Genomic DNA, 115,343 nt, shown 5'->3' with positions numbered 1-115,343 from the left:
CACACCTGCAAAGGTGTCGGAGGCACAAAAGGCAGAACGCAGTAAAAATTCGCTTATTACATATTGGTATTCGTTCGAAAATATGAGACCTGTAATCAGTGAGTAATTAGTTTATAAGCTACATTCATATAAAATAAGCCGAATTTGTCGATTTGATTTGATAAATTCGGCTTGTTTATAATTTACCGTTTAATTTCGTGATTTTTGAGATTAGAATAGCAAATTCTTCGTCTATGCGTTTGAACGTATTTATTAGTCAAACCAATTTCATTTGCAATTCATCTTTCATTGTGATATATTAGTTGTATATTTAGTTTGTTTGCGGTAGAATTTTATTTCGCCATTTACACTATATAGTTTGATATAATATCAATATCGGAGGATATTATAATGAGTAGCATTACAAGAAACAATTTTTCAATACACAGTAATTTAAAGGGTAATTTACTTAAAACTGAATATCAGAAAGACGGAATAGTGTATTTTGTTAAATCGGGACGTTTACAGGTTCGTGATTTTCCTGAGAAGTGGGGAATTGAACCTGTTATTGAGGTGCTATGTTATGAAATAGGCAAGCTAATGGGATTAAATGTAGCGGAGCAAAGTCTTATTGGTATGGAGGGAATTAGATACGGTAAGAATTTCAGAACTTTGGTTTGCAGTTCTCCCGATTTCAGAAACGGAAAAACGTTAATATATTTGGCAAGTCTATATGCGGAAGATGAAAGCAATATTGATTTTGAAAAGCTTTGCAGAAACACCGGGTGCGGAAATGATTTAATAAATCTGTTGGCATTTGATTTGATTATAATGAATGAGGATAGGCATAACAGTAACGTAGGATTTCTTATGTCGGATAACGGAGAGCTTAAATTGTCGCCTATATATGATAACGGATATTCTTTGCTTTATGATGATATAAAAGGAATGTTGAATGATTTTAAATTGGCATATAGATACTGTCTTTGTAATGCACCGTTGTATGAGGAAAGATTTAATGCGGCGGAAAGAATATTTCAGAAAATGTCTAAAATATATGTGCCTACAATTAATCTTAATATTGAAAGAAATCAAGTTGCAGATAGGGTTATGGCGGTAAAGAAAACATACAGCGAATTGGTTTATGCGGATATAAATAATATTCAGCTAAAAGATATTTGGTGGGAAAAAATTATAGACTTTATAATGTGGAGGATTGAGTATGTTAGAGATTTACGAGATAGTGTGGCGGAATAAAGACGTTACAGGATATTTGGAATATAATACGAAAACAGATAAATTTCAAGCATATTTAAAGGATAGGGAAAATCCTAACCCGAGAGGTCTGTTTGGAATTTTGAAAATATCCGATGTTGTAGAAGATAGTCGTGTAAGGTTGTATATAAGCGATTGTGTTGTTCCGAAAACACGAGAAAATATTGATGATATATTAAAACATCTCGGCATGGGCGAATATAATCAGTGGGAGATTTATAAAAAAAATATGGGTGTTAATGTGAGTGATTATGCAAGTATCAGATTTTATAAAAATTCTGATTCGAATGATTTTTTTTGTCCGATATGAGAGAATAAATTATATTTTTTATTAAAAGTGGTGATATAATGATAGAGGCATTGAATTTTAAAAGATTACAAGAAGAAGTTCATGACAGATATGAATATAATGAACAATGTATTGTTGGAATCATTTTTGCCAGATATGACTTACAGCATGTACAGAGAATTATTGAGGAAAATTATTTGTATTGGAATTATAATACAAAAAGATATTTAGATATTTTTTGGGCGGGTTATGGAGAATATTTATGCCCGAATGATGAATCAGCTACTAAAAAAATATTAAAATTTGAAGGAAATGACACTCGTATATATTATGATTTAGAGTCTTTTATCAGTGTTAAAGAACAATTTAATCATTATTTAAAAGATAAAGATAAATACAAAGATAAATTACAGCTTGTTCTTGTAAATTATAAAAAAGGAAAACTTAGATTTGACAAATATATTAGTATTGATTTAGAACAAAACTTAGATGATAATTATAAAAAAATAAGAGAAATATTTGAATATATAACTAATGCGTGTCGTAATTTGCATGATGTTGTTGAATTAAAAGAACGTATGGAGAAAGACAAAGCGAAAAGATGGATTAAAGGAATTACAATAAGTAATGTAAGTGATGTAATTAATGTTGCTAAAACAGTTGGAGGGATTTTGATGAAAAGGAATTTTATAATCGGAGTGATAACAGGAGCGTTGGTATTTGGTACGGTTGGTGTTTTTGCGGGGCAATATATTGCTACCGAAAATACTTTCCCTATAAAATTGAATAACAACAACGTTAATTTAAACGGATATAATGTTGACGGTAGTACATATTTTAAACTTCGTGATATAGCAGATGTTGTAGGCGGATTCAATGTGGATTTTAAAAACAATACTATCAGATTATCAAAAGACGGATATGTTTATGAGGACAAAAATGAGGATTTAATTCCTACAATGAGTGAAAATCAAAGATATATGATTAATATATTTTTGAGTAATTTTAGTGAAATTGATTTTAATGATTACGACGCAAATACTGCAAGCAGAGATCAGCTGATATATTTTGGTTGTAAACATAATTCGGTTAATCATACGTCAGGGGCAATTCCTATTTCTGATGAGGAAGCAGCTAAGTATGTAACATTGGATGATTTTATTCATGCTTGTTATAAAACTGATGAGGAAACAGTTTCAAATTCTATTGACAGGTATCTTGGGAAAAAAGTACAGCATGGCGAGGCAAAATATAATGTTATGGGATACGACTGGCAATTTGGATATGACAATGGATACTATTATTATGATTCCGGTGAAGAGGGAGATGCCAGAAGAGTTTTCTCGATAGTTGATAATATGTATGATAATGGGGACGGAACATATACTGTAATATTTACAAACTATAGTTCTGGATATACAGACATTTTGAATGATTGCTATAATCTTACATCTGAATCAATAGAGGGTTTTGGAATCAAAGTGAATAAAGGAGCAACAGGAAAAGCGGTAGTAAGACCGTATAATTACAATGGTAAAGATACATATCAGTTGATTTCGTTAAATATGCAAGAATAGAAATGAGGGAGAGTGTGAGAAAAAGTCTGTAAAAAATAATCCTTCTATGATAGAATATAAATAAATCATAGGAGGAATTTTTTTATGGCAAGACGTAGACGAGAAAGAATGAGTGAAGGAAAGAAGAATATCATTGCCGGATTGATTCAGGAATACAACATCAAGACAGCAGAAGATATTCAAGAGGCACTAAAGGATCTGTTAGGCGGTACTATTCAGGAAATGATGGAAGCTGAACTGGATGAACATTTAGGCTATGACGAATATGAACGCAGTGACAATCCGGATTATCGAAATGGAGTAAAACACAAAAAACTTCGTAGTTCTTATGGCGAGATACCTATTGATGTTCCACAAGACCGTGACGGTGATTTTGAACCGCAGATAGTCCCTAAACGAAAGAAGGACATATCAGCAATAGAACAAAAAATCATTGCTATGTCTGCAAAGGGCATGACAACAAGACAAATTTCTGATATTGTGGAAGATATATATGGTTTTGAGGTAAGCGAAAGTATGGTAACCGCAGTTACAAATAAAATATTACCTCAAATAGAAGAATGGCAACAACGCCCTTTATCAGCTGTGTATCCGATAGTTTTCATTGATGCAATCCACTTTTCGGTTCGTGATGAGCATATAGTGAAAAAGATAGCTGCATACATAATTCTTGGTGTAAATGACGAGGGTAAGAAGGAAGTTTTAAGCATAACCATTGGCGAAAATGAGAGTGCGAAATATTGGCTGGGAGTTTTAAATGAACTCAAAAATCGTGGTGTTAGAGATATATTAATATTATGTGCAGACGGTTTATCAGGGATAAAGGAATCAATAGCAGCAGCCTATCCAAATACGGAGTATCAGCGTTGCATTGTCCATCAAGTGCGCAATACATTGAAATATGTAGCGGAAAAAGACAAAAAAGCATTTGCAAATGATTTAAAGAGTATATACCATGCACCGAACGAAGAAAGCGGATACGAACGTATGCAGAGTGTCACAAAAAAATGGCAAGAAAAGTATCCTAATGCGATGAGAAGATGGGAAGAAAATTGGGATGTTTTATCACCGATGTTCAAATTTTCAGCAGAAGTCAGAAAAGTTATGTATACAACAAATGCAATAGAAAGCCTTAATAGCGTACTTCGTCGATTGAATAGCCAAAGGAGCGTATTTCCGAGCGATACAGCCCTTTTAAAGGCACTGTATTTGGCAACCTTTGAAGCAACAAAGAAGTGGACAATGCCACTTAGAAATTGGGGCAGAGTTTACGGAGAACTGTCAATTATGTATGATGGACGACTTGTTTAGCATATATTTTTATATTTATATAGTGTAAAAAATACGGTCTTTTACAAGACCGCTCTTGACGCGGAAGAAAATCCGTGCTATATTACAAAAAGGCAGATAAGCTGAATTTTGCTTATCTGCCAAAATAAAACTAAGTATTTTATCATAGAAAAATTAAATTTACAGAAATAATCTCACACACGGGGGTGCGGACATATTCTTGGACTATTTTATGCTGATAATCCAAGACTATGTCTGTACTCTACCGGGCTCATATAGCCGAGAGATTTTTTTATTCGTTTTGTGTTATACCAATCAATATAGCTGTTAAGCTCATTTATGAAATCATCCATCGTGACACCTATCCATGAACGTCCATAAAACATTTCATTTTTTAATCTACCGAAAAATCCTTCGCAAGCTGCATTATCAGGTGAACAGCCTTTTTTTGACATAGACCGTGTTAGCCCGGCAACTCGCATCTGTTCTATCCATCCGGACCATCGATAATGGCACCCTCTATCCGTATGTACAAGAGGATGTTCATATGGTGCCAATGTGCTAATAGCATCTTCGAGCATTTTGTTGACCAAGATAGAATCTGGAGTTGTTCTGATATTCCATTTTACAACCATACCATCAAAACAATCAATAATCGGAGACAAATATACCTTCCCGGCAGGAATGGCAAATTCGGTTATATCGGTTAACCATTTTGTATTAGGACGTTCTGCGTGAAAATCCCTATTAATTATATTGTCTACCTCCGGTGTGATTTCGCCTTTATATGAGCTATATTTTTTTATACGTTTTATTGGTACTGTTAAATTTTCTTCTTTCATAATACGTCGTACAATTTTCTCTGAAACAGTAACACCTATTTTCTTGAGTTCTTCGTAAATACGTCTATATCCATAGCAATTTCTGTTTTTTTGAAAAATCATTTTTATTTGTACACGGATTTTTGCATATTTGTCAGGGCGTTTCATCACAGACTTCTGATAATAGTAACTACTTTTCGCCATACATAGACATTTTAAACGCTGCTGCAGTGGATACTTATCTTCAACGGCATCAATAACCACTACTTTTTCATGATTTTTCAGTTTCATCATATTGATGCCTTGATCTTTTTTTAATAAACCTAAAGCTTCTTTTAGTATATCTACTTCCATTTGTAATTGTTTGATTTGATCCTGCAATTCTGAGATATCCTGTTGCTCGGAAGGTTCTATATTAAAATCTATATTTTCTCTTTTTATTTGTTTCTTAGATGACATAAGACCTGCCACTCCAAATTTCTTATATTTGCGGTACCATGAATATATACTGGCACGACTGTAACCAATATCTCTTGATACATATTCTACACCTTCACCAAGAGAAAAGCAACGTTTAATTACATCTAATTTTAAACTTATATCAGGATTGCGCGGATGATTTGGTTTATTAATATATTTTTGTTTGATTATATATTCTTTATCAAGTGAACCATGATAATCGGTAATGTCTGCTATTTTCTTTCTGTACCACTCATACAAGGTATGCCTTGATGGATAACCAAGAAGTGTTACTACCGCTTGTACTGATCCCAATCGTTCAAATTCCTTCAACGCTCGCTCTTTCTGTTCTTTTGTATACATTTATTTTACTCCTTTAGGAGTCCAAGAATATGTCCGCACCCCCCACTCAAATGAGGACCTTTTTGATGTGACCCCAAAAAGTTAGACTTTTTATAGCGTAGTAGTTTTAACGACTGCTACGCTATTTTTATGCAGCCAAGGTGTTGAGCCGATACTCAACCGGACTCATCCACCCAAGTTTTTCTTTTATTCTTTTCTCGTTGTAATATTTTATATATCTTTCAATAGCATCTTTAAGCTCTTCAAAGCTGTAATATGTAGTTCCATAATACATTTCCTGCTTTAATATTCCAAAGAAATTTTCCATCACAGAGTTATCATAACAATTTCCTTTCCGAGACATACTTTGAAATATTTTGTTTTCTTTAAGAACAGAGGAATATGCACCCATTTGATATGCCCAACCTCTGTCTGAATGGAATGTTCTTCTGTATGGGCAATCAGATGTTATTTCTATTGCTTGTTTCTGTGCCGATAAAACACTTGCCGCTGATGGAATTTTGCTTATACCATAGCTTAACACTTCACCATTAAACATATCAAGAAATGGGTCTAAATACAATTTCTTAATTACCATTCGGCCTTTGTTGTCAATCTCATAATACTTAAATTCGGTCGTGTCAGTAGTTATCTTTTGATGCGGTACAGATGTATTAAATCGCCTGTTAATTCTGTTTGGTGCTATTTTACCAACATTGCCTTTGTACGAATTATATCTGCGACTTTTTCGAGTAAATGATGTGACCTGGAAACATAATTTTTGCATGATTCTTTGAACTTTCTTTTTATTCACAAAAATCTTTCTGTTTCGTAATTCTCTATATACCCGTCTGTAACCGTAATCCTTGTTTTCTATATGGATTTTAGTGATTTCATCCTCCAACTGTTTATCAGGATTTTCTCTGTCAAATCGTTTTTGCCAATACATATATGTTGCCTTTGGAAAACCGACTACTGCGAGAATGTCTTTTAATTTGAACTGTCCTCGGAGACTGTGGACAATTCTCGCTGTTTTTTCAGAAGAGTTTCCTCCTCTAAACGCAGTCTCCTCAATTCTTTTAAATATGCATTTTCTATTCTAAGTTTAAGTAGTTCGTCTTCAAGTTCTTTGACATGCTCGGCACTTGTATCCACGGGTTTTTCTCCGTCATATTTAGAAGGCTTTTTACATTCTCTTATATCCAATGTTTTCTTACGACCTTTCTTTTTAGGTCTCAAAGCATCAGGTCCGGCAATTCTGAAATCATTGACCCATTTTACAATCAATGATGGATTACTAATTCCTTGTGATAGTGCTAATTCCTGATATGAGACCTCACTTGATAGATACAATTCTACCATAGAAAGCTTAAATTGAAAAGTATATTTCTTATTTTGTCTCGAACGCATTAACCCTTCTTCACCAAATTCTCTGTATGCGTGTACCCATTCTTCAATTCTCCTCTTTGCAGGAATGTTATATTTACTTGCTAAATATCTATACCCACCTTCAGCATTTAGATATGCCTGCACAACCTCCATTTTAAATTCAAAACTATATTTTGCCATGAAAAAACCGACCTCCCAATAGTTAGATTTTTGGTCTAACTTTTGGGGGTCGGTTCATTTCAGGTCCTCGTTTTTGTATTCAATTTACCTCATAATCCATCACCCAACATAACCGACACGAATAGATACTACGGTGTGCACGGTAGATTTACTGATATTAAAAATTTTGGCAGTTTTGCGGACTGTGGCGTTATTTTCTACAATATACTGTGCCAATTCGACAGCCCGTTTTTCGATATAATCTTTCATTCTCCCACCGACCTTTCTGTATAGCATATATATGAAAAATCGGTGTAATTTATGAGATTAAACCATCACCAACAATCTTATTTTTCTTGACAAAATATTTAACATTACTTATAATAGTATTATTGGCTGTTTATAAAGTATTAAGGAGAAATACAGGAGGAAATAAAACTTTTAATAACGTTATGCAAGGTTTATCGGACGCTATCGGTGCGTGAGATTCATCGGGTGAACGGCTGTTGACGACTGCGTGGAACAACGCAAACAAGGCAAGAAAATTGAATTTTTATATGACAAAAACGCATAATGTGTAAAGGCTGTATTTGTGTACAGCCTTTTACAATTTTAGAAGGAGTTTTGAATTGTGAAATCAAAACAAGATTTGACGGTAGGAAACATAAATAAAAAACTTTGGGTGTTTGCGATACCGCTTATGCTCGGTAACGTAATGCAGCAGTTTTACAACTTAGTCGATACATGGGTAGTAGGAAAATACATAGGCGACAATGCTTTGGCGGCGGTCGGTTCGTCATATTCACTGATGACATTTTTAACATCAGTGATTTTGGGATTGTGTCTTGGAAGCAGTGCATTTTTTTCAATAACATTCGGCGAAAAAAATATAAAACGACTGAAAAACGGAATGTTTATTTCGTTTGTTATGATAGGAATATTTTCACTCATACTGACGTTTGCGTCATTTTACCTTTGCGGCCGGATTATGAAAATACTTCAAGTGCCGTATGACATTCAAGGTATAATGAGCGAATATTTGAAGTGGATATTTGTAGGCATTTTCGCGACATTCCTATACAACTATTTTTCTAATCTTCTGCGAGGAATAGGCAATTCCGTAATTCCGCTTGCGTTTTTGTGCGTATCTGTGATACTTAATATCGGTCTTGATTTGTACTTTGTTTTGGTATTAAAGCAAGGCATAAGCGGTGCGGCGATTGCAACTGTAATATCGCAGTATATTTCGGGTATCGGACTTATGATATATGTGTACATTCGTTATCCCGAACTTCGATTAAAATATGAAGATACAAAGTTTGTAAAACGTACGGCATACGACATAGCAATACTGTCGGGAATGACGTGTCTGCAACAGTCTGTAATGAATTTCGGCATACTTATGGTGCAGGGGATTGTAAACAGTTTCGGTACACAAATTATGGCGGCGTTTGCCGTTTCTGTGAAAATCGACACCATTGCATATATGCCTGTACAGGATTTCGGAAATGCGTTTTCGACTTTTATCGCACAAAATTTCGGTGCGGGCAAGTATGACAGAATAAAAGACGGAATTAAAAAAGCACTCAAAAGTGTTGTACTGTTCTGTATTTTTATCAGCGCGATTGTGTTTATTTTTGCAAAACCGCTTATGATGATATTTGTAAATGCCGAAAGCACGGAGATTATAAACATCGGCGTACAGTATTTGCGTATAGAGGGGGCTTGCTATATCGGCATAGGTATTTTGTTTATGCTTTACGGATATTACAGAGCTATAAATAAACCGAGTATGTCTGTTGTGCTTACGGTTATTTCTTTGGGAATAAGAGTAGTGCTTGCGTATGTTTTGTCGCGTGTTATCGATGTAGTCGGTATTTGGTGGTCAATTCCGATTGGTTGGTTTATCGCGGATGCGGTTGGAATTTGTTTTTATTTATTTAAGTTTGACAGGTAATATTTTGTGAGATATAATTATATATAAGATTAGTTAGCAGTTGAATATGCGTGTGAAGTGATTTCGGAAGATGCAATAACTCTTGTGAAAGCCCTTATACAGGAGGCAGGCTGTGACGGTATTTATTACTGCGTGCAAAACGCGGAAACTTTTAGATTTACTTCGGAGGAATATCATAAATTTGTAGAGCCGTATGATTTAAAGGTGCTTGATTATGCCAACAGTATCAGTAAATATAATATACTTCATTGCTGCGGTTGGAGCGGTGACAAAAACAGAGTTGAAGTATGGAAAAATTATAAAGCAGCGGCAGTAAATTTGGCGGTTTATGTGGAAGATATGGACTTAAATGTGGGTAGAGATTTCTTTAACACAAATTGCGTGCTTGGTGGCTTTGACAACAGAAAAAACGGCGTTTTATACAGCGGTACGCTTGATGAGATCAAATCGGAAACAATAAAACTTATAAATACGGTCGGAAAAAAGGTACAATACTGGGGGCGGATTGTACGTTGTCAAATGATATTGATTTGTCACACATAAAATGCGTGGCGGATACTGCAAGAAATATATAAGACGAAAAACGGGGGTATATAAATATGTGGAAGATAAGGGATTTAAAGAAAAAGGCAAGGGGAACTTTTAAGCGGAATTATATCGGCATTGTTATAACGTGCTTTATCGCGGCCGTTGTTATGGGCAGCTTTATTAACCCGCTAAAAGAAGTGAGGACAATAAAAGACACTTATTTCGACCAGCTTAACGGAACGGTGCTTTTTGCGGAAAATCACAATTCCGATATGTCGAATACGGAAGTTGTCGATAACTTTTTAGGCAAGAGCGGTGAGGAAAGTGAAAGAGCACAGCATTGGACAAGAGGTGTACTGTCGGTGTTTGCGAAGAATACCGAGGGTGCAGGTAACTTTGTTTACGGTGTTTTAAATTCGATAAATCAAATTGTGTTTAACGACCGAGTGAGTGCCGGTGTTACTATTGCAATCGGCTCGTTGATTTATTTGCTTATAGCCATTCTTTTTACGAAGGTTTTGCTTATCGGACTGTATCGGTATTTGCTTGAAATTCGAGTCTACACAGGCACGAGAATTTCGCGAATATTGTTTCCGTGGTCTGTAAAAAAGGCACTGCATATTGCATGGGTTATGTTTGTAAGAAGTGTGTATTCACTTTTATGGTGCTTAACGATAGTCGGCGGATTTATTAAGATTTATTCATATAAACTTGTACCGATGATTATTGCGGAAAATCCCGAATTGAGTGCAAAAGAGGCTATAAAACTTTCTGAAGATATGATGAAAGGGTATAAGTGGAGAGCATTTTTGATTGATTTGTCATTTATCGGTTGGGATATATTGAATATACTTACACTTCAGATTTTGGGCGTATTTTTCCTTGAACCGTATAAACGTATGACGACAGTTGAACTTTATATGACGTTGCGTGAAAAAGCAAAGGAAAGAGATATTGAAAATGCGGACAGGCTGTGCGATAAATTGCTTGAAAGTGAAGTGACAAGCGGAATATATCCTATTAATGAATACTTCATAACAGTGCCTAAGGGCAAGAAGTGGATACTGGAAGATTATGAACGTGATTACGGATTATCGTCATTGATACTGATATTTTTCACATTTGCAATGATAGGTTGGTTGTGGGAAGTGTTATTGTTCCTGTTTACAAGAGGTGAATTTATCAACAGAGGTACTTCACATGGACCGTGGCTGCCGATTTACGGCGTAGGCGGTACGGTTGTACTGATTGTGTTAAAAAAATTCAGAAACAAACCGTGGCTGACATTCCTTTTGTCAATGGTGCTGTGCGGTGTAATAGAGTATGTTACATCGCTTATACTTGAAAAAGTTCAGGGTATGCGTTGGTGGGATTACAGCGGATATTTTATGAATTTTCAAGGCAGAATTTGCCTTGAGGGATTGGTTGTGTTTGCACTCGGCGGTTGTGCGGCGGTGTATCTTGTAGCACCGTCACTTGACTATCTGTTTTGCAAAATTCCTATGAAAATTAAGAAGATTATATGTGTCGTACTTGTAGTCCTGTTTGTCGCGGATATGGCATATTCGGCATTTGTGCCTAATATCGGCGAGGGTATAACGGATAATGATGTGGCGAGAATAGAAATTAAAAAATCCGACGTATTGATTGCGTCGGATTTTTTGTTGATTTGATTTTTGGAGCTGTTGACGTTTCGTTTGCGGGCTGTTTGTTTAGAAGAATATAACAAGCGAGACGGTGAACATATCGTCTGAATTTGAAACGTTCATAACGCCGTGATACTTGTCAACAACGGCATTGACCGATTCAAGTCCCAAACCGTGCATACCTTTTTTGGATGATATTAATTTAGAACCGATCTTCTTAACGCTGCCGTCAAACGTATTTTTTAAATCTAAAATCAATTTGTTTTCATCAGCTGTGCAGTTCAGCACAATTCGCCTGTTTTTAAGCGGTGCTTTTGAACAAGCCTCCATAGCATTTTCAACAAGATTGCCGACCAAAATACTTAAATCAATATCACTCATAGGCAGTCCGTTCGGAACTGATACCGAAGTTTTAAAGTCTATTGAATTTTTAGCCGATGAAGAAACATAGAAGTGGAGCAGAGCGTTAAGCGTAAGATTTTCACAGAAGAACAGCGGTACTGTGTCATTTGTTTCGCTTGAATATTCTTCGAGGTATTCGGCGATTTTATCAAATTGACGATTGTTTGCAAAGTCGTTTATTACTCTGAAATGCTGACGCATATCGTGGCGGAGCTTACGTGTTTCTTCGATTTGTTCGGTTATGTGGACATAGTTTTCCTTGTAAAGATTTATCTGACGTTCCATAAGTCGTCTTTCGTCATCAAGAGCCATATTACGTCTGTATTTATCTGCAATACTTGCCCAGTAAACAAAGTACAGACAGCCCAAAATCGCAAGTATACCTATTTCAACCGACTGGTCGGTATAAATCGAGTCATAAAGCGGTTGAATAATGTTAAAGAATAACGATACGGCAAAGCAGATATTGCCGAACAGAAAAATTCTGCCGTATTTAATATCGTTAAAGACCGCATAAGTGCCTATTGTGACAAGATAAATTGCGGCTAACCACTCAAACACATTGCATAGGTTTGAAAAGAAAGTGCATAACGGTGCGCTTAAATAAGGCGTAAATACTCCGTATACAAGTGAGATTGCACAAAACACTGAACCGCATATTTCGGAAATACTGCTCACGGTTTTGTTCAAATTGCAGAGCCTGTTTTGGAGCATTATAACCATCAAATACACAAAGTACGCACAAAAATGCTCAAATATGTACGAAAAATTACCGTCCATAGTGAAACACAAATTGAGCAGTGGGTGATTGAGGTAAGCGGCATATGTAAGACACATAAAGAAGAACATATACGAATAATTGCTTTTACTGCTTAATGCAAGAAACAGTGAGAATATCGCACCGAAGAATATCATCGTCATAAAAAAGTTGCTTATGAGAACTTTAAGTATTCGGGCGATATTGATAGCATATGGAACACCGAGTGTCGGCGGTGATGTAATTCCCGCTTTAATGCCTGACGCGTCCTTGACGGCGATTGTTATATACGTTTCGCCGGAGGCACTGAAAAATGCGCCACGGTTTTGTATTTGTGCTTTATAATTATGTATATCGCCGACCTTTAAATACAGTTTGTCGTTGATGTACAGTTCATATGCCGAGTAAACCTGAGGCATTTCCAGTGCGTAAAATCCCTCTTTTTCGGGGAAGTTTATTTTCATTCTGTATGTTCCGATAAAGATATTGTTTTTTGTTTGGCTTGTGTACGCTGACTCAGTATCGCCGATTGAAATATATTTCATATTCGGAAGTGAAGTTTGATTTTTAAAATATGTCGGAGTGAGAAGTGCGTCTTCGTAAAATTCCCAATCCTTTATAAGAAAGTGAAACGAATTGTTGTCAATTTCCTCTTGCGAAAGCGTCAACACACCTTTTTCGGGCTGGAGCTTGTTGTATGTATATTTGTTATTGAAAGTATATAAAAATTCTGTCATCAAAGAGATAAGAACTATTGCGATAATAAAAATTACTGCAATAGTCTTGATACGTTGCTTATTTTCCATAGTAATCATAGTGACCTTTATTCTCTTATAATATCTTTTAATTCATAAGTTAAATACTGTTTCTTTACTTGTTGGTTTTCACGTTTTTTAATCGGAACATAATCTCCGTTTTGCATTAAAAAATCATTGCCCGAAACAGTGTTGACGTAATCAAAATTTACGATAAATCCTTTACAGCAGTTTGAAAAACGGCTGTCTTCTGTCAAAATTGACGCACACTGTGAAAATGTGTTTTGAATTTCAATCGTCTTGTCCTTCAAATGAAGCCGGACTTTTCTGTTTATAACATCTATGTACATTATCGAATCATATGCTATTTAAAGTTTTATTTCGGGTTTTGTTTTGTACAGAACCGATAATGCTTTTGAAGGTTTTTCGTATTTTTCGAAATATCTCTGCATAAGTGACTCAACTGCATTTTTTGTTATCGGTTTTACAAGATAACAAAAAGCATTTACACTGTAACTTTCACAAGCGAAGTTATTGCTTGTAGAAAGGAAGATGATTTCAACCGAACTGTCTGTTTTGCGTACAGTGTTTGCAGCTTCAATTCCGCTCATACCCGGCATATATATGTCAAAGAAAATTATATTATATTTGTTGTTTTCAAATTGCGTGACAAAACTTTCGGCATCGGAAAAGTCGGATATTGTAACGTTCATATTTCTTTCGGAGAAATATTCGTTAAGGTAATTTACAAGCGTTTCTCTGCCGACGGCTAAGTCATCAACAACTGCAATATTCATCGAGTTCACCGCCTTATGGATTTAAGAGCTGTCAACATTTTGCCGATATACTCTGATTATATTATATCATTGTAAAAATAATAATTCAACATATAAAATTGAGTTTCAGTTAATAAAATTGAGTTTCAGTGCGGAAAATTGCTTTTTAAACGTGCAAAATGCGTTTTACGCAAAATCTATTGAATTTTGATTTTAGGTATATTATAATTTCATCAGAAAGCAATGAGATACAGCAGAAGATAAGGAGATATGAGAATGGGATTTTTTGATTCATTTAAGTCCGGAGCAAAAGATGTCTTTAAGGGGTATGATAAAGTTAAGCTAAAGGAAAAGATTACATATGATGAACTTTATGAGATTATGAAAGACGAAACATATTCTGTCGGCAAACCTGAGATTACGGGTTCGGGATTAATGAGATGTATTCAATTTCCTGCTGTGGATAAATATAAAATTCAAATTGCTATAACTTCAAAAACGATTACCATTTCAAAAATATACAGCGGTGCAGGCGGTTTGGCGAAAGAGATAATCGGTGACGCTTTTACAAACGGAATGTATGATATAGTCAATGAAGAAAATATTGACCTAAACAGAGCAACCAGAGAAGTAGGGGAAAAGCTTAAAGTTCTTTTGGAAAAAAGGGGTTTGGCTTAAAAAATAAAAAAAGAGGAATAAATTTCTTAATCGATGCATATTAATTAAGAAGTACGTTAAAAGGAGGAAATGGAATGAAATCAAAGGTAGTAGCATTAATTCTCTCTATCTTTTTGGGGGAACTTGGAATTGATAGATTTTATCTTGGCTACATAGGTACAGGTATTTTAAAATTAATAACCTGTGGGGGATTCGGAATTTGGTGGCTTATCGACTTAATTATGATAGCAACAGGAAAACTTAAGCCAAAAGACGGCTCAGAGTATGCAGAATAATAAAAATAATTTTTTTAAAATGAAAGGACAAATATATATTATGAAAAAGAAAATTTTAATTATGGCAATGATTGCCGCTATGTCAGTAACAGCTTTAGCCGGTTGCGGAAGTGATGCAGATACATCATCAGACACAACGACATCAAATGTAACAACAACTTCTGACGATACAACATCATCTGATACTGTTATCGATGATGAAACATTCGCACAGCTTCAAGACATCTATTCAAACCTTGTTGAACTGCATACAACAGTTGCAGACGCTGTAAATGACGGTACAATCGAGGCAGATGCAGAAACAGTTGATCTTCTAAATCAAGCTGCCGACGTAATCAAAGAAATTGGCGATATTGAACAGACTGATTTCACAGATGAAGACGAGGCGCTACAATTGGTAGATTCTATGTCAAAAATGGCTGATGGTTTGGCTGCCGTTGCAGGTGTTGACGCAGAATAATTGATTTGGAAATTTAAAACAGTCCCCTAAAAAATCCGATATTTTATTGGACTCCATATAAAATATAAGTGCATTTTATCTGTACTGCAAAAATTGAAAAGCGGCAGCATTAGCTGTCGCTTTTGGAGTAATTGGGGATGTTTTTTGAAAGAGAGAGATTATGGCAAAGAAAAAAGGGTGTTTATTTAAAATAGGAATTGCATTATTAATATTTATAGGCTTGATATTTGTGTTGTTTTGTATGGTTTTGATTATGCCGTCGGAGGAGTATGAAACGGTTAATTACGATATTCCGAATATGCGTGATTATTATACTCATATAAAGGGTAACGGAGAGGACAAAGTTACACTTATGGTGTATATGGTAGGTTCTGACCTTGAAAGTGACGGCGGAGCGGCGAGTGAAGATATTGCCGAAATGGCGGCGGCAAATGCGGATAATATTAATATTACATTACAGACAGGCGGAGCGGCCGCGTGGGAAAATGCAAGCATAAGTGACGGAAAAACGGAACGTCATATAATTAAAAACGGTGAATTGCAGAACGTGGAGAACTTGGGTGAAGCACAAATGACGTCCCCTAATACGCTGACTGATTTTATAAAATGGTCTGCCTCAAATTATCCTGCCGACAGATATGAACTTGTGCTTTGGAATCACGGCGGCGGTACGGCACTTGGTTTCGGATATGACGAAATGTATCCTGATGATATGCTGTCGCTGTCACAGATAGGAAATGCTCTGTCAGACAGCGGAATTAAGTTTGATATTGTAGGCTTTGACGCGTGCCTTATGGGTACGATTGAAACGGCATATATGCTTGAACCGTATGCGGATTATCTTGTTGCATCGGAAGAATATGAGCCGGGAACGGGTTGGTATTACAGTGAATGGCTTAAAAATTTGTCTGACAATACGTCAATGCCGACTGTCGAAATAGGTAAGAAGATTGTGGAGGACTATATAAACGGTCCTGATTCGAGTTTTTTTGATTCAAATACGCTTTCAATCGTAGATTTGAGAGAAATTCCTTATACATATTCAAAGCTATGCGAAACAATGCAGCAGGAAGAAGGAGTTTTGGACAGCAGATATTCCGTAATATCACAGGCAAGATACAATGCAAAATCATTCGGTGACGGTGAGTATGAACAGATTGATATAAAATCATATCTTGAAGAATGCGGCAAGAGTGATACGGAACTGGGCAAGGTGCTTAGAAGTGCGGTTAAGTATTCGGGCAGTTCGTCTTACAATTCGAACGGACTTGCAATGTATTTCCCGTATGACTATCCCGACTATTATGCGGAAATAAAAACAGAAACAGATAAGTTCGGTTATAACGGCTACAACAGCTTTTTCGATAGATTTTTGAGCATTATGGGTACAGGACAGATGAATTATTCGAGTGAGAATGATTACAGTGATTATTCTTGGTATGACAATACAAATTACGATACCTATAATGTATCAGATGAGTTGGAAGTAAAGGACAAGGGTGATTATTTTGCATTGTCGCTTTCGGACGAGGAATGGGATAAAATAAACGGAATTAATGTATGGGTGTATGTTGATGACGGCGATGGTTACGTTGACTTGGGTTCGGACAATGTGTATGAATTTGACGATGACGGTGATTTAATGGTTGATTTCGATTATTATTGGGTTGCATTAAACGGTCAGGTTGTTCCGTTTTACTTTGAATACGAAACGCCGGAGAACGTAAAGGACGGATACACATACGGCTATGTCCCTGCGGTGCTTAACGGCAACGAGCAGATTGAAATGATGATTTATTGGGACGAAAAGCACCCCGACGGTTATTTGGCAGGTTACAGACCGTACAGCGAAGAAGAAAATATATCAGTTCCGCAAAAAGGCTTTAAGCAACTTAAAAACGGCGATACGTTGGAATTTTTATGTGATTACTATACATATGACGGTGAATATGACGGAGTGTATTCATATGGTGATAAAATCGTTGTAAACGGCGATATTACTGTAGGTTATGAATATGTCGGCGAGTATGACACGAATATTTGTTATGAGCTTACCGATATATATAACAACAGTATAACAACCGAAATGATAGAACTTAAAATGAATTAAAAAACTATATGGAGGGAAAGAAGATGAAAAAATTTATAAGCACATTACTGTGTATTGTATTTGTTGCGGCACTTATGCCCGCACAAATTGCAAAGGCTGACAGCGATGTTATGAGTGTCGCAAATCAAGTAAAAGTACCTATATTGAATGAGCAAACGTACAACAACAAAAAACTTATGAATAAGTACACACGCGATATGTCGGATTGGTGGGCAACCGATTTGACATTGACGGCGGGAATGTTGTTCAAGAGATGTGATGTGGATAATGCGTATTATCAATACTGGGGTTCAATCAATGAGGCGGTTGAAACTATGGGTATGGCTTACGTTTCGACATTCAGAGGACACGATAACGGATTTTGGTCAACGAGTTTTAAGCTGAAAGACAGCGTTGCAAACAATTCCGTATTTCCCGAATTGGAAGCGACAGGTCAGCTTATGATGAGGTTCGGCGCTAATTTGATAGGTAATCACGCAAAAATGTCCTTTAAGAATACTATGATTCGAGGTGAGGGAAAAAAGGACAGCGGTTGGTTTAAACTTCAAAGCGGTGATACGTTAAACAATAAGTTTAAAATGCAAGGTGTATTTGATGCAAAAGTAAAAAAACCATATGTGTTCTTTGCCGATATAACAAAGCCAACTGTTAAATCGGCAAAAATGAACGGCACTGTACTGTATCTTGATATGGGTGAAAAGCTGAGAAGTATTGAAAACGGAAAGATTACGTTGACGCTTTATGCGACAAACGTTGAAAGCGGCGTTCAAAATATGGAACTTACTGCGACTTCCGGCGGTATAAACGGAAATGAAATATTTTTCTATGTACACGCACCTAAAAATGTTAAGGAATATCAAATTACGAAGATTAAGAGCATAGAGTATGACAAAAAAGAGTACACCGGTCAAATGTACGGTATAGCTTATGCCGACAAATATTTGGCGAGAAACGAAGAACCGCGATTTAAGGTTATAGACAACGCACCGGGATTAATTCCGGAATACTTTACCGCCACATCTCCGATTACGGACTATGCCGGCAACAGCCTTGACATTCATACAAAGGATTTGACGAGTTACTCACTTTTAGTCGATAAAAAAGCACCTGAAATTGACAGCGTTGAAATTGCGGGAAATATGATAGCGGCAGATTCAACGTCATATTCACAGCCGAGCGATTGGCCTGAAGATATTGACAAGAGCAGTGTGTTTGCAGGTGTCGGCGATACATTAACTTTTTCTGCAATGACAACGGAAAAAATTAAAACGAGCGAAAAAAGTTCAATGACTGCAGAACTTAATATATCGCAAAACGGAAGTAAAGCAGTGCTTGAAACCGAAAAATTTGAAGATATGTATGACGGCGTAAACAAGCGGACGGCAACGAAGATTACGTTTAAACCGATTACGATAACCGCCGATATGACTTGTGATAATAGCGAGCCTATAAGAATTGAAAAAATAAACACGGCAAACGTAGTCGATTTGTATAATAATGAGTTGGCAACGCAGAAAATATCGAAAAATCCGAAACAGCAGATTTATTTTGACAATATCGCACCGACTGTAAATGTCGGTGAAATAACCGGTGATGTAAACAGCGGTGAATTTTGCATACCGCTGAATTTCAGTGACGGAAAAGGCACGGTATCTGATTTTGACGGATTGACGGCAAGTTTTGCGTGGTGCTATGACCAAGATAAGCAAATTCCGTTTAAGTATGCTGTGACGACTTCCGCCGATACACCGAGTGAGTATAAAGAATCGGTGCTTAACAACGAAAATAACCTTGCGTGGAATAAATTCGATTTGCCTGTAAAAGATTATTACTTACATATTAAAACCGATAATTCCGAAATCAAAAACACAAAACTTTATTTCAGAACAGAGGACTGGGCAGGAAATGTGGGTGAACAGTCTGTTGATACGGATATAAATATTGACCGTGTAGCACCGAATGTTGCGCTTATGTCGATGAATACCGAGTATGAAAACGATACCGCAAAGATATTGGCAAAGGTACGTGTAACCGATTTTAACACAGACGGCTTGAATGTTAAATATCAGCTTGTAGACAAAGGTGTTGAACCGACCGACAGTGATTGGTCGGAGGGCTTGCTTAATGACGGAGTTTTTGACTTTGAAACTAAATTTGACGCGGCACAAAAATATGAAAAAGAATTGCTTGTGTATGCGACAGACTTTAAAGGTAACAAGTCGAATGTTTCACGTTATGAGGTGTATGCCGACTTGACAAAGGCAAAGGCAAAATATACGGTTGTAAGCGATTTGTCACAGATACATACAAAGCCTGATGTGCAAATTTCGGCACCTGACAATCCCGACAATAAAGCTAATGCCACCACGCGTGTAACACTTACAATGGGTGACAAGACTTACGCAAGCGTATATGACAGTGCCGACAGTAAAAACATATTTGATTTTGACGGCACATGGTATGCGGTTACATACAACGAGGATAAAACCGGTTTTGACGGAGTAACCGCTCTTACGGCGGACGGAGTGAATGAACTTAAAAACTTTTACGGCACAGTAAACGTAAAATTTGAAAGTGCGTTTGCAGATTTGACACCTGTAAGCGGTGCAAGTATAAAGCCGTCAAATTCCGAAGAAGAAGTGACATATCAAGCGGAGGGCGACTTTAATGTTATGACCGCACCTGTACTTGATAATGTATATAATCTTGAATTTACTTCAATAAAGGACAGTAACGGAGATGTTATTAAAGCCACAGGAGTGGGTGATGACAAGCACATAAGAAGAAACAGCGATATGACTGATGTCAGAATTAATTTTGAATTGTCAAATACAAAAGTTGCCGATTGGGTTACGGATAATTTGGACTTTGATAAATCGTATGTGACAATAACAAATTCGGAAAACAACGAGGTTTACAACGCAAAGTTAAGCAGAAATGCAAGCCAAACTCTTGCAATGCCGCTTAGAGATAAAGACGGTAACTTGCTTGGAACGGATACATACAGAATTGCGGTTTATTTGTATCAGACAGGCAGTGACAGCCCTGCCGAATTTAAGTGCGATACGGCGGTACTTCTTGACAATATCAAAACGTCCGCAGATGTCGGTGTAAACAGATATGAAATCATTCCCGAACACGAATATTACCCTATTCCTAATCCGATACCGTCAATCGTAAAAGAAAGCGATACGGCATTTAAAACAATCAATATCGGTAATGCTGAATTTAAGGAGATTGACCGTAATGAAGATGAGGGATATTCTTTAGAACAGAATATGGCACATATCGTCAAAATGACGCTTAAGAGCAATGATGTTTCAAAAGAATTGTGCGGTGAAACAATCGGTAAGGCAGAGGGATTCCGCTTGTGGAATAAAGCGTGCAATGGCGGAGAAGATTTACCGTTTGAAAAGACTACTGACCTAACAAGAGAATACGAGATAAACTTAATGCAAAACACTGCAAAAGAAACTCTTGACGGAGTAACGGCAACGGGCGGTTTGCAATTTGAAAAGGGAAGTAACACTTTCTGTTATCAAGTTAAATTGGAAAACGGCAATGTATCGCCGATATACGAGTTCACGGTAAATATGGTTGAAAGTATACCGCAGATTGCAATGGATTTTGATATGAACGAATCGCAGAATTATACGGATGACAACGGAACAATGCACGTTATTTCCGCTGATGCAACCGTAAAAAATGCTTTCTCCGAAAACGGTAATGTAACGGTATATTATGTTCACAGAGAGGATTACAGCAGTTGGACTGCCGATGAAATCGGACTTGACGAGGTTGTTACATTGAAGGGTGATAGTGCCTTTAATTATCAGAACTGTAGACAAGACGAAAACGGCAGAGATAGGCTCAACTTTGCATTTATTGCGATAGACGAATCCGGTAATTCTGTTTCATATATTCCGCAGTTCAAGGAAAAAACGAAATATACCTTTGAAAATGATGCATTGACAGTAACTCAAGCAAATCTTAACACATACAACCAGGGTGATTATATTTATAATTTTTATGCCAAAAATCTTGACATGGACAAAAGCTCTTTTACAGTTGTGAAAGACGGTGAAATGTACAATATGCCTATGAAAAACTATCAATATCCGAATGAATTGGGTTTTGAGGGCGGTTATTATCGTGAGGACAGCACGTCCACTAATTTGAGTATAGACTTTACAAGACCATGGAGTGTGGAAAAGGCAGGCGAGCCTTTCTTTGACAGTATTACGTTTAACTTTGTAGGTGTGCATGGTGACACAGCAACGAGAACGTATACCAAAGACGATGAAAATTACGGAAGCTTGGTAACGAACTTTAAATATGAAGAACCGCGATTTGTTGAAGTTTCTGATGACGATTCATTAGCGGATTACAGTTATATCTGCAATGACAGAGGTGTTAAGGTATACTTTAACGGATATTTAAAATTAAAGGGCGATACGGTTTATGCGTCTGCTCACTATCTGCCGATATACTCAAACGGTACATACGAAGTTGAGGGCGAGGATATGTTCGGCAATACATGGACAATACCTGTAACTGTTACACTTCTTGCAGACGGTCCAAAGGTTACAATGTCAACTTTGTATAAGACAAAGGGCGATATTACGGCGAATATCGAATATACTTCTCCCGTAACTGTTACGGAAAATGACGGAAACACATTTGCAAAAATCGAAAACAACGGAACAAATAACGTAACCGTAACCGCAACACAGCCTACAAAGGTTACAATGAAGTGGACGGATAACGGAGCTGAAAAGAGTAAAATATTAAATATAACCAATAATGAGATAAAACCGATAAAGCCGAAAGTTGTATGGGATTATGACGAAGATGATGTGGTTGACGGCTGTATATACGGCGAAGTAACCGCAAAGCTTGTTGATGAAAACGGCTCAACACTTGTTGATACCGCAACGGGCGAAACACCGAGCCATACATTCTATCCTAACAGTGAAACGGAATTTACATTCAGGAATTACAAAAATCAAAATGATACTTTGGGTGAAGATTATACAGTTACGCTTGATGTAACACTTAAAGATTATCAGCCGCCCGAAGAATATGTCGATACAATGCCGCCGAGTGTTGAAATGGTTGGTTATACCGTAAGGGGCGGTGTGGCACAAAGCAAAAAACTTGTGCTTAATCTGTATGATGATAACAAGCATTACTTAAATCCGTCACTTCCTGATTTAAGCGGCGGAGGCTATGAAACAGTTACCGACAGTATATCATTTATGAAGAAAATGGGTTGGTCGTCACATTACAGATTTAATGTAATCGTGTCTGATATAAACGGTGTAAAGCTTATTGCAAAAGCGGGACTTAATGCCGAAACACCGACATTTGATTCAACAAGCGATACGATTGACGGAGTGAGTGTAAACGGCAGAACCGTTGATATAACAAAGAATGCGGAATTTACATTGTTTGCAGTCGACAGCTGTAATAATGTCACCGAAATTCCGCTTGTTGCGGATAACTTGGGCGAAGCGCCTCAGCCGCATTTACAGAAAGTCGTGTCGGGCGATATGCAGACCGTAAAGGTATACCTAATACCGCCTGAGGACAGTGACTTTACAAACCTTGTTATGACTAATGACAACGCAAAACAGGAAACAAGTGACGGAGAATACAACGGCTTGTATTATATAGAAGTAACAGGCAACGAAAATATTGTTATAAACTACACATACACATATAAAGGTGAGAACGAAAGCGGTGAATTAAAAGCAGCCGTTACGGAAATAGACAATTCACCTGCAAATAAAATCAGTGAAGTTTGGTCTGAAAACGCAAAGAGCAGTAAGACGAATAAATCCGTTACGGCACAGCTTAGATTTGATAAGCTCATCACGAAAGCGGAATGGAAAAATCAAAGCGGCTATCTTCCTGAAATATACAAACTTGATAATCAAGTTACAATTTCATATTCGGAAAATGCACCGACTATGACGCTTGTTTGTACAGCCGTAAACGGTCAAGTGTGTGAAATTACTTTGAATGAGGTTAAGAACATCGACAAAAACGCACCGATTATTACCGAAACAATTCAGCCGTCCGAAAATCACCGTAAAGTGACAGTGACTTTAAAAGCTGACAAAGAAGTTATTTTCAGAGAAAACGGAAAACAGGGAACTGAATTTACACGAGTAATAAACGCAAACGGCGAATATGTATATCACTTTGCGGACGCTGCAGGCAATCTGACGGAAAAGGTTGTTAAGGTTGACAGCATCATTGATAAAGATTTGTCGCTTACATTCAGTCTTGCAAGTGACGGTACAGACAGTAAGGAGTCACCGGATAAACTCGGTCGTTTAAAGGTCGGTGACACTGTATATGTGAGTGCAAACAGAAACTGTACGGTAACATGGAACGGTGACACAACAGGTCAAAATCTTACGGCCGGTGCGTGGACGAAGTTAACCGTATCGGAGGATTTGGCAGGCTTGTATCCTACAATAAAGGCAAAGGACGAATATTCAAATACAAAGTATTATCACTTTATGCAGATAGCAATGCCGGATAAAAAAGCACCGACTATCAAATTGAAAAAGGAAACGGTGGAAATCGACTTAAATTCAGAAGATATTTTGTCACAGCTTAAAGCGAATATGACGGTAAGCGACAACGAAACCGAAAAGGACAAAATCAAGCTTGATGTTACTTACACAAAACCGCAGACAACGGGAACCGTAAGGGTGACTTATACCGCAACTGACGAGGCAGGAAACAGCAGTGAAAGATACGGATATATCTATTTCTATGAGGATACTCAGCTTAGAGTCAGCGTAAACGGTGAGTATATTTACAGAGATATGATTGTGCTAAGCAAAAACGAGGCACAGAACATTGTCGTTGAAAGCAATGGCGAGCCGTACAGTGTTAAATATAAAAACGGTATAAAGACAGTCGGTCAAATGAAAATCGGTGCGACTGAATTGGCAAAGAATAAGGATAATACAGAGCCGATTACATTCGTTCCGAAAAAGGCGGGGTATTATACATTTAATGTACAAACGCAGGGACGTGACAATTACAGATTTGTAATTTACGTTCAATAATGAAAAAAGGAGGTTTACTATGCTGCAAAGATTAAAAAAGATTATATCAGCCTTAACCGTAACAGCGATGATTTTCGGTATAATGCCTATCGGCGCGTTTGCCGAAAATCTGAATAAGGCGGATTACGAAGAATTGAACGACGGTTATTTGAAAGTCGTTGTTTCAGCGAAAAACGGCGGTTTTCTGATAGATACCGTTGAGGGAGATAAGCTGAACAAAGCAGATGATAATAAATATCTTTTGTTTCCCGATGAAAATTATGATACATCATATACCTCTTTTCGTGTAAAAAGAGGTGATGAGGTAAAGGACTATATTTTCGGAAGAAAATACGGTTTCTTGGGTAAGGACAGCAGTGACGTCACTTTGGTGAAAAACAGTGACAACATTGTCGCAACGTGGAGCGTTGACGGTTTGACTTTTACGCAGACCGTCACGCTTGCAAATACAAAATCGGCTCTGCACGGTATGGCGTCAATTTCATACGGTGTAAAGAGTACGGATGGAAGAAGTGCGGACAGTGTTCAGGCAAGAGTTATGCTTGATACCGCACTCGGTTATCAGGATTACGCGGTGTATGAACTGACGAAAAAGGACAGTACATATGAGCAGATACAATCCGAAACGGTTATTGATAACTCTGACGGAGAAGCATACAACAACGCATTGTTCGGATATGACAATCCGAAAGCACCGTCTGTAACGGCTTATACGGTGAATGCGTCGATTAACAATAAAATTGTCGCACCGTATCAAATAGCGTTCGGACATTGGAACAACCTTGCGTCAAGTGTATTTGATTTTGAACCAGATAACTCGTTGACATTTACAAATCCGTATAACGAAAAATATTTGACTGCCGACAGTGCGTATGCTTTGTATTTCGATATGGGCAGTGTGGCGGCAAACGGTGAGGGCGATACCGTTGCGACAAATTACGGTATATATTCAAACGTAACCGTAAATAACGATGATAAGGTTGCAATAAATTTTTCATCTGAACTCGGAGCAATGCAGCTTACCGATACAAAAGACGAATACAAACCGCAAACGGCGGACGGTAAAAACGGTGATTTCAGCGTGTCAACGCAAATTAAAAACGTGTCGCAGAACGAAATGAAACAAATTGCCGTTGCGGTATATCCGCAGGAGGGAATAACACCGTATGACTTGTCGGGTAATCTTGACGTTACAGCTTCATATTCAAACCCTTTCAGTGTTGATATTATAGATTTTAACGCAGATGAAGAACGACAGGTTGTGTTTAACTTTAATGCCGAACCGCTTACGGCTACCGATTACAGAAAAATCGAAGTGCGTTGTTATGACGTGAGCGGAACGGACGGTAAATTGCTTTCCGAAAACTTAATCGGTCAGAGAAGTATATATCTTCTTTGCCCGGGTGCAACAGGTGACAGGGTGTCGTTTATAAGCACCGCACCCGAGATTGTTTATAACAGAGGAACAAGACATATTTACCTTGCAGGTCAGAATTTCAATTTACTTAAAAATAAGAGTGAATACGATATAAAGGTTACGCCTTTAAACGGCAGTCAGCCGTTGACCGTAAGTGCGGAAAACTTCATTTTGGATACCGAAAACAATACGGCGGATTTGATACTTGACGAGCTTATGTCGGTCGGTACATATCAGATTGTATTTGATATGAAAGATCCGACTAAAAAAGATATTACGTCTGACGCACTGAAGTTTAATGTCAGTGATGATATTGCATATCAAGGCGGTTCTTATGGAGTTGTCACGATTGAAAAAGACGGCGATAACAAGTATGTCCTAAGGGCGTATAAAGACGAAAAGGAATACAGTGACGAAGTTCCAAATGCTCAAAATATCTCTTTGCTTGAACTTCGCGGTGACTTTACGTTAAAATATGAAAACGGTAAAATTGCAGAGGCAGAGGCAGTTTCGCTTGAAACGGTAGACCATAAGGCGAAAAGCACAATAAATATCAGTAATTGTCTTGATATTGAAAAAGGTACTGTAACCGTGTCTGTCGAAAACATCGGTCAGGACGACCAAACTATTAATATAGATATAGACGGCGAAGTTTATACGACAGGCGCAAGAACAAAGGTTTGGAGCGGTGTATGTGCGATTTCGTCATTTGAAAACGGCTCCGAATCAACACTTTTGCAGTACACAAACGAGGGCGAACAGACAGGTGACGTTGAAAACAGCGTTGCAAATACAAACGGTATTATGCTTATGTGGCCGGGTGCGGCAAGTACCGCACAAACCATTGCGGGAATGGTAATGGAATTCAGATACTGTCAGTTCGGACAGATGGCGACAGTTGACGGTGAAGTCACTTCAAAAACACCGAAACAAAGAGTAATCGCATTCGGTGCACAACTTTCACCTGATTTTCTTGTTCCGTCAAACTTTGATTGGAGCAACAGAAAAACTTCCGCAATGGAGGTTGCACAACTGAAAATGGCGAGCAGTAATTACACTCCGTCACAGCTTAGAGATGTACAGGACAGATATGCCGAGGACCAAGAGGAATGGGAAGACGCAGAGGGCGGAAGTCTGAATTTGTATATCCATGATATACTTTTCGGCGGTGGATTTATCGGATTTAATACGTCTGTCGAAGTAGAAGTTCCGTCATATGCGGATGGACTTCCGAGCGTTGAGGGTACTCTTGACTTAAAGGTTATGAACAACGAATATACTATCGGCGTTCAAGGCAGTGCCGATATGATGGCATTTGAAATGGAGGCGGAAATTCGTCTTAGAAGTAACAACGGAATACCTATTCCGGATAAATTATATTTCTATGCAGGCGGATTTACACCGGGCATAAATGTTGACGGAATGGGCGTATTTTGGATTAAAGGTGCAGGCGGCGGTATAGATAATCTGTTTGAAACGATTTATCCGTCCTCATCCGTACCGCCTATAACGCTTCTGCTAAGCGGACAATTCGCTTTGTTTGATGTTCTTTCCGCAAGAGGTGATGTAAGTATCAGCCCGAGAGATTTGAGTATTGCACTGTCGGACGTGAATGTTGCGGGAATTACACTTATAGACTATGCGGGAATTGAATGTGCATGGTATCCCGAACTTAGATTTGCAGCGGGAGTGTCTATCGGTATATTCGACGTTATTTCGGGTGACGGACATTTAATTGTAGAAAAAGATAAGGTTAAGGATAAATATTTCTGGGAAGGTTATGCCACGGCAGTGGTAAGTATTCCTAAAAAAATACCGATTTTCGGCGGTATTGAAATAGGTTCTGCCGATTTGGGTGTCAATGCCGAAAAAATATGGGGTGCTTTGCACGTTTTGAAAATTGACGCAGGTGTAACATATTATTGGGGCGGAGATGTAGATTTCGCTTTCGGTAAATATGACGCACCGGAACCGACTATTGAGTTGAGTGCGGAGGGTATTCCTGTTTATTATGATGAAAAAACAGACCGTACCTTGTATATGAAACTCAATAACAGTATTCGCACATTGGCGTCAACAGAGGATATATCATTGTTCGGCTCAAACGGTGCGACGGTATCATCGCTTGCGGGTAAAACGGTACATTCGGTTAATTTCGGCAAGTATAACAACGAAAACGGAATACTTACAATTTCGTATGACGCACCGAGTCAGCTTATTGCGGAAACATACGCAAAGAATATTGAAATGGAAAATTATCCGATAGTATGGTCAGACAGTTCAAAAACGGCAGACGATACAGCCAACGCAAATGCCAACGCAATGTTGAATTGGAATGAGGATACAAAGAAAGCAACCGTTACAATAACGGTTACAGATGAAAATTACTTTAATAAAGCATTGCAATTAAAAACAGGTATTGCGTCAAGCGTGACTATATACGCACTTTCAAAGTTGCCGACAATCGACAATGCGGTATTGAACAATAATACTGTAACGTGGTCGGGCGAAGATTTGGATAAATTCAACAGTCTTACAATTTATGCAGAGGACAGCAATAACGAAGTTTATCCGTTGTACAAAACAGAAAATGTGAATGACATAAAGAGTAAGAGTGCAAATATAACAATGCCTGAAAATATGCCGAGCGGTGAATATACGGTAAAAGTTGTTGCGACAACGACAGACGAAAGTGCTAACCCGGTTGTGACAACCGATAAAAAGCTTAATTATACAAATCCGTCACAGCCGTCCGCACCGACATTTAATGTGGCATTGGGCGGTGATTACAGTATTGATTTGACAGGTATAAATCAAGATAATTATGACGGCTATAAGGTAAGTATATATGAAGTTCAAGACGGTAAAAACGTACCGACTGTATTTGACAATATGACTGTAAGCGGAAGTGATGTGATTACGGTCGGCGGTCAGTATACAAAGACGGTTACGGTGGATAAGAACGGAAATATCGTGAATGAAAACGACCTTACGGAAGATGAGAAAAAGGATATAAAAACGCAGACCGAACAAGTCGGACTTGTAAGCGGTAAGCAGTATGTGATAGGATTAAAGGGTTATAAAAATACATCTTCAGGCGGTCAGATTGTTTCCGCTGAAACACTGTCATCACCTGTGACAATGGTTGAGCCTAAAAAGGCTGATGTAACACTTAAAGCACAAAATGCGGTAAACATTGACGGAACAGATACGGTTAAAAGCAGTAATGCAGTCATAGACCTTGTATCGGATATGAATGTTTCCGGCGAATGGTCTTTGGACGGCGGTGAAATGAACGGTACTGTTTCGGAAAAAACTATGTCGCAGAGTATAAATCTTGACGGCTTAGAGGACGGTACGCATATAATAACCTTCAAGGGCGAAAACGATTCAAAAGACGGTACATTGTCGGAGTATATGTTTACTGTTGATACACTTCCTCCGAGATTGCAAATAAGCAGTCCGAATAACGGCGGATTTTTCGAGGACACTGTTACGGTTAAGGGTATCAGCGACAGTGGTGCGAAAGTGTATATCGGTGCGGAAAATCAAGAAATACAGGAAGTGACTGTCGGAGATGACGGCAGTTTTGAAAAGACTGTTACACTTGATAATTCTATGGCATATCAAAATATAGTTGTGTATGCGGCAGACGAAATCGGCAACGAAACAGTACCTGTAACATTACAGCTTACAAACAAAGCACTCGGCAATGACGACAGTGTACTTCAAATGTACATTGACGGAAAAGAGTGCAGTGACAGTACAATTAAAGCCGGCACAAGCGGTCAGCTTTCGCTAAAGGTGAAAACCGATAACAGAATTATTGAAATCAATGACGACAGTGCGGCGGCAAACAGAATTGAATGGAACGTTTCGGCAATAGAAGGTGCGGCGAATGTTGATGAAAACGGCTACATTACAACTGATGAAAAAATAAACGGCGTAGTAAGTGCGACTGTTGATAATCAGAATGTTTATACCGTTTTGGGCGGCAAGGACAGCACTGATATTCCAAGTGAAAAAATTAAAGTGAATGCGTCGGCAGGTACGGCAAGAAAGACGCATATCACGATTAATCTTGATACAGCGATTGAGGGAATGACGGCAGATAATTTTGTTGTACTGAACGGTGATAAGAATGTGGAACTTACAGAGGTTAAGGCAAGCAGTGATAATAAGACATATACGTTGTACGGCACGTTTGATACGTCTGTGACATATACCGTTACGGTTAATTTGACGGGTACAATGGTTGAAAACACTCACATTATCGCAAGCAGTCCACTTATGATTAAACCAAGTTCGGGCGGTGGCGGAGGAGGAAACTCCGGCAATGTAACATATAAAATTACAGTTGTTCAGTCCGAAAACGGTAAAATCAGTCCGGACACCGTAACCGTAAATAAAAATGAAAGCAAGACATTTACGATAACGGCTGATGAGGGTTACGAAATTGAGGACGTAATCGTAAACGGCGAAAGTGTCGGTAAGGTGAGCGAATATACGTTTGAAAAGGTGAATGCAAAAGCTGAAATCACTGCAAAGTTCAAAAAGATTGATGCTGTGCCTAATCCGTCAGATAAGCCTGAACCGACTGATTGGAATAATCCGTTTGTTGACGTAAGTAACAACGATTGGTTCTATAATTCAGTTAAGTACGCTTATGAAAACGGTTTGATGTATGGTGTGAGCGATACGGAATTTGCACCTGACGGTGACGTTACAAGGGCTATGTTTGTAACTGTTCTGTACAGAACAGAGGGTGAACCGTATGCGGAAAATTCAAGCTTTGTTGATGTGGCAAGTGACAGTTATTACGCAAATGCAGTGGCATGGGCGGAAGAAAATAAAATTGTCAGCGGTGTGAGCGATACAGAGTTTGCACCTGATATGAGTATAACACGTGAACAAATGGCGGCGATTGTTTATCGTTATGCGGAATACAAAAATTGTGATATAACGGTAAATGAAACGGCAAATTATGTTGACAGTGACAGTATTTCAGATTATGCAAGGAATGCGGTTGATTGGCTGTCAGAGCAAGAAATAATGTCGGGTAATACCGACGGTACTTTCGCTCCGCAGGCGAATTCCACAAGAGCACAGACAGCGGCAGTGTTTATGCGTATTAATGAAAAATTGAAGTAATCAAAATGGCGGTTTAAAACCGCCATTTTGTATTTTTTTTAGTAAAATAAACGTAATTTGACATTGCGTGAGGTATAGTGTAGAATATATATGGGTTTATAAAACCCCAAGATATAAAAAGGGCAATAACGTTTGGCAAAGCGGACGCAAGGCGGTTGTCTCTGCTATTCCGAAAGGAGCAGCATATGAGTGAATTTACTCTTATAATTATAATTGTATTTTTGCTTGTTATAGAGATAAAAAAATAACCGTCTATCTGCGAAATAGACGGTTAAGGTAGAATTTTTCTACAAAACGTTTACATTCTGCAAAGACAACTGCTGTTGCCCTTATCTTGTATCTAAAGTATAACATAGTATAAAAATTATGTCAAGCACGTTTCGGACGTGCTTTTTGTAAAAAATCAACGTTTAAGTGGTTTACTAAACAGAGATTAGGACAGCTACGATAGAATAAAAAGGGTGATTTGTTATGAAAAAGTTATTTGTGTGAAGAATTGATGTGTTGTGGCAATTAACGATAGATGTATAAAGCAAAGCAGGACAATGCAAAATGCTTATGAAATGGGAAAAAGCCCATAACAAAAAAATATCCGAACAAAAGTTCGGATATTGCAACTTGTGGTACGCGATCAGGGGTTCGAACCCTGGACACCCTGATTAAGAGTCAGGTGCTCTACCAACTGAGCTAATCACGCATATTATGTTTTACGTCTGACGACAGATAATATAATAGCACATAAAAATGCTTTTGTCAACACTTTTTTTCAAAAAAATAAAAAAATATTGACAATGATATAATAGTTAATGTATTATATGAGTATAAAAGCAAATATGGAGGTCGAATATGGAACCGAAGGATTATATTGTATCAAGAATTGAGGGGGAATATGCGTACCTAAAGCGTACGGATATTGAAAGTGAGGAAGAATTATTCATAGCAATGGCACTGTTGCCGTTGGGTGTAGACATCGGCACGAAGCTACATTATGAATGTATGGAATATTCAATAATATAAGGAGACAGTATATGCGAGTAATATTATTTATATTGGGATTGCTTTTTTCGGCGGACGGACTTTATTTTGCGTCAACCACATCAATGGGTGTGGGTGAGGCATTTACCGTTGCGATAGGTATTATGTTTATATTATGGAGTACGTTTTACGACGCGTTCAAAACAAAAGGCTTTTTGAAATTTATAAAAGGTTTGTTTACGTTCGGAATGATTGTACTTGTGATTTATTCTGGAATTATATGCGTTGTCGGAAAAAGTGACAATGCGACATACAGAGAAGATTATATAATCGTGCTTGGTGCGGGACTGAAAGGCGATACACCGTCTTTGGCACTTGAAAGACGACTTGAAAAAGCGGCTGAATATATGAACAAAAACGGAAATGCAATAGCAATAGTCAGCGGCGGACAGGGCAAAGGCGAAACAATTTCAGAGGCACAGGCAATGGAAAACTACCTTTTAAATCACGGAATAAGAGAAGACAGAATTATAAAAGAGGACAACTCCACAAGCACATATGAAAATTTTGAATATTCAAAGTTGGTAATGGACGAGGGACAAGCCGTATTTGTCACAAACGAATTTCACGTTTTGCGTTCGGAATTGATGGCAAAAATAAACGGCATAGACGCAACACATATAGGTGCGTCTACACCGATAACGCTTTTGCCTGTATCTTGCGTGCGTGAATTTATTGCACAGATAGCGGCTGTTCGTTATTATTTTTAGCTCTTTCACGTTCGTCAGCCTCAAGCTTTGAATAAATACAACCGCAGTAATTCTGACGATAAAGACCGTATATTTCCGAAAGTTCACAAGAACGCTTATAACCGTTTTTCTTTTTGAAATCGGAGCATAGATATTTAACACTGTAGCTTTCTTCAAGTTCAAGACCGATTTGGTTAAGCACCTGAGCATTTTTATGCGGACTTATCGAAAGCGTGGTAGTGAAGTAATCAAAACCGTCCTTTTGGGCGGTTTTTGCTGTTTCTTCAAGGCGAAGTCGGTAACATTTAAAGCAACGCTCGCCGCCCTCTTTGAGATTTTCAAGCCCTTTTGCAATCGAATAAAATTTTTCGCAGTCATATTTGCCCTCGATAAACTTTACTTTTCTCTTTAAAGGCATTTCATTTATAAGACGCTTTTGCTCATTGACACGCTTATAAAATTCTTCTTCGGGTGAAATATTCGGATTGTAATAGAAAATAGTTATATCAAAATATTCCGACAAATATTCAAGTACATAGCTTGAACAAGGCGCACAACAGCTGTGCAGAAGAAGTGACGGAACGATATTGTTTTTTTGAATTTCGTCAATCGTTTTGTTTAGAATTATTTGATAATTTTCTTTCATTGTTTTTCTCCCATATTTTATTGACTAAGAAGTTTGACATGAACGCGAGCAATATTCCGAACAACGCACCGCAAATAACGTCGGACGGAAAATGTACATACAGATACAGCCTTGTAAAGCATATCAAAGCCGCAAGAATAATTGCCGGTATACCTAATTTTTTGCTGTACAGCAAAATAACCGTTGCGGCGGAAAATGAAGATATTGCGTGACCGGACGGAAACGAAAATCTTCCCGACGGCGCGCCTATCAGCAGATTTTCAACTGTAAGCAACGCTCCTTCGGTGTTATATGGACGTTCACGTGCAATTACATTTTTAAGCCCCATTGTAGAAAGGAATAATCCCAAAAGCAGTGAAACTATTATTATAATACCTGTTTTTCGTGATTTTTTGAAACAAAGCATTATAAGTGCAGTTACAGCCCATACAATGCCGCCGCTGCCTAAAAACGTTATAAGTGGCATAATTGTATCAAGAAACGGATTGCGTATGCTTTGAATTGCGTTTAAAATATTAAAATCAATCTGCGTTATAAAGTCTGTCATAATTACGTCATTCTTTCGATATGTTAATGTTTATTTCGTGTCAATAATAACACATTCACGAAAAAAAGTAAAGTAAGAACATAAAAACCTCATTACTTTAAAGAGAAAGTTGCAAAAGGGAAGAAAGTGTAGTATAATCATATCAGACTGTAGACAAAACCGCTATGGTTTTGTCTACTTTGTTTTGGGAAGTTTGAGGTGTTAACCTCAAGTATTAATCATTTCTGGCGACATGCGCGGCAGAAATGGTTTAAAATCTAAAGTTTCGACTTTGGAGGAACTTTATGATTTTTTCTCTGAAAATACTCAAAAATTACATCGTAAGATGTGATTTTTGGAGCTGTCGACATTTTGTCGACAGGCTCATATATTATATGATTTGAAAGGAATAACTGTAATGAGAAAACTTCTTGCGATATGGCTCGGAAAAATTCTTACCATAGTCGGAAAAACAGTAGGTAAAAAATCATCTTCTTCGCCGGGTGCGTATGCACTTAAAATATGTCCCGACCTTGTAAAAGGCTTGGAAAAATGCGTGTCAAAGGGTATAATCGTAACTTGCGGCACAAACGGAAAAACAACGACAAACAATCTTATGGCATCGGCACTTGAGGCAAAGGGATATAAGGTTATTTGCAATAAGCTCGGTGCGAATATGCTTAGCGGTATTGCAACCACCGTTTTACAGGAAATGAGTATATTCGGCAAATTAAAAGCGGACTATGCGTGTCTTGAAATTGACGAGGCGTACACGCCGATAGTGTTTGACTATGTAAAGCCCGATGTTATGGTTATAACGAACCTATTCCGTGACCAGCTTGACAGATACGGCGAAATTGACATTACTTCGGATATTATCAAGCGTGCAATAAAAAAAGTACCGAATTTAAAACTTGTTTTAAACGGTGACGATCCGCTGTGCGTTCAGTTCGGCAGAGGGGAAAACGTCAAGGCATATTATTACGGAATATCCGAAAAGGTACTTCCGCAGCTTGACGATACAAAGGAAGGACGTTTCTGTCCTGTATGCGGTGAGGAACAGAAGTACAATTACTATCATTACAGTCAGCTCGGCGATTTTTATTGCCCGTCGTGCGGTTTCAAGCGACCTGAGATTGATTTTGAAGTCAAGAATGTATCGCTCGACACACCGATGAAGTTTACGATAAACAATCAGCCTATGGTGATAAATTACAAAGGTTTTTACAATATATATAACCTTATTGCCGTATACGGTGCACTAAATGTTTTGGGAGAAAAAACGGATGATTTCGCAAAACTTTTGACAGGCTACAAACCGCAAATCGGCAGAATGCAGGAATACAAATTCAACAAGCCCGTTATACTAAGCCTTTCAAAAAATCCCGCAGGATTTAACCAAGCCATTGCAACGGTAAATACGGACAAGCGTAAGAAAGACGTTATAATCGCAATCAATGACAAGGCTAATGACGGTCGTGACGTGTCGTGGCTGTGGGACGTGGACTTTGATAAAATTGCAGACGAAAACCTGAACACGCTTACAACAACAGGTATCAGAGTTTACGATATAAGTCTTAGATTTAAGTATTCGGATATAAAGGTTGACCGTATGACGCAGGATATGGCGGACGCAATTACAAAATGTCTTGAAACGGACAGCGAAGTTGTCTATGTACTTGTGAATTATACTGCACTTTATTCGACAGAGGCGGTACTTAAAAAGCTCGGAGGTGAGGCATAATGAAAATCAAAATACTTCATCTTTATCCCGACCTTTTGAATTTGTACGGTGACAGGGGAAATATCGAATGTATGCGAAAACGACTTATGTGGCGCGGTATTGACGCGGAGGTTGTGACATACACCTGTGAGGACAGCGGATTTGATTTGTCGGACGTTGATATTGTGTTCATAGGCGGCGGCTCGGACAGAGAACAGAAAATTGTTTGCCACAGACTTTTGGAACACAAGGACGAAATAAGAAATTATGTTGAAGATAACGGTGTACTTGTCGCAGTGTGCGGCGGTTATCAGCTTTTGGGTAAGTATTACAAGCTTGAAAACGAAACAATCGAAGGGCTTGATATACTTAATATTTACACCGAACAAGGCAAAAAACGTCTTATCGGAAATATCGTACTTGAAAATGACTTTCTAAATCAAAAAATTGTCGGTTTTGAAAATCACGGCGGAAGAACTTACATCGGTAATCACACACCGCTCGGCAGAGTTGTTTACGGTTACGGAAACGATGAAAAATCCGGTGTTGAGGGTGTTGTGTATAAAAACGTTGTCGCAACATATTTGCACGGACCGCTTTTGCCTAAAAACCCTGCACTTTGCGATTACATTCTGACAAACGCAATAAAGAGAAAAAATCCCGACTTCAAAGGTCTTGGCGGCTTGGAGGACACTCTTGAAGATATGGCAAACCAATATATTGTAAATAGATTTAAAAAGTAAACATTTTTTTAACAATGGTGCATATGTATTGACTTTTTTACTGTGCAGTCATAAAATTAAATGGTATTGTAGAAACAATACCATTTTTTATTAAGGATTGAATTCGGTATGGAAACTAAATTAACAGGAAATATACAACCGAATAATAAAAGTCCGTTTTCGTGGCTCAGCAAGATATTTAAAGGTATTAAAACAGGCTGGGGTGCGGTAGGCGGAGTGTTTAAAAAGTTTTGGAAACTTTTGTGCAAGAGCAAAAAGTTTTCAAATTTTGCATACGTTAAATTTCCGAAATTCAGAAAGGACATTTGGGAGTATGCAAAGGCACACAGGCTGAAGGCATTGATTTCAGTTGCTGTCGGAGTGGCGGTACTCGGTGTGCTTTTGGGCGTTATGATAAAAAATTCCGTAAATTCCGACTATCTTCAAGAGGGTGACGATTCTGTCGGATATGCGATGGTTTTGCAGAATTATTACACGTTCGACCACAGCGACAAAACCAATGTTGCGATAAAATTAAGCTGGGACGACGGTGCTGTTGACCTAAACGGCGGTACGGCAGAGGCAAAAATAAAAGCAAAGGTTTATCCGATAAATTTACCCGATAAAAAAATTACTTGGAAATCGTCTGATGACAATATCGCAAAGATTGACAGCGGCGGTAATATAACGGCACAAAATCCCGGTAAAGCGACATTGACGGCAATGTTGTACAGTCAAAAAAAGAGTGCAACCGCCACTTTGTCGGTAAGACAGCCTGTAACGGGTATATTTATGCCGACAAGCACAATAACGCTTTATACAGGCGGTGAGGGCAGACTTTTACAGACAGAAATATTCCCGAAAAACGCAACGAACCAAAACATAACATGGAAATCTAAAAATACAAAGATTGCACGTGTGGACGAAAACGGCAGAGTAAAGCCTGTCGGCGTCGGTATGACGGAGATAACGGCAACAACGGAGGACGGAGGCTTTGAGGCGAAGTGCTTTGTAAATGTCGTAAATTCATACGTTGACGTACAGACTTTATCCGTAAAAAATACTGACGCAATGACGATAAAAGTTGGCGACAGTGTTAACGCGATAGTAACCGTTTCACCGTCAAACGCACGAAACAAAACGCTTAAATGGTCGAGTGACGATACAAAGATAGCGACAGTAAGTCAAGCGGGCAGAATACGCGGTGTCAGCGTTGGTACGGCGAATATAACGGTTGAAACGACTAACGGAAAGAAACAGACGTTTACTGTCAACGTAACCGAATCGGACGCAAAAGACCCATTCAATTTGAATGATGAAGTTTCTGATTTGGATACGGAGGGAACTGTAACATACACGTCATATGACATATCATTCCCACAGATTATAAGAATACAGATGGGCTTGAACCCACCACCGAAAATTTGGAGAAACGGCGGAATGTCATATGCGACAGAGTCCGAAACAGCGGAATATATGAATCCGAACAGTTTCTATACGGACGCATATAAATATCAGTTCCTTGACCTTTCAAAACCGAATAATGTCAGCGAAGAAACGCTTAATAATTATCTTGCCGATAAGGGTGTAATGAAAGGAATGGGAGCGGCATTTATTGAGGCGGCTAAGGAATATAACGTCAGCGAAGTTTACCTTGTTGCACATGCTTGCCTTGAGTCCGGAAACGGTACTTCACAGCTTGCAACCGGTGTTGAGGTCAACGGCACAACCGTTTATAACTTGTTCGGTATCGGTGCATATGACGCAAACCCTGTCGGAAACGGTTCACAAAGAGCATACAGTCAAGGCTGGACGAGTGTAGAGGCGGCTATTAAGGGTGGTGCAAAGTGGATAAGCGAAAACTATGTGAACAGTCCGGATGGCAGACAGAACACACTTTATAAAATGCTTTGGAACCCTGAAAATCCGGGTACTCACCAATATGCAACGGATATTGGCTGGGCAGTTAAGCAGGCGGTAAGCATTGAAAAGATATTCTCGTCATTCACAGACGCAACATTATCGTTTGACGTACCTGTTTACAGCGGACAAATTCCGCCTACTGTAACTATGGACTGATAAAAAGACAGATGAAATTCAAAACGTTTCATCTGTCTTTTTTTGTCAGAAAAAATATGTTTGACAAGTTGAATTTTAGTGTATATATTATATACAGGGAGTTGAAACATGGATGATAAAAAACAATGTTAAAAATATATCAATCAAAAAGGCGGCGTTTATCAATGCTGCCGCAAATTATAGCTGTGTTATATTGCAGCTTGGTTTCAGTGCTGTTTTGGCGCGAATACTTTTACCGGAGGATTACGGGGTAATCGGTGTAATGACCGTTTTTACCACGTTTTTTTCGGTGCTTGCGAATATGGGGATAGGCACTGCCGTTATTCAGAATAAGGAGCTTAGCGACTATGATGTGTCGAATATATTCACTTTTAATTTATATGTTGCGGTAGGGCTTTCAATAATTTTTGCGATTTTTTCTGTGCCGTTGTCTAAATTTTACGGCAACAGCGTGTACATACCGATAGGGTGCTTGCTTTCGGTGTCTTTGTTTTTTTCGACAATGAATATGGTGCCGAACGCACTTTTAATGAAAGAAAAAAAGTTCGTGCGTATCGGACTTCGTATGATTACCACAACTGTTGTAAGCAGCGGTATAGCGATTGTATTGGCAAAACTCGGACTGAAATATTACGCACTTGCCGCACAGTCTATTATACAGGTTATGGTCAATTTTATATGGAATTACAGCAGTACAAGGATAAAACTTAGAATTAAATGTGATTTCGGCAGTGTGAAGAAGATTTTTTCGTTTTCGTCATATCAGTTTGCGTTTAACGTGTTTAACTACTTTGCAAGAAATGCCGATAATTTGCTTGTGGCGAAGTTTATGGGCGATACACAGCTTGGATATTACGACAAGGCATATAAACTTGCACTTTATCCCGAACAAAATTTGACGCACGTCATAACACCTGTTATACACCCGATTTTGTCGGAGTATCAGGACGATAAGGCGTATATATATGAGAATTATATGAAGATTGTCAAGATACTTTCATTGCTCGGATTGTTTGTCGGTGCGTATATGTATTTTGCGTCATATGAGATTATCTGTATGATGTTCGGTGAGCATTGGGCGGCGGCAATTCCTTGCCTTGCAATGCTTAGTCTTTCGGTTTGGGCACAGGTTGTAAATTCAAGCTCCGGTGCGATATTCCAAAGCCTTGGCAACACGAAAAATCTTTTTATAACGGGTGTTTTGTCGTCGTCGACTACTCTGATAGGTATTGTACTTGGAATTGTTTTCGGCGATATTGGCACAGTCGCAAGAAATGCAATGATTTCATATAATATTAATTTTATGATTTCATATTTTATGCTTATAAAAATGACGTTTGGATTTAGCTTTTTGAAATTTCTGAAAAGTTTTATTCCGGACGTGTGTATTGCGGTTATGGTTTGCATTGCGGGTTTTTTGACGCGTTACGCTACTATTGATGCAACAAATATCGTCGGTATAACAATAAATGCCGTTATTAAATTGGCAATTATGGGTGGTGTGTATGTAATCGGATTGATTTTGTTCAGACAGTATAAATATTTTATTGAGATTATTCATATAAAAAGACACAGAAAATAAAAAAAGAGCCTTTGACTCTTTTTTTTGTTGCAGTTGGCAACAAAATGTGCTATACTGATTAGAAACAATAATTGAGGGGATAAAAATGGATATAAAGGTAATAGACAAAGAATTTGCGGTATGCAAGATAAATGATGTTACGGAAGTGAACTTTAATGACGAGTTTTGCTTTGTCGGCAAGACTGATGAGGAATTATCGCTTGTATGCTCAAGCGAGTTTGTTCCGAAAAATACGATTGTATGTGACAGCGGTTGGAGAGCGTTCAGAATCGAGGGTATACTTGATTTTTCACTCACGGGAATACTTGCGAGAGCTGCGGACATTTTAGCAAATGCAAAAATACCGATTTTTGCGGTATCAACGTACAACACTGATTATATACTTATAAAGAACGAATTTTTTCAAAAGGCACTTGACGTATTGAAAGAGAATAATTATGTTATAAAGGTTGGGTGACATAGATGACAAAACTACTTATAAAAAGATTTATAAAAGACTATGAAAACACGCAAAATTCCGATGTGCGTACGGCATACGGTAAATTTTCAAGCATAGTCGGAATAGTGTGCAATGCGATACTGTTCATAAGCAAACTGATTGTCGGAACACTGTCGGCGTCTGTTTCTATCACTGCCGACGCGGTAAACAACCTATCCGATGCATCATCAAGCATAATCAGTCTGCTTGGTTTTAAACTTGCAAGCCGTCCGGCAGATGAAGAACACCCTTACGGTCACGGACGATATGAATATCTGTCGGGACTTATGGTTGCCGTACTTATTATGGTAATCGGCGTTGAACTGTTCAAAAGCAGTTTGGATAAGGTACTTCATCCGTCAGCGGTTGAATTCAGCTGGGTTACTGTCGGTGTGCTTGCGTTTTCGATTTTGCTTAAAACGTGGATGGCATTGTTTAATACGAAAACAGGTAAAATGATTAACTCAAACACGCTTATAGCAACGGCGGCAGACAGCCGTAATGATGTTATAACGACAGGCGCAGTGTTGGTTGCGGCGATATTATCGCATTTTGTCGGCTTTGAGCTTGACGGCTGGATGGGTCTTGGTGTGGCGGTATTTATTTTGTACAGCGGTTTCGGACTTGTAAAAGACACGCTTGACCCTATGCTCGGAAAAGCACCGGAGGACGAACAGGTTGAAGAAATTCGTCAAAAGATTTTAAGCTATCCCGGTGTTTTGGGTACTCACGACTTAATGGTACACGACTACGGACCCGGCAGACAATTTGCAAGTGTGCATGTTGAAATGGCGGCGGAAGGTGATGCTATGAAAAATCATGACGTCATAGATAATATTGAGCGTGATTTTATGAATGATGAAGGACTTCATATGATTGTGCATTTTGACCCGATTTCGACAAAGGACAATACAGTGAACGAACTTAGAATTTGGATTGGTGAAAAGGTAAAAGAGATTGACGAACGTCTGACAATTCATGACTTGCGTATAGTGTATGGTATTACGCATACAAACGTAATATTTGACTGCGTTGTTCCGCATAATATGGATATGACCGACAAGGAAGTCAAGAAAGCGATAAATGATATGGTAAAGGAAAAATATCCTACATATTACTGTGTAATCACGATTGATAAAAGCTATGCGGCAATGCCACACTGAGAAAGGAGTATATAATGGATAAATTAAATTGGGCGGTGCTTGGTACGGGAGTTGTGGCAAATCAGATGGCGCAGGCAATGCAAGGTGTGGGGTGCAAACTTTACGCTGTAGGCAACAGAACGCACAGCAAAGCCGTTGATTTTGCTGATAAATACGGCATTGAAAAGGTGTATGACGATTTGAACGATATGTTTTATGACGACAATGTGGACGTTATTTATATAACGTCACCGCATAACACGCATATTGATTTTATTATGAAAGCACTTGAAAACGGAAAGCATATTTTGTGTGAAAAGTCGATAACATTAAACAGCGTTGAATTGGAAAAGGCTTTAAAAAAGGCTGACGAGAAAAATCTTGTACTTGCCGAGGCAATGACGATTTATCATATGCCGCTATACAAAAAACTTATGAAACTTGTTGCGAACGGCGAAATCGGTGACGTGAGTATGATACAGGCGAATTTCGGAAGTTACAAGGACTATGATATGAAAAACAGATTTTTTAATATGAATTTGGCAGGCGGAGCAATGCTTGATATAGGTGTTTACGCAATTTCGCTTGCAAGATGTTTTTTGAAGTCAAAGCCAGACAATGTAATTTCAACTGTAAAATTTGCACCGAGCGGTGTTGATGAAATGTCGGGAATTGTTATGACGAACAAAGAGGGACAAATGACGGTTATTTCATTGTCGCTTCATACAAAACAACCGAAAAGATGTGTTATATGCGGTGATAAGGGATATATCGAGATTATGGAATATCCTAGAGCGTGTAAGGCAACGATTGTCTGCACCGAAACAGGCGAGCGAAAAGAAATCTGTGAGGGTGAAACCGAAAGAGCGTTGCAGTATGAAATGGAGGATATGGAGGAGGAGATTTCAAAGCGAAGCGGTTGTATGCTTAGGGAATATACAAAAGACGTTATGGAAATTATGACCGATATTCGTAATGAGTGGGGACTGAAATATCCTGAAGAACAATAAAAAACGCAGTAAACAATTAGGGTTTACTGCGTCAGTGTATAGATAAAAGTGTACAGGCAAGCCGTATATCGAAGATAGGCTTGCCTGTCATTTTTTTATAGATGTAAATTATAATAAAAATAATATTATGCATGTTCCGGATAATTTGCTGACATTCCGGCACAGTGAACGATTAATCATTTACTGAGTTTTGGCTATTCAAAATATTTGCGGTCAAGACTTCTGTATTGTATTGCCTCAGCTATGTGTTCACTTTTTATATTTTCCGAGCCTTCAAGGTCGGCAATGGTACGAGCGACTTTCAAAATACGGCTGTGTGCTCTGGCACTTAAACCGAGATTGTCGAATGCGGCACGTAAAATTGCATTTTCTTCTTCGCCGAGCGGACAGAATTTTTTAAGCATACCTGCGTCAAGCTGTGAATTTGAGTAGATATTGTAATCTTTGTATCTTTCAAGTTGCAGTTTGCGTGTTTTGTTTACGCGTTTTTTTATTTCGGCACTTGTTTCACTGTTTTCGGTCGAGCTTAAATCTTCATAATCAACATTCGATACTTCAACTTGAATGTCAATTCTGTCAAGCAACGGACCCGATATTCGACTGCGGTAACGGTTAACCTGTGTCGGAGTACAGGTGCATTGTCTGCGACTGTCACCGAAATAACCGCATTTGCAAGGGTTCATACTTGCTATAAGCATAATGTTGCAAGGGTAGGTGAGAGTTGCGTTTACTCTTGAAATTGTGACGTTTCCGTCCTCTAACGGCTGACGCAAAACTTCAAGCGAATCACGTCTGAATTCCGGTAATTCATCAAGGAAAAGTATGCCGTTGTGGGCGAGGGAAAGCTCACCCGGTTTTGGAGTTGAACCTCCGCCCGACAAACCTGCAGATGAAATCGTGTGGTGCGGACTTCTGAAAGGTCTGTTTAAAATAAGCGGTTGGTCTTTAGGTAAAAGTCCGGCGATTGAATGTATTTTTGTGACTTCCAAAGCTTCGTCAAACGAAAGGTCAGGAAGTATGCTTGGCATACGTTGTGCGAGCATTGTTTTACCTGTTCCGGGACTGCCTATAAGAAGTACGTTGTGATTGCCGGCGGCGGCAATTTCAAGCGCACGCTTGACGTTCTCCTGACCTTTTACGTCGCAAAAATCAAGTACATTTGAAGCACTTGACGCAAAATAATTGGTAAGGTCAATTTTATGTACATTAATTTTCTGTATGTCACAAAAATGGTCGCATAATGCTTTCAAAGATGATACGGGATATATGTTTACACCTTCAATGACTGCTGCCTCGTCCGCGTTTTCGGTTGGTACAAACATATCGGTAAAACCGCTTTTGTACGCCGAAATAACCATAGGAAGTATGCCGTTTATCGGTTGTACGGTGCCGTCAAGCGAAAGTTCGCCGAAAAACGCACATTTGCTTAAGTCCGGTGCATAAATCTGCTCCGTGGCGCATATAATAGAAAGTGCCATAGGTAAATCGTATCCCGAACCTTCTTTACGCTTGGAGGCAGGGGCAAGGTTTATGACAATGTGCTTTGCGGGAAAACGAAAGCCTGTGTTTTTTATGGCAGAACGTATGCGTTCTTTTGCCTCTTTAACGGCGGCGTCGGGTAAGCCTACTATATCAAATGCGGGTAAACCGTTTGAAATATCCGTTTCTACGCATACGGAAAATCCGTCTATACCCGAAAGTCCGCAGGAATATATGTGTGAAAGCATTTATATCACCTCAAGTAGTTGATTTTCTTCGGCTGAATACCATCAGTTTCATTGCCGCAAACGTAAGCGGTGTGCCGAGTATCGCCGCACAAATGTATGCAAGCGTCGAATTTAAGTTTAAAGCCGTAAAAATGAATACCATTAGGTATTGAAATATGAAATTCGGTATATAGCTTATCGGAAATTTGAGAAACTTTTTAAGTGTCGGTCGTTGGTGAAACGTAAAGTGACAGTTTAAAAAGAATGATGTTATTATGCTGACTATATATCCGAATATAAAGTTGGAACGTGAGTGTTCGGCGATTAATCGCAGTGGGTTGTCCGGTGCGAGAAACGCATTGTGAAGAATGTCAAGTAATGTGGCTGTGCCGACCGATACGGCAGTGTTCACAATGCCCAAAAGCATAAATATAACAAATTGCACCGTCATAAAAGGACGTATTACACGCATCATATTCGGCGAAATACGTTCTTCAAGACGTACGCGCAAATTTGAAAGAAAACGCTCCAAATTAATCATCTCTCCTTTGAAATAATACTTACATTATATACTAAATCACGGATAAAAACAATAGTATTGAGGTTTAAAAAATAAAAATGTAAAAATTATAAAAAAACACTTGACAAATAAGTTAGGGTGTGCTATACTATTATAGCACTCTGAGAGAGGCACTAAGTTAAATATCGCGGGGTAGAGCAGTTGGTAGCTCGTCGGGCTCATAACCCGAAGGTCGCTGGTTCAAGTCCAGTCTCCGCAACCATTTATAAACGGCTTAAACACTATGTTTGAGCCGTTTTTGTATTTTCGGAATATTATTAAAATTCGTATTTTGTCCGCTATTTGTCCGCTATGGTATAAAATTAGCCTATTTTTGAATGTGTAAAAATGTCCTGCAATTTATCCGCCGCCGCTTTATCGGCTGATTTAATTGCGTGAGTATAAATATTTAAAGTGGTAGTCCTATCGGCGTGACCTAATCTTTTTGAAACCGTTGCAATATCAACGCCACCTGCAATAAGCAATGTTGCGGCGGTATGTCTTAATGAATGATAATGAATATCGGGTAAGTTATGGCGGTTTATAAAGCCTTTAAACCACGTTGAAAGAGTATCGGGGTTTATCATTCCACCGCTTTCGGAAGTAAACACTTTACCGCTATTATTCCACATATCACCCATTAACAACTTTTTCTTTGATTGTTCGATTTTATATTCTTTCAACAACTGCACCATTGCCGACGGTATGCTTATAATACGGTTGGAGCTGTTTGTTTTTGTGGTATCTTCATAAACTCCCTTATCCGCTGAATACAGTACAGATTTATTTATTTTAACAAGTCCGTTTTCAAAATCAATATCGGACCAATCCAAGCCACATACTTCACCACGTCTTAAACCTGTGTACAATGTAAGCATAACAGCGGTGCGGTACTTTATCGGCTCGGACTGTAAGCAAGTAATCAACTCATTTGCTTGTACTTCATCAAGGCTTACCGCCTCTCTACGTTCAACCTTTGGCGGTTTAACTCTGTCGCAAGGGTTTGCGAGTATAACTTGCCATTGTACCGCCGCCGTAAGTATAGACGATATGAGGCGGTGATATTCTGATATAGTCTTATCGGACAGCCTTGTTTTACCCTCTGCAACTGCGAAAATATCTTTGCGGTTTAACACTGCACTTATGTTATCGGCTGTGTTTTTAGATACGTTTTTACCGTTTATACAAGAACGTATTGCAGTAAGTGAAACACCGCTTTTTTCTGATAGCATTTTTTGAGTATAGCCCGAGGCGGAAAGTATTTCCTTGAAATCACTGCAAGGCGTGTATTTTGTATCAAGTCTTATGCCGTCCTCTGAAAGATTGCTATAAAACTCCATTAAATGATGAGGTTGTAATTTACATAGTTTTATATGTCCGATTGCGGGGGTTATTCGGTTCATAAGCTCCTTGTATCGTGTTACAGTTCGGGAGCGTAATTGTTTATCTGCATAGTTATTAAACCACCTTTGAGCAAAGTCGTTGAAAGTTATGTTGCCGTCAAGAAATTGTCCTGTTATACACTTTTCTTCAAATAATACTTTTTGACGTTCAAGCTCCTTATCTATTTGCTTTTTTGTCATTCCGGCTGACGGTTTCCAAGTTATTGACTTTTCAATGTGTTTGCCTGTACAGTCATAGCCGCAAGATACTCTTATTTGATATGTGTTACCCCTTTTTCGTACTGTTGCCATTTGTTTCATCTTCCTTTTGCTTAATTGATTTTTCTAAGTCTTTATCCATTTTTTTTAGGTTTTTAAGTGCTGGGTTTGAGAGAAGTCGATATTGCTTATCCAGTTGTTGTACTTTGTCTGAAATCCATAGATTAAATAAATGTTCGCTTATTGTGTTGTTATCTCTTAAGTTTACCATTTCCTGATATTCTTCTAATGCTTTGGTCAATGTTGCGTCAAATAAAACGGCTGTACCTCTAAGGTTAGAGAAAAAAGTAACATCTTCCACAGAAAAACCGATAACTTTATCAATTTCTACTAATCTAAAAAAGGCATCTCCATATGACATAAGGCGAGGGATTTCTTCATTACTTAAACCACACAACCAATCAATAGACACGTCATATCGTTCCGCAAGCTTTATGAGAAGTTCGATAGGCGGCGAAACTTTTCCTTTTTCGTAATTACTGATAGTTGCTTTAGATACTTTTACCATCTTTGCAATATCCTCTTGTGTAAGATTCTTTGAAGTCCTTAGTTCTTTTATGCGGTTACCTATTGTAACATTATTTATTTCCATTTTTACACGCCCTTTAATTGTTTTAATATTATTTATATATTAACACAACAACAGCAACAAGTCAATGAAAATTTGACGGTCTTTAAAAATATAAAAAAATATAATTAAATTAAACAAGTTAAATAGTATTTGACTTGTTTAATATTTTATGCTATAATATATAACAACAAAAACAAAAGAAAGGTAGGATAAAATATGTCTAACACTGAAATCAGAAGAAAAGCAAAAGAAAACGGGGTGCATTTATGGCGAATAGCTGACGCACTCGGAATTACTGACGGTAATTTCTCAAGAAAATTAAGAAAAGAATTATCGGAGGCGGAAAAGAAGCAGATATTCAAAATAATTGATGATTTAAAGGAGCGTGATAAAAATGATTAATACCATACCAACGAGAAAAACCGCGCATATGCGAGGAATAAAACAAGCAATAGAAGAAATCAAGCAAGCTGATCCATACACAGCATTAACGGAAAAAGCACTCCGCCGCCTTATATTAACTAAAGAAATACCGTCGGTAAAGATTGGTGCGAAGTACCTTATTAATATGGACGTGCTTAATAATTATCTATGTACCGGAACGACTGAAAGCGAACCGATAACCGCCGCGGGAATAAGAAAAATAGCAGAGTAGGGCAATATGACAGATTATGCGGAGTACATAAAAGAACGGGTAAGTATAGTTGACGTTGTGGAGCGTGCAGGCGTGAACTTAAAGCACAACAAGGCTTGTTGTCCGTTTCATCACGAGAAAACGCCGTCATTTTCAATCCACCCTACTAAAAATATATTCAAGTGTTTCGGTTGCGGTGTGGGCGGTGATGTGATTGAATTTACAAAACTGTTTTACAAAACCGACTTTATCGGGGCGGTTAAGATTTTAAATGACGCTTTCGGCTTGGGGATAGACTTTAAGCAGAAGTGCAGTAAAGAAAACGGCACAAAAGAAAAAATGGAAACGGACAGGATAGTCAAAAATGTATATAGTGCAAAATTTAAACGGTGTGAAACGGCTTTACTGCGGTATCGTCAACGATTACACAGTATTATAGTGAATTACAAGCCTACGGACGAAGTAACCGATTTTTCAGACAAATACACAGAGGCGGTAAAAAAGATTGATATAGCGGATTATTTTTGTGACGTAATGGCGAACGGAACCTTTGAGGATAAAAGAGATTTAATATATACGAAAGAGGTGAGAAATATTGAGCGAATGTTTAAGCAATGATGACATAAAAGAGATATGTAAAAATGCTTTTGAGTATGAATATGACACTGATACGGTCGGTGATTTATTAGATGAAATATACAAAACTCACGATAAGGAAACAAAAGAAAAGTGCATTAATACAATTCGTACAGAGGCAAGGGAACGAAAGCAATTAACAAGATTCAACGAACAGCTTAAACAATTTAAAAAAGAATATATTCAAAGGCAAATAGCGGCGAATGTATCGGGTGTTGCGGAGCTTAGTACAATGCCAAAGGGATATGAGGATATAAAGGGCATTTATTCTTGCGGTAACTATATTTTAAATGACGAGGGAGTAAAAAAGACGGCAAAAACAAAAGACGGGGATTTTATTCTTGTGCCGATATGCTCACACCCGCTTTTAATTGTTGAGAGATTAAGGAATATACAAGATAATTGTGAAAAGGTTGTACTTGCTTTTTGCGTCGGAAATCGTTGGGAAACAGTGCAAGTTGAACGTGAAGTAATTGCGAGCAATACGAAAATTATCCGATTGGCAAACTTCAGTATAGACGTAACTTCTGAAACGGCAAAAGATATTGTTAAGTATTTGCAATGCTTAATGCAGAAGAATATTAACTTGATTAAAGTATCACATACCGTAAACCGTTTGGGGTGGCAAAATGGCGAATTTGTACCGTATTCGGATAAGGTGAAATGTGACAGCATATCGGAGTTTTTGGGGATATATAGAGCGATAGAGAGCAAGGGCAATTATGAATTGTGGATAAAACACTGTTTAAAACTTCGGGAAAATATCTATTTAAGGCTTACAATGGCGGCGAGCTTTGCCGCTCCTTTGATAGAAATTATAGGCGGTTTGCCTTTTATCGTTCACCTTTGGGGCGGAACGGGAGCAGGCAAAACAGTAGCTTTGAATGTGGCGGCGAGTGTGTGGGGAAAACCGAGCGGCGGACTTGTGAGAACGCTTAACGGTACTTCATACGGCATAAGCGAAACGGCGGCTTTTATGTATTCTCTGCCTTGTATTCTTGATGAATTGCAGACGATTAAAGGCGGAAACACTTCATTTAATCAAATGATTATGACACTCACAGAGGGTATGAATAAGACACAAGGAGCGGCAAGCGGCGGCATAAGGCAAGTTAAGCAGTGGAAGAATTGCTTTATTTGTTCGGGTGAAGAAAATATCGTAAAGGATAACAGCGGCGGCGGAAGTATTAACAGAGTTATAAGCCTTGAAGTACAAGATACTGTTATTGAGGACGGCAATTATACAATGAATGTTGTAAGTAATAATTACGGCTTTGCAGGACGTGAATTTATAAGCCGTCTGAAAGAAGAAAAGGATTTGATAAACAGTTACAGAGATATTTTGAAAGAATTGCAGGCGGACACCGATACAACGGATAAGCAATGTATGGCAATGGCTTTCTTGTTGCTTGCCGATAGTTTGGCGGTTAAGTATATTTTTAAGGACGAATGTAACTTGAATGTAAATGACGTTAAGCGGTTTATGGCTACAAAATCAGAAGTTGACATTGTGGAACGTGCTTATAAATGGTTGTGCGATTGGGTGGCTCAAAATAAAAATAAATTTAATGACTCAACCAACGATACCGGCGAAGTGTGGGGAAAGGTTGAAAATGATGTTGCTACGATTAATAAGAGTGTACTTACCGAGTGTCTGCAACGTAATAGCTTTGACTACGGTTCGGTTATGAGAAAATTCGCTGAACGTGGGTATATTATGAGGAACTCACAAGGTAAGTATGTACATCAAACAAAGGTGCGAGGTTGGAAAGCGAGTTATATAAAACTTGTATGCAGAGATAACGAATATACAGAAGTATCTGATACTTCACCATTTTAATAAATAAGTCTTACTGTCTTATCTTTGGACTTACTCGATTTTTGAAAAAGGTAAGACCACCCAAAACCGCTTAAATACTTACTATTTACATATATTAATATATATATCTTACTTGTCTTACCTAATTATTATATATAGTATATAGAAACAAAAAAATATATATTATTTTTTTATAAATATATATAGATATACACTAAAAAAATCGGCAAGACAGTAAGACTTTTACTGAAAATGGCTTAGCTATGCGGTTTATCGGGCTTACCTACTACCGAAAAAACGTAAGAAAAGCGCAAGACAGACAGTAAGACACGACAAAAAAGGAGTAAAGTAATATGGACTTAGGTATAAAGAAAATAGTAGACGAAATAAAAGAGGTTTATCCAAACCTTGACGATAGCCAAGTAATAGAGCTTGCAAAAGCGGAGGTGTTGCATATGATTTATATGTATGGCTTAGATGTAAGGTTAAACGAGGGCGAAAATGTACCGCTTGATATAAGGGGTAAATTGGACTTGTGGAACAGTAACTAAAGAGGTGCATATATTGGAACATATAAAAGATATATTACCGAGTGCGATACAACAACTTACAAAGAATAAAGTTGAATATTACAAACGTCAAGCCAATCACTATGCAAAGCTATACATAAAGAACGGTAACTTTGCAAGTGAATATAAACGAGATTATTTTAATAATTTGTTTACGGCTGATGAGGCGGTTATAATCGTAAAGCTTGCGGATGTGTATATCGCTTATGCTGAAAAACTCATTGACAAGCAAGAGGGCAAAAGGCGGCAACAAGAGATATTGCAACGATTTGCGGCGGTATATAAAAATAATGAGTAATGCGAAATACTCGGAAATACTCGGAATTTACTGCGATTTGTGATTTATAAAAACCTGATAAAACTTGACATTTCCGCCGCTATAATAATTTTATCATATGGGAGGCGGAATATCAATGAGTAATGAAGAACTTGTTAAGCGTATAAAGCAAGGCGAAAAAGGTTTGATGTCCGAATTGTATCAGAATTGCAGGAGTTTTATAATAGCGATTATAAAGCATATCGGAATCGAGCAACCGGAAGATTTTGAGGACGCAATGCAAGACTCTTATTTTGGACTTTATGAGGCGGTAAAAAGATTTGATGAAAGTAAAGGGTATAAATTCCTTACATACGCAAAATATCACATTCAAACGGCAATACAACGAGGTAAACTTAAATGCTCGGACTTGCCCGAATATGTTTACAGTCAAAGGCGGCAAATACTGCGTAAGCGTTCGGAGCTTATGCAATCACTCGGAAGATACCCGACATACACAGAATTAGCCTTAAATATGAGTATGGACGTTAAGACGGTAAATTATATATTAAACGTCGCAAAGCCGATAAAGTCAATTTATGAGGACGTGAAAGGGGTTGATAATTTAACGGTAGGGGATACCATAGCGGATAATAGAATTGATTTTGAAAATGATATTGCCGCCGCTGATGAAAGACGATATATAAGCCAAGTAGTCGGCGAGGCTATAAATGAACTGCCGGAAGAAGAAAAAGAAGTTATAAGAATGTCATACCTTGAGGGGTTGCCATATACGGCAATAGCACAAAAGGTTGATAAATCTGTTGAGTGGGTGCGACAGTTGAAAAGAAAGGGGTTAAGAAAACTCCGACACCCGAGAATATCAAGACGGTTGCTTGATGAAGATATTGACCGCCGCACATTGTTTTATAACCATAGGGGAGTAAGTGCATTCAATACAACTTGGACAAGCTCCACAGAACAAACGGTTTTACAGCGTGAATACTTGAAAAAGCAACTTGAAAACAGCAAAAGCGGCGGATAAGTAAAAAAGTAAGCTGTTTTAAAACGGTTTACCGACAAAATGATAAAAATAGGAGGACTTATACAAATGGGACAGATAACATTTATGCGATTGCACGACAGATATACAGACAGTTTTGAAACAGGCGAGGTGCTGAACAACGCATATAATATCAAGGAAACAAGGATATTGAACGATACAGGAAGTATTGAGTTTGACTATCCATACGACGAAAAGGCGCGTCTAATCAGTCAAAATATGTTGGTTAGTGTAAACGGTCATATATACGAAATCAGCCGAACAACGCGAATACAAACGGTACAGACACATTGCACGTTTACGGTACACCGCATTTCGTATATGAGGCACAGAAAGCATTTATACCGACAATCGGCGACAATATCGGTAAAAGTTCAAGATATGTTCTAAAACAAGCGATTGATATTATATCAGAATTTAAAAAGTATGTCGGGGAAAGGTGCATTTTTCACATTATGACAGAGGCAGAGCTTACCGCCAAAGGAATGAAGTGGGTAGCAGATGACAAACTGTTAATTGATTTTTTCTCTACCGACAAAACGAATTTGTGGGACGTTATAAAAACGATAATAGAAAATTTGGGGCGTGGCGAAATATATCACGAAACAGGCATTGACAGCAGTAACAACGTTGTATGTAACATAGCCATTGTTGAACGTATCGGCACAGATAACGGCGTCAGACTGCGTTTAGAAAAGAATATGCGAAGCATATCAATAGAACGCAACGTAAGCGATATGATAACGCGTTTATGGGCGTTCGGAAGTGACGATTTAACGGTCAGCAGTGTAAACGGCGGCAAAGCATATATAGACAGTCCAAACATTGAAAAATACGGAGTACAAGAGGGGTACAAAGATTACAGCGACTATACGTCAGCGGAAAAGCTGTTGAGAAATGCTAAATGGGAGTTTGACGAGGACAACGAAGATAGAATAGATGCACCGCAGTTGACAATCAGCGGTAAATTGATTGACCTATCCAAATTAGCTGAATACGGTGCGGCGGAAAAGTTGGAAATAGGCGATACGGTACACGTATTTGATATTGACGGAACGGAATATGTGCAGAGGGTAATTGAGTATCAGGCATATCCGTTGGAGCCGAAAGAGAGCAATATATCAATCGGGCATATCAGACGTGATTTTTTTATCGAACTATGGCAGACGTCAGAAAAAGCAAAGAAATTTGCAAAGTGGCAGACGGCGAATAACAGCGTAAACATTCGCAAAGTACAAGGAACGGTGAACACAGACCGAAACGAAGTGCAGAGCGACAATGAGCTGTTGAAGATTGTCGGCGATTTGCTGACGATAAAGGACAGTCAAAGAGATAGAATACATATCGGTAATGATGAAGTTGACAATAAAAAACAATTTGTATTTCTGTTATATGACGTTGACGGAAACCCTGTAATATTTTTTGATGAAAAGGGTAACGGAATTTTCAGCGGTACAATAAGAGGTGCAAAGATTGAATCAGATACCGACATCAATGTAAATAAAGACGCAAGTGTAGGACAGTATTTAAGAGTTGGATATATCAGCTCATATGTGAACGACGAGGGCAAGACGATATATAAATGGTCTGATGAAAGCGGTATATTATTAAGCGGATATACAAGCATTAAGACTACAAACGGCGGTAATAACCTTGCAATCGGGGCAATGTCATCAATAGAATTAAATGCGACAAAGGTTATGCAGAACGGCAACCGTCTATTGAATACCGATGATTTAAAAGATATTATGGAAGAAATCAGACAACTAAAGGCAAAAATATCAGAGTTGGAAAATTAAAAAAACAAAGACCTGTACACAAGAATAGTACAGGTCTTTGTATTATCTCAAACTATTTATAGTGGGTATAACAGTTGAAACATAATAATCATATGGAATTAGGGAGTTAGTGTCTTCGGGGTGCGGTACATTTTCAAGAATGGCTTTGCCGTCATCACGGGTGCTATCATAAAATACAACAGATGTAAATTTGTATTGACCTAACCCGATATCTTCAAGCATTTCTTCAATATTTTCTTTGCGAACATACTGCACACCGTCAATTACTTCGATTGCCACTTCGGGTAACGGCGATAAGTCGGAAGTGGTTGACGGCTTTGCAGTCGGTGTTGGTGTTGGTTCTGCGGCGGTATCTGTATCAATCGTAATAGTGTTGTCACTGAAACCAACATTGAAACCGCCGACAGCGTCGGCAACGTCACGTAATTTGAAATATGTATTATCGTTGATGTTATAACCCTCAATCGCTGTTTCCGTACCGTTTACGGCAACAGGAAACGGGTTAGCCGTTACGACATATTCTACGGCGAAACCTGTCGCGGTCGCACAGATTATACCGCCTGTTATAAAACCTAATATAAATTTGTTTTTCATAGCTTGTAGCCTCCTTTTTTCTTTCAGTATATACCCTTAAAATGAAAAATGCAAGCGGCGGAAAATTGATTTTTGTTAAGTTTTGTTAAGGTGTTCGCGCACGCACACGCGCGCTATAATTGAAAGAAATTTAAAAACAGCAAAAATATATTAACAACTGTTATATCAAACGCTTACCGAATGGTAGGCACTTTATTTCGTTAAGCTGTATGCGTGCGAGTGTTCCAACGCTTTATAACATCCGATAGAACATCAAGCCAATCGTGAAATTTTTTTGTTATCATATCTTGACCGGTAACGGCTATAACAGTACAAGAGCGGCAATGTTCGCACTGTACTTTTACACAAGGGCTACCGTATGAACTAAGCGGAATTAAACGAGCCTTGCCGCCGCAAAAAGGACAAGCGTGTAATTTTTTGTGCTTGAATTGTTCGGTAACGGTTTCTTTATTTTTTGTTTCGTATTTAACGGTAAGAATATCATTTTCATCTTTAGAGCTTATAAAAGCAAAGAAATTATTTCGGTTCATTATTAAATCCTCCTAATAATATTGACTTTATAGAGGAAATGCACTATAATTTATTTGTGTGATAAACTTGTGTGTATTTCCTCTTCTGGTGGTAATGCACTTGCCTTGTATGAGTTGGTAGCTTATACAAGGCTTTTCTTTTATGATAATTGCAAGGTTATTACCGCCCCGTAATTCATAAAACGGGTGTAATGCCCTCTAACCTCTTTAAAGGTGGTTTTAAGCTTAATTCCTTTATCGGCTATTGCTGATATGACATAAGCTAAATTCTTTGGAATATAGCCTATTTTGTACGGCATAGAATTGTTTACACTTATCATAACCGCTACTGCGTTGTTATCGTGTAAATTCGCCTTGTCACGTTCAAGCCATACTCTTACTTGCTTTGGTTTGTAGTGTGTGAATATTCTGTGTAATGCCTTTTGTCTGTTTCCTTTTGTTACTCCGGCAATCTTGCTTTCAATGGTGTTGCCTTTTATCAGCTCCCAAGCCTTTTTAAATGCGGCGGAAAGTGTTAAGCCCATTTTCTTCAATCTGTTTGCTATTATGCAGATACGGCTCTTTATTTTCTTATCATACTTCATTGTGGTTTACTCCTTTCGTTTTTTTGTGTAGTCAACCTTGACTACGGTTATATTATACTATGTACATAGTAATAAATCAATATGCAATATGTATAAAATATGTACATAGTTTTTGTATAATGTAACTATGTACACAGTATTCAAAGTATGTTATAATAATCTTAGATTAAAGATTATATTTAATCTCCTGTAGTGTCGGGGGTGACTTGGGCGGTTGTTCTGACTTACGGGGAAAGGAACAAAATATAATGAGTGAAAGCACTTTGGTATTAATCATTTTGTTTTTGCTTGTATATGTGATAAAAAAATAAGCCGCCCACTTCTGCCAAAGTGAACGGCTTAGGGTAGAAATTCTTCTACATCTAAAAAATTCATATTAACAGAATGACCGTTAAGTCACTCCTTTATCTACTTGTATTTTATCAAAAAATATATGTATTGTCAAGGGGTGATAATATGACAGATAAAAAAAGTAAATCACAGTATGATATAGAATACGCCAAGAAAAAGCTAAAAAGAATACCTTTAGATGTCACAAAAGAAAAATATCAAGAAATAAAAACCGCCGCCGAAAATGCAAGTGAAAGTGTAAACGGCTATATAAAAAAATCGATAGAAAATAGAATGATGTCAGATAAAAATATAAAAAAATAACCGCCTACTCTGCACAGTAGACGGTTAAATTTATTTTAACAACTTGCAGAAATAACTGTTGTTATTCCTCTTGCTTACATTCTATTATAAAAATATCGGAATGTCAAGGGGGTTTTTGTATTATGCCTATAAAATATAAAATTGATATTTTAGCGGGGTTAAAAGAAAAGGGTTATTCAACATATCGCATAAGAAAAAATAAATTGATGGGTGAGGCTACTGTTCAAAAACTACGAAATAAAGAGCCTGTTTCGTGGGAAAATATATCTACTATTTGTAAATTACTTGAATGTCAACCGGGCGATATAATGGAATATGTTGAAGATGAAACTGAATAACAACGGTGCAGATGTATAATTAAAATACCACTGTACACAGTATTTAAAGTGTGTTATAATAAAATTGCAGTTAAGATATTAATTGTAGGTGATAAAGAAATTTATGTGACCTTGATATATTGGAACGGTGGCGGCTGTTCCGCCCTTTATAATGATTTTAGGAGGTGTAAACTGTACTAAAACATATAAGGGGGTGTTAAAGTGAATGATTTGATAAATACAGTGTTAGGCATAATAAACTTACTTATTTGCATAGCATTGATTGATAAACTAATTGAATTATTTAAAAACATAAAAAAATAAGCCGCCCTGTCTACCAAACTAAGCGGCTTATTTAAAGCTTATTAGAGCGGAACAGTTAAAACCGTTCCTTTTATATCTAAACTATACCACATATCAACAACAAAGTCAAGTAGAAAATAGGTGATAATATGGCAGTTTCAAAGGCTCAACAAAAGGCAGTAGCTAAATATAATTCCAAAGCATATGATGAAATTAAGGTGCGTGTTTTTAAAGGCTCTAAAGAGGTTATAAGCAATTATGCCGCCTCACAAGGCAAATCTACAAACAAGTTAATAAATGAGCTTTTAGAGGACGAAATACCACAATTAAAAGTATTGAAAGAAAATAGAACAGAATAAAAGCCGCTTTATGCGGCGGAATGCTTAACATATCCGCCGCCGTAAGCGGTTTTTTTATATATCGGAAGCATAGGCAAATTTATTAAAAGGTTAAATACGCACTCCGAAAATGAAAAAGGCTTTTATAAAAGAAGTGAACGGCTGAAAAGTCTGTATTTATGCCGATATAGCGGTAAATATACTTATGATTTTTATAAGGAACGCAAGGAGTTTTCGGAGCGGAAATGTTAATATAATTGTCATATCTTTTCATATTCATTCTTAAAGTGTCCTAACTTACAATATTGAGTTGACAAAAATCAAAAAAGTTGGTATAATATAAATACAACAAAGATATACTTAAATATAGCCTGTGATATAATAGCTTTTTCAAGGAGTTTTTTATTGAGGCTCTTAGTGGTTCTCACTTAGCCAATTCTTGAATAGGAGGGATAACCTCCGAAAGAAAAAGTGATAACAGCATATTGCGCCCCAAGATATTTGGGGCGTTTTTGTTTAGGAGATACAAATGGATTTATTAAATGAATGTATAAACAAATATAAAACTTATGCGGGGTATAACTATACTTTATTTTTGGATTGTGGTATTAATTTTACGGTGGGATTTCAGAAAAAACACTTTTATCATTTGTTAGGACTGCATAAATTGACTGATATAGTACAGCTTAAAAAAACACAATACAATAACGCTAATTCAATTTATCGAAATATTATAAAAGGGAAAATAACCTTTGATGATATTATTAAAAGTTCTCATTATGAGGATATAAGAAAAAGGTTGGAGTATTTTCCGGATATTGATAATGTTATGAATTCAAAAATTATAATAGATTTTGATTATAGAAAAGTACCGCAGACAACGCTTTTAACGCAATATATGTTGTTTAAAGACTACGGAGAAGATATAGCACATTTAGGCTTTGCGTATGACAGAAACGGTAAAGATATATATTATCCTGAAACGTTTATAGTGCAAGATAATGATTATTACATAAGAAATCAAGAAACGTATAACATTGTAGATGTTAAAATAGAAAAATATAGATGATATTGTATATAAAAATTCTGTCCGCTATTTGTCCGCTACACATATAAAAACAGCGGACAAAGTACGGTAAAGTATAAAAAGTAATAGTTATGAAAATGGCTTTGTTATGCGGTTTTGGGGTATGGTGTGAAAGCGTGAGTAAAATATAATATACTACTCATAACCCGAAGGTCGCTGGTTCAAGTCCAGTCTCCGCAACCATACCGAGTGTCCTTATTGGACTTGAACCAATAAGGACATTCTTTTTTTGTGTTCATACGAGAGTGTGAGAAAAAGTCTGTAAAAAATAATCCTTCTATGATAGAATATAAATAAATCATAGGAGGAATTTTTTTATGGCAAGACGTAGACGAGAAAGAATGAGTGAAGGAAAGAAGAATATCATTGCCGGATTGATTCAGGAATACAACATCAAGACAGCAGAAGATATTCAAGAGGCACTAAAGGATCTGTTAGGCGGTACTATTCAGGAAATGATGGAAGCTGAACTGGATGAACATTTAGGCTATGACGAATATGAACGCAGTGACAATCCGGATTATCGAAATGGAGTAAAACACAAAAAACTTCGTAGTTCTTATGGCGAGATACCTATTGATGTTCCACAAGACCGTGACGGTGATTTTGAACCGCAGATAGTCCCTAAACGAAAGAAGGACATATCAGCAATAGAACAAAAAATCATTGCTATGTCTGCAAAGGGCATGACAACAAGACAAATTTCTGATATTGTGGAAGATATATATGGTTTTGAGGTAAGCGAAAGTATGGTAACCGCAGTTACAAATAAAATATTACCTCAAATAGAAGAATGGCAACAACGCCCTTTATCAGCTGTGTATCCGATAGTTTTCATTGATGCAATCCACTTTTCGGTTCGTGATGAGCATATAGTGAAAAAGATAGCTGCATACATAATTCTTGGTGTAAATGACGAGGGTAAGAAGGAAGTTTTAAGCATAACCATTGGCGAAAATGAGAGTGCGAAATATTGGCTGGGAGTTTTAAATGAACTCAAAAATCGTGGTGTTAGAGATATATTAATATTATGTGCAGACGGTTTATCAGGGATAAAGGAATCAATAGCAGCAGCCTATCCAAATACGGAGTATCAGCGTTGCATTGTCCATCAAGTGCGCAATACATTGAAATATGTAGCGGAAAAAGACAAAAAAGCATTTGCAAATGATTTAAAGAGTATATACCATGCACCGAACGAAGAAAGCGGATACGAACGTATGCAGAGTGTCACAAAAAAATGGCAAGAAAAGTATCCTAATGCGATGAGAAGATGGGAAGAAAATTGGGATGTTTTATCACCGATGTTCAAATTTTCAGCAGAAGTCAGAAAAGTTATGTATACAACAAATGCAATAGAAAGCCTTAATAGCGTACTTCGTCGATTGAATAGCCAAAGGAGCGTATTTCCGAGCGATACAGCCCTTTTAAAGGCACTGTATTTGGCAACCTTTGAAGCAACAAAGAAGTGGACAATGCCACTTAGAAATTGGGGCAGAGTTTACGGAGAACTGTCAATTATGTATGATGGACGACTTGTTTAGCATATATTTTTATATTTATATAGTGTAAAAAATACGGTCTTTTACAAGACCGCTCTTGACGCGGAAGAAAATCCGTGCTATATTACAAAAAGGCAGATAAGCTGAATTTTGCTTATCTGCCAAAATAAAACTAAGTATTTTATCATAGAAAAATTAAATTTACAGAAATAATCTCACACACTCGTTCATTACGGCAAGCGCAGCATACTGAACATTTACGCCCTGACGTGTATGTACTGATACGTTATTTTCAGGTAATTTACTTAAATCAGGTATTTCAATAGCTCCGATACAGTTATAATGAATTTTAAGCCGCTGTACCTTTTTACCGTCTATTTTTTCAGCCTGATATACTTCTATCTTGTCAATCAATTCGTTTAACATTCTCGGTGTCAGTTTCCTTGCCCTTGTATATTTACGAACAGAAGATAAAAACATATCGCTTGTAACAGCTCTATTCTGTTCATTATCAAGCTCCGCTTGAAGTTCATTGATTTTTACTTCATTTTCTTTTTGTTCTGTTTCATATTTTACAGACAATTTTGAAAATCTGTCGTCGCTTATGCGTCCAAGAGTGTTATCCTCATAAATTTTTTCAAAAAGTAAGTCAAGCTCTTTATCACGCGCAAGCAAGGAGTTAAGTTCCTTTTGTTTGGAGCGTCGTTCCTGCTCTGCCGTTTTAATCGAATTTCCCATAACAATTTTAGCAAATTCATTTTCATATAGAGTGGCAAATTTCATTAAGCGTTTGATTTCACCGAGTACAACCTGCTCTAAAAAATCAGTACGGATATAATGTGTTGAGGTACATATTTTTCTGCTGCCCCTGTTATATCCCATACAATTAAAATAGGTTATATCGTGATTAGCCTGATTGAAATGATAACCGAGTTTGCTTCCGCAGTCCGCGCATACCAGCAATCCCGAAAACATATTCTTATCTTCGCCTGTTACTGGCTTTTTGCGTGTTCGTCTGCTTCGGCGTTCCTGTATCTTTTCCCAAACGGTACGGTCTATAATTGGTTCGTGAATATCTTTAAATATCGCCCAATTCTCTTTGTCATTCTCATAACGCTTTTTATTTTTGTATGACTTAGAATAGGTTTTAAAGTTTATCACATCACCGCAATACTCCTGTTTGGAAAGTATATTGATAATTGTTGAGTGGTGCCATTTATAAGGATATTCCTGAGAGCTTTTCAAGCCCGGACGGCTTATCCCTTTACTATACCAATAGTTTACAGGAGTAAGGATTTTTTCTTCCTCCAGCCTGCAAGCGATTTGGTCTGTACCTAAACCGCCAAGCGCCATATCATAAATATGTTTGACTACCTTTGCGGCTTCTTCATCAACAATCCAATTCTTTCCGTCAGGATTTCTGATATATCCATACGGGGGAAGTCCGAGCGGTTCGCCCGCATTACCCTTTATCTTGTTACTGATACGGCGTTTTTTTGAAATATCGCGCGCATACCATTCATTAAAAAGATTTTTTATTGGCGCAAGCTCATTTTCGCCCTCTTGTGTATCTATATTATCAGAAACAGCAACAAGCCGTATATCATATTCAGGGAAAAATTCTTCCGTAAGTCTGCCGACCTCAATATAATTACGTCCCAATCTTGAAAGGTCTTTTACAAAGACGGCTGAAATTTTATTGTTTTCTATCGCTTCAATCATAGCTTTATATCCGGGACGTTCCATTGTAACGCCCGAAATACCGTCGTCGCAAAATATCAATAAATTTGTATAGCCTTTTTCCTTTGCAATTTTGGTTAGTAATTTCTTTTGGTTGCCTATACTGTAACTATCGCCCTCTAAGTTATCATCACGGCTTAAACGAACATATAAAGCCGCTGTCATTTCTTTTTGTTTGTTATTTGACCGCTTCATTATTTCCTCCTTTCAGACAGTCAAATAAACAGTATTACATTTATATTATACCGCGCTTTTAACCGTCTGTCAGCCTGTTTTAAAAATTTTATTCGCTTGATGTCATAAGCCGTAATAAAACAGAGCCTAATGTTTCGAAAGATTTCTCTTTGAATATCGGTTGTACAACAAATGAGGTTCCATTGACTTGATATGTAATTTCAGCGTCAAGGGATTTTTTATTACAAATATTTTTGTGTTCTAAGTTTTGAGTAGTGTCATTCATAAATAGTGAACCTCCATAAATATTTTATGTTAAATCCACCTACCGAGAGTAATAACCCAATCACTCAAACAATCATCAAACTACTGATAGCTAATCAGTATCACGGGAATTTCACCCCTGCACGGTTCTCGTCCAGCCACCCAATGCAGTGACGCGTTCAAGGCGGGAGTATCATTATACTTTTCGTCAATCGTGGCCGTATCGGTTGCAAGCCGATAGTTATTGACGGTCTTATCGCTAAAATGTAAAACGTCCGTACTCGGCATACTGTTTGTATGGTAGAAGCTGTTACATTCATTACGGCGAGCCGCCGGCTCCTGCTCGGAAAGAAAGTATTTGATGATTGGATTATTCAGTTGTCAAAGAACAAAGGGGATTTTAGCCCATATAAGCGCATTAGAGATATAATGCGTTTATATCGGATAAATCGTGTACTTTACGGAGTGCTTAAAGCACCCCGCACTATTTTAAGACAAGATTTTAAATTTTTTTATAATACTATAAATTAGTTTATTTTCAAGTCTTGAACGCATATCATCATCTACATACATATATTCATTATTATTTTCATCACGGGCAACCCTCGTAGACAAACGAATTATGTAATTTCTATAATGAGCAAGTATGTAATCAATGGCTTCTATGTCTTCATTTATTGCTTTTTCGATTATTGAAAAAGGAATGTCTGATAAAGTTTTTTTCACTTAATGCCCTCCGTACTGATAATTGCCTTTAATCGTTTTAATGCGCGTATGCGCGCCCGAAAAACAATCCAATAGCTTAAATCAAGCTGTTTTGCTATTTCTATATCAGGCATATTTGCAAAGTATGATAGTAAAACAATATCTCTTAAATCACAAGGAAGTTTGTTTATAGCTTCTGCCAACATATTGTTAGATACTATGATACGAGTATCACATACATTGAAAACATTATCGGTTACAAAATAGCAATCAAATGTATATAATTCTGCCTGTTCCTTGTCACTTAGGAAACTAAAATCCATTTCCAAATCTGCATAGTGTTTATATTCAGCTCTTATATTGTTTGCTTCATTTTTTAGGACGCTGCAACAAAAGGAACAAAATTGTTTTGATATGCGCTGCTTGTCCTGTTCTGAAAATTCTCTCATAGTTTTAACTCCTAACACCGAAAACTGATTTTTTATCCCTCATATGGGGAACAAATAATTAGATAAATTTCTGCTTGTTTTCAGAAAAAACATTTAATAAAAATTCTCTGTATTTTAGCAAAAAGTTTGTAAGAAAAATCAAGCATATCGGGCGGAGGTCTTATAAAAAAACATATCATTTTATTTTATTTATCGAAACAAAAAGATATAATTCATACACTTTTGATATAATAAAACAAAAAAACGATTTATAATATTGAATGAACGATTTTTCGTAAAGATACCCAAAAAAATTTTGATATATATTTAGCATTGCCGTATAAAAAGAAAAAAGCATAATACTATCTGTCATAAATACACATAATATTACGCTTTCTATATTATTTAGTCTTAAACGGTCATTTTTCGCATTAGAAACTAAAAAAGCCGAACCTATCAAACAAATTTTTTTGACAAGTCCGACTTTTTATTAGTCCCTATAATCCTATAATAGCGCATAAATTTTTGACAATCCACACATTGTGGCTGTACGCTGTTCACTCCTTATTACAAAAACATTATAAAAGTAACCATATTGTACCATATTATATTGATTTTGTAAATAAGTTATTCTGTATAAGAAAAATATTGATGTTTTATCCTTAAAGTATTTTAAAGTCCAGAAACAAAATTACTTATAGTGTATGTATCTCTATCTTTATGAACTAATATATAACAAGCTCCTTTGTTATTCCCATTATTATTACTTGCGTTAGGAGTAAACTCCACATTATCGAAAGTGCAATTAAAAATCAATGTATCAGTAGACCAATCTGAACTTTCTTCTATATACTCAATTCCCGATAATGTGGCTGATTTCATACCATATACACCATTAGAAATATCATATTGAGAAAATGGCTCGCTAAGAACTTTTTTCATTTCAGTATAATTATTTTCTGCAAAATCATCAAAAAATGTTTTAATTACATCTTGAGCTTTCATAACTTCTTGATAGGAAAATGGTTGGCAGATTTCAACGGTTTTTGTTTCGTCATTCCAATCCACACGTTTTCCAAAGGCCTGTGAAATAGCTCTAATAGGGACATATGTTGTACCCTCATATATGAATGGTTCAACAATATTTCCGTCCGTATCTTTCGGAATGCACTCTTGTCCGAAAACTGATATTTTAATGTTATTATACGCAATCTCTATTGTGTCATTTATCTGTTTTGCATATATTGTGCCCGTCGATATAACTATACCAATTATTAAACCTAAAATTACCTTTTTCATAGTAAAACATTCCTTTCTCTTAACTTATCTTGTTATTATTGTTCATATGCAGCGTCATAAAAAATGTTTATAGTATCTCTGTCGCTTGTAGCGGTACAGCTTGCATTATCTCTGTCGTATGTCAGTAAATAATTTGTGGTAGATGAATTATTACCTGCGAAGCTGTACGCTGTACCTTTCCATAAAGATTGCTTATAAATTTTATTTTCACTCCAGATTACATTTTTTAAATATGCGCCGCATTTTATATCGCCTGCCGTCTGCGTTCCCGTACTATCGTAAATATCGGGAACTAATGACGTACCTGTCATAAGACAGATGTTAGGCGCTGATGTGTTAAATCTGTAATCGTCCACATATCCCTCTTGCGCTACTCCCGTTATTACATTCTGCACCTGACAATATACCGTTCCGTCGCCGTATGTATAGTATAAATATATATCATGCTTCGGTCTGTATTCGCCGTTTACTAATGTTGACTGCACAATGGGGGAACTGTAAAAGGTTTTCATTCCGGCTGATGATGTGGTATTGCTGTTATTATTGTTTCGGCTTGCTATCAGATACCAGCCACCGTTATTTGCAGGCGCACCTATCAAGCCTATGTCACAAGCAATCGCACCTGATGAATGATTACTGTTAGAGGACATATAGATATATGCGTTTGTAGGTGTATCGCTGTCAAATTTCAATTTTGCCTGAGAAAGCAGAACTTTTGAGGACATTGACTTGTAGCCGTCATAGCTTATTGACTTTTTATAAACATATGCGCCTGTATTACCCTCTAACGCCCACACTTCCGGCGCTCTTATCGCTGATGAATAAGAATGAGAATACGGCTGAGGCTCGCTTCTGCCGCTTGTATTGCTGCCGTAAACGCCGTCTGCTCTTACGGAATGGGAATATAAAGCATAAGAAGTCCAATCCTTAACCTCTGCGGCTGTTGTTGCCGTTCCGTAGAAATTGCCGAATTGAAACAAATAAAATTTACTTGTATTGTATGGCTCGTACTTAAATACCACCGTTCCGTCATTAGACTGCGCCACATACCAATTTGTTTTTCTGTTCTTTGACAGGTATTGAATAGCATAGAACGGTTCATTTGCTGTCAAATTATCCTGTTTTATACCGTTAGCGTTATAAACATAAAACTTTGTTGATGATGTGGTTGTCGATTGGCGGCTGCCTGCGTCCGTGTACGGAACAGGATTATATTCTGCGCCCTGACTGTCCGCTAAGACAATATCCATAGGAGGCTCAACATTTTTGTTGTATTCCTGTTTTGCGTCATTCACTGTTTCAGGAATATTATCGTCAACAATAATTGAACCCGAACGGCTAAGGCTGTTTTTCATAACTCTGTCGCGTTGGATTTCAGATTGAAAAGTGGGTATGCCTGTTTCTGAAAAATCAATCTGCAATGCCGAATATTCGTCTTTGGTTTTGTTATGGAACAGTAAAACAACAAGGTTTCCATTTTCATAGTCAACATTATTAAAAGTCATTGTCAAAACATTGTTATTATCAAATGACATATCGGCATTGTCAAAATTGACAATGCTGAATTCGTCGTTGTCGTTCCACTCCTAATTGATTTCTGACGCTGCTATTTCCGTTTTCCACGCATTGCTTGACGGAATGGCAATACTGAGTGGCGTATTGTCATTTAGATAGTCTAATGGTTCATATATTCCATTACGCTGTTCAGCAAGAACTATGGTAGAGTTTAACAATATAAATATCAATGAATAAATAATAAGTATTTTTGTTGCTTTCATCAAAATCAAATAATCCTTTCTATAAAATTTAGAGAACATATATTTAATTAAAATGGAGTATGCTCTTTACAAGCATACTCCATAAACTGTTGTATTATTTTGAAATAGTATATGCGTAATATGAGGCATTACCTGCGGTGTAGTATGTGCTTACTCTAAAGTAATAATCCCCGTCACTTCCTGTACCATCAAGTGTACCCTCGCTGCTCTTAGGGACATCTTCAGCTACTGCCAAGCAAACATTTTTTGAATTGTATAATGCTACATTGTATTTAGGACCGCCTTCCCATATTGAAAGTCCAAATTTTACAATGCTATTGCCGTCAGCAGAGAAAGAGTTTGTCTTATTTCCTACTCCTGTTTGGATATTAGGAATATAAACTCTTCCGCTCGCATTAGCTAATGCGATTTCCGGCTCTTCTTTTTCTGCAAAATCAAGCGATATATTAGGGTCATAAATCGTGATTTTTATTCCGTCTTCGGTACGATAGGTTACTGGGTTATCCGCTGATGCAGCTTTTGTGTCCACTTCAGAACGCATAGGAATGTTTGCCGCAAATGCCGAAATGCTCATAGCCGATACTGCCATAATAGCAGCCAAACCCATTGTAATAATCTTTCTCAATTTCATAATAAATCGTCCTTTCTTGTCATAACGCCAATTCGCCTGCTTTCATAAAACAAGCTCTTATACATCACTTGACAAATCAAAGGAATTTGTATATACTGAGGTAATAAGAGAGGTACTCTATTTATCTTTAATCAGGCTTGCGTGCGTAGATTTAAGATTGAGGGTATCTCTTGTTTTATGTCTAACATAAAATCAGCATTATATTTGTTTTTTTTGTTTTTGAAACTTTGCATTATCCATACAGAAAATCCATAAGACCGTCCTATGCCGATACGCGTATCATTTTGCCGGCTTGATATATGCTTTTCTGCAACATCAAAATATCGGGTTTGCCCCTATGTGATAAGCTCACTAAACTAACATTGAGAAATAGCATTTATCGCGCATATTCAGATTTTACAAACTGTCCGTATCAGACAATGCACCGTTTCGTATGTACTCAATCCCTGTTTATAAATCATAAACAATTTACCATATATCCCATAGGTATATTGTGATTGGTTGTGAGGGGATATATAATAAGCTGTTTTGCTTATATCTGCATTATACGGCAGGAAAATTTTGATGTCAATAGCTTTTGCCTAAGCGGTCGTATATTTGCCCCAGCGGTTAAAATTTGACAAAAAATTACCCTTATCCTTTTTTGGATAAGGGTAATTCTTAATTGTGTTTTCGTACAGTTAAATACATTTTACCGGCTATAACAAACACAGCAACACTTATAATACTAAGCGATATGATTTTAGATAATATAAGCTGACGAAAGACTATGGCTGTTACACTCCAGCATACCGCACTTATGATTATTAAAATTCTCGCCGTTATTCCGAATATCCGCTGTTCTTTTTCGTCAAGCGGCTTGTTCGCCGCTTCAACAGGTGAAAGAATAGAAAGTATTATCAGCGCTGTTAAGGTAAGCAAGCCCCATACGGTCATACTGTACGGAACATACCTTACAACTGCCAATACAACCGGACACATAATGCAAGATGATAAATAACATTTCAGCGATGTTGAGAAATGATACCCTCCGCAATATTTACGCAAGATTTTATATACGAGCCAGAATAAAATACATTCCCATATCATACCCATAGCAAGTCCTATAATTATCATAGTAATATCTGTAATCAATATATTTAAGATAATTTCAAGGGCATATACATATTCGTCATATTGTTCCTGTTTTATGTAGTTATTGAGGATTGCATACATAATTGCTTTCTCTGAAATTTTATGTATCATAGCTTAAAACTTTCTGTACTTTTTTATGCTGTTCGGCGGCGTCGGCTGACCGTTTACAATACAGCAGGTTGAGTTTGTGTGAAAAAGAAGAAATGCAGGTACAATAACAGGCAATGCCTTGATTGCAAATGACGCTCCTTTTTGACACAACTTTTTTACTCTACTTAATAGCATAGTAAATTCCTCCTTCTCTTTTGATGAAATTATTTTAGCAAATAATGTTATTTAAGTCAACCCAAATTGCCTAAGCGGTCGTATATTTGCCTAAGCGGTTAAATTTTGTATTATTATCGTTGTGGAAAATATCTTTTGTTCTTTGTTATATTTCCAATCCAAAGAACCATTATAAGCTGATAATGCTCTGCTGATACTGTTCATTCCTATACCGTGCAGCTTCGCATTATCCTTGTGAGTTTTTAGTCTGCCGTTTATTACAATAGGCTCTATATCTGATGTATTTTCTATCTTTATAACTATAAAATTTTGATTTTCAGTATGTATATTCAAATAAATTTTTTTCTCTGATGAATGGGCGCAGCTTTCCATAGCATTATTTATTAAATTAGAAAATATAGTTACAATATCCATATCGTTAAAAAACGACAGCTCGGCTCGTATGGGATCTATCAAAAATTGTATATTTTGATTTTCACATTCTTCTTTCTTCTTAGATAAAAGCACATTTAAGATTTTATTATCTGAATATTCAATAAATTTAGGCTGAGAAAATTTGCCGCAAATAGATTTTATATATTCCTGAGCGGTTTCATTATCAGCTCCGATTAAAGAGCTTAAAGCACCTATATGTTCTTTGAAATCGTGATTAAGTATTGAGGCTTGCTGATTATTTTCTTTTAACATCATATATTCGTCATAATCAAATTTTTCTTTTAATTGCTGAGCTTCCAACTCTGCTTTCTCTGTTTCCATTATCATCAATTTTTGATTTATTGCAAAAATAATAATATTCATTATTATTAGTATGAAGCACACCAATGACAATAAGTGTGATGTTGTATTGACTTTCATCACAAGCATAATTATAATAACAGTCAAAATAGGAATAGATAAAAGTCCAAGAGAGGTAGCTTGTACATTTTTCTGTTTTTTGCAGAATACGCGGCTTATTATCATTATTCCAATTAAATATAAGAGTTTGCTTGCAAATGTCAATATAAGCGACTGTGAAGATGTCATTGCTATGGTATTGTCAGGTATAATTCTAATATATGGAATAAATATAACTAAAAATTCACACGCCGAAGTTATAGCCGCGAGTAAAATACTTTGAAACAATGCGCTTTTCCAGCTAATGCGATAACATACGCCAAAAATAACAAGGTGTATTACAACAAAAGTTAAAGTATTTACAACTATCTTTCCGCGTGCACATATAAACAAATCAGCAATATAAACTAATGCAATTATTGCATAACAAAGATACTTATTTCTTTTTCTGTAAAATAAAGTGTCAGCATAATAAATAAAAATTATATATTCAAATATTATTGCTAATACCATTCCTAAATCAATCCGCATTATTTTTCTCCAATCCATTTAGCAAAGTTTTTTTGAAAATCCTCTTGCTTACGCCGCGACAAATATATTTCATATTCTGTCTCCCTATATCCGCAATAGATTTTATCTTTGCCATATCTTTTTATATAACTGAAATTTATACAATATCCCCTAAAAGGCTCAAAAAAATTTGTGTAATCTTTTACTTGTTCAAAAACCGTCTGATACGGAATACTTACAATAATTTCACCTTTGGTCGTTATAATATGTGTTTTCTTGTTTTGAACATATATGTAAATAATATTACTGATAAATATTTGTATGTTTTCCGAATTTACCATTACATTGATGAATTGATTATTTTTGTATAGCTCCTGTATAGCTGAGTCAATTCCATAGACCAAGCGGCGCCTGTCTATTGGTTTTGTCCAAAATCTGAACGGTCGCACATTAGACGCATTATCAAAATATGCTTCGTAATTGGTTACAAAAAAGAATAAACAGCTTTTATTTGTTATACTTATTTTTTCAGCTAAACTAATACCGTCCATTTCAGCCATTTCAATGTCTAAAAATATAATATCATAGACAGTGTCGGACTGTAACAACTTTTGCGGTGAACTAAAAATGTCGATTGAGTGTTTTATTTTCTTTTCATTTAAAACATCTTTTATAAGCCTTAACTCATTATTTAAGGCTATTTTATCATCATCACATAAAGCTATACACAGTGTCATTATTTCATCTCACTTTCAATGTAAATTAAAAATATTTTTCAGTAAATTCGTAATATCTTTATGTATATTACAACACAATCACAATAAATAAATTTTATTATAAAAGCTATAAATTGTCAAGATTTTTACACTGTTTTGCTATATTTTCATTAAAGATGTGCAGAAAAACTTATTTTTATTTGTTACCCATATATAAGGGGTTTTTGCTACCAGCAAGCAAAGCCGCCGGGTACCCGAACGGCGATTTTTTGTTTGTCTATGCCTTGCAAAAGTCACAAAAAATATTTTGGGAACAAATCCCAAACCCAGATAAAAAACGGAGGTAAATATATGGAAAAGCGAAAAAGAAATATTCAAATCAAATTCAGAGTAACAGAAGAAGAAAAACAGTTAATTGAGCAGAAAATGGCGCAGCTACCGACACGACAGATAGGCGCGTATTTACGGAAAATGGCGATTGACGGTTTAATTATTTATACTGACACAACCAACATTAAGGAAATGAACAAGGAATTACATTCTATCGGCGTTAATATAAATCAAATTGCAAAGCGCGTAAATGAAACTGGCTCCATTTATGAGGAAGATATAAAGGAAATTCAAGAAAGGTTAAATAAAATATGGCAATTACAACGAACCATACTATTGACACTACCCTAAGAAAAGCCATTGACTATATTTTAAATCCCGATAAGACAGACGCAAAGCTGCTTGTTCACGCATACGCCTGTACTCCTGAAATTGCAGATATTGAATTTGATTGCACAAGAGAACACGCATATAATAAGGGAGAACATCTCGCGCGTCATATCATACAGGCATTTTCGCCGGGTGAAACCACACCCGAACAGGCTCACGAAATCGGAAAGCGTTTCGCTGATGAACTGCTGGGCGGTAAATTTGAATACATTTTGACAACGCATATTGACAAGGGACATATTCATAATCATATAATTTGTAATGACGTCAGTTTTGTTGATTACAAGCATATCCACATCAATGAAAAGTGGTATAACCATTCACGCCGCATAAATGACAGACTATGCAAGGAATACGGATTATCCGTTGTCGAACCAAACGCTGAAAGGAAAAATAAAAATACCAAGTATGAGAATAAACCGACAAGCTGGAGGGCGAAACTGAAAACCGAGATTGACAAGATAATTCCGCAAGTAAAAGATTTTGAGGATTTTTTGCGTCTTATGGAATTACAGGGCTATGAGATAAAACGAGGTCAATATATATCTGTCCGCGCCAAAGGGCAGGAACGGTTTATACGTCTGAAAGCTCAAACGCTGGGCGAAAGATACAGTGTTGAGGGAATTACAAAACGGATTGAAAAATCGCGCAAACGCAAGCCGATTATTCGTGATAACCGTATCAGCCTTATTATTGATATTCAGAATTGCATTAAGGCGCAAGAAAGCAAGGGCTACGAGCATTGGGCTAAAATCAATAATCTTAAACAGGCTTCAAAGACGCTTAATTATTTGACCGAGCATAATATAAACAGCTATTCGGAATTGGAAAGCCGTATTGATGAAACGTGCAAACAGTTTGACGATACCGCCGACAAGTTCAAATCAGTTGAACGGAATTTGAACGACATAAATATTTTACGAAAGCATATAAGCACATATAAGGCGCTCCGTCCTGTATATGATAAATATGTCAAGTCGAATAACAAGGCAAAGTTTGAAAAGGAACACCAACGGGAAATTATTTTATTTAAGGCTTCTCATAAATATTTATCGCAGGAGCAGACCGATAGAAAATTACCGACGCTTGAAAGCGTAAATGTTCAGCGTATGGAATTAGAGGAGCAGCGGCAGAAATTATATACCGATTACAGAAAAGCGAAAAAAGAGGTGTCCGAAATTGATATTGTAAAAGCTAATGTTGACGCTATGCTGCACACTCCGCAAAGGAGCGAACCGACAAGAGAAAATCAGATAGAATAGTCATTCGGCGTTTTATACAGGCTGATGTTAAAACCTTGTGCGCTTTTCCGGCTGGGCGCGGCATATAGTAAGTGATATAATTAGTATAGAGAAAATATATTTTAATTTCAGGAGGTTTTCACTATGAAAAAGAAAATTATTACACTAACACTAATCGCTGCATTATCAGCGACAGCGACAACAGCGTTTGCCGCCCCGATTCCAAGAGAAAGCGCGCCGCTTAATGCGACAGAAGCACAAATCCAAATCACTGAAAATATTGTAGGTGATATTCTTGATGAAGTGCAGACGGGCAAGCTCGGTTACACATTAGCTGCCGGATATGCTAATACAAAAATCCGCAAGGCTGTAATGGCAAATCAGACAGACGGTAACGGTTACGGTATCTTATCGCCAATCGCGCAGAACGCAATCCGCGTTATGAGGGATAAACAGTTAAGACCTGACGCATACGCAAAAGCGGAGGAAGAATTAAAGGTATTGATTGCAGATGCGATTACAGCGGTTCAGAACGGTATGGATATTGACACTGCAACAAAAACGGCTTATGAGAAAATCTATCAATCAGCAGACACGTCATTTAATTATGACGAGCAATTTTCACTTGATACCTGTTATCGAGATATTCCCGCTGTCGGAATGGAAATGTTTACAGTCGCAAGGAAATTGTTATTGGAGGCTGCCGTAAAATGAAAATTGAAGAAATAGATAATTGTGATGATTTAGACGATATAAAGGTTTTCGCAATATTGGTTACTGATGTTCCAAGCAAATATGTAGCCCAAGCAAAGAAAATAGACGGAAAGTATTATAAAGAGGATTGTTTTGGAATAGAGATTTCATATCACGCTGACGAGGACAAATATGTTATATCGTCCGAATATGATAAACAACTGTATTATGTGGATTTTAACGGTAATTGGCATTGGTTGGATTATACTTTTACACAAGCAGAAAAAGACGCAGCAATAGAGTTATGCAAAAAGGATTTACAAAAGGAAGCATAACCAAAGCGGTTATGCTTCCTTTTTCTCTTTGACTATATAATATTCTTTTCTAACAACTCGGTAACTTCTCTTACGCTACGTCCTTGTGAATGTATGGCATTGAGCAAATTTTGGATTTCTTCGTTTGTTGGCTTTTGTACACTATTCTTCGTTTTAGGAGTATGGTCATTTATATATTTTTGAATAAGTAATACTAATTCGTTAATCCCAATTTCACCCAAATTCTTTATTCCCCATATTTGCGGCAAAGTCAAATTTAGTAGTTTTTCTAAATCAATAATATTTTTAAATCGTATAATAGCAGACACGACTCTTGCAGACAAACAAAGTTGTGAGAGCGGAATGTTTTTGTAGATTTCGGATTTTACATTAAAAATTTCTGCTAATGTATAATCAGATGTTTTATATTTATTCGTTAATTCTTTTATGTTTTGTTTATCTTGTTCTGATAATTTTTGATATAGGGTAGATTTTAAATCCATATGTAACAACTCTTTTCATTAAATAAAATTGCATAATAAAAGTGCGTCGCTTCAATAGAGGCAACGCACAAAAAATGCGATACTCTATTGTCTGCGAAAACAATTTTTATACTTTCCAATATACGTTGTAACATATGGCACAAAGTATTAAAAAGAGTACGCATTTTTATCATATGATAAAAATGTTTTTCTTCGTGCCAAAAAAAATTGTATGCAAAAAAAGCTATAAATATAAAAATTGTTTTCGCATTTATAAATATATCATAAATTACTATTATTGTAAATACCTTTTTACATCAAAAAAATAAGACAGGAATAACGGCTAATATAACAGTTATTCCTATCTATATTTAATATAAAATGTCCGCGTTTTCAATCCTATTTTAAGGGTATTTGATATGCTATCATTACTTTATCAATTTTAGGCTTTGAAACACTTGATTTTATGCGGTTTTATTCCCTTAAAATGCGGACATAGACCGCTTATTTCTTTTCCGTTCAGCGTCTTTACGCAATCGTATCTTTCGGCGGCATTTATCACAATATTTTGAATTGCGCCCTGTCGGCGTATATTCATTACCGCAAACCGTACATTTTTTCCTGTTCTTCGGCTTCATCAGCTTTATGTACAATTCCTTATCATTCGGCAAAACCGCTGTTCTGAACCATTTACAATTAAGTGAATATGAAATACTTTGAGGGCAGACGCAAGGCTCGCCGTCATCAAGTAAAATACAATTCCCGTTGTCATAATTACAGCATTGATTTTTTATCAATGCTCGGCTCCGCCGCGCCTGTTCGGGCGTCATTCGTATAATATCACTCATAGCGTTTCCTCACGCGGCTTTTTCTGCGGCTGCGGCTTATCAGTATTGTTTTGTTCCTTTTGCAATCTGTCTAACTTTGCTTTAATTGAGGGCTTGACCTCGACCGCCGTTATTTTTCCGTTAATTCTCATAAACATTTCAGGTTTAGCAAAACGCTCTGAAAACTGCTTTATCTGGTCTTTATCAAGGCTGCCGAAGTTGTCGCCAGATAATCCTGCTAATACAAATGTTCCTGCGATAATATCGTACATATTATCCTCTGCGTCATAAAGCGCACGGTTTAATTCCATTCTCTCATTTTTGCCCTCGTCATTACAAATAAGACCGACAGGCTCCGCAAACGGATATACAACTTCAATTCTGCCGCCAACCTCTTTCTGGAGGGCTTCAAGACCTGTCGAAATTTCCTTTATATAAGGCTCCTGCATAGGCGGCACAATTAGAACGGTCATTTTTTGCGGCTCCGTAGGTACGGTAACGCGATATTCGTCAGGTATGTTTTTACCGTCATACACTTTGTCAAACTCCGTCCAGCCTGTTTCTAAGACAATACCGTCAAGCAAATATCCGCCATGATCGTATGCGTGATGTTTGCCGTATTCTTCATAATTCATATTTCTTTCATCAAGCATATCTCGGTGTGCAATATACTTTCCGTAATCTGCCCAATTAGATATATTGTCAACAATATTATAATACTCCATATTGTATGTAATATTTATTGCGTCCGTTATATTTTTACATTCGCCGGCTTTAAGCGCGGTTTGAAAAACGGTCATTTCAGTATCTTCCAATTCCGATATACGCATAGCAAAATAATTTAGCGCGTCAACGCTTTCATACATAGTTAAACACTTTTTTAAATCATCATTGCCGCAAGCGTAATCATCAAAAAAGTATGTATCAGGGCTTGCGTTTTCAGGTAAGCCTATTTCTGCAAATGTCCGCTTTACCGTTTCCGCGTCTGTCGGGAAAGACAGTTCCGTACCGCTTGTTTCTCTGTTTCCGTTGTCATATTCGGAACGGTTGACGATAAAAGCTGCAAATTTATAGTCATTCATATTTTTTAACACTCCTTTTTCATTTTTTTGTTTTTCGGCTGTCTGTTCAATATTACGGTTGTAATCGGGATAATTGAACGGTTCACCATTAAAGGTTATTTCCCGTATGGGCTCAAATTTTGATAATACACCTTTTTGCAATTCCGCAAATTCCTGATAATCACTTTTTGTAAAAGCTCCGTTTTCTATCATTTCAGATTGAGATAATACCCAGCCAGAACCGCATAGGAAAGAGAACATTTTTTTATTATCGGAAATAAAGGTTAAGGAATTATCCGAATTGTTATAAAACGGCAATGATTTTTTTTCGGAATTATATAGATTGCGTTCACTTTTTCCCAAATAAACATTACCGTCTTTTCCGAGAAAAGCCGTCAGACCTTTATAATTATTTAATGCCGCCGATGTTATATGAACCCCTGTAAATTCGGGAGCTTCTGTATATTCCTTTAATCCTTTGAAATATGCCTTTTGTTGACCGTCATAATTTATGACGATAATATCCCTTAAATCAGGCTGATAAACAGCAGCGCCGGCGGCTTTATTTATCATTAAGCCTACGTCTATTTCCATAGGCGTTTTATACTGTTCAAGCGGTTCGGAACGAACAATCTCATACATATCCTTATTTATATAATTTCCTTTTTCTCTTTCAGACTTTAAGCTATATCCGCATTTTTTGTCATAATCCGATTTCAGATGATAGACAGAATATTGATTTTTTCTAAATTCCGTTTCATAAGCATTAAGGCGGTTCATCAGTGCGTCGCCCTCGTGTCCCAATACGGAAGATATGAGATGTTTAATATAAAATGTGTCGCTTTCTAACATTTTATCCGCAAGTATTTCACGCTGCCTTTGTTCCATAGGAAATTTTGTCCTGTATTTCAAATTATGCGCTCTTAAAAATGCGTCTATTTCAAAAGCAAGTTCAAATACTTCGTCTAATTCGTAATCCTGAGTAGCACCGTCCGGCTCTCTAAAATCTTTTTCATCTGCCATAGGCTAATCCTCCATATCAATATCAGGTTCAAGCTCCAGCTTAGAAAATTCATCATTCGTCATACGCTCCAGCTTGTCAATAACCGTTTCCGTAATTTCCTTTAATTCCGTATCTTCAATGTACGGAACAGAAAAACGGAGCTCTTTTAAAAGCTCCGTCTTATCAGATGTATCATAAATACACATCAAATTTATTTCGTCCTGTGAAAATGTCATAGTAAAATATCCTCCTTTTGTTGTTGTGTTTTTGATTTCATCGGTTCGGATTTACCCTTGTTTTCCGCAAGCTGCTTTTTGATTGATGGCTTTTTCGCTGTCCGTTCTGCAATTATGGCATTGTATAAATCAATATCTGCCTGCGTTAGTAAATCTGCTTCGCCAAAATCTTTGCTTAATTCGACGTGGGTTATAATATCCTCCTTTTCAGCTTCCGTCATTTTATCAAGCTGCGCCTTGATTTTCTTTTTTGACAAATCCGCAATATGATTGTCAATATTGCCGCATTTCAGCTTTTCAAGTCGTTTATGCTCGCACGATAGAGTAAATTTTAATTCTTCATCAGCGGAAACACTATCGGCACACACCGAAACATTTATAACGTGTTTAAAATGCTTCGGATAATCTAATTCATAAAGATTGCCCTTGATGACTTCATTTTCAAAACCCGTTATTTTAATAGCATAGGCAATAATATTGTCGTGTGCCTGTTCGCCATAGTATGTCCAAGTATTATATGCTGATGTATCTTTTGTAAAGACGTCCGTTTCACAATAACAGTATGTACCGTTCAGACGCGACATAAAAAGTAAATACTTATCTTCTGCACTGTCGCTTAACGCTGCCGTATGTATTGTATCAACATCAAGAAAAAAATCATTTTTGTAATGCTCTGTATTTATGTTCATTATTCGGCGCAGCGAATTTATAATATCCACATTTTCAAACTTACGCATAGCTTAAACCTCCAAAGCCGCATTTTTGACCTTTTCGGATTTTTGCGGCTGTTTATCTGCCTGCGCCTTTGCTTCCGCCAACTGCTTTTTGATTGACGGCTTTTTCTTAGATGTCTCATTTTTGGAAGGCGTTTTGCCTTTCTTAACTTTTTCCGCTTCATTTGCCGCGATAATATCCATAATAGCGACAGGTTCGCCATTCTTCGCCTTTGCTTCAAGCTCGTCAATGGTAGGTGTGTCTTTGGAATTGTCCTCCGGCTCAAATACTTTTGCGCCGTCTGCCGCGTCTGCGTCCGACAATTCAGAAAATCCGTCCTGTTCGGCTATCTTCGCCGGTTCCTCGTTTCGTTTCTGAAATTCAGACGGTAATGTACCGTCTAATGGTCTGATATACTCCACCTTGTCAGCAGCGTTAAGGACTTCGCCTGTTAATGGCTGCTGCCACGCTTTTATTTTCGGCTCCCAATGAAAACCGTTTGCCTTTAATTCGGCGCGGATATTATCGTCCGGCTTTTCATTAAAAAATACTTGCAGATAATTAGCGTCTGTATTGATTGCAGCGTATCCGCCGTTAAAATCCCAGCCCGTAAATTGTGTATAATCCGTTTCCTGTTCGGTCTGCTCAATATCCTTTGCAAGCTCTTTATAATACTCGTCAATGCCTAATATAATTTCATTCGCCGTTTTTTGTATTGTGTCAAGGGAAGCGTTTAACTCCGGTAATTCCTTATCTTTGCTCCAACCCGCAACATATCCGAAAGAATAATCGGAAGTGTCAATCCCATATCGCTGACAAACGGTATAGGCGACGCTTTCAGCTTCAACCTCCATTGTACGATTGTTCTTTTGTTCTTCGGGCGTCAATTCCGTTGATTTTTCTTTGAGAATATTGTGTAGTTTAGCGTGTGCAATTTCGTGTATCAGCGTTTTTAACTGCTGAACCTCGCTCATACCGTTTTTTACGGCTATTCGCTGTTCTTCAAAATTACAATATCCCTTTGCTCCCGTATCTATATCCTCATACCCAATAGGCATAGGCGATATTTTTTCAAGTGCGGCATAAAACTTTTTGAAATCCGCAACATTGCCCGTAAGCTCGTCAACTCCCAAACTCGGCAGCGGTTCGCCCTCCGTCTGCGACAAGTCAAATACGGTAGCAACTCGGAAAGTGGGGATAGTTACTTCTTTTTCCTCTGTAAGCGGTTTACCGTCCCAGCCTATAATCGGCTTGTTTGTTGCCGGATTTATTTTCTCAATCTGCTTTTTTGTTTTGTATGAGGACGGCGCGATTATTTTAATACCGCGTTCACCTCGTTTTACTGTGCGTTTGTGATTATCGCGCCATGCGCCAAATCCCGCCACCATAGAAGCGTCGGGCTTTTGCATTAAAATCAAAAGCGAATTTCTAAAACTGTAATTATGGAATTTTGACATACACGCAAGATATTCCGCATATTTATCGCCGTTAAATATGTCTTTCACTCCGTCCTCCAGCTTTTTCAAAATCTCGCTCAATTTTTCATAGGGCGTTTCGCCGGATAATTCTATCGCCTGTACAGAAGCCCTTGACGGCTCCGATTTTTCAGGCGCTTTTGTTGCTTGTGCTTTTGCCATTAGCTCAACCTCTCTTTCAGTTATAATATTTTCCAAAGGCTGCGGCTTCGTATTGCCGAACCCTCTTATTTCTGTTTTCATATTTGCGTTATTTCTGTAAAACATAATAAGCGTATCAAGCGCTTTATTAAAAATAGATTTTGCGGCAGTCGGAACGGAGGGCGTAAAATCTATTACGCCCGTTTTACCGCTTCCAACCCAGCCACTCACAAACTCGTTGAAATTTGACCTTATACCTATACGCCGATATTCCGTAACCTTTTTATAAAAGAAATCGTTGCATTGTGTTTGTATTCCCAAAATCAACGTGCCTGTCTGCGGATTATACATAAAACGGCGGTTTTGGATTTTCTGAATATCAAATGTTTCCGTATTAGTATCAATCCGCATAATTCCGTTTGTTATGTCAATACGTTTCATCAGATACCAAACCTCATAGGCTCAAATCGTTTTTTTGCCTTAACGGTACGGATTGCGTCTTTTCGGATTTTGACTTATTTTCCGCAAGCTGCTGACGAATTGACGGCTTTTTTTCTTCTGTTTTTACAGCGTCTTTCTGTTCAGCTTCAATATCGGGTATAGAGCTTATACGGTATTCGTCAGGAATATCATCACGGCTGCCGTTGTATATCTCTTTAAAATCACTTTGATTACACACAACATAACCGTAATCCGTAAATACACCGTTTTCATTCAGCGCAGTATCATCTCCATACTCCTTATAATCAATGTAATTTTCCAATGCTTTCAGTGTGTTCATATCATAACAGCCCAATTCATTGATAAGGTAATATCCCAAATCATACTCGTCTGTAATATCTGGATATATTTCGTAGCAATCAAGATTTTCAGTTAGATTTATCAAATCCTGTACACTGTCTGAATGTTCGCCCATTTTAACGATAGCCTTAAAATGCTGTACTTCCGCGTCCGACATTTCATCTAATTTGTCTGCGAGATAATTTAATTCGTCAAGGCTCTCATATTCGCTCAACATATCATATATCCCGTCAATATAACAATCATAGTCTGTAATAAACCATTCCTCATACGGCGAACCGAATACATCTTTTCCGCCTATACCTATACGCCTAAATACATCTTGCATTTCATCAGGAGTAACAGGGAACTTCACCCATTCGCCTACTAAATATCCCTCGTTATATTTTCCAAGATTGGTAACATAAGCGGCCAAGTGAAAATCTGGTGTGCCTTCTGTATCTGCCATATATCAACCTCACTTTCCGTCAAAATCCAGCCTGAAATGTACATACTTATCGTTGCTGTCGATTAAAACCACGTCCGCGTCATAGGTCTTATCCTTTTTCTCGGAATACAAGCCTTTTACCTTTGTTCTGCCTTTTGCGAGCAAATCAGACGCCATTTTCTTTGTAATCTCTTTTCGCTTGCTTGTGAAAAACCTGTCATTTTTCCACATAACGAATTTACAGCTTTTATTAGCGCAATAAAAGTTATTTTTGCTTTCGTGTACGTCCGAACCGCAGCGGGGACATATACCGATAACCTCACGCGGCGCGCGGAATATCGCTCTGTCCTCGTCTGTGATGAATGAATATGTGGTTACAAGCTCCCTTGTCAAATCCTCAATTCCTTTCATAAACTGCTCCGGCGGATAATTGCCCTTTGCAATCTCGGCAAGGTTATTTTCCCAATCGGACGTTAGAATAGGTGATGTGAGCTTTTCGGGAAGAACGCTGACAAGACTTATACCGTTATGAGTTGCAACAATAGACTTGCCCTTACGCTCTGCAAAACCTGTCTGTACCAGCTTTTCTATAATTGCCGCTCTTGTCGCCGGCGTTCCCAAGCCCTTGCGTTCCGCTTCGTCCGTTGTTTCGGCGGCTCCTGCCGTTTCCATTGATGATAATAGAGTGTCCTCCGTAAACGCTTTCGGCGGTGAGGTATAACCCTCTTTGACTTCTGATGAAACGGTAACGGTTTCGCCTTTTGTAATACAAAATACATCTTCGGCGCGGTCTGTGTCCGAATGAATATATCTTTTAAAAAGCTGTTCGATATTTTTCCAGCCCTCAAATAAAATGATTTTACCCTTTGCCGTAAACTGTACGCCGCCGCACTCCAAAACTGCGGTAATCGTTTCATACTCATACGGGGAATTAACCGCACATAACAGCTTGCACATAATAAGGTGAAGTATATTACTTTCGCCGTTTGGTATTTCCGCCAAGCTGATATTTTCAATTTCTGCCGTCGGAATAATAGCGTGGTGGTCTGATACCTTTTCATTATTGAATAAGCAGAATGTATCAGGCTTAAAATCCGTACAGTTTGAGAACGGCGCGAATTTTGACGCTATATGAACGATTTTAATAACAGTATTGTGCATATCGTCCGTTAAATATCGGCTGTCGGTTCTCGGATATGTAATCAGCTTCTTTTCATAAAGCGATTGAGCATAGTCAAGCGTCTGTTTCGCCGTATATCCGAATATTCGGTTTGCTTCGCGCTGTAATGTTGTGAGGTCAAACAGTTTCGGCGCGCCTGTTTTCTTTTTCTCTTTAACAGCGGAAATACAAACGGCCTGCCTTTCGTGGCAAGCCGCTTGTAAATTCTGCGCTTCGTCTTTGTCGGAAATCTTATCGCTTACAGCCTTAATATTGCCGCCGTCAATTTCAACGGTATAATATTTTTCTTTCCTGAACATTGAAATTTTGCTGTCCCGTTCTGCTATCATAGCAAGGGTAGGCGTCTGAACGCGTCCTATATTCAAATGCTTTCTATACAGTGATGTAAACAGTCTTGTTGCGTTTATACCGATAATCCAATCAGCTTTTGCGCGGCATAACGCGGAATTATAAAGATTATCATACTCGCGTCCGTCTTTGAGGTTATTAAATCCCTCGCGGATTGCGCTTTCTTCCATTGAGGAAATCCATAAACGGAAGTACGGCTTTTTGCAGCCACACATATTATATACAAATCTGAAAATCAATTCGCCCTCGCGTCCTGCGTCGCACCCGTTTATAATCTCGGTTATGTCGTTTCGGTTCATTAAACCGCTGACAACCTTATACTGATTTTCCTTGCCCTTGTTTATGGCAAACTGCCATTTTTCAGGTAGGATAGGTAAATCCTCATATTTCCATACCGCGTATTTTTCATCATACGCCGCTGCGTCCGCCAAGCCTGCAAGATGTCCGATACACCAAGTAATGATATATCCGTTTCCCTCAAAATATCCGCTTTTCTTAGCGGTTATGTTCAAAGCCTTTGCGTAGCTCTGGGCTGCCGACGGCTTTTCCGCAATTACTAATTTCATTTATTTAATCATTCCTCCTTTATTTTTACATACAAAAACAGCACCCAACAATGAGTGCTGTTTTTGTGGTTGTATATTATCCTTTATAAAACAGTTATAATATCCTCTGAAATACCGTATTTTTTTGCAACTGCTTTTACTAACGCTCTTTCTGAATGGTATTCCGTATTATCCACTAATGTTTGGTCGTCATATAATTCCTCATCATCTTCATCAAATAACATTATATGCTCAACTCGATATATGCCAATTAAGTTTTCTGGCATTTCTATGGATAATTCAACACGTCCTATTTCTCCTATTACATCAGGTAGTCCGCTATCATCTACCGCCCAAACTTCACCATCACTAACTACAATCATTCCATTACCTGTATATTCATCAACCTTACTCATATACAATCTCCTTTCTACTTGTTAGTAAGTATAAAATTTCTTGAATAAATATTATATCATAAACAAAGTAATATTGCAATATATTTTATTCATCTTCTGTATATGTATCGTCCTCGTTTTCGGTTTCCTCGTCCTCGCCGTCGGTAAATTCAAAATCTTCCAAATCGGGGGCGTTTTCCATATTCTTTTTTGGAAGATAAACCTTGAAATAGTACGCGCCAAGACCGCCTATACCTATAATCGCAATCAGAATAAGCATTATACTTGAATTGCCTGACTTTGATTTATCGGTTTTCGGCGCGGTTTTCGTCTTACCGTCCGGCTCCGCCGACGGCGACGCCTGCGCCTGCGGTGTAGGGCTTGCTTTTACTGCTGCGGGTACTGCCGCGCTGTTTTCCTTTGCAAGCGCTTCAAGGTCGGATATATCAACCTTATTCAAGAAATACACATTATCGTTTACATTCTGCTTGTCGATAACGATAAAAAATACGCTGCCGTCCTTTGCGGTTACGCTTATAAACTGCAATTTATCACTGTCGGAAATGTTGTCTACAACGTGCCCCGCGCCCGCTGTTGATATGGTACGCGCCGGCTTCGGCGTTTCCGTTGCCGCCGGCGCTGCTGCTGTACTGTCATAGTTTGCGTGTGCGGTTATTCCGCACATTCCGCCAAAGCATAATAAAGCTGCTGATAATATCGCAATAATTTTATTCTTCATTCGTGCCGTCCTCCTGCTGCTCGTTTTCCTCAATAGCCTTTAATTCCTCCTCGTACTCGTCGGGAAGAAGAACATCACCCTTTGCATACGCGCTTAAAAGTACGGTAAGCTGGGGAGTGCTAAGTTTAACAGCCTTAACGAGATTTACAATCTGCAAATTCTCGGCTTCGACTTTCTGCGCTTCAAGATTGCGTAATTTTTGCTGATACTCGCTTATCTTTGCTTTTGTCCTTATAATATCCTTTTCGATTTTTTCAAGTGTTGCCATAATTAAAATACCTCCATAAAATTAAATTTTTTGTTTTGCGATAAATTCATCAATCTTTTTATCGACTTCGGAAAATGTATTCCCATATTTGAACTTTTGACTTGCAAGGTTTTTGTCCTTTGATAATATTTCAAGCTCATTCCATAGGTCAGGGTGGTATTGCTTCAAATATGCAAACTCGCCGTAAGTCGCGTTAGGACAGAACCAACAACCGCCCCTTTTGTGATACTTATATATTGGGGACAGCAAATCATACTTGCTGCATAAATCATAAGCCATTTGTTCAGTATAGCCATATTCGGCAAGTAATGATATTTTATTTGTACCGTCAAGCCTTGTAAGCCTCGCCGGTTCGTCTGCGGCTATTCCGACATATTGTACAAATCCGCCATTTACATTTTTCAAATAATCCTGAATTGCTTTTATTTTTATACGGCTGTTAATTGTACACATTCCACCTATCGGAAAACCGCTTTTTCTTCCATTTCTTAACGGATTTTTAGATTTTGTGATTATCTGATGAAAACAATCTAAATAATCTTTTGTCGCGTGTAATATTTCAACCGTATAACCCCATTCTTCAAAAACGGGAATAGCTCTGTTTTTGATAAAGTCTATATGTTCGGGTAATTCGCCTGAAATACCGCGTTTCTTATCAAACATTACCTCGCTGAAAATGACGGTTGACGGCGGCAAGTTATGAATATGACTAAGTATTATTGCCGCCGTACTGTCCTTGCCACCGCTCCAACTGTAAAGATAACGCATATCAACCGCCCCCAAGTCTGCCAAAGGCGTAAAAATGCGAACTCCAATAGGAACTATCAATACTCGCGTACTGAATAGGGTTGCCGCAATGTATCATCATACCGTTACCGACAAATATTCCGACGTGGGTTACAGGCTCGCCCGCGTTATATGTGCCTGTAAAAAATATAATGTCGCCGGGTTTTGCGTCCGCTCTTGACACAACCGCGCATTGATTAAAAATACCCTGCGCTGTTGTACGGGATAGAGGATATACGCCTGACGCCTGATATACCCAGCATACAAAACCGCTGCAATCAAAACTCGTTGACGGTGAAGAACCGCCCCATACATACGGATAACCTAAGTATTTTTCGGCTTCCGTTATAAGACGTCGGAATGTAGCGTCGTTTAATGCTTCGCCGGGTATGGTATAACTCGGCGGCGCTGCCGGATTAGAATAAATATCGTCCGCAAATAAATAATCGCGGTTGCCCTTGCTTTCAAGATATATACCGTATAATTCCCGCTGGTCGTCCGTAAGGTTCGTATTTGTAAGCATAGTAATATTCTTGTTTACAAGCGTAACATTGAGTATTTTATATTCCTTGTCGTTGCCCTCGTCGTCCGTCCTTGTTTCCGTCTGAGATGTAAGCGTTAATATATACTGCTGTTCAAACAAATCATCAAGCGGCTGTTTTACATCATCAAAAGTGAAATCCATATACAACGCCGTGAGGTAGGAAATGAGCTCATACGGATTATGGCCTATCTGCGCCAAATCGTAATTGTATTCGTCATAACCTCCGTAATCGCGTTCAATATTGTTTATCTCACTTTGTAAACCGCTTTCAAGGTCTTTGTAATAGTTTTCCGCCGCGTATATATCTTCGTCCTCCGCAAAGTATGACGATACCATAATTGAGTTAAAGCCCGTTGTACCCATAACCGCGCAAGATGAAATTGTAGTTGCTATCCAAGCAATTATTAAAGCAATAGCAAGAATGACGCCGAATACCTTTTTATGACGCTTTATAAATTCAACAACGTACACCGTAACGTCCTTTGTGGTCTTTGCGGCTCGTTTTGCCTTTTTAGCGTTCTGTTCGGCGCGCTTCGCCTGCTGGTATTTTTTCTTAATCTGCTTTTTCTGAAAAAATTTCCTCAAAGCTGATTTTTTCTTGAAATCGGGATTATCCGCAAGTGTTTTTTGAACAAAGGCCTTTGCTTCCGCTTTCTCTGCTCTGAATTGCAGACGCGCCGCTTTTTTATACGGCGCGTTTTTGCGGTTTTGTATAATCATACGCCCTGTACGGTTTCCAAACCGTAAAATGCTTTCGGCTTTCTGTTCTGTCTTATGCGCGGCTTCAATTCCTGTATTTTCGTGTTCTGTTTCGCTCACTTTTGAATGTGCCTTGTTTAATACGGTCATACCTGCCATATCCGCCGCATTTTTTACAGGGGAACGGTGGTATATATCGGATTGAGGCTTAATCTCTTTTTCAAATTTCAGACGGGTTTTAGCTTTCTTTTTCTTTTCATCATAAACACGCTGCTTTTTAACCTTGCGCTTATGAGGTAATTTGTTTTGTGCTTTTTCCGCCTTGCCTTTGAGCTTATCGGCTTTCGCCTGCGCCTTTTCCGCTCGCTTAAACTGAAAATCGCCCTTTTCGGGAATATCTAAAACAGTATCGGCGTTTTCCGCCGACTCTGTTTTGGATTGCTTTTCCTGATATAAGCGGTTTTTGCTTCCGGCTGTCTGTTTTTCGGTTTTATCCTCTGACGGACGGAATGAAAATTCCGTCTTGCTTTCCCGCGTTTCAAAAACAAAATCCTCTTTTTCCGTTACTCTGTCAAAAACCGTATCGCCTGCGTCAACCGCTTCTTTGATGTTGTACTCTGCTGTTTTTTCGGTCTTGACGCGCTTTTTCTGATAGGCTCGGTTTTTATCCGGCTGCTTCGGATTGCCGTCTGCGGAATCCTTTTCGGAATCCGCGCCGAGCTGAAAATCCGAATTGCCGTTTACACGGTCAAACGCTTCATCAGGATTATGTGTTTGCTCGGTAAAGTCATAATTTCCGTTATCTTTTAAGGCTTCGGCACTATCCGGCTGCGTTTCTTCCGCCGTACTATCTGCGGAATGTTCAGTAATATCAACATCAAATTTCTTTTGATTAAATTTGCGCTGATACCGTTTATTTCTTGCCGCCGTAGTTACGGCATTAGAAAAACCGCCACTTTTGGGCGGCTCGTTTGTCGGCGGGGAATATGGTATATCCGGCTGACTATCAAGGTTAATATTCTCTAAGTCCTCTTGCTGTTCTGTATTATTTTCGGTAGGCTTTAATATTTCCTGACTGTCTGACGGATTTTGTACGGTAGAAGTATCAAGCGGCTTTTCGGTATCTAAAAATTTCTGCTGATACCTATTATGTTCTGAAGAAGTAAAGGGCTTCGCGCTGCCTTTTGCGCTCTGCCGTCCGAGAACGGTATCGGCTTCAACCTTTTTTGAAAAATCCGTGTCCTTATTCCGCGCCTTAAATTCATTGTCTTTCATTCATTACCTCCGCTGTTAAAGTTCGAGATTATCGCGCTTTTTTGTCTGCGTCGGCTTCGGCACGCTTTTCTCTGCCGCCTTAATGGAATTTAACTCCTTGCGGATTGACGGCTTTTTATCTGCGCTTCGGCTGATATTTTCCGTCTTTGCCGCTTCCTGAGCTTTTTGCATTTTCTCTGTAACATATCCGGGTAGAAGATGTTCGTGTACCATAAAGGATTTTTCATATTCTTTCGGAATGGGCGGGGAAATTTCCGTGAATAAATGTGAATAGGCTTTTATTCTGCCTTGTATATATTTTTCCGCTTCCGCCTTATCCTTAAATGAGCGTTCTTGTTCTGCAATACAGTTATTATGACCAACTGGACTATTTGTGCCAATAGACCATTTCACTTCCCAGCGTCTTGTTTTTTCTGAACGCCAGCTTGTGTAATCATACATACGGTATGTCATTTTATATACCATATTACTGATAGATGTACAATCGTAGTTATAACAATCTCTGTCGTTTACCCATTTATTTGAAGAATGCGAAACCTCCGGTACTTGCAAATACTCAATAGCCCTGTCAAATTGTCTTGTAATTGCCGCTTTTTTTTCCCAATCCCGCGCTGACTGCCGTACTTTTTCAAAGGCGGCTGTTTCTTTTTTGACGTTATTATCACGCATAGCCTGTATTTTTTCAAGCGGTTGTGAAATCAAATTCAATATATCGGTTTCATTAACGATTATGGTATGCTCAACTTTAAGTGTGGCGCCGGCTGATAAATCGTCATTTTCATAAGTACGGTAATTATCGTAATCTTTGTACATATATACCTCCTGACATTTTTTATTCTAATTCCTTTAATCGGATAGGGCTTACAATCTCATAGCCGCGTCTTGCGGCAAGCTCGGCAATATCGGCAATCAGCTTTTTGCGTTCCGCGCGCTCTATATTCCTGATTGCTTCATACGCCGTAAAATCCTTGCACCCGCTGCCGTTAAGAAAATCCTTGTTTTCTCTGCTTATATCTGCTCACCTCCAAACTCACAATATTTCTTACATCTTCCCGTTTCAATATCTGAAATGAATTTAAGTATAGGGAACACCTGCGGAGGACATACGGCATTACCTAAGGCTTTTAGCCTGTCGGCTCTGCCGTCCGTCCTGTCCGTTATACGCGGAACGCCGACAGGTTCCCGTTCCCACAACTTAAATCCGTCCATTGCTTCGGGAACCCCATTAACCATTCCACCCAATCGGGATTGAGCGCCGCCGTCTCCGACTGCGGCTGTTCCTCTAATATCACCTGCGCCGCAAGGTTCGCCCCGTCCTTGCTTTTCCTCATTACCTCCGGCGGAAATTTTGACCTTATCCCGTCCGACGCTACCGGCGTCATATAGAACACCGCCGCCGACAGCGGAAGGCTCCAGATTGCGCCGTTTTTGTTCTTCTTCCGAAATATCCCGTTGTCTGAAAGATACACATTCATATTTACAGCCGCCGTCTGCTTTTTGTTGTTGTCGGAGGCAAGCGGAGTGGGAAACATCAACGCCGACGATAAAAGTTCTTGTGCGCTGATGCCACGCGCCGACACCGCAAGCTGGTAATACGAATGTTTGAACAGTGTAGCCCGCTTTTTCCAAGTCAAAAATCGTTTTGTCGAGCCCCATATTGATGAACCCAGCAACATTTTCGCCAAGCACCCAGCGGGGCTTGAGCTCTGTAATGACGCGGCACATTTCAGGCCACAAGTAGCGGGTATCTTCAAACCCTTTTTGTTTCCCCGCGCTTGAAAACGGCTGACAGGGAAATCCGCCGCTAATGAGGGTAACGCTGTTTCGTCCTGTTTTTTCAAAAAATACCTCCTTTGTTAGAGTTGTAATATCACGAAATCGGGGCACGCGAGGCCACCGCTTTTCAAGTATGGAAGTCTGGAAATCCGCCCATTCACATTGGCAGACGGTTTTAAACCCCGCTGCTTCTGCGGCGAGGTCTATTCCGCCTATACCTGTAAACAGGCTTAAATGCGTTAAATCATTCATCTTTCTGTATTTCCTCCGGCTTCGTCGTCATATACGAATACAGCTTCAAGTCTTTCGGGAAACGGTCTACAAACGGAATGATTACATTTCCGTAAAATAAAAGTCCCTCGCCCTCGCCCGACTGCGTTACATACGATAATTGGTGAGGGGATATATTAAGCTGCTTCGCTAAAATCTGTCTGTCGCCGCCTGCCTGATTGAGCATATAGATAAAATCGGAATTTTCAAAAATATTCTCAATCTCTCTTGACGATAACAGGTCTTTGACATTCTGCGTTATGCCTGTCGGAATACCGCCCCATTTACGAAAGCGTTTCCAAATCTCAACCGAATATGCCGCCGTCTGTTCCTCCTTTAACAGTAAATGAAATTCGTCTACATAATACCGCGTCGCCTTATGCTCCGCGCGGTTAATTGTTACTCTGTTCCATACCTGATCCTGAACAATCAGCATACCCAGCTTTTTAAGCTGCTTGCCGAGCTCTTTAATGTCATAGCAGACAATACGGTTATTTACATTTACATTTGTACGGTGATTAAACACGTTTAATGAACCGTTTACATACAAATCAAGCGCCGACGCGATACGCTGCGCTTCCGGCTCCGGCATAGCTTTAAGCTCGTTATATAAATCTTCCAAAATCGGCATTTTAGACGGTTCGGGATTAGCGAGGTACGGACGGTATATATTTATAACCGCTCTGTCAATCACGCTTTTTTCAATCGGTTCAAGTCCGTTCTTGCCGCCGACAATAAGCTCACACAATGAAAGTATAAAATCTGATTTTAATTGTACGGGATTTTCGTCCTCGCTGTAATTGAGGTTAATGTCCATTGGATTGATATAATCGTGCGAGTTCGGGGAAATCCGTATAATCTGACCGTTAAGCCTTGACACAAGCGGCGCGTACTCCGCTTCCGGATCGCATATAATTATATCGTCCTGCGTTACAAGGAAAGCGTTAGCAATCTCTCTTTTCGCGCTGAATGATTTACCACTGCCGGGTGTGCCTAAAATTAAGCCATTCGGATTTTTGAGCTTCTTTCGGTCAACAAGTATCATATTATTTGATAATGCGTTTAAACCGTAATATAACGCTTCATCGCCGGCTTGAAAAAGCTCCTGCGTAGTAAAGGGTACAAAAATAGCGGTTGACGAGGTAGTCAATCCGCGTTGTATCTCTATTTGATTTAATCCGATAGGCACGCTTGACATTAGCGCCTGTTCCTGCTGGAAGTCAAGACGCTTTAATGCACAGTTATATTTTTGAGCGATACCCTGCGCCGCGAAAAACATATTATCAAGTTTTTGTTTGTTATCCGCCGTATTCATCACAAGAACAGTAACAAGGAACATTCTTTCATTTCTGCTCTGCAACTGCTCTAATAAATTCTTTGCTTCACCGCCGAATGTCGCAAGGTCTGACGGTATAATATCCATATCATAACCGCTTCTGACCGCCTTTTTCTGTTCCTCAATCTTCATCTTGTCAAGGTCGGTTATTTTCCGCTTGACCGTCTTTATAGCTTCCGACTGGTCGATAGACTTAATATGAATATTTACGCCTATTCCCATATCGAGGTCGAGGAAATCCGCAAGCATACGGTCTGTTAATTCAGGCGCGAGTATCTGTAAAAATGATACAGTTCCAATTCTGCCGCCCATTCCAAACGTGCGGCTGTCGCGGAAATCAAACGAGGTAGGCGCAATAAAATCCTTTGAGGAAAGCCCCGTCTTATGTACCAAATCCCAATGAAAGCCGAATTTGTCTTTTTCGCCCTCATTGAAAGTACAGTGTAAAAGCTCTAAACGCTCTAATCCGTTAAGCGGTCTTGCCTGTACGCCAAGAGCCTTGAAGTTGCCGAGTATATCTGTTTCGATACGCTCTAACTTCTGCTTAGCCGCCTTTAAGTTATCCGCTTCAATTCCGAATGTGATAAATTTGCGCTTTATAATACCGTTGTTTCCGCGCGACAACTGATTTTTGAGCATACCCATATACTCAATGCGTATGTCATTAAAATTGTCTGCCTGTTCGGGAATATGTACGGCTTTTTCATACTCCGCCATATCGACAGTCTGATTGAGGAAAGAAAACTGTACAGAAATTGACTGGTCGAAATAGTTAAGAAAATCGCAGTAGTTTTCAAATATCTCGTTTTTATCCTCATTCCTTGCAAGCTGATAATTTATATCGAAAAACTGAATTGTTTTTGTAAAATAATTATCCTTGACTTTACATATCCCGTCCGGGTACATTTCCTTATATGGAATAGTCTGCTGTGCTGACGCTGCGCGCCTGCCCTGCATTTGCGCTTTTCTGATAGCTGCCGCAATAGCCTTTTTCTGTCGTGCTGAAAGCGGCTTATTCGCTGATATTATGTGCTTTTTCTTTTGTTTTGGTCTTGTGTTTGTATTCTGCTTCGGCAATTATTTTGACCTCCTTATCAAGTTTAATTTGGTTCATAATTGCCGAATACATATTATTTGTTTTATACGGTCTGACTCTCGGCGTCAAAAATCTTGACCGTATATAATTTCTTAAAATCTTTTCTGCCGGCTGTCCGTCCTTTTCGTACATAGCGAGGAAGAAGAACGGCAAGGCCGCGATTACAAGCGTCATAACCGCGCCGGTTGTGCCAAGCGCGCCGCGCGTAAGAAAGTATGTCGGAACAGCGACAGCGGCCGCAAGTCCAAAGCATATAAGCTGACGCTTCGTAAGGTTAAAAGCTACCTTTGTTTTTACGGTAGTTAAATCTTTTGGTACGGGAACATAAGGAATAAAAATTCCCCCTTTCATTTTTTTATTTTTAATGTGCGTTAAATATTGACTTTGACAGATTACCTGTCTTGAACAGGGAAAAGCATAGTACAACCGTATATGCCGCAATCGTAAATATGGTAGTATGCAGATTATTGGTTACAACAAAACCGTTTACCAACGCCGCATAAATGCCTACGCATACCATAATGAAAAATCCCTGAAAGCCTAATGCCACAAGTCCGCGCAAATAGTTATTTCCCATTTGCCCCCATTCGCGATTAGTCATTGTCGCAAACGGGATAGCTCCAACCGAGCAATATAAATAAATCTCTATCATACGTCCGAATATTACGACGGTAATACAAACGGATAGAATTTTCATACATAAACTAACAAGCGAGGTTTCCAAAACTAATAGGAACAGTTCGCCCATTCCCATAGCTTCAAGAGTAGTTCGTATGTCGGCAAGCGCGGAAGATATATCAATGTTCGTGTTCGCACCGATTACCCCCGCGCTGTTCGTTACAATATGCTGCGCAACGTCAAATACCGCCATAGTAATGTCAAAGGTGTGGGTAACAATATAAATTGCTACCCCAGCCTTTAAGAAATATTTGAAGAACATAAACGTGTCTATATCGTGCATATTGTTCTTTTCCGTAATCATAGTTATTAGCTCATAGCATAAGACAAAGGCTATAATAAGCCCCGCAATCGGCAGAATAACCGTCTGAGAAATATTCTGTATCAAAGAAAATATGCTTGCGTTCCAGCCCTGCGGCGTCTGTCCGACGTCCGCCGCAATCGTGGCGACTTTCTCGTTTACGTCATTAAACATTGTTGATAAACTACCCTCAATAAGCGAAATCAGAAAATCGCAAATCGCTTGTGTAATTTTATCAATTATTGAGTTCATCAGCTAAACAGCCCTGAGAGCAAGGGAACAAGTGTAGTTCCAATCAGCACGACGCCGCCGCCCGCCATAAGCTGTTTAATTCCCTGCGACTTTGCGCCGGGATTATCGTTGCCGTATCCCTCCAAGAGATTGACAACACCCCAAACCGCGAGGCCTGCGCCTAACGCGATTACAAGAGTTTTTAAAACATTGACCGCTTCTGTGAAAAATTGCATAAATAAAATCCTCCTAAATTTTAATCTGTCTTTTTTTCTTCGTCCGGCACATCTACATTGTAAAGGTCGAATTGTTCATTTTCCTTTACAACCGCCGGTCTGCGGTTCAAAAATCGTTCAATGTCAAACTCGTTTTTCTTGTCTGCGTCTGATAAATACTTATAGCGCGGGTGCGCCGTTATATCGTACTTTTCAGACAAAAACGGACGGACGCCCCTTAATTGCAAAATGCACTTGCCGCCGTCCATTACCGATAATTCGTCCTGCGTCATCAGCTCCTTTCCTAATTTTTGATAATTAAGTCCGTAAGATTTTTGATTACTTCGCGTTTCGGAAGTATTGTACATATCAATCGTTTCTTTGCCGAGCGTTTCGGAAATCTCTTTAAGAGTAGTTTTCTCTTTACCTCCGAGAAATAGGGTAGTATCGCAATTACCTATAATCGTGTCGGCGTTATCCTTGTAAATAGCTTTTAGCTGACTTTGCGCCTGCAAGATTATTGACGCCGATATTTCTCGGCTTCTTATTGTGGCAATCAGCTTTTCAAATTTTGGTATTTGTCCGATATTCGCCATTTCATCAAGCAGAAATCTAACGTGTACGGGAAGTCTGCCGCCGTAAACGTCGTCCGCCTTATCACAAAGCAGATTGAATAACTGCGTGTACATCATAGCGACTATGAAATTAAAAGTATCGTCCGTATCGGAAATGATAACGAACAACGCCGTTTTCCTGTCGCCGATTTTGTCGAGCTCCAATTCGTCATATTCCATTAAGTCCCTGAGTTCCTTAATGTCAAACGGCGCTAATCTCGCGCCGCACGAAATCAAAATACTTTTAGCAGTCTTGCCGGCTGCCATTTTGTATTTCTTATACTGCTTTACTGCGAAATGCTCCGGTTCCTTTTCTTCCAGACGGTCAAAGAGTAAATCAACGGGGCTTTTATAATTCTCGTCGTCCTCTTTTGCTTCCGACGCGTTTATCATATCCAAAAGAGTTATGATGTTCTTTTCCTCGTCGGGCGCTTCGTACCAAATATAGCCTATGAGGGCGCAATAATACAGGCGTTCAGCCTTAACCCAGAAATCCTCACTTGACTTTTCGCCCTCGCCTTTGGTATTCGCAATAAGGGTATTAACGAGCTTCAAAATATCCTTTTCGCTGCGTATGTACTCAAACGGATTATATTTCATACTCTTTTTGAAATTTATCGTATTAAATGTTTTTATGATATATCCGCCTTTTTGTAACAGCTTCCCGCACTCAATTAAAACCGTACCTTTCGGATCGGTTACAACATAGCTGCTGTGCATTTGCATTAAATTCGGTTTTATGAAAAACCTTGTCTTACCGCTGCCGCTGCCGCCGATTACAAGAACATTCTTATTTCTTGCGTACTTCGGCAGCTTCGGGCGGCTGTCCATTGTAAGCCGTTCCGTATTCGTGAGAAGAACATTATTATAGAAATTCTGTCCGTCAATATACGGGGCTATGTCTGACGCCGTACCCCAGCGCGCCGAACCGTATTCAATGCCGTTTCGGTATTTCTTAGCATTTTTACCCCTGACATAAACTGCGCACTTAATCAGAAGCGCGGCTATTACTCCGATTGATATATCGATTATGTGGAACGAAAAAAGCGGAGCTTTGTAAAACTCCGCAATTCCCTGAACCAACGCTATTATTTTATTACCCTCTGTTATCCTGTATATATAGCATATCTTATCAGCAATCCAAAAGAACAGAAGATACGGGATATTTAAAAGAATAAACCTTTTGTCTATCCTCATATATCGCGCTCCTGTTCTTTGCGGCGGGCGCGGTCTTTCGGATTGATAGTCTTTGCAAGCTCGCGCATTTGAGATAACATTTTACGGATTGACGGTTTTTCCCGTAACAGCTTTTGCGAATACTCCTGAAACGCCATATTTATGACATCAATATCCTTACCCTTGAAGAATACGAGGTACTTCGGCGGTTTCGTGGAATTATCCTTTTTCAAAGCATAGTCAAGTCCGTACTTTTTCGCCACCGGCTCAAAAGATTTTATATTTTTATTCGTTATCTCAATATTTGAAAGCGCCGCGCCTGACTCTACAAGCTGCTTAATCGTCTGTTTACCCTGATAGCCCTTGTTTTTATTTTTCTGCTGCTGTCTTAGGTATTCACGAATTGCCGCCTGCAATACGCGCCCCGTCATTTTGGAAGCGCTTATAACTAACGCAACTGTTTTTTTATTTATTTCTTCCTGTATAGACATCACTCCTTGCAACAAAAAAGCGGCTGTTTATTTTCAAACAACCGCTTATTGCTTAATATTCTCTGTATCTGATTTATGGATTATTTCTTCCGCCTTATCCAAACCGTTTATAATCCACTCGTCAAATTCAGTCTGTACCGTATTTGTCGGTTCTATGCGTTCCTCCACCGTTTACACCCCTTATGTATAATCCAATTATAATACCAATGCTTTTTTAGGACAGAAATTTGAACATTTACCGCACCCTATACACTTGTCATAATCTATTATCGGTGCTTCAAAATCTTTCTGACTTAACGCTCCAACAGGACAAACATTGACAGCGGGGCATTTATGATTTTGGGGACAGTTTTCTATAATTATTTTTAATTTTTTATCCATAATATTCTTTCCTTTCGATATAAAATATTATAAAGATTATATCATATCCGGTCAACAAACACAATACACAAATCAGACAATTATTTTACCCAAGTTTCGCCGCTCTTTCCGTCAACGGTATTATGCGTATTGCTTGCTTCAAGGATTTCATAAAACGCCCAATATGACTTGTCTTTGAGGTCTGTAAATTTATTTACGGCTGACATATTCTTATTGATGTATTCCGTATCGGCGGCGCGTCCTGTTACGCGGTTTACAATCGTTACAACCTCCGCGCGTGTGATGTTGCTGTCCGGCTTAAATGTGCTGTCGCTGTATCCGTTTATCCAGCCCATACCAACAGCGCTGTAAATATAACCTGACGCCCAATGTGATTTTGGTACATCATTAAAAATATTCTTCTTTGCCGCCACTGTCTTAGCGTCCAGCGCATAGAACCTCATACACATTGTTACAAATTCGGCTCTTGTAATATGTTCGTCCGGCTTAAATGTCTTATCGTCATAGCCGGATATTACCTTGTACTTTTCAAGATAGGCGATATAGTTATTAAACCAATCCTTGCTTGATACGTCCTTAAATGATGATTTACGGCTTGAAATATTTTCGCCCTTACGCTCTGCAATATTACGGGCGAATATGGCAGCTGCTTCTGCTCTTGTCATATTATTTTCAGGCTTAAAGGCTCCGTCCTCATATCCGACTACATAAGAATTATGCGTGTTTGTCGGCATAATAAGCTGACCGTTTGCGTCGGTTGCGCCGCTGACGGAATTATTCTTGTCTTTGAGCGTAACATCAATACCCGCCGTTGTCTTGCCCTTGTTATCCGTTACGGTAATTGTATAATAATTATCGTCAAGAGTTTTGCCGCTCGGAAGCGTCAAAGTGATTTTATCGTCCTTGACGGTCTTATTGACATTGACGGTCTTTCCGTCCTTATCGACAACCTTTACAGTGTATGACGGCTTGACATATCCGCTACTGCCGCCGCTTCCTCCTGAAGAAGAACCGCCGCCACCGCCTGTTGAAGTCTTGACGGGTACAGTGATTTTACCGTTTGCGTCGGTTGATTTTGTCGCTGTCTTATTATCCTTATCGGTAACAGTTACGGAAATATCCTTGACCGCTGTATTATCCTTGCCGCTGACGGTTACAGTGGTTTGATTATCTGTATTGAGCTTGTTTCCGTCGGGAAGAATAACGCTGATTTTACCGTCCTTAACCTCAACGGCGGCATTTTCGATTTTTGCCTTTGTGTCCTCGACAATGACATTGTATGTCTTTTCTCCCTCAACAACCTGTGCATAGCCGTTTTTGTCTGTACGGTCTGTACTTGTCGGGGGAACAATCGCAATGCCCTCACTGTTTGTAAGGTCTTTTGCTTCCGTTCCGTCCTTTGCAATTACGGTAACAGGTACGCCGTTTACAGCTTTTCCGTCCTTGTCTGTAATTCCGATAATAATTCTGTTATCGGGAGTGATACCCTTTTCATCAGGGAGCTTAACCGTAACGCTGCCGTTGTCTTTATCAACACTGACGATTGCGCCGTTTACAGCGCCGTCATTGTCATTTACAGATACCTTATACGAATAATCGGGAGTAACAACCTCGCTTCCATTATCGGGATTTACGGTAGGCTTCGGCTTTTCCGTTTCGCTCGGCTGCTCTGTCGCGTCCGGCTTTTCTGTTTCTGACGGTTTATCCGTTGCGCTCGGTTCGTCTGTTGCGTCCGGCTTCTCTGACGGTTCGGGAGTTTCAAGTCCGGGTTTTGTTGTCAGAGTAGGCTCCGGCGTCGGTTTATTCTCGATTATATTTTCATTCAGCGGAGGAACAGTGATTTTTCCGTCCTTGTCTGTTATCTCGGTTCTGTCGCCGCCTGCATTGTCATAGACATTTACGCTTACGCCCTCAACCGCTTTTCCGTCATTCGTCTTTACAATTACAGATGTACGGTTATGGTAATCAATCTTTTTACCGTCGGGGAGGCATACCATAACGCCGTTATCGTCAACGGTTACAAGCGCCATATATACCGGTTCCGTTTCATCTTCGACAAGTACGATATATCCGTTTACATTCGCCGTACCGTTTTTGTCCGTGTACGCCTGATTTTTATTCGGTAATGTAGCCTGACCGTTTGCGTTTGTAACGCCCTTTTCTATATAGTCGCTGTCGCCTATGACAATCACGTTTACATTTTCCTTTGCTTCGCCGTTCTGGTCTTTGACCGTAACAGTAACGCGGTTGTCGCTGTTCATAGCCGTACCGTCGGGAAGTTTTACGACAATATCGTGGTTATCGCCTATGTGAATTTCACAATCGGGAATGACGGTATCGTTTTTGTCTGTAACGGTAACAACATAAGTATATTTTGTTTCGCCGTTATCGCCGCCGATAGTGCCGTTTTCATTACCCGTTGAGCTCTGATTATTCGGAACAATAAGCTGACCGCCTGCGTCCGTCTGACCTGTTGCGGCGTTGCCGCTCTTGTCTGAAATATTGATATTCAAGCCCTCTGCCGCTGCCTTTGTATCTGTACGAACAACCGTAATTGTCGTTCTGTCCTCATAGTCAAGCAATCTGCCCTCCGGCAGCTTAATTGTGATGTTATCGTCCTTGTCAATGCTGATTTCTGAATTGAAAACAGGCTTGCTGTCCTTATCGGTAATCAGAATACTATAATCACCGACTTTTGAATATCCGTCCTCGTCCGAATTGTCCTTATCGGTAAGCTGGGGGATTTCCTCAATTTTTAAAACTGTACCGCAATCCGTACATTCAATATGCCTGCTGCCCTCATTCTCAATCGTAGCGGGAACGTCAATAATCCAATCTGACATCTTGTGTCCTTTTGCCGATACCTCGTCGGCTCTATATGTTTCGCCGCAGTTTTTACAGGTGTATGTTGTATAGCCCAATTCTGTACAGGTAGGCGCGGTTACTGTTGTTTCGTAATCGTGAGCGGTCTTTGCCTGCTCGTTTCCGATATATGAAATTCCGCAGTCCTTACAAGTAAAGGTTGTATATCCTATACCCGTACAAGTGGAAGTTGTGATTTTTTCCTCATAGTTATGGCCTTTCGCGTCCGTGTAATCCGCGACATACGATTTTCCGCAATCCTCGCAAGTAAAAGTTGTATATCCCATTTCCGTACAAGTCGGCGCGGTTACAGTGGGAATATATTTATGCTCTGTCGGCTCCTGCTCGTCGCCGATATATTCCTTGCCGCAATCGGGGCAAGTGTAAATTGTATAGCCCTGTGATGTGCAAGTAGGCTTAATCGTCTGCTTATTGTAATTATGAGGAAGAACCTCCGTATAATCAGATTTATAGCTGTCGCCGCAATCCTCGCAAGTATATGTTGTATATCCCATTTCCGTACAAGTCGGGGAAGTTACAACAGCATTATATTTATGCTCTGTTTTATCCGTATAATCTGAAATGTAGCTGTCGCCGCAATCCTCGCAAGTATATGTTGTATATCCCATTTCCGTACAGGTCGGGGGAGTTACAACTGAATTATACTTGTGTTCGGTCTTATCCGTATAATTACCGATATATGAATGGTCGCAATTCTCACAATTATATGTGGTAAATCCCATAGCTGTACAAGTCGGCTCCGTTACTGTTTCGGAATAGGTGTGTCCTGTCGGCAGTTCAAGAATAGCGCCGCAGCTTTCGCACTTTTGCGGTTCGGTACAGGTAGCAGCCTTTCCGGGTGTATGTCCTGTCGCTGAAATTGCCTGTATCATCTTTTCATCACAATGTTTACAGTGGTATTCCATAACGCCCTCGCTCTCGCAGGTCGAATTAGTTACAGTGTGTCCCTCGTCCCATTTATGACCGCGCGGCTCGGTGTAATCGCCGACATAGGTATCATCACAATTTCTGCACTTGTATGTGGTAAAGCCTTTTGTTTTACAAGTGGGCGCGGTTACTGTCGGTCTGTAATCGTGTTTTGCAAGTGGCGTTAAATCCGTAATGTACTTATATCCGCAGTCGATACAAATATGTTCTGTATATCCGTTCTTTGTACAAGTGGAGGCAACAATATTTGTTTCATAACGGTGTCCCGTCATTGAGGTACTTTCTGTATAATAGCTGCCGCACTTTGTACAGGAATGTAATTCTAAACCGCCTTGCTGACAACTCGGCTCACGAATTACAACAGTATTGTAATCGTGCCCGCTTGCGGGAGTATAATTCGTTTTCTGCAAGGCTCCGCACTCGGCACACTGGAAACGGTCAAAACCTAACTCTGTACAAGTGGGGCGCACTGTTTCCAAAAATCTGAAATCGTGAGTATGAATACTGTTTGTATTTGAGGGCGGATTATCGCTTAAAAGCCATACATAGCTTACGCCGTTTTCCGTCATACTCTCGCCGCCGTAGGTATATTCTATCTCATAATATACGGGATAATAGCCCTCGTCGGTATAATTCGGCGCGCTTGTCTTGTTACACTTTTTCGCTTCCGTTCCGTAACGAATACTTGTATTTACGCCATTCTCCGATAAGTCATTGACGGTTACGGTATGAGGTTTTCCGTCAACCTTGCCATAATAGCTTTGTACAACAGACTTTGCCGCCGCGTATTCGTTTTTCTTATATCCGCAGTCCTCACAATCCGCTGTAATGTGAAAACGCTGATTTCCCAATTCGCCGTTTACATTTTCGGTGAAGTTGTGGTTTTCCTGTTTGTCCTGCACCCGCTCTTTCGTGCCTTTGCAGAATTGACAATACTTGCCCTTTTTTGCTTTTACCGTATGCGTCCTGCTGTTGTACGGTATGTATTCCGTACTGTCAAAATCCAAGAAAAAGTTGCTGTCGCAGGGGTTAAGGGAATATACATCTTTACCGCACGAATACGCGTTAATTCCGTCAACGGAATTTACCGTACCGCAATTCTGACAAACTGATTTTGTCCAATGATACCCCGTATAGAACGCGTCAACGCCGGGTGTTCCGTCGTCAAGATTGCCTTTGCCTTTTCCGTCAATAAGCGTACCGTCCGAATAGTAGACGCCGCGATTATATGCGGTTTCGCCAGTTCGTGTGTATTCGGGTACGCGGTAGGAAATGTTGCTTGTCGGCATATCGCAGACGGGGCAGAACATTGTACCCGTAGTTACTGTTGCATTGATGTCAAACTCGCTTGTGCGCCCGTTTGCTTCAATCCATACGTCCGCCGGATCGACATATTCGTTACTCTGCGCCGCATAAGTGGTGATTGAGGGAATAACGCTCAAAGTCATTCCCGCCGCCATTACAGCGGCTAAAATTCTTTTTATTTTGTTTCTCATTTCTAAAAATCCTCCTTGTCAAGATTTAAAATTTTGTATTAAAAAACACGCTCGCATAGGCGGGGCGCGTGATTTTGGGTTGTATGTAATTTTAATTACCTCCGTACATATCGTGATTTACTTTCAAGGTGTAATAGCTGTCAATAGTGGAGGGGGCATTGAATAACGCCGCAAGTAAATATTTTCTTGTATCGTGTACGTCTGTTGTGTTATTCTTCATACAGTCTATGACATATTCGATATGCTCGCTGTTTAGTTTCAGAAGTTTGGATTTTACCGTTTCCGCATTTCGTTCCTCGCTTGCAACGGTTAAGTATTCTCTTGTTGTACATACCGTTTCAGTGATAATATCAACAATTTCATTCAGAATACCGATATTGCCGTTTAGCTTTTGACATAAAATATCATACTCAATATTTTGTTTTATAAGCTGTCTGTATGCTAAAATCTTATCCATTCCTATCCGTTCAGGCTGTTGTGGTTTTACAGGTTCGCCGTTTTCCTCCGGCTCCGTAGAATTGATTGGATAAGTATTTAATAAATCAGTATTTGATATTTCAGTATTTGATTTATTAGTATTTAATTGCGTGGACTTGCCCTGTTCAGGTTCAGCCTGTACAGGATTATCCAATGTTGGATTTTCCAATGTAGGCTCGGTCTGTTTTGGTTCGGGCGATATAGGCAATTCGTGTATGATATATTCATTTTCGCCAAGCTGCCCTTTTTCGTTTCTGACGCGGGAACGCTCAATATATCCAAACGCTTCAAGCTCATTGATTGCCGAGCGTATGGCGTCAATGCCCTCTTTATTTAAAGTTGCTAAGCCTTTAAGGGAATAATCCCAATCTTCAGGCAAGCTAAGCATAAACGATAAAAGCCCTTTTGACCGCAGGGACAAATCTTTATTTTTTAAATGATGATTAGACATCACTGTAAAATCTTTTGTTTTCTGAACTCTGAATACTGTTGCCATAGCTGATATGCTCCTTTCCTAAATATCGACATCAAAAAAAGACATTGAGTGTTCCCAATGCCTTATATATAAAATATTCTGTTTTACTTCGGCAAAATAAAAATTTTGTCGTTCTTTTGTTTTTTAATTGACCGCCTTATGTATTTATGATATACTATCTGAGAATGTAAAGGTCGGTCTTTGGTGCAAAAGGGAAATAAAAAATACCGTAAATATGCAATTCACGATATTTTTTAAACATAAAATTATTTTATTTTAAGGTTAATACTGTTTATTGACCGCTCAAAACCCTTGTGTTTATGCGATTTTTCCATAAGTCCAATAAGGACAGTCGCACCATTTGTATGTACACCCACATCAATGAAATATTGATGTAGGTGTATTTTTTATTTTAAATATTATGAGTAATCAAAAAAAACACTGTGACAAAGCACAGTGTTTTTTTTATCATACAGTCTTAGGTTGGGGAACAGTTGACTGGTTTTGACGATTTAGAATCGGTATAATTCTTTTTGCGACAAGTGCTGCAAGGATTGCAAGGGCGATATTACCCGGAGCGACAAGCACGAAACACGACATAACTGTTTTACCGATACTGACAGGTGCATTAATAACAAAGTTACATATAATATAGAAATAAATCGCACCCAAAACGTATACGAATGCCATACCGGCAAAGCTTGCACCGAGTATTCTCAAGAATGACGGATTTTGTTTCTTTTCGATAATAAGCCCTGTTACGAATGCTCCTATAATGAAGGCTACCAAAAAGCCGAAACTTGGTTTTAGCACATAGCTGAAACCTCCGCCTTGTGTAAACACAGGTATTCCGATAAGTCCCATAAGCACGTATACCGCAACGCTTATTGCGCCCTTTTTAGAACCGAGCAAAAGACCTGCCAATGTTGTAAATGTTATTTGCAAAGTAAAAGGCACAAGCGGAACCGGAATTCTTATAAACGCTCCGATTGCCGAAAGTGCAGTGAACAATGCACACAAAATTAAATCTCTTGTTGTAAATTTCTTCTTCATTTGAAAATTTCCTTTCTAACTTAAAAACTGAGATAATTATATATTATAAAAGTTTAATTGTCAACCTAAAAATTAAACAAAGGTTTACAATTATCTTATTTACTTTTTGGTAAATAAATGCTATAATAAAAATATTAAGATAATTCAAAGTGACAGAGGTGGCTTTATGTATACAAAAGAATATTTCAGACAACAGTTATCGGATATAATATCGCCTATAGAAAAGTATTACAACGGCGGAAAGGTACAGTATGCAAGACACAGTGCGTGGTACGAAAATCTTTCGGCGGACGTTGAGGCTTTTGCACGTCCGCTATGGGGACTTGTGCCGTTTTGGGCAGGCGGCGGTGAAAATGAAACGTTTGAAAAGTTATATATAACCGGTATAACAAGCGGTGCGGATAAAAAAAATGACGGTTACTGGGGCGATTGCCACGATAGAGACCAACGTTTTGTTGAAATGGCTGCATTTGCATACGGTTTGATTTTTGCACCGGAAAAGGTATGGGAGCCGCTTAAATCCACTGCGAAAAACAACTTTGAAAAATGGCTTTATTCTATAAATGACAAGGAAGTTTGCGACAGCAACTGGACATTTTTCAGAGTGCTTGTCAACGTTGCTTTGAAAAAGGTCGGCAGAAAATACAGTCAAGAACAGTTGGACAAAGATATTGCAAGGATAGATGAATTCTATCTTGGCAACGGCTGGTACATAGACGGACTGCATGGACAAAAGGATTATTACATTGGTTTTGCATTCCATTTTTACGGATTGATTTATGCCGTTGCAATGGAGGACGACGACAAGGAGCGTTCCGATATATACAAGGAACGTGCAACGGAATTTGCAAAAACGTTCATATATTGGTTTGACGAGGACGGCGAGGCACTTCCTTACGGTCGTTCACTCACATATCGTTTTGCACAAGCGGCGTTTTGGGGTGCTTGTATTTTGGCGGATATAAGACCGTTTTCGCTTGGTGTTATGAAAGGAATATTAATAAGAAACATTGAAAATTGGCTTTCAAAAAATATATTCGATACAAGCGGAATTTTATCTGTCGGATACGATTATTCAAATCTTCTTATGGCAGAGCATTATAATGCACACGGCTCACCTTATTGGGGACTTAAAGCATATATATTCCTTATGTTGTCTGATGACCATGAATTTTGGTCTTGCGATATTGAAGAAATGCCTAAACTTGACGAACTTAAACTTATAAAAGAGGCAGATATGCTTGTATCAAGACGAAACGGCAAGAGTATTGCATATCCGGCAGGAACAATTACCGATTTTGCGTGCGGTCAGATTGTGCCGAAATATTTGAAATTTGCATACAGCGCTCATTTTGGATTTAATGTTATGAGAAGTAATGTAAGCATTGATGAGGCGGCTTGCGACAGTATGCTTACGTTTGTTGTTGACGGCATGGTATTGGTACGCAGACATTTGAAGTCATACAATGTCGAAAATGACAGAGTTGTCATAGAATGGTCGCCGTTTAAGGGAATTGACGTTAAAACCGTTATAACTCCGACATCGTTCGGTCATACGAGAAGTCACGAAATTAATTCGGAATATGATTGCGTTGCGTATGACGCAGGTTTTGCGGTTGCATCAAGAGATAAGGACAACATTAAAACAAAGGATTCGTTTATTGCACAAGCGAGGAATGATTTTCAATTCTGTGAAGTCCTTACGGAAACCGGCGGTGAGGGCTGTATAATCGAATCATCACCGAACACAAATATCAGATATTCAAAAACGGTTATACCGGCAATGAAATATGAAATCCATAAGGGCAAAAACGAAATAAAAACACTTATAAGAGATCACTTGGAGGGATAATATGATACCGAACGATCCTGCTATATTGCTTAGCTTTGTCAACACAAAACTTCGTGATTTTTATTCAAATCTTGACGATATGTGTGACGATATGGAGCTTGAAAGAAAAACTATTGAGGATAAACTGTCACTAATTGGGTACAAATACAGTGAAGAAAGAAATCAGTTTATATAAAGGAGCAGAAATGACGGAAACAGAGATAAAAAGTATGATAGACAAAGACCTGTATGAGAGTATTTTAAACGCTTTTACATGGGAAAAGGTCAGAGAACAGACGAATTATTATTATACCGATAAAGCGGGTATACTTAGAGAAAAACGTATAATGGTAAGAATAAGAGTTGTAGGTGAAGTGGCGAAAATACAGGTGAAACTTCACAAAAACGAAAACAGTCCTTTGCAGATTTGCGAAGAAAATGAATTTGAAACGGAAGAAGTACCTGATATTATAAATGCCGAACTTGCAAAAGAGATAACAGGCGAGGATGTGGGCGAGCTTTATAAAATGGGCTGTGCCGTAACGATAAGAAACAGCCTTGTGCATAACGGATCGGAATTGTGCCTTGATAAAACGACATATTTCGATAAAACGGATTATGAAGTTGAAGTCGAATATGAAGAAAAAATCAGTGCGGATTTACTTATGAAACTAACTTCTCTCGGAGTGAGATTTAACGAAAAATGCGTCGGAAAGTTTTCACGCTTTCTTGCAGAGTATAAAAATCAGGAGTGATACAGATGGATTATAAACGTGTAAAAAGCGGTCGTGAAAAAGGGCTTGTATGGCTGGCATTGATTTTGACTGCTGTAATATTGGTTCAATGCGTTATTAATATAGTGCTTATTGTTTCAAACCGTCAGACAAAAGCTATGTTTGATGAGGCTTTGCAGGGACAGCTCACTATGCAGGAGGAAATCAATTCTTTGAAAGGCATTGATAACGGTAATACGGAAAATACAGATAATGCGGAAAATTCAGAAAATACAGCTGATTTTGAAAACAGTGCAGAAGAAAACGGAAATCAATAAATGTGGGGTAAAAATTTATGAGAGCAGTGTCACTGACAAACAGAGGCGGTCGTAAAAACAATGAAGATTATGTAGGTTACGCAAATTCGGATAAGTTGTGGTGCTTTGTCGTGTGCGACGGATTGGGCGGACAGAGCTTCGGCGAGGTTGCGTCGGAGATTGTGTGTGAAACGGTTTGTAAATCGTTTGAAAAAGCACCTGAACTTTCGGGTAAGGCGTTATACAGATATATCGAAAAGGCGGCGTCTGTTTTGGGTGAGGAACGAGAGAGTACAAAATCGAATATGTCGAGTACGATTGTTGCATTGGTAACTGACGGTGAAAAAGCCGTGTGGGCACATTCCGGCGACAGCCGTCTTTACTACATATCAAAAAAGAGAATTTCGCAGATTACGGACGACCATTCTATCGCATTCAGAGATTTTAAAGAGGGGATAATTACATTTGATGAAATACGTACAAGCCCTAATCAAAATAAATTGTTGTCATCGATAAGTGACATTGATGATTTGAATTTTGATGTGTCGGAAGTGATTGACTTGAAAAAAGGTGACGCTTTTGTACTTTGTACAGATGGTTTTTGGAAATATGTTTATGAAGATGATATAGAAAAATCATTCGCAAAAACTAAATCACCGAAAGAATGGCTTGAAAAAATGCTCGAAAGCCTGCACGAAAACGAAAAAGAAAACAATGATAATTACAGTGCAATAGCTGTGGAAGTATAATAAAAAGGCTGCCTAAATCGGCAGCCTTAATTTTTGCTTGATTAGTTCTTCGGAACTGTTTCCCAGTCTTTTAAAAATCTTTCGATACCCTTGTCTGTAAGTGGGTGGTGAAGCATTTGAGCAATTACCTTATAAGGAACTGTTGCGATGTCACAACCTGCTCTTGCGGCGTCGATAACGTGGATAGGATTTCTGATACTTGCGGCGATAATTTCTGTTGGGATTTCGTGAATTTTGAAAATATCAGCGATTTCTTCAATAAGAATCATACCGTTTGTACCGATGTCGTCAAGTCTGCCAAGGAACGGACTTACATATGTAGCGCCTGCTCTTGCGGCAAGAAGTGCCTGTGCGGCTGAGAAGATAAGAGTTACGTTAGTCTTGATACCAAGAGCTGTAAGCTTTTTAACAGCCTTTAGACCCTCTGCACACATAGGAATTTTTATAACAATGTTCTTGTTGATAGCTGCAAGAGGTTTAGCCTCTTCAACCATTTTATCAGCCTCAAGAGAAATAACTTCGGCACTGATAGGACCGTCTACAATAGTTGTGATTTCCTTAACAACTTCAACAAAATCTCTGCCCTCTTTTGCAATAAGAGACGGATTTGTTGTAACACCGCAGATGACGCCCATATCATTTGCCTGTCTGATTTCATCTACATTGGCAGTATCTACAAATAATTTCATTTGAACTTCCTCCTAAATTTATTTCTGTATATTATTATATAAAAAAATGGGTGTATAGTCAATAGATATGCTTGAAAAAAAGCAATAAATGTTGTATAATCAGAATGTCGATAAATATAAAATTTTGGAGGTGGATATAATGGCTAAGTTTTCATATCAGCCTAAGGGTGTCTGTTCTGTACAGATAGATTTTGAGGTAGAAGACGGAATTGTCAGAAATGTACACTTTACAAGAGGTTGTAACGGTAATACGCAAGGTATAAGCGCTCTTGTTGAGGGTATGAATATTGACGATGTTATTTCGAGATTAAAGGGTACAAACTGTAACGGACGCGGTACGTCTTGTCCTGACCAGCTTGCAATAGCATTGGAACAAAGTAAAAATATGTAATAAAAATCATTGAACCTTCATATACTGTATATAAGTCAGTGTATGGAGGTTTTTGTTTTGCAGATAGTTACATTAAAGAAGAACACGCTTATAAGACACTTTATATTTTTATTAATACTTGCAATCGGCTTTGGTACTGTGGTTATATCGCAGAATACACATACGGAAACAGCAGAGGTAAAGCTGTATTACGTTGACGCACAAATGCTTAGATTGATTCCCGTAAAAACTCAAATACCGCAGATGAGTACGCAGAAAATGGCACAAAGAGTAGCGGACGAGCTTGTTGAGGGATATGACGACAATCCGAAAATAAGGCGAATTATTCCGAACGTCAAACACGGTATAAAGGTGAAAGTGCTTGATAGGATTGCGTATGTGGATATAAAGCAGGAATTGGCGGACAAGCACCCCGAGGGTCGTGATTTGGAACTGCTTACAGTGTATTCAATCGTTAATTCGCTTACAGGACTTGACGGGATTGTGAATGTAAGGTTTACGATAGACGGCAAGCGGCAAAAAGATTTTAAGGGCTACATTGATATGAGGGAAACTTTTATTCCGGATTATTTTATATAAATACAATATATTGACAAGCAAGCATAAAAATTGTGCTTGCTTTTTTATATTGTATTCAATTTGTAAAATAAAATGTATTGCATTTATAATCCAACTGTGCTATAATATAATACAAGATATAGATATACAAAAATATCAAGGACACAAAATATAGTGGTTACATAGTATTTGGGATTTGCATAAAACACGCATAAAGACGTGCTTTCTGCATATTTTTTTTGAGCGATAATACTGTATATAGTGTTTTATACAGAGAAGGGGTTATGAAAGTGAAAGTACAGAAGCGTGACGGCAGAATTGTTGAATACAATGCTGACAAGATAACAGCCGCCATTAAAAAAGCGAATGTTGAGGTGGACAATTCGCAAAAAGTCAGTGACGACTTGATAGAAGAGGCGATAGGAAACGTTGAAAAAACAGACAAGGAAGTAATTCCCGTTGAAACGATACAAGATATAATCGAAAAAACGCTTGTTGCACACAACAAGTATGTACTTGCGAAAAAGTATATGATATACAGATACCAACGCAGTCTTTTGAGAAAGTCGAATACAACAGATGAATCAATCCTAAAGCTAATCAGAAATGAAAACAAGGAGCTTGCGGAGGAAAATTCAAATAAGAATACTGTTCACGCGTCTACACAGCGTGACTATATAGCAGGTGAAGTGTCGCGTGACCTTACAAGACGTATGCTGTTGCCGGAGCATATCACAATGGCACATCAAAACGGCATACTTCATTTTCATGACGCGGATTATTTTATACAGCCGATTTTTAACTGCTGTCTTATAAATATCAAGGATATGCTTGACAACGGCACTGTTATGAACGGCAAAATGATTGAATCGCCTAAGAGTTTTCAGGTTGCCTGTACAGTTACAACGCAGATTATTGCAGCGGTTGCAAGTAATCAGTACGGCGGACAGTCTGTAAACGTGGCACATTTGGGAAAATATTTGAGAAAGAGCCGCGACAAGTTTATGGCTGAAACACAGGAAAAATTCAAGGATACGTTAAGCCGGGAAGATATTGAGAAAATAGTTGAAATGCGTGTCGATGATGAATTGAGATCGGGTGTACAAACTATTCAATATCAGATTAATACGCTTATGACAACGAACGGACAGTCGCCGTTTGTGACTTTGTTCCTATATATTGACGAAAATAACGAATACGTTGACGAAAACGTAAGAATTATCGAAGAAATTCTTCGTCAAAGACTTGACGGTATTAAGAATGAACAGGGTGTATATGTTACACCTGCATTCCCAAAGCTTATATATGTGCTTGATGAAAACAACTGTCTAAAGGGCGGTAAATACGATTACGTTACGAAACTTGCGGTTAAATGTTCCGCTAAAAGAATGTATCCAGACTATATTTCAGCAAAGAAAATGCGTGAAAATTATGAGGGTAACGTGTTCAGCTGTATGGGCTGTCGCTCGTTCCTTTCACCTTGGAAAGACGAAAACGGTGAGTACAAGTGGGAGGGAAGATTTAATCAAGGTGTTGTAAGTATAAATCTTCCGCAAATCGGACTTGTGGCTAAGGGCGATGAAGAAAAGTTTTGGAAACTGTTTGACGAACGTTTAAAGCTTTGCTATGAGGCGCTTATGTGCCGTCATAAAGCATTGGAGGGTGTTGTGTCTGACGTAAGCCCTATTCACTGGCAATACGGTGCTATAGCACGTTTGAAAAAAGGTGAAACGATTGATAAATACTTGCACAATGGGTATTCTACGTTGTCGCTCGGATATATCGGTCTTTATGAACTTACTTATCTTATGACCGGCGAAAGCCAAACAAGCGGTAAAGGTAAAGAATTTGCACTTAAAGTAATGTATCATATGCGTGACGCGGCGGAAAAGTGGAAAGAGGAAACAGGATTGGGTTTCAGTCTTTACGGCACACCTGCGGAAACGTTATGCTATCGCTTTGCTAAAATTGATTATGAGAAATTCGGACCGATTAAGAATGTTACCGATAAGGGTTATTATACAAATTCTTACCACGTTGACGTCAGAGAGAAAATCAATGCTTTTGATAAATTCGATATTGAAAGCGAATTCCAAAATATTTCGCTCGGCGGTGCGATTTCTTATGTGGAAATACCGAATATGCAAAATAACCTGCCTGCACTTGAAACGCTCGTGAAGTATATTTATGATAACATTCAGTACGGCGAATTTAATACAAAGTCGGACTATTGCCAAGACTGCGGCTTTGACGGTGAGATTATGATTAATGACAATATGGAATGGGAATGTCCGCAATGTCATAATAAAGACCACAGTAAATTGAATGTTACAAGACGTACTTGCGGTTATCTCGGCGAAAATTTTTGGAATACGGGAAAGACGAAAGAGATTAAGAGCAGAGTTTTGCATTTGTAATAAGGAACAGTAATATGTATTATGGAAATATAAAGAAAACTGACATTGCAAACGGAACTGGCGTGAGAGTATCGCTTTTTGTCAGCGGTTGCAGACGTCACTGCAAGGACTGTTTTAACAGTGAAACGTGGGATTTTTGCTATGGCAATGAGTTCACGGACGATACAATGAACGAAATTATAACCGCAATGGATAAGGAGTATATAAAAGGTTTCAGCCTGCTCGGCGGTGAGCCTTTTGAAAAGGAAAACCGCGTGGCGGTACAATATATTTTAAAAACAATAAAGGAACATTTTCCGAATAAAACCGTATGGTGTTACAGTGGTTTTACTTTTGAAGAACTTGTCGGAGAATGTGAAGATATTTTAAAGTATATTGACGTGCTTGTTGACGGTGCGTTTGTGGCGGAAAAGAAAAATTTGAAATTGAAATTCAGAGGGTCTGAAAATCAAAGAATTATAAATGTAAAGAAATCACTTGAAGATAAAACAGTGACGGAACTTACAGAAGGGGAATACGATGAATACTAAACAATTTGTTAGAGTGGCAATGCTTACGGCGTTGGCGTGCGTGCTTACTATCGTGCCGAAAGTGCCGATAGGCGGCGGATATGTGCATTTCGGCGACTGCATAATTTATGTGGCTGCAATGATACTCGGACCTATACCTGGTGCGATTGTCGGAGCGATAGGACATAGCTTGGCAGATTTTATTTCGGGTTATCCGATATTCTGTATACCGACATTTATTATTAAAGGTATTATGGGATTTGCAATCGGTAAAATCGTTTACGGACACGTTGATATAAAACATTTTATAATCGGCGGTATCGCTGCACTTGTGATTGTTACAGGCGGTTACTTTGCTGCGGAAATTCCGCTTATGGGATATGAAACCGCACTTGTATCGCTTATTTCATCACCGATACAGTGGTGTATGAGTATGGTTGCATCGGCGATTATTGTACCGATATTGATTAAAAACAGAAAAAGAATAGGATTTTAATTAAAAACACACAATCTGTTTTCATAGGACTGTGTGTTTTTTTTAGTTATGTACTTTATTCACTCTTTGGAGCGGACTGTGTTTTTTTTGAGGGGTTCTTAGATGTATAAGCTCCAATAATTTTAAAATACTGTTTTTTAAGCCATATTTTACGATTGGTTTTTCTATATAGTTGGTTATGATTATTCCCGCCAATATTGAAACAGTCCAACAAATTAAGGTTAATCCGTCCATTGCGGCTCTGTCGTTCATTACGGGATTTTGTGTGCTGTAAGGTATGTTGTGATTTTTTAGGAATATAAATACATTCTGGTGCCATAGGTACACCGTATATGATATTGATGAAAGGAAAACGAAAAATTTATTTCCCCATATTTTCTTTTCCCAAAAACCGTATGAGAAACAAGCGGTGAAAAGGAAAAGTGCTATTAATACAGAGAATATTCCTCTGTACAAAAAGCGAAAATACACATCGCCCGCAACTCCGTTCGGGAATGAAATCTTTCTAAGCCAGCACATATATCCGAAAGCAGAGAAAATACTCAAAGCGGATATAATTGTCATGCACAATTTGAGTTTATCTATACATTTTACTTTGTTTCTTACATATACCACGAAATATGCGGAAATCATTCCGAAAGCAAATACGTCAAAATAAATAGGTGTGATTGCCGACATTATAGGCTGTGATATGTTTGCATTTGCCATAAGTATAAATCTCAGCAATACAGCCACTAAAGACATAACGACTGTTGTAAGAACAGGTTTCTTGCGGAACGGAATACATATAAGCGGAAACAGAACATAAAACTGAACTTCAATACTCATTGTCCAAGCGGTAGAAATGGTTGTTCCGATAGTATGCGAATCAAAGTTATGAATGAAAAGCAAATGCATTATAACATTGTGAGCAACATTCGTAAAACTTTTGGGATCATACATTCCGCCTATATATGAAAAACTCGGAATTAGAATAGTCAGAATAAGCATTATGACATATGAAGGATAAATTCTTCTTGCGCGCTTTATAAAGAAATTCTTCCAACCTCTGAACTCACATTCTCCAAACATACTTCGTGCGATAGGATAGAAAAGACAAAATCCGCTCAACACGAAGAAAGAATCTATGGCTACATAGCCGTAACGTTGAAATATTTCAAAATTAAACAAATACTTGTCGGGGCTTATTTTTAAATTATAAAAAATCCAACTTTGCTGGAATGTGTGAAATATTACTATAAAAATAAGTGATATTGCTCTCATTCCGTCCAAAGCGTAAAGATAGCCAGGAATATCGCTTTGACGTGAATTATTCATTTGTTTCCCTCCTGCTGTACGTAATGCCGATTATAACGGTGACCAAAATTATTGCGGCGGTTATACTAAGACCTATAATCATTATTTTAGGCATATGACCGCAACTCATTATTGCCCATTTTATTCTTTCGATACCTTTTTCAGAGGGCAAATCGGCTGCGTATGCAAATGTGGAAGGCATAGTGCATAACATCACCCAAACAGCTAATATAAATTTTTTCATATGTTTTCCTCTCTGTAAGTCTATAATATAAGACTGTTTATTGAATTATAATTGCTGTACCCGATTGTGCAGGGGCAGGGGTTATGTTTTGGGTATTTTGTGCCTGTACAGGTTTGTCTGTTGCCGATTGTGTATTGCTGTTTTGTGCGTTTGCTGTGTCGGCTGTTGGATTTGTTGTACTTGTTGGGTTTGTTGTATTTGTTGGATTTGTTGTGCTTGCTGTATTTGTTGTATCGGTTGAAGTAGTTGTTGTGGCTGTTTCACCGCTTTCAGGGGCGATTGTTGTGACGGCGGCTTGATAATTAATATCGTCAAGTCTGTGGAATGTATATCCCTCTGAAATCAAATATTCGATAATCATTGGCAAAGCGTCAGCCGTAGCTTGTTTAGCGGAGGCATCGTGCATAAGAATGACAACATTTTGACCTTCCGGCATATTTGACTTTAGGTAATCCAAAAGACCTTGCGCATCTTTCTTTTTACCTTCTGCGTCGCCGTTTAGCGCGTTCCAGTCACAATAATAATAACCGTTTTCTTTCAATACTGGTTTACATTCTTGTTTTACCGGTGAAAAACTGTCGGCACTTGATTTGTAGCTGCCGCCCGGAAAACGTACAAGCTTCATTGTTTGAGTTCCTCCGGTTACTGCGTCAATTTTTTGGAAACAAGCATTCACTTCATTAATAAATGTGTCTGTTGACGCATATAATTTCTCATAGTTATGTCCGTCCGAGTGATTGGCTATAAGATGTCCTTCTTCGTATACACGTCTTGCCATATCAAAGTTTGAGTCGATAAGTGAACCGACTTCAAAGAACGTGGCTTTAATATTGTACTTTCTCAAAGTATCAAGAATTTGCGGAGTTATATTTTCTGTAGGACCGTCATCAAATGTAAGATAACAACGCTTTTCCTGTACTGAATCTTTAACGATTTGAAGCAGGTCGTTTTCTTCCGTTGCGGGAGGAATGTTTAATGTACTTGTTTGTACCGGCTCTACGGTCGGAACGACATTTTCTGGATTTTCTGTTGCTTCGATTGATACATTATTTGTATTTTGCTGTTCGTTGTTACCTTTTTTCATCGAAACGGCAACTGCGACAACAATAATGATTGCTATAAGAACTATAAAAATAATAGCCGCACGGATACGTTTTTTTCTAAGACGTTCACGTCTGCGGCGTTCACGACGTCTCATTTCAAATTCGGTTGCATTAGACATAATTAAAATCCCCCTAAAAAGCTGATATATCATTATTATATACCAATTTACAATAAAATTCAACATTATTATCAACATTATTATTAAAGAATAAAAATAAATAAAGAAAGGGTATGATAAACAATGAAAAAAGTGATTTTGGTAATTTTTTGCACGGCTATTTTGATGAGCGGTTGTTCATCTAATACCGCCGATACGGTCAGCAATGACGTACAACAGGTGAACGTGT

General features: G+C 38.4%; 109 protein-coding genes and 2 tRNA genes (2 of these 111 only partly in view). 53 read left to right on the top strand and 58 right to left on the bottom strand.

The window, feature by feature from the left end; genetic code table 11:
• From ACSAMO_RS05785 to ACSAMO_RS05765, 5 genes are all read left to right on the top strand, one after another.
• Positions 1-106: the final stretch of an InlB B-repeat-containing protein gene (locus ACSAMO_RS05785; protein ID WP_499210026.1), read on the top strand. The gene continues 3,836 nt to the left of window position 1, outside the view; 106 of the gene's 3,942 nt are visible here — the last part of the coding sequence; the start codon falls outside the window, past its left edge; its stop codon occupies positions 104-106.
• Positions 107-390: 284 nt separating this feature from the next.
• A complete protein-coding gene (locus ACSAMO_RS05780) occupies positions 391-1,236 on the top strand; it encodes a HipA domain-containing protein (protein WP_499210025.1) in 846 nt (281 codons plus the stop codon).
• Positions 1,202-1,564 (top strand): hypothetical protein, encoded by a 363-nt coding sequence (locus ACSAMO_RS05775; protein ID WP_022228800.1) that lies wholly within the window; start codon positions 1,202-1,204, stop codon positions 1,562-1,564. Before ACSAMO_RS05780 ends, ACSAMO_RS05775 begins: the two co-directional genes overlap by 35 nt.
• A gap of 38 nt (positions 1,565-1,602) precedes the next feature.
• Positions 1,603-3,120 (top strand): hypothetical protein, encoded by a 1,518-nt coding sequence (locus ACSAMO_RS05770; RefSeq protein WP_022228801.1) that lies wholly within the window; start codon positions 1,603-1,605, stop codon positions 3,118-3,120.
• 84 nt (positions 3,121-3,204) lie between these two features.
• A complete protein-coding gene (locus ACSAMO_RS05765; protein WP_412578855.1) occupies positions 3,205-4,431 on the top strand; it encodes an IS256 family transposase in 1,227 nt (408 codons plus the stop codon).
• A 209-nt stretch (positions 4,432-4,640) separates the two neighbouring features.
• Here ACSAMO_RS05765 and ACSAMO_RS05760 read toward each other — a convergent pair whose 3' ends face one another.
• From ACSAMO_RS05760 to ACSAMO_RS05750, 3 genes are all read right to left on the bottom strand, one after another.
• On the bottom strand, positions 4,641-6,053 hold the full coding sequence (locus tag ACSAMO_RS05760) for an IS3 family transposase (protein ID WP_412275278.1): 1,413 nt from the start codon (positions 6,051-6,053) through the stop codon (positions 4,641-4,643).
• A gap of 127 nt (positions 6,054-6,180) precedes the next feature.
• Positions 6,181-7,601 (bottom strand): IS3 family transposase gene (locus tag ACSAMO_RS05755; RefSeq protein ID WP_499210024.1). Its coding sequence is split into 2 segments (ribosomal slippage): positions 6,181-7,079 and positions 7,079-7,601, totalling 1,422 coding nucleotides; the frame shifts between segments, so codons are not numbered across the junction.
• A 99-nt stretch (positions 7,602-7,700) separates the two neighbouring features.
• Positions 7,701-7,850, bottom strand: coding sequence for a sporulation transcriptional regulator SpoIIID (locus ACSAMO_RS05750; RefSeq protein WP_117966830.1), 150 nt, complete (start codon positions 7,848-7,850; stop codon positions 7,701-7,703).
• A gap of 361 nt (positions 7,851-8,211) precedes the next feature.
• Between ACSAMO_RS05750 and ACSAMO_RS05745 the strand changes: the two genes are divergently transcribed.
• Genes ACSAMO_RS05745 through ACSAMO_RS05735 form a run of 3 tightly spaced genes read left to right on the top strand, consistent with a single transcriptional unit; the run spans position 8,212 to position 11,738 of the window.
• Positions 8,212-9,537 carry an MATE family efflux transporter gene (locus ACSAMO_RS05745; RefSeq protein ID WP_499210023.1) on the top strand — a complete coding sequence of 442 codons (1,326 nt, stop codon included), beginning with the start codon at positions 8,212-8,214 and terminating at the stop codon, positions 9,535-9,537.
• 57 nt (positions 9,538-9,594) lie between these two features.
• Positions 9,595-10,080, top strand: coding sequence for a uroporphyrinogen decarboxylase/cobalamine-independent methonine synthase family protein (locus tag ACSAMO_RS05740; RefSeq protein ID WP_499210022.1), 486 nt, complete (start codon positions 9,595-9,597; stop codon positions 10,078-10,080).
• Between the two features lie 56 nt (positions 10,081-10,136).
• Positions 10,137-11,738 carry a DUF975 family protein gene (locus ACSAMO_RS05735; RefSeq protein WP_499210021.1) on the top strand — a complete coding sequence of 534 codons (1,602 nt, stop codon included), beginning with the start codon at positions 10,137-10,139 and terminating at the stop codon, positions 11,736-11,738.
• A gap of 39 nt (positions 11,739-11,777) precedes the next feature.
• Here ACSAMO_RS05735 and ACSAMO_RS05730 read toward each other — a convergent pair whose 3' ends face one another.
• The 3 genes from ACSAMO_RS05730 to ACSAMO_RS05720 are packed head-to-tail and all read right to left on the bottom strand — an operon-like array spanning position 11,778 to position 14,422.
• A complete protein-coding gene (locus tag ACSAMO_RS05730) occupies positions 11,778-13,685 on the bottom strand; it encodes a sensor histidine kinase (protein WP_499210020.1) in 1,908 nt (635 codons plus the stop codon).
• An 8-nt stretch (positions 13,686-13,693) separates the two neighbouring features.
• Positions 13,694-13,993, bottom strand: a complete 300-nt coding sequence (locus tag ACSAMO_RS05725) for a LytTR family transcriptional regulator DNA-binding domain-containing protein (protein WP_499210092.1) — start codon at positions 13,991-13,993, stop codon at positions 13,694-13,696.
• Positions 13,994-14,422 (bottom strand): LytR/AlgR family response regulator transcription factor, encoded by a 429-nt coding sequence (locus ACSAMO_RS05720; protein ID WP_499210019.1) that lies wholly within the window; start codon positions 14,420-14,422, stop codon positions 13,994-13,996.
• Between the two features lie 255 nt (positions 14,423-14,677).
• Here ACSAMO_RS05720 and ACSAMO_RS05715 point away from each other — a divergent pair, with 255 nt between their 5' ends.
• The 6 genes from ACSAMO_RS05715 (at position 14,678) to ACSAMO_RS05690 (ending at position 31,580) form a co-directional block, all read left to right on the top strand.
• Positions 14,678-15,079: a hypothetical protein gene (locus ACSAMO_RS05715; protein ID WP_499210018.1), complete on the top strand. Its 402-nt coding sequence runs from the start codon at positions 14,678-14,680 to the stop codon at positions 15,077-15,079.
• A 74-nt stretch (positions 15,080-15,153) separates the two neighbouring features.
• Positions 15,154-15,354 (top strand): TM2 domain-containing protein, encoded by a 201-nt coding sequence (locus tag ACSAMO_RS05710; RefSeq protein WP_022228982.1) that lies wholly within the window; start codon positions 15,154-15,156, stop codon positions 15,352-15,354.
• Between the two features lie 40 nt (positions 15,355-15,394).
• Positions 15,395-15,814, top strand: coding sequence for a hypothetical protein (locus ACSAMO_RS05705; RefSeq protein ID WP_499210017.1), 420 nt, complete (start codon positions 15,395-15,397; stop codon positions 15,812-15,814).
• Positions 15,815-15,974: 160 nt separating this feature from the next.
• Entirely contained in the window at positions 15,975-17,924 is a 1,950-nt protein-coding gene (locus tag ACSAMO_RS05700; protein ID WP_499210016.1) for a clostripain-related cysteine peptidase, read from the top strand.
• Positions 17,925-17,947: 23 nt separating this feature from the next.
• A complete protein-coding gene (locus ACSAMO_RS05695; protein WP_499210015.1) occupies positions 17,948-25,012 on the top strand; it encodes a hypothetical protein in 7,065 nt (2,354 codons plus the stop codon).
• 19 nt (positions 25,013-25,031) lie between these two features.
• Positions 25,032-31,580: an S-layer homology domain-containing protein gene (locus tag ACSAMO_RS05690; RefSeq protein WP_499210014.1), complete on the top strand. Its 6,549-nt coding sequence runs from the start codon at positions 25,032-25,034 to the stop codon at positions 31,578-31,580.
• A gap of 621 nt (positions 31,581-32,201) precedes the next feature.
• Here ACSAMO_RS05690 and ACSAMO_RS05685 read toward each other — a convergent pair.
• Positions 32,202-32,277 (bottom strand) — tRNA-Lys (locus ACSAMO_RS05685).
• Positions 32,278-32,426: 149 nt separating this feature from the next.
• Between ACSAMO_RS05685 and ACSAMO_RS05680 the strand changes: the two genes are divergently transcribed.
• Together ACSAMO_RS05680 and ACSAMO_RS05675 are read left to right on the top strand one after the other, a co-directional pair.
• Positions 32,427-32,597, top strand: a complete 171-nt coding sequence (locus ACSAMO_RS05680; protein WP_022230705.1) for a hypothetical protein — start codon at positions 32,427-32,429, stop codon at positions 32,595-32,597.
• Positions 32,598-32,608: 11 nt separating this feature from the next.
• The gene (locus ACSAMO_RS05675) at positions 32,609-33,325 is read left to right on the top strand and encodes a YdcF family protein (protein ID WP_337600667.1); all 717 of its coding nucleotides are present in this window, start codon (positions 32,609-32,611) and stop codon (positions 33,323-33,325) included.
• On the opposite strand, the gene ACSAMO_RS05670 is transcribed toward ACSAMO_RS05675, so the two are convergent.
• Both ACSAMO_RS05670 and ACSAMO_RS05665 read right to left on the bottom strand, forming a co-directional pair.
• The gene (locus tag ACSAMO_RS05670) at positions 33,288-33,950 is read right to left on the bottom strand and encodes an epoxyqueuosine reductase QueH (RefSeq protein ID WP_412579319.1); all 663 of its coding nucleotides are present in this window, start codon (positions 33,948-33,950) and stop codon (positions 33,288-33,290) included. The genes ACSAMO_RS05675 and ACSAMO_RS05670 overlap by 38 nt on opposite strands.
• Positions 33,910-34,497, bottom strand: coding sequence for a phosphatase PAP2 family protein (locus ACSAMO_RS05665; RefSeq protein WP_412599254.1), 588 nt, complete (start codon positions 34,495-34,497; stop codon positions 33,910-33,912). The genes ACSAMO_RS05670 and ACSAMO_RS05665 overlap by 41 nt, the downstream gene beginning before the upstream one ends.
• A 397-nt stretch (positions 34,498-34,894) precedes the next feature.
• On the opposite strand from ACSAMO_RS05665, the gene ACSAMO_RS05660 reads away from it, so the two are divergent.
• The 7 genes from ACSAMO_RS05660 to ACSAMO_RS05630 all read left to right on the top strand — a co-directional run bounded on the left by ACSAMO_RS05660 (position 34,895) and on the right by ACSAMO_RS05630 (position 43,212).
• Positions 34,895-36,220 (top strand): Mur ligase family protein, encoded by a 1,326-nt coding sequence (locus ACSAMO_RS05660; RefSeq protein WP_412599256.1) that lies wholly within the window; start codon positions 34,895-34,897, stop codon positions 36,218-36,220.
• On the top strand, positions 36,220-36,942 hold the full coding sequence (locus tag ACSAMO_RS05655; protein ID WP_308455995.1) for a type 1 glutamine amidotransferase: 723 nt from the start codon (positions 36,220-36,222) through the stop codon (positions 36,940-36,942). The genes ACSAMO_RS05660 and ACSAMO_RS05655 overlap by 1 nt, the downstream gene beginning before the upstream one ends.
• A 108-nt stretch (positions 36,943-37,050) precedes the next feature.
• A complete protein-coding gene (locus ACSAMO_RS05650; RefSeq protein WP_412615573.1) occupies positions 37,051-39,000 on the top strand; it encodes an Ig-like domain-containing protein in 1,950 nt (649 codons plus the stop codon).
• Between the two features lie 112 nt (positions 39,001-39,112).
• Positions 39,113-40,582, top strand: a complete 1,470-nt coding sequence (locus tag ACSAMO_RS05645; RefSeq protein ID WP_412615574.1) for a lipopolysaccharide biosynthesis protein — start codon at positions 39,113-39,115, stop codon at positions 40,580-40,582.
• Between the two features lie 85 nt (positions 40,583-40,667).
• On the top strand, positions 40,668-41,039 hold the full coding sequence (locus tag ACSAMO_RS05640; RefSeq protein WP_022230697.1) for an ACT domain-containing protein: 372 nt from the start codon (positions 40,668-40,670) through the stop codon (positions 41,037-41,039).
• Positions 41,040-41,044: 5 nt separating this feature from the next.
• Positions 41,045-42,223 (top strand): cation diffusion facilitator family transporter, encoded by a 1,179-nt coding sequence (locus tag ACSAMO_RS05635; RefSeq protein ID WP_499210013.1) that lies wholly within the window; start codon positions 41,045-41,047, stop codon positions 42,221-42,223.
• Between the two features lie 14 nt (positions 42,224-42,237).
• A complete protein-coding gene (locus tag ACSAMO_RS05630; RefSeq protein WP_499210012.1) occupies positions 42,238-43,212 on the top strand; it encodes a Gfo/Idh/MocA family protein in 975 nt (324 codons plus the stop codon).
• A 194-nt stretch (positions 43,213-43,406) separates the two neighbouring features.
• On the opposite strand, the gene ACSAMO_RS05625 is transcribed toward ACSAMO_RS05630, so the two are convergent.
• Positions 43,407-44,939, bottom strand: a complete 1,533-nt coding sequence (locus ACSAMO_RS05625) for a YifB family Mg chelatase-like AAA ATPase (RefSeq protein WP_412276024.1) — start codon at positions 44,937-44,939, stop codon at positions 43,407-43,409.
• Positions 44,940-44,949: 10 nt separating this feature from the next.
• The gene (locus tag ACSAMO_RS05620; protein WP_337869187.1) at positions 44,950-45,459 is read right to left on the bottom strand and encodes a GtrA family protein; all 510 of its coding nucleotides are present in this window, start codon (positions 45,457-45,459) and stop codon (positions 44,950-44,952) included.
• Between the two features lie 165 nt (positions 45,460-45,624).
• Between ACSAMO_RS05620 and ACSAMO_RS05615 the strand changes: the two genes are divergently transcribed.
• Positions 45,625-45,700 (top strand) — tRNA-Met (locus tag ACSAMO_RS05615).
• Between the two features lie 100 nt (positions 45,701-45,800).
• On the opposite strand, the gene ACSAMO_RS05610 is transcribed toward ACSAMO_RS05615, so the two are convergent.
• Together ACSAMO_RS05610 and ACSAMO_RS05605 are read right to left on the bottom strand one after the other, a co-directional pair.
• Positions 45,801-47,171 (bottom strand): tyrosine-type recombinase/integrase, encoded by a 1,371-nt coding sequence (locus tag ACSAMO_RS05610; protein ID WP_117966754.1) that lies wholly within the window; start codon positions 47,169-47,171, stop codon positions 45,801-45,803.
• Positions 47,146-47,730: a helix-turn-helix domain-containing protein gene (locus ACSAMO_RS05605; protein WP_117966751.1), complete on the bottom strand. Its 585-nt coding sequence runs from the start codon at positions 47,728-47,730 to the stop codon at positions 47,146-47,148. The genes ACSAMO_RS05610 and ACSAMO_RS05605 overlap by 26 nt, the downstream gene beginning before the upstream one ends.
• Positions 47,731-47,925: 195 nt before the next feature.
• On the opposite strand from ACSAMO_RS05605, the gene ACSAMO_RS05600 reads away from it, so the two are divergent.
• The 9 genes from ACSAMO_RS05600 to ACSAMO_RS05560 all read left to right on the top strand — a co-directional run bounded on the left by ACSAMO_RS05600 (position 47,926) and on the right by ACSAMO_RS05560 (position 54,485).
• Positions 47,926-48,111 (top strand): hypothetical protein, encoded by a 186-nt coding sequence (locus ACSAMO_RS05600; RefSeq protein ID WP_412294021.1) that lies wholly within the window; start codon positions 47,926-47,928, stop codon positions 48,109-48,111.
• Positions 48,104-48,364 carry a MerR family transcriptional regulator gene (locus tag ACSAMO_RS05595; protein ID WP_117968961.1) on the top strand — a complete coding sequence of 87 codons (261 nt, stop codon included), beginning with the start codon at positions 48,104-48,106 and terminating at the stop codon, positions 48,362-48,364. Before ACSAMO_RS05600 ends, ACSAMO_RS05595 begins: the two co-directional genes overlap by 8 nt.
• Positions 48,365-48,370: 6 nt before the next feature.
• The gene (locus tag ACSAMO_RS05590) at positions 48,371-48,961 is read left to right on the top strand and encodes a CHC2 zinc finger domain-containing protein (RefSeq protein WP_412294022.1); all 591 of its coding nucleotides are present in this window, start codon (positions 48,371-48,373) and stop codon (positions 48,959-48,961) included.
• Positions 48,939-50,819 (top strand): DUF927 domain-containing protein, encoded by a 1,881-nt coding sequence (locus ACSAMO_RS05585; RefSeq protein ID WP_499210011.1) that lies wholly within the window; start codon positions 48,939-48,941, stop codon positions 50,817-50,819. The genes ACSAMO_RS05590 and ACSAMO_RS05585 overlap by 23 nt, the downstream gene beginning before the upstream one ends.
• Before the next feature lie 332 nt (positions 50,820-51,151).
• Positions 51,152-51,349, top strand: coding sequence for a hypothetical protein (locus ACSAMO_RS05580; RefSeq protein WP_499210010.1), 198 nt, complete (start codon positions 51,152-51,154; stop codon positions 51,347-51,349).
• 13 nt (positions 51,350-51,362) lie between these two features.
• The gene (locus ACSAMO_RS05575) at positions 51,363-51,665 is read left to right on the top strand and encodes a hypothetical protein (RefSeq protein WP_117967132.1); all 303 of its coding nucleotides are present in this window, start codon (positions 51,363-51,365) and stop codon (positions 51,663-51,665) included.
• A gap of 115 nt (positions 51,666-51,780) precedes the next feature.
• The gene (locus ACSAMO_RS05570) at positions 51,781-52,668 is read left to right on the top strand and encodes a sigma-70 family RNA polymerase sigma factor (RefSeq protein ID WP_499210009.1); all 888 of its coding nucleotides are present in this window, start codon (positions 51,781-51,783) and stop codon (positions 52,666-52,668) included.
• 66 nt (positions 52,669-52,734) lie between these two features.
• Positions 52,735-53,076, top strand: coding sequence for a hypothetical protein (locus ACSAMO_RS05565; protein WP_499210008.1), 342 nt, complete (start codon positions 52,735-52,737; stop codon positions 53,074-53,076).
• Positions 52,977-54,485: a phage tail spike protein gene (locus tag ACSAMO_RS05560; protein ID WP_499210007.1), complete on the top strand. Its 1,509-nt coding sequence runs from the start codon at positions 52,977-52,979 to the stop codon at positions 54,483-54,485. The genes ACSAMO_RS05565 and ACSAMO_RS05560 overlap by 100 nt, the downstream gene beginning before the upstream one ends.
• 42 nt (positions 54,486-54,527) lie before the next feature.
• Here the strand turns inward: ACSAMO_RS05560 and ACSAMO_RS05555 are convergent, their stop codons facing one another.
• From ACSAMO_RS05555 to ACSAMO_RS05545, 3 genes are all read right to left on the bottom strand, one after another.
• Positions 54,528-55,079 (bottom strand): hypothetical protein, encoded by a 552-nt coding sequence (locus tag ACSAMO_RS05555; RefSeq protein WP_499210006.1) that lies wholly within the window; start codon positions 55,077-55,079, stop codon positions 54,528-54,530.
• 200 nt (positions 55,080-55,279) lie between these two features.
• The gene (locus ACSAMO_RS05550) at positions 55,280-55,609 is read right to left on the bottom strand and encodes a Lar family restriction alleviation protein (RefSeq protein WP_117967116.1); all 330 of its coding nucleotides are present in this window, start codon (positions 55,607-55,609) and stop codon (positions 55,280-55,282) included.
• 140 nt (positions 55,610-55,749) lie between these two features.
• The gene (locus ACSAMO_RS05545) at positions 55,750-56,193 is read right to left on the bottom strand and encodes an HIRAN domain-containing protein (protein WP_499210005.1); all 444 of its coding nucleotides are present in this window, start codon (positions 56,191-56,193) and stop codon (positions 55,750-55,752) included.
• A 456-nt stretch (positions 56,194-56,649) separates the two neighbouring features.
• Between ACSAMO_RS05545 and ACSAMO_RS05540 the strand changes: the two genes are divergently transcribed.
• From ACSAMO_RS05540 to ACSAMO_RS05520, 5 genes are all read left to right on the top strand, one after another.
• The gene (locus tag ACSAMO_RS05540; protein WP_499210004.1) at positions 56,650-56,847 is read left to right on the top strand and encodes a hypothetical protein; all 198 of its coding nucleotides are present in this window, start codon (positions 56,650-56,652) and stop codon (positions 56,845-56,847) included.
• Between the two features lie 122 nt (positions 56,848-56,969).
• Positions 56,970-57,185: a helix-turn-helix domain-containing protein gene (locus tag ACSAMO_RS05535; RefSeq protein ID WP_117967111.1), complete on the top strand. Its 216-nt coding sequence runs from the start codon at positions 56,970-56,972 to the stop codon at positions 57,183-57,185.
• A gap of 431 nt (positions 57,186-57,616) precedes the next feature.
• Complete coding sequence (locus tag ACSAMO_RS05530) at positions 57,617-57,826, top strand: RepB family protein (RefSeq protein ID WP_499210003.1); 210 nt, start codon at positions 57,617-57,619, stop codon at positions 57,824-57,826.
• 508 nt (positions 57,827-58,334) lie between these two features.
• Complete coding sequence (locus tag ACSAMO_RS05525) at positions 58,335-58,874, top strand: PBECR4 domain-containing protein (protein ID WP_176815499.1); 540 nt, start codon at positions 58,335-58,337, stop codon at positions 58,872-58,874.
• 335 nt (positions 58,875-59,209) lie between these two features.
• Positions 59,210-60,436 carry an IS256 family transposase gene (locus ACSAMO_RS05520; RefSeq protein ID WP_412578855.1) on the top strand — a complete coding sequence of 409 codons (1,227 nt, stop codon included), beginning with the start codon at positions 59,210-59,212 and terminating at the stop codon, positions 60,434-60,436.
• Positions 60,437-60,595: 159 nt separating this feature from the next.
• Here ACSAMO_RS05520 and ACSAMO_RS05515 read toward each other — a convergent pair whose 3' ends face one another.
• The 12 genes from ACSAMO_RS05515 to ACSAMO_RS05460 all read right to left on the bottom strand — a co-directional run bounded on the left by ACSAMO_RS05515 (position 60,596) and on the right by ACSAMO_RS05460 (position 70,913).
• The gene (locus tag ACSAMO_RS05515; protein ID WP_499210002.1) at positions 60,596-62,329 is read right to left on the bottom strand and encodes a recombinase family protein; all 1,734 of its coding nucleotides are present in this window, start codon (positions 62,327-62,329) and stop codon (positions 60,596-60,598) included.
• An 88-nt stretch (positions 62,330-62,417) separates the two neighbouring features.
• The gene (locus ACSAMO_RS05510; protein ID WP_022230691.1) at positions 62,418-62,594 is read right to left on the bottom strand and encodes a hypothetical protein; all 177 of its coding nucleotides are present in this window, start codon (positions 62,592-62,594) and stop codon (positions 62,418-62,420) included.
• A gap of 467 nt (positions 62,595-63,061) precedes the next feature.
• Positions 63,062-63,298, bottom strand: coding sequence for a helix-turn-helix domain-containing protein (locus tag ACSAMO_RS05505; protein ID WP_499210001.1), 237 nt, complete (start codon positions 63,296-63,298; stop codon positions 63,062-63,064).
• Entirely contained in the window at positions 63,295-63,726 is a 432-nt protein-coding gene (locus ACSAMO_RS05500; RefSeq protein WP_499210000.1) for a sigma factor-like helix-turn-helix DNA-binding protein, read from the bottom strand. Before ACSAMO_RS05500 ends, ACSAMO_RS05505 begins: the two co-directional genes overlap by 4 nt.
• A gap of 651 nt (positions 63,727-64,377) precedes the next feature.
• Entirely contained in the window at positions 64,378-65,004 is a 627-nt protein-coding gene (locus tag ACSAMO_RS05495; RefSeq protein ID WP_022230688.1) for a copper amine oxidase N-terminal domain-containing protein, read from the bottom strand.
• Positions 65,005-65,039: 35 nt separating this feature from the next.
• Positions 65,040-66,539: a hypothetical protein gene (locus tag ACSAMO_RS05490; RefSeq protein ID WP_337869183.1), complete on the bottom strand. Its 1,500-nt coding sequence runs from the start codon at positions 66,537-66,539 to the stop codon at positions 65,040-65,042.
• Between the two features lie 51 nt (positions 66,540-66,590).
• Positions 66,591-66,785 (bottom strand): hypothetical protein, encoded by a 195-nt coding sequence (locus ACSAMO_RS05485; protein WP_499209999.1) that lies wholly within the window; start codon positions 66,783-66,785, stop codon positions 66,591-66,593.
• A 91-nt stretch (positions 66,786-66,876) separates the two neighbouring features.
• Positions 66,877-67,413, bottom strand: coding sequence for a hypothetical protein (locus ACSAMO_RS05480; protein WP_022230686.1), 537 nt, complete (start codon positions 67,411-67,413; stop codon positions 66,877-66,879).
• Positions 67,414-68,073: 660 nt separating this feature from the next.
• The gene (locus tag ACSAMO_RS05475; RefSeq protein ID WP_118446990.1) at positions 68,074-68,658 is read right to left on the bottom strand and encodes an accessory gene regulator ArgB-like protein; all 585 of its coding nucleotides are present in this window, start codon (positions 68,656-68,658) and stop codon (positions 68,074-68,076) included.
• A gap of 3 nt (positions 68,659-68,661) precedes the next feature.
• A complete protein-coding gene (locus ACSAMO_RS05470) occupies positions 68,662-68,832 on the bottom strand; it encodes a hypothetical protein (protein WP_022230684.1) in 171 nt (56 codons plus the stop codon).
• 90 nt (positions 68,833-68,922) lie between these two features.
• Complete coding sequence (locus ACSAMO_RS05465; RefSeq protein WP_147514645.1) at positions 68,923-70,215, bottom strand: ATP-binding protein; 1,293 nt, start codon at positions 70,213-70,215, stop codon at positions 68,923-68,925.
• Complete coding sequence (locus ACSAMO_RS05460) at positions 70,197-70,913, bottom strand: LytR/AlgR family response regulator transcription factor (protein WP_022230682.1); 717 nt, start codon at positions 70,911-70,913, stop codon at positions 70,197-70,199. The genes ACSAMO_RS05465 and ACSAMO_RS05460 overlap by 19 nt, the downstream gene beginning before the upstream one ends.
• Before the next feature lie 330 nt (positions 70,914-71,243).
• On the opposite strand from ACSAMO_RS05460, the gene ACSAMO_RS05455 reads away from it, so the two are divergent.
• From ACSAMO_RS05455 to ACSAMO_RS05440, 4 genes are all read left to right on the top strand, one after another.
• Positions 71,244-71,573: a plasmid mobilization protein gene (locus ACSAMO_RS05455; RefSeq protein WP_022230681.1), complete on the top strand. Its 330-nt coding sequence runs from the start codon at positions 71,244-71,246 to the stop codon at positions 71,571-71,573.
• Complete coding sequence (locus tag ACSAMO_RS05450; RefSeq protein ID WP_022230680.1) at positions 71,534-72,874, top strand: relaxase/mobilization nuclease domain-containing protein; 1,341 nt, start codon at positions 71,534-71,536, stop codon at positions 72,872-72,874. The genes ACSAMO_RS05455 and ACSAMO_RS05450 overlap by 40 nt, the downstream gene beginning before the upstream one ends.
• Before the next feature lie 123 nt (positions 72,875-72,997).
• Positions 72,998-73,567, top strand: coding sequence for a hypothetical protein (locus ACSAMO_RS05445; RefSeq protein ID WP_499209998.1), 570 nt, complete (start codon positions 72,998-73,000; stop codon positions 73,565-73,567).
• Positions 73,564-73,881 (top strand): hypothetical protein, encoded by a 318-nt coding sequence (locus ACSAMO_RS05440; protein WP_022230678.1) that lies wholly within the window; start codon positions 73,564-73,566, stop codon positions 73,879-73,881. Before ACSAMO_RS05445 ends, ACSAMO_RS05440 begins: the two co-directional genes overlap by 4 nt.
• Before the next feature lie 32 nt (positions 73,882-73,913).
• On the opposite strand, the gene ACSAMO_RS05435 is transcribed toward ACSAMO_RS05440, so the two are convergent.
• From ACSAMO_RS05435 to ACSAMO_RS05310, 26 genes are all read right to left on the bottom strand, one after another.
• Complete coding sequence (locus ACSAMO_RS05435; RefSeq protein WP_022230677.1) at positions 73,914-74,363, bottom strand: hypothetical protein; 450 nt, start codon at positions 74,361-74,363, stop codon at positions 73,914-73,916.
• A gap of 461 nt (positions 74,364-74,824) precedes the next feature.
• On the bottom strand, positions 74,825-75,190 hold the full coding sequence (locus ACSAMO_RS05430) for a cysteine-rich VLP domain-containing protein (protein ID WP_118445735.1): 366 nt from the start codon (positions 75,188-75,190) through the stop codon (positions 74,825-74,827).
• Positions 75,187-77,253 (bottom strand): DUF3846 domain-containing protein, encoded by a 2,067-nt coding sequence (locus ACSAMO_RS05425; protein ID WP_022230676.1) that lies wholly within the window; start codon positions 77,251-77,253, stop codon positions 75,187-75,189. Before ACSAMO_RS05425 ends, ACSAMO_RS05430 begins: the two co-directional genes overlap by 4 nt.
• A gap of 3 nt (positions 77,254-77,256) precedes the next feature.
• Positions 77,257-77,469 (bottom strand): transposon-transfer assisting family protein, encoded by a 213-nt coding sequence (locus ACSAMO_RS05420; protein WP_022230675.1) that lies wholly within the window; start codon positions 77,467-77,469, stop codon positions 77,257-77,259.
• Positions 77,466-78,206, bottom strand: a complete 741-nt coding sequence (locus tag ACSAMO_RS05415) for a hypothetical protein (protein WP_022230674.1) — start codon at positions 78,204-78,206, stop codon at positions 77,466-77,468. Before ACSAMO_RS05415 ends, ACSAMO_RS05420 begins: the two co-directional genes overlap by 4 nt.
• A 3-nt stretch (positions 78,207-78,209) precedes the next feature.
• Positions 78,210-80,240 (bottom strand): ArdC-like ssDNA-binding domain-containing protein, encoded by a 2,031-nt coding sequence (locus ACSAMO_RS05410; RefSeq protein WP_022230673.1) that lies wholly within the window; start codon positions 80,238-80,240, stop codon positions 78,210-78,212.
• A 13-nt stretch (positions 80,241-80,253) separates the two neighbouring features.
• A complete protein-coding gene (locus tag ACSAMO_RS05405; protein WP_022230672.1) occupies positions 80,254-81,048 on the bottom strand; it encodes an antirestriction protein ArdA in 795 nt (264 codons plus the stop codon).
• A gap of 9 nt (positions 81,049-81,057) precedes the next feature.
• On the bottom strand, positions 81,058-83,121 hold the full coding sequence (locus tag ACSAMO_RS05400) for a type IA DNA topoisomerase (RefSeq protein WP_022230671.1): 2,064 nt from the start codon (positions 83,119-83,121) through the stop codon (positions 81,058-81,060).
• A gap of 83 nt (positions 83,122-83,204) precedes the next feature.
• Entirely contained in the window at positions 83,205-83,516 is a 312-nt protein-coding gene (locus ACSAMO_RS05395) for a hypothetical protein (protein ID WP_022230670.1), read from the bottom strand.
• Between the two features lie 85 nt (positions 83,517-83,601).
• Positions 83,602-84,234, bottom strand: a complete 633-nt coding sequence (locus ACSAMO_RS05390; protein ID WP_022230669.1) for a DUF4366 domain-containing protein — start codon at positions 84,232-84,234, stop codon at positions 83,602-83,604.
• Entirely contained in the window at positions 84,224-84,502 is a 279-nt protein-coding gene (locus ACSAMO_RS05385; protein WP_022230668.1) for a DUF4315 family protein, read from the bottom strand. The genes ACSAMO_RS05390 and ACSAMO_RS05385 overlap by 11 nt, the downstream gene beginning before the upstream one ends.
• A 21-nt stretch (positions 84,503-84,523) precedes the next feature.
• Positions 84,524-85,270 (bottom strand): adenine nucleotide alpha hydrolase family protein, encoded by a 747-nt coding sequence (locus ACSAMO_RS05380; protein ID WP_022230667.1) that lies wholly within the window; start codon positions 85,268-85,270, stop codon positions 84,524-84,526.
• A 1-nt stretch (position 85,271) separates the two neighbouring features.
• A complete protein-coding gene (locus ACSAMO_RS05375) occupies positions 85,272-87,806 on the bottom strand; it encodes a C40 family peptidase (protein WP_147514647.1) in 2,535 nt (844 codons plus the stop codon).
• A 15-nt stretch (positions 87,807-87,821) separates the two neighbouring features.
• On the bottom strand, positions 87,822-88,619 hold the full coding sequence (locus ACSAMO_RS05370) for a hypothetical protein (protein WP_022230665.1): 798 nt from the start codon (positions 88,617-88,619) through the stop codon (positions 87,822-87,824).
• Between the two features lie 195 nt (positions 88,620-88,814).
• Complete coding sequence (gene dcm / locus ACSAMO_RS05365) at positions 88,815-89,834, bottom strand: DNA (cytosine-5-)-methyltransferase (RefSeq protein ID WP_022230664.1); 1,020 nt, start codon at positions 89,832-89,834, stop codon at positions 88,815-88,817.
• Positions 89,827-92,214 (bottom strand): VirB4-like conjugal transfer ATPase, CD1110 family, encoded by a 2,388-nt coding sequence (locus ACSAMO_RS05360; RefSeq protein WP_370816300.1) that lies wholly within the window; start codon positions 92,212-92,214, stop codon positions 89,827-89,829. The genes dcm and ACSAMO_RS05360 overlap by 8 nt, the downstream gene beginning before the upstream one ends.
• Entirely contained in the window at positions 92,201-92,635 is a 435-nt protein-coding gene (locus ACSAMO_RS05355; protein WP_431835069.1) for a PrgI family protein, read from the bottom strand. The genes ACSAMO_RS05360 and ACSAMO_RS05355 overlap by 14 nt, the downstream gene beginning before the upstream one ends.
• A 10-nt stretch (positions 92,636-92,645) precedes the next feature.
• Positions 92,646-93,515: a VirB6/TrbL-like conjugal transfer protein, CD1112 family gene (locus tag ACSAMO_RS05350; RefSeq protein WP_022230662.1), complete on the bottom strand. Its 870-nt coding sequence runs from the start codon at positions 93,513-93,515 to the stop codon at positions 92,646-92,648.
• On the bottom strand, positions 93,515-93,730 hold the full coding sequence (locus ACSAMO_RS05345) for a Maff2 family protein (protein ID WP_022230661.1): 216 nt from the start codon (positions 93,728-93,730) through the stop codon (positions 93,515-93,517). The genes ACSAMO_RS05350 and ACSAMO_RS05345 overlap by 1 nt, the downstream gene beginning before the upstream one ends.
• Positions 93,731-93,750: 20 nt before the next feature.
• Positions 93,751-95,520: a VirD4-like conjugal transfer protein, CD1115 family gene (locus tag ACSAMO_RS05340; protein WP_022230660.1), complete on the bottom strand. Its 1,770-nt coding sequence runs from the start codon at positions 95,518-95,520 to the stop codon at positions 93,751-93,753.
• The gene (locus ACSAMO_RS05335) at positions 95,517-95,984 is read right to left on the bottom strand and encodes a PcfB family protein (RefSeq protein ID WP_147514132.1); all 468 of its coding nucleotides are present in this window, start codon (positions 95,982-95,984) and stop codon (positions 95,517-95,519) included. Before ACSAMO_RS05335 ends, ACSAMO_RS05340 begins: the two co-directional genes overlap by 4 nt.
• A gap of 51 nt (positions 95,985-96,035) precedes the next feature.
• The gene (locus tag ACSAMO_RS05330; protein WP_308456992.1) at positions 96,036-96,158 is read right to left on the bottom strand and encodes a hypothetical protein; all 123 of its coding nucleotides are present in this window, start codon (positions 96,156-96,158) and stop codon (positions 96,036-96,038) included.
• Between the two features lie 27 nt (positions 96,159-96,185).
• Entirely contained in the window at positions 96,186-96,371 is a 186-nt protein-coding gene (locus ACSAMO_RS05325; protein WP_022230658.1) for a 4Fe-4S binding protein, read from the bottom strand.
• A gap of 80 nt (positions 96,372-96,451) precedes the next feature.
• Positions 96,452-101,677 carry an S-layer homology domain-containing protein gene (locus tag ACSAMO_RS05320; protein WP_022230657.1) on the bottom strand — a complete coding sequence of 1,742 codons (5,226 nt, stop codon included), beginning with the start codon at positions 101,675-101,677 and terminating at the stop codon, positions 96,452-96,454.
• A 91-nt stretch (positions 101,678-101,768) separates the two neighbouring features.
• A complete protein-coding gene (locus ACSAMO_RS05315; protein WP_022230656.1) occupies positions 101,769-102,650 on the bottom strand; it encodes a DUF6017 domain-containing protein in 882 nt (293 codons plus the stop codon).
• A 447-nt stretch (positions 102,651-103,097) separates the two neighbouring features.
• The gene (locus ACSAMO_RS05310) at positions 103,098-103,682 is read right to left on the bottom strand and encodes a biotin transporter BioY (protein WP_022230655.1); all 585 of its coding nucleotides are present in this window, start codon (positions 103,680-103,682) and stop codon (positions 103,098-103,100) included.
• A 166-nt stretch (positions 103,683-103,848) separates the two neighbouring features.
• Between ACSAMO_RS05310 and ACSAMO_RS05305 the strand changes: the two genes are divergently transcribed.
• Genes ACSAMO_RS05305 through ACSAMO_RS05285 form a run of 5 tightly spaced genes read left to right on the top strand, consistent with a single transcriptional unit; the run spans position 103,849 to position 107,292 of the window.
• Entirely contained in the window at positions 103,849-105,534 is a 1,686-nt protein-coding gene (locus ACSAMO_RS05305; protein ID WP_482489517.1) for a DUF2264 domain-containing protein, read from the top strand.
• Between the two features lies 1 nt (position 105,535).
• Positions 105,536-105,709: a DUF4250 domain-containing protein gene (locus tag ACSAMO_RS05300; RefSeq protein WP_022230653.1), complete on the top strand. Its 174-nt coding sequence runs from the start codon at positions 105,536-105,538 to the stop codon at positions 105,707-105,709.
• A 10-nt stretch (positions 105,710-105,719) separates the two neighbouring features.
• Positions 105,720-106,268, top strand: coding sequence for a CYTH domain-containing protein (locus tag ACSAMO_RS05295; RefSeq protein ID WP_022230652.1), 549 nt, complete (start codon positions 105,720-105,722; stop codon positions 106,266-106,268).
• A 5-nt stretch (positions 106,269-106,273) separates the two neighbouring features.
• Positions 106,274-106,564: a hypothetical protein gene (locus ACSAMO_RS05290; RefSeq protein ID WP_022230651.1), complete on the top strand. Its 291-nt coding sequence runs from the start codon at positions 106,274-106,276 to the stop codon at positions 106,562-106,564.
• A 17-nt stretch (positions 106,565-106,581) separates the two neighbouring features.
• Positions 106,582-107,292 carry a PP2C family protein-serine/threonine phosphatase gene (locus ACSAMO_RS05285; protein ID WP_499209997.1) on the top strand — a complete coding sequence of 237 codons (711 nt, stop codon included), beginning with the start codon at positions 106,582-106,584 and terminating at the stop codon, positions 107,290-107,292.
• 41 nt (positions 107,293-107,333) lie between these two features.
• Here ACSAMO_RS05285 and fsa read toward each other — a convergent pair whose 3' ends face one another.
• Entirely contained in the window at positions 107,334-107,981 is a 648-nt protein-coding gene (gene fsa / locus ACSAMO_RS05280; RefSeq protein WP_022230649.1) for a fructose-6-phosphate aldolase, read from the bottom strand.
• Positions 107,982-108,120: 139 nt separating this feature from the next.
• On the opposite strand from fsa, the gene ACSAMO_RS05275 reads away from it, so the two are divergent.
• The 5 genes from ACSAMO_RS05275 (at position 108,121) to ACSAMO_RS05255 (ending at position 112,352) form a co-directional block, all read left to right on the top strand.
• Complete coding sequence (locus ACSAMO_RS05275; protein WP_022230648.1) at positions 108,121-108,372, top strand: TIGR03905 family TSCPD domain-containing protein; 252 nt, start codon at positions 108,121-108,123, stop codon at positions 108,370-108,372.
• Between the two features lie 57 nt (positions 108,373-108,429).
• Positions 108,430-108,951 carry a GerMN domain-containing protein gene (locus ACSAMO_RS05270; RefSeq protein WP_022230647.1) on the top strand — a complete coding sequence of 174 codons (522 nt, stop codon included), beginning with the start codon at positions 108,430-108,432 and terminating at the stop codon, positions 108,949-108,951.
• 269 nt (positions 108,952-109,220) lie between these two features.
• On the top strand, positions 109,221-111,347 hold the full coding sequence (gene nrdD / locus ACSAMO_RS05265; protein ID WP_337870633.1) for an anaerobic ribonucleoside-triphosphate reductase: 2,127 nt from the start codon (positions 109,221-109,223) through the stop codon (positions 111,345-111,347).
• Between the two features lie 14 nt (positions 111,348-111,361).
• A complete protein-coding gene (gene nrdG, locus ACSAMO_RS05260) occupies positions 111,362-111,877 on the top strand; it encodes an anaerobic ribonucleoside-triphosphate reductase activating protein (protein WP_147515288.1) in 516 nt (171 codons plus the stop codon).
• Positions 111,867-112,352, top strand: coding sequence for an ECF transporter S component (locus tag ACSAMO_RS05255; protein WP_412614960.1), 486 nt, complete (start codon positions 111,867-111,869; stop codon positions 112,350-112,352). Before nrdG ends, ACSAMO_RS05255 begins: the two co-directional genes overlap by 11 nt.
• A gap of 42 nt (positions 112,353-112,394) precedes the next feature.
• Here ACSAMO_RS05255 and ACSAMO_RS05250 read toward each other — a convergent pair whose 3' ends face one another.
• From ACSAMO_RS05250 to ACSAMO_RS05240, 3 genes are read right to left on the bottom strand one after another with little or no spacing between them, the layout of a single operon-like run.
• Positions 112,395-113,669, bottom strand: coding sequence for an acyltransferase family protein (locus ACSAMO_RS05250; protein WP_499209996.1), 1,275 nt, complete (start codon positions 113,667-113,669; stop codon positions 112,395-112,397).
• Entirely contained in the window at positions 113,662-113,892 is a 231-nt protein-coding gene (locus ACSAMO_RS05245) for a hypothetical protein (protein WP_337871396.1), read from the bottom strand. The genes ACSAMO_RS05250 and ACSAMO_RS05245 overlap by 8 nt, the downstream gene beginning before the upstream one ends.
• 37 nt (positions 113,893-113,929) lie before the next feature.
• A complete protein-coding gene (locus ACSAMO_RS05240; RefSeq protein WP_499209995.1) occupies positions 113,930-115,114 on the bottom strand; it encodes a polysaccharide deacetylase family protein in 1,185 nt (394 codons plus the stop codon).
• Positions 115,115-115,237: 123 nt separating this feature from the next.
• Between ACSAMO_RS05240 and ACSAMO_RS05235 the strand changes: the two genes are divergently transcribed.
• Positions 115,238-115,343, top strand: the 5' end (the start) of a protein-coding gene (locus ACSAMO_RS05235) for a polysaccharide deacetylase family protein (protein ID WP_412294040.1). Its footprint extends 698 nt past the window's final position; only the first 106 of its 804 coding nucleotides appear in the window; the start codon lies at positions 115,238-115,240; its stop codon lies off the right edge, out of view.

It is taken from the genome of Ructibacterium sp. SJQ-7, from assembly GCF_054696575.1.
Note: the sequence above shows the minus strand (reverse complement) of the source record. Positions and strands in the feature narration are given on the sequence as shown.

What these genes read in the sequence shown, in the direction of transcription:
- ACSAMO_RS05780 (WP_499210025.1), top strand. Translation starts at nt 391, where the DNA reads ATGAGTAGCATTACAAGAAACAATTTTTCAATACACAGTAATTTAAAG.
- ACSAMO_RS05775 (WP_022228800.1), top strand. Translation starts at nt 1,202, where the DNA reads ATGTTAGAGATTTACGAGATAGTGTGGCGGAATAAAGACGTTACAGGA.
- ACSAMO_RS05770 (WP_022228801.1), top strand. Translation starts at nt 1,603, where the DNA reads ATGATAGAGGCATTGAATTTTAAAAGATTACAAGAAGAAGTTCATGAC.
- ACSAMO_RS05765 (WP_412578855.1), top strand. Translation starts at nt 3,205, where the DNA reads ATGGCAAGACGTAGACGAGAAAGAATGAGTGAAGGAAAGAAGAATATC.
- ACSAMO_RS05760 (WP_412275278.1), bottom strand. Translation starts at nt 6,053, where the DNA reads ATGTATACAAAAGAACAGAAAGAGCGAGCGTTGAAGGAATTTGAACGA.
- ACSAMO_RS05750 (WP_117966830.1), bottom strand. Translation starts at nt 7,850, where the DNA reads ATGAAAGATTATATCGAAAAACGGGCTGTCGAATTGGCACAGTATATT.
- ACSAMO_RS05735 (WP_499210021.1), top strand. Translation starts at nt 10,137, where the DNA reads ATGTGGAAGATAAGGGATTTAAAGAAAAAGGCAAGGGGAACTTTTAAG.
- ACSAMO_RS05730 (WP_499210020.1), bottom strand. Translation starts at nt 13,685, where the DNA reads ATGATTACTATGGAAAATAAGCAACGTATCAAGACTATTGCAGTAATT.
- ACSAMO_RS05720 (WP_499210019.1), bottom strand. Translation starts at nt 14,422, where the DNA reads ATGAATATTGCAGTTGTTGATGACTTAGCCGTCGGCAGAGAAACGCTT.
- ACSAMO_RS05715 (WP_499210018.1), top strand. Translation starts at nt 14,678, where the DNA reads ATGGGATTTTTTGATTCATTTAAGTCCGGAGCAAAAGATGTCTTTAAG.
- ACSAMO_RS05710 (WP_022228982.1), top strand. Translation starts at nt 15,154, where the DNA reads ATGAAATCAAAGGTAGTAGCATTAATTCTCTCTATCTTTTTGGGGGAA.
- ACSAMO_RS05705 (WP_499210017.1), top strand. Translation starts at nt 15,395, where the DNA reads ATGAAAAAGAAAATTTTAATTATGGCAATGATTGCCGCTATGTCAGTA.
- ACSAMO_RS05700 (WP_499210016.1), top strand. Translation starts at nt 15,975, where the DNA reads ATGGCAAAGAAAAAAGGGTGTTTATTTAAAATAGGAATTGCATTATTA.
- ACSAMO_RS05695 (WP_499210015.1), top strand. Translation starts at nt 17,948, where the DNA reads ATGAAAAAATTTATAAGCACATTACTGTGTATTGTATTTGTTGCGGCA.
- ACSAMO_RS05690 (WP_499210014.1), top strand. Translation starts at nt 25,032, where the DNA reads ATGCTGCAAAGATTAAAAAAGATTATATCAGCCTTAACCGTAACAGCG.
- ACSAMO_RS05680 (WP_022230705.1), top strand. Translation starts at nt 32,427, where the DNA reads ATGGAACCGAAGGATTATATTGTATCAAGAATTGAGGGGGAATATGCG.
- ACSAMO_RS05675 (WP_337600667.1), top strand. Translation starts at nt 32,609, where the DNA reads ATGCGAGTAATATTATTTATATTGGGATTGCTTTTTTCGGCGGACGGA.
- ACSAMO_RS05670 (WP_412579319.1), bottom strand. Translation starts at nt 33,950, where the DNA reads ATGAAAGAAAATTATCAAATAATTCTAAACAAAACGATTGACGAAATT.
- ACSAMO_RS05665 (WP_412599254.1), bottom strand. Translation starts at nt 34,497, where the DNA reads ATGACAGACTTTATAACGCAGATTGATTTTAATATTTTAAACGCAATT.
- ACSAMO_RS05660 (WP_412599256.1), top strand. Translation starts at nt 34,895, where the DNA reads ATGAGAAAACTTCTTGCGATATGGCTCGGAAAAATTCTTACCATAGTC.
- ACSAMO_RS05655 (WP_308455995.1), top strand. Translation starts at nt 36,220, where the DNA reads ATGAAAATCAAAATACTTCATCTTTATCCCGACCTTTTGAATTTGTAC.
- ACSAMO_RS05650 (WP_412615573.1), top strand. Translation starts at nt 37,051, where the DNA reads ATGGAAACTAAATTAACAGGAAATATACAACCGAATAATAAAAGTCCG.
- ACSAMO_RS05645 (WP_412615574.1), top strand. Translation starts at nt 39,113, where the DNA reads ATGATAAAAAACAATGTTAAAAATATATCAATCAAAAAGGCGGCGTTT.
- ACSAMO_RS05640 (WP_022230697.1), top strand. Translation starts at nt 40,668, where the DNA reads ATGGATATAAAGGTAATAGACAAAGAATTTGCGGTATGCAAGATAAAT.
- ACSAMO_RS05635 (WP_499210013.1), top strand. Translation starts at nt 41,045, where the DNA reads ATGACAAAACTACTTATAAAAAGATTTATAAAAGACTATGAAAACACG.
- ACSAMO_RS05630 (WP_499210012.1), top strand. Translation starts at nt 42,238, where the DNA reads ATGGATAAATTAAATTGGGCGGTGCTTGGTACGGGAGTTGTGGCAAAT.
- ACSAMO_RS05625 (WP_412276024.1), bottom strand. Translation starts at nt 44,939, where the DNA reads ATGCTTTCACACATATATTCCTGCGGACTTTCGGGTATAGACGGATTT.
- ACSAMO_RS05620 (WP_337869187.1), bottom strand. Translation starts at nt 45,459, where the DNA reads ATGATTAATTTGGAGCGTTTTCTTTCAAATTTGCGCGTACGTCTTGAA.
- ACSAMO_RS05610 (WP_117966754.1), bottom strand. Translation starts at nt 47,171, where the DNA reads ATGGCAACAGTACGAAAAAGGGGTAACACATATCAAATAAGAGTATCT.
- ACSAMO_RS05605 (WP_117966751.1), bottom strand. Translation starts at nt 47,730, where the DNA reads ATGGAAATAAATAATGTTACAATAGGTAACCGCATAAAAGAACTAAGG.
- ACSAMO_RS05600 (WP_412294021.1), top strand. Translation starts at nt 47,926, where the DNA reads ATGTCTAACACTGAAATCAGAAGAAAAGCAAAAGAAAACGGGGTGCAT.
- ACSAMO_RS05595 (WP_117968961.1), top strand. Translation starts at nt 48,104, where the DNA reads ATGATTAATACCATACCAACGAGAAAAACCGCGCATATGCGAGGAATA.
- ACSAMO_RS05590 (WP_412294022.1), top strand. Translation starts at nt 48,371, where the DNA reads ATGACAGATTATGCGGAGTACATAAAAGAACGGGTAAGTATAGTTGAC.
- ACSAMO_RS05580 (WP_499210010.1), top strand. Translation starts at nt 51,152, where the DNA reads ATGGACTTAGGTATAAAGAAAATAGTAGACGAAATAAAAGAGGTTTAT.
- ACSAMO_RS05570 (WP_499210009.1), top strand. Translation starts at nt 51,781, where the DNA reads ATGAGTAATGAAGAACTTGTTAAGCGTATAAAGCAAGGCGAAAAAGGT.
- ACSAMO_RS05565 (WP_499210008.1), top strand. Translation starts at nt 52,735, where the DNA reads ATGGGACAGATAACATTTATGCGATTGCACGACAGATATACAGACAGT.
- ACSAMO_RS05555 (WP_499210006.1), bottom strand. Translation starts at nt 55,079, where the DNA reads ATGAAAAACAAATTTATATTAGGTTTTATAACAGGCGGTATAATCTGT.
- ACSAMO_RS05550 (WP_117967116.1), bottom strand. Translation starts at nt 55,609, where the DNA reads ATGAACCGAAATAATTTCTTTGCTTTTATAAGCTCTAAAGATGAAAAT.
- ACSAMO_RS05545 (WP_499210005.1), bottom strand. Translation starts at nt 56,193, where the DNA reads ATGAAGTATGATAAGAAAATAAAGAGCCGTATCTGCATAATAGCAAAC.
- ACSAMO_RS05540 (WP_499210004.1), top strand. Translation starts at nt 56,650, where the DNA reads ATGACAGATAAAAAAAGTAAATCACAGTATGATATAGAATACGCCAAG.
- ACSAMO_RS05535 (WP_117967111.1), top strand. Translation starts at nt 56,970, where the DNA reads ATGCCTATAAAATATAAAATTGATATTTTAGCGGGGTTAAAAGAAAAG.
- ACSAMO_RS05530 (WP_499210003.1), top strand. Translation starts at nt 57,617, where the DNA reads ATGGCAGTTTCAAAGGCTCAACAAAAGGCAGTAGCTAAATATAATTCC.
- ACSAMO_RS05525 (WP_176815499.1), top strand. Translation starts at nt 58,335, where the DNA reads ATGGATTTATTAAATGAATGTATAAACAAATATAAAACTTATGCGGGG.
- ACSAMO_RS05520 (WP_412578855.1), top strand. Translation starts at nt 59,210, where the DNA reads ATGGCAAGACGTAGACGAGAAAGAATGAGTGAAGGAAAGAAGAATATC.
- ACSAMO_RS05515 (WP_499210002.1), bottom strand. Translation starts at nt 62,329, where the DNA reads ATGAAGCGGTCAAATAACAAACAAAAAGAAATGACAGCGGCTTTATAT.
- ACSAMO_RS05510 (WP_022230691.1), bottom strand. Translation starts at nt 62,594, where the DNA reads ATGAATGACACTACTCAAAACTTAGAACACAAAAATATTTGTAATAAA.
- ACSAMO_RS05500 (WP_499210000.1), bottom strand. Translation starts at nt 63,726, where the DNA reads ATGAGAGAATTTTCAGAACAGGACAAGCAGCGCATATCAAAACAATTT.
- ACSAMO_RS05495 (WP_022230688.1), bottom strand. Translation starts at nt 65,004, where the DNA reads ATGAAAAAGGTAATTTTAGGTTTAATAATTGGTATAGTTATATCGACG.
- ACSAMO_RS05490 (WP_337869183.1), bottom strand. Translation starts at nt 66,539, where the DNA reads ATGTCATTTGATAATAACAATGTTTTGACAATGACTTTTAATAATGTT.
- ACSAMO_RS05480 (WP_022230686.1), bottom strand. Translation starts at nt 67,413, where the DNA reads ATGAAATTGAGAAAGATTATTACAATGGGTTTGGCTGCTATTATGGCA.
- ACSAMO_RS05475 (WP_118446990.1), bottom strand. Translation starts at nt 68,658, where the DNA reads ATGATACATAAAATTTCAGAGAAAGCAATTATGTATGCAATCCTCAAT.
- ACSAMO_RS05470 (WP_022230684.1), bottom strand. Translation starts at nt 68,832, where the DNA reads ATGCTATTAAGTAGAGTAAAAAAGTTGTGTCAAAAAGGAGCGTCATTT.
- ACSAMO_RS05465 (WP_147514645.1), bottom strand. Translation starts at nt 70,215, where the DNA reads ATGGATTGGAGAAAAATAATGCGGATTGATTTAGGAATGGTATTAGCA.
- ACSAMO_RS05460 (WP_022230682.1), bottom strand. Translation starts at nt 70,913, where the DNA reads ATGACACTGTGTATAGCTTTATGTGATGATGATAAAATAGCCTTAAAT.
- ACSAMO_RS05455 (WP_022230681.1), top strand. Translation starts at nt 71,244, where the DNA reads ATGGAAAAGCGAAAAAGAAATATTCAAATCAAATTCAGAGTAACAGAA.
- ACSAMO_RS05450 (WP_022230680.1), top strand. Translation starts at nt 71,534, where the DNA reads ATGGCAATTACAACGAACCATACTATTGACACTACCCTAAGAAAAGCC.
- ACSAMO_RS05445 (WP_499209998.1), top strand. Translation starts at nt 72,998, where the DNA reads ATGAAAAAGAAAATTATTACACTAACACTAATCGCTGCATTATCAGCG.
- ACSAMO_RS05440 (WP_022230678.1), top strand. Translation starts at nt 73,564, where the DNA reads ATGAAAATTGAAGAAATAGATAATTGTGATGATTTAGACGATATAAAG.
- ACSAMO_RS05435 (WP_022230677.1), bottom strand. Translation starts at nt 74,363, where the DNA reads ATGGATTTAAAATCTACCCTATATCAAAAATTATCAGAACAAGATAAA.
- ACSAMO_RS05430 (WP_118445735.1), bottom strand. Translation starts at nt 75,190, where the DNA reads ATGAGTGATATTATACGAATGACGCCCGAACAGGCGCGGCGGAGCCGA.
- ACSAMO_RS05425 (WP_022230676.1), bottom strand. Translation starts at nt 77,253, where the DNA reads ATGGCAGATGAAAAAGATTTTAGAGAGCCGGACGGTGCTACTCAGGAT.
- ACSAMO_RS05420 (WP_022230675.1), bottom strand. Translation starts at nt 77,469, where the DNA reads ATGACATTTTCACAGGACGAAATAAATTTGATGTGTATTTATGATACA.
- ACSAMO_RS05415 (WP_022230674.1), bottom strand. Translation starts at nt 78,206, where the DNA reads ATGCGTAAGTTTGAAAATGTGGATATTATAAATTCGCTGCGCCGAATA.
- ACSAMO_RS05410 (WP_022230673.1), bottom strand. Translation starts at nt 80,240, where the DNA reads ATGAAACGTATTGACATAACAAACGGAATTATGCGGATTGATACTAAT.
- ACSAMO_RS05405 (WP_022230672.1), bottom strand. Translation starts at nt 81,048, where the DNA reads ATGGCAGATACAGAAGGCACACCAGATTTTCACTTGGCCGCTTATGTT.
- ACSAMO_RS05400 (WP_022230671.1), bottom strand. Translation starts at nt 83,121, where the DNA reads ATGAAATTAGTAATTGCGGAAAAGCCGTCGGCAGCCCAGAGCTACGCA.
- ACSAMO_RS05395 (WP_022230670.1), bottom strand. Translation starts at nt 83,516, where the DNA reads ATGAGTAAGGTTGATGAATATACAGGTAATGGAATGATTGTAGTTAGT.
- ACSAMO_RS05390 (WP_022230669.1), bottom strand. Translation starts at nt 84,234, where the DNA reads ATGAAGAATAAAATTATTGCGATATTATCAGCAGCTTTATTATGCTTT.
- ACSAMO_RS05385 (WP_022230668.1), bottom strand. Translation starts at nt 84,502, where the DNA reads ATGGCAACACTTGAAAAAATCGAAAAGGATATTATAAGGACAAAAGCA.
- ACSAMO_RS05380 (WP_022230667.1), bottom strand. Translation starts at nt 85,270, where the DNA reads ATGCGTTATCTTTACAGTTGGAGCGGTGGCAAGGACAGTACGGCGGCA.
- ACSAMO_RS05375 (WP_147514647.1), bottom strand. Translation starts at nt 87,806, where the DNA reads ATGAAAGACAATGAATTTAAGGCGCGGAATAAGGACACGGATTTTTCA.
- ACSAMO_RS05370 (WP_022230665.1), bottom strand. Translation starts at nt 88,619, where the DNA reads ATGTACAAAGATTACGATAATTACCGTACTTATGAAAATGACGATTTA.
- dcm (WP_022230664.1), bottom strand. Translation starts at nt 89,834, where the DNA reads ATGAATGATTTAACGCATTTAAGCCTGTTTACAGGTATAGGCGGAATA.
- ACSAMO_RS05355 (WP_431835069.1), bottom strand. Translation starts at nt 92,635, where the DNA reads ATGAAAGGGGGAATTTTTATTCCTTATGTTCCCGTACCAAAAGATTTA.
- ACSAMO_RS05350 (WP_022230662.1), bottom strand. Translation starts at nt 93,515, where the DNA reads ATGAACTCAATAATTGATAAAATTACACAAGCGATTTGCGATTTTCTG.
- ACSAMO_RS05345 (WP_022230661.1), bottom strand. Translation starts at nt 93,730, where the DNA reads ATGCAATTTTTCACAGAAGCGGTCAATGTTTTAAAAACTCTTGTAATC.
- ACSAMO_RS05340 (WP_022230660.1), bottom strand. Translation starts at nt 95,520, where the DNA reads ATGAGGATAGACAAAAGGTTTATTCTTTTAAATATCCCGTATCTTCTG.
- ACSAMO_RS05325 (WP_022230658.1), bottom strand. Translation starts at nt 96,371, where the DNA reads ATGGATAAAAAATTAAAAATAATTATAGAAAACTGTCCCCAAAATCAT.
- ACSAMO_RS05320 (WP_022230657.1), bottom strand. Translation starts at nt 101,677, where the DNA reads ATGAGAAACAAAATAAAAAGAATTTTAGCCGCTGTAATGGCGGCGGGA.
- ACSAMO_RS05315 (WP_022230656.1), bottom strand. Translation starts at nt 102,650, where the DNA reads ATGGCAACAGTATTCAGAGTTCAGAAAACAAAAGATTTTACAGTGATG.
- ACSAMO_RS05310 (WP_022230655.1), bottom strand. Translation starts at nt 103,682, where the DNA reads ATGAAGAAGAAATTTACAACAAGAGATTTAATTTTGTGTGCATTGTTC.
- ACSAMO_RS05305 (WP_482489517.1), top strand. Translation starts at nt 103,849, where the DNA reads ATGTATACAAAAGAATATTTCAGACAACAGTTATCGGATATAATATCG.
- ACSAMO_RS05300 (WP_022230653.1), top strand. Translation starts at nt 105,536, where the DNA reads ATGATACCGAACGATCCTGCTATATTGCTTAGCTTTGTCAACACAAAA.
- ACSAMO_RS05295 (WP_022230652.1), top strand. Translation starts at nt 105,720, where the DNA reads ATGACGGAAACAGAGATAAAAAGTATGATAGACAAAGACCTGTATGAG.
- ACSAMO_RS05290 (WP_022230651.1), top strand. Translation starts at nt 106,274, where the DNA reads ATGGATTATAAACGTGTAAAAAGCGGTCGTGAAAAAGGGCTTGTATGG.
- ACSAMO_RS05285 (WP_499209997.1), top strand. Translation starts at nt 106,582, where the DNA reads ATGAGAGCAGTGTCACTGACAAACAGAGGCGGTCGTAAAAACAATGAA.
- fsa (WP_022230649.1), bottom strand. Translation starts at nt 107,981, where the DNA reads ATGAAATTATTTGTAGATACTGCCAATGTAGATGAAATCAGACAGGCA.
- ACSAMO_RS05275 (WP_022230648.1), top strand. Translation starts at nt 108,121, where the DNA reads ATGGCTAAGTTTTCATATCAGCCTAAGGGTGTCTGTTCTGTACAGATA.
- nrdG (WP_147515288.1), top strand. Translation starts at nt 111,362, where the DNA reads ATGTATTATGGAAATATAAAGAAAACTGACATTGCAAACGGAACTGGC.
- ACSAMO_RS05255 (WP_412614960.1), top strand. Translation starts at nt 111,867, where the DNA reads ATGAATACTAAACAATTTGTTAGAGTGGCAATGCTTACGGCGTTGGCG.
- ACSAMO_RS05250 (WP_499209996.1), bottom strand. Translation starts at nt 113,669, where the DNA reads ATGAATAATTCACGTCAAAGCGATATTCCTGGCTATCTTTACGCTTTG.
- ACSAMO_RS05245 (WP_337871396.1), bottom strand. Translation starts at nt 113,892, where the DNA reads ATGAAAAAATTTATATTAGCTGTTTGGGTGATGTTATGCACTATGCCT.
- ACSAMO_RS05240 (WP_499209995.1), bottom strand. Translation starts at nt 115,114, where the DNA reads ATGTCTAATGCAACCGAATTTGAAATGAGACGTCGTGAACGCCGCAGA.